At 68.9% G+C, this 115,343-nt stretch carries 99 protein-coding genes and 1 tRNA gene (2 of these 100 cut by a window edge); 71 read left to right on the top strand and 29 right to left on the bottom strand.

Annotated elements, in window-relative coordinates; translation table 11 throughout:
- Window positions 1-642, bottom strand: the 5' portion of a protein-coding gene (locus JE033_RS06400) for an NAD(P)/FAD-dependent oxidoreductase (protein WP_200330195.1). Its footprint begins 594 nt before the window's first position; only the first 642 of its 1,236 coding nucleotides appear in the window; it begins with the start codon at window positions 640-642; its stop codon lies off the left edge, out of view.
- Window positions 643-947: 305 nt separating this feature from the next.
- Between JE033_RS06400 and JE033_RS06395 the strand changes: the two genes are divergently transcribed.
- From JE033_RS06395 to JE033_RS06380, 4 genes are read left to right on the top strand one after another with little or no spacing between them, the layout of a single operon-like run.
- Entirely contained in the window at window positions 948-2,078 is a 1,131-nt protein-coding gene (locus JE033_RS06395) for an extracellular solute-binding protein (RefSeq protein WP_090146561.1), read from the top strand.
- Between the two features lie 5 nt (window positions 2,079-2,083).
- A complete protein-coding gene (locus tag JE033_RS06390) occupies window positions 2,084-3,001 on the top strand; it encodes an ABC transporter permease (RefSeq protein ID WP_090146563.1) in 918 nt (305 codons plus the stop codon).
- Window positions 3,001-3,786 carry an ABC transporter permease gene (locus JE033_RS06385; RefSeq protein ID WP_200330193.1) on the top strand — a complete coding sequence of 262 codons (786 nt, stop codon included), beginning with the start codon at window positions 3,001-3,003 and terminating at the stop codon, window positions 3,784-3,786. The genes JE033_RS06390 and JE033_RS06385 overlap by 1 nt, the downstream gene beginning before the upstream one ends.
- A gap of 5 nt (window positions 3,787-3,791) precedes the next feature.
- The gene (locus tag JE033_RS06380) at window positions 3,792-4,973 is read left to right on the top strand and encodes an ABC transporter ATP-binding protein (RefSeq protein ID WP_090146566.1); all 1,182 of its coding nucleotides are present in this window, start codon (window positions 3,792-3,794) and stop codon (window positions 4,971-4,973) included.
- Between the two features lie 60 nt (window positions 4,974-5,033).
- Here the strand turns inward: JE033_RS06380 and JE033_RS06375 are convergent, their stop codons facing one another.
- From JE033_RS06375 to JE033_RS06365, 3 genes are all read right to left on the bottom strand, one after another.
- Window positions 5,034-6,332: an MFS transporter gene (locus JE033_RS06375; protein WP_200330191.1), complete on the bottom strand. Its 1,299-nt coding sequence runs from the start codon at window positions 6,330-6,332 to the stop codon at window positions 5,034-5,036.
- A gap of 201 nt (window positions 6,333-6,533) precedes the next feature.
- Window positions 6,534-7,784, bottom strand: a complete 1,251-nt coding sequence (locus JE033_RS06370) for a Xaa-Pro peptidase family protein (protein WP_200330187.1) — start codon at window positions 7,782-7,784, stop codon at window positions 6,534-6,536.
- A gap of 79 nt (window positions 7,785-7,863) precedes the next feature.
- Window positions 7,864-8,619: a TetR/AcrR family transcriptional regulator gene (locus tag JE033_RS06365; RefSeq protein WP_200330185.1), complete on the bottom strand. Its 756-nt coding sequence runs from the start codon at window positions 8,617-8,619 to the stop codon at window positions 7,864-7,866.
- 144 nt (window positions 8,620-8,763) lie between these two features.
- Between JE033_RS06365 and JE033_RS06360 the strand changes: the two genes are divergently transcribed.
- The 15 genes from JE033_RS06360 (at window position 8,764) to JE033_RS06290 (ending at window position 23,467) form a co-directional block, all read left to right on the top strand.
- Entirely contained in the window at window positions 8,764-9,819 is a 1,056-nt protein-coding gene (locus tag JE033_RS06360) for an ABC transporter substrate-binding protein (RefSeq protein ID WP_200330183.1), read from the top strand.
- Window positions 9,782-10,738, top strand: a complete 957-nt coding sequence (locus tag JE033_RS06355; RefSeq protein WP_234037106.1) for an ABC transporter permease — start codon at window positions 9,782-9,784, stop codon at window positions 10,736-10,738. Before JE033_RS06360 ends, JE033_RS06355 begins: the two co-directional genes overlap by 38 nt.
- A complete protein-coding gene (locus tag JE033_RS06350) occupies window positions 10,735-11,553 on the top strand; it encodes an ABC transporter permease (protein WP_200330181.1) in 819 nt (272 codons plus the stop codon). The genes JE033_RS06355 and JE033_RS06350 overlap by 4 nt, the downstream gene beginning before the upstream one ends.
- Entirely contained in the window at window positions 11,550-12,680 is a 1,131-nt protein-coding gene (locus JE033_RS06345) for an ABC transporter ATP-binding protein (protein ID WP_200330179.1), read from the top strand. The genes JE033_RS06350 and JE033_RS06345 overlap by 4 nt, the downstream gene beginning before the upstream one ends.
- Window positions 12,635-13,036 carry a cupin domain-containing protein gene (locus tag JE033_RS06340; protein WP_200330177.1) on the top strand — a complete coding sequence of 134 codons (402 nt, stop codon included), beginning with the start codon at window positions 12,635-12,637 and terminating at the stop codon, window positions 13,034-13,036. Before JE033_RS06345 ends, JE033_RS06340 begins: the two co-directional genes overlap by 46 nt.
- A gap of 46 nt (window positions 13,037-13,082) precedes the next feature.
- Entirely contained in the window at window positions 13,083-14,207 is a 1,125-nt protein-coding gene (locus JE033_RS06335; protein ID WP_200330175.1) for a hypothetical protein, read from the top strand.
- A gap of 95 nt (window positions 14,208-14,302) precedes the next feature.
- Window positions 14,303-14,881: a cupin domain-containing protein gene (locus tag JE033_RS06330; RefSeq protein WP_090146569.1), complete on the top strand. Its 579-nt coding sequence runs from the start codon at window positions 14,303-14,305 to the stop codon at window positions 14,879-14,881.
- A 49-nt stretch (window positions 14,882-14,930) separates the two neighbouring features.
- Window positions 14,931-16,049 carry an ABC transporter substrate-binding protein gene (locus JE033_RS06325; protein WP_090146571.1) on the top strand — a complete coding sequence of 373 codons (1,119 nt, stop codon included), beginning with the start codon at window positions 14,931-14,933 and terminating at the stop codon, window positions 16,047-16,049.
- A gap of 11 nt (window positions 16,050-16,060) precedes the next feature.
- Window positions 16,061-16,942, top strand: a complete 882-nt coding sequence (locus JE033_RS06320) for an ABC transporter permease (RefSeq protein WP_090146573.1) — start codon at window positions 16,061-16,063, stop codon at window positions 16,940-16,942.
- Window positions 16,942-17,748 carry an ABC transporter permease gene (locus tag JE033_RS06315; RefSeq protein ID WP_200330173.1) on the top strand — a complete coding sequence of 269 codons (807 nt, stop codon included), beginning with the start codon at window positions 16,942-16,944 and terminating at the stop codon, window positions 17,746-17,748. Before JE033_RS06320 ends, JE033_RS06315 begins: the two co-directional genes overlap by 1 nt.
- On the top strand, window positions 17,732-18,748 hold the full coding sequence (locus JE033_RS06310; RefSeq protein WP_090146577.1) for an ABC transporter ATP-binding protein: 1,017 nt from the start codon (window positions 17,732-17,734) through the stop codon (window positions 18,746-18,748). Before JE033_RS06315 ends, JE033_RS06310 begins: the two co-directional genes overlap by 17 nt.
- 67 nt (window positions 18,749-18,815) lie before the next feature.
- Window positions 18,816-20,186 (top strand): FAD-binding oxidoreductase, encoded by a 1,371-nt coding sequence (locus tag JE033_RS06305; protein ID WP_200330171.1) that lies wholly within the window; start codon window positions 18,816-18,818, stop codon window positions 20,184-20,186.
- 26 nt (window positions 20,187-20,212) lie between these two features.
- Window positions 20,213-20,575 carry a cupin domain-containing protein gene (locus tag JE033_RS06300; RefSeq protein WP_090146581.1) on the top strand — a complete coding sequence of 121 codons (363 nt, stop codon included), beginning with the start codon at window positions 20,213-20,215 and terminating at the stop codon, window positions 20,573-20,575.
- A 4-nt stretch (window positions 20,576-20,579) separates the two neighbouring features.
- A complete protein-coding gene (locus JE033_RS06295) occupies window positions 20,580-21,785 on the top strand; it encodes an FAD-binding oxidoreductase (RefSeq protein WP_200330169.1) in 1,206 nt (401 codons plus the stop codon).
- 68 nt (window positions 21,786-21,853) lie between these two features.
- On the top strand, window positions 21,854-23,467 hold the full coding sequence (locus JE033_RS06290; RefSeq protein ID WP_200330167.1) for an amidohydrolase: 1,614 nt from the start codon (window positions 21,854-21,856) through the stop codon (window positions 23,465-23,467).
- Window positions 23,468-23,575: 108 nt separating this feature from the next.
- Here the strand turns inward: JE033_RS06290 and JE033_RS06285 are convergent, their stop codons facing one another.
- The 3 genes from JE033_RS06285 to JE033_RS06275 form a co-directional block, all read right to left on the bottom strand.
- Window positions 23,576-24,877: an NAD(P)/FAD-dependent oxidoreductase gene (locus JE033_RS06285; protein WP_200330165.1), complete on the bottom strand. Its 1,302-nt coding sequence runs from the start codon at window positions 24,875-24,877 to the stop codon at window positions 23,576-23,578.
- Between the two features lie 168 nt (window positions 24,878-25,045).
- Window positions 25,046-25,855 carry a purine-nucleoside phosphorylase gene (locus JE033_RS06280; RefSeq protein WP_090146589.1) on the bottom strand — a complete coding sequence of 270 codons (810 nt, stop codon included), beginning with the start codon at window positions 25,853-25,855 and terminating at the stop codon, window positions 25,046-25,048.
- Window positions 25,856-25,899: 44 nt separating this feature from the next.
- On the bottom strand, window positions 25,900-28,710 hold the full coding sequence (locus JE033_RS06275) for an aminotransferase class I/II-fold pyridoxal phosphate-dependent enzyme (protein WP_200330163.1): 2,811 nt from the start codon (window positions 28,708-28,710) through the stop codon (window positions 25,900-25,902).
- Between the two features lie 222 nt (window positions 28,711-28,932).
- On the opposite strand from JE033_RS06275, the gene JE033_RS06270 reads away from it, so the two are divergent.
- Genes JE033_RS06270 through JE033_RS06260 form a run of 3 tightly spaced genes read left to right on the top strand, consistent with a single transcriptional unit; the run spans window position 28,933 to window position 31,306 of the window.
- Complete coding sequence (locus JE033_RS06270) at window positions 28,933-29,418, top strand: SIP domain-containing protein (protein ID WP_090146592.1); 486 nt, start codon at window positions 28,933-28,935, stop codon at window positions 29,416-29,418.
- Window positions 29,419-29,467: 49 nt separating this feature from the next.
- Entirely contained in the window at window positions 29,468-30,907 is a 1,440-nt protein-coding gene (locus JE033_RS06265) for an NAD(P)H-quinone dehydrogenase (protein WP_090146593.1), read from the top strand.
- Window positions 30,908-30,919: 12 nt separating this feature from the next.
- Window positions 30,920-31,306 (top strand): cupredoxin domain-containing protein, encoded by a 387-nt coding sequence (locus JE033_RS06260; RefSeq protein ID WP_200330161.1) that lies wholly within the window; start codon window positions 30,920-30,922, stop codon window positions 31,304-31,306.
- A 16-nt stretch (window positions 31,307-31,322) separates the two neighbouring features.
- Here the strand turns inward: JE033_RS06260 and JE033_RS06255 are convergent, their stop codons facing one another.
- From JE033_RS06255 to JE033_RS06230, 6 genes are all read right to left on the bottom strand, one after another.
- Window positions 31,323-32,816: an amidase gene (locus tag JE033_RS06255; protein ID WP_200330159.1), complete on the bottom strand. Its 1,494-nt coding sequence runs from the start codon at window positions 32,814-32,816 to the stop codon at window positions 31,323-31,325.
- 17 nt (window positions 32,817-32,833) lie between these two features.
- Window positions 32,834-34,120, bottom strand: a complete 1,287-nt coding sequence (locus JE033_RS06250; protein ID WP_200330157.1) for a M20 family metallo-hydrolase — start codon at window positions 34,118-34,120, stop codon at window positions 32,834-32,836.
- Window positions 34,117-35,547, bottom strand: coding sequence for an MFS transporter (locus JE033_RS06245; protein ID WP_090146597.1), 1,431 nt, complete (start codon window positions 35,545-35,547; stop codon window positions 34,117-34,119). Before JE033_RS06245 ends, JE033_RS06250 begins: the two co-directional genes overlap by 4 nt.
- A gap of 89 nt (window positions 35,548-35,636) precedes the next feature.
- The gene (locus JE033_RS06240) at window positions 35,637-36,593 is read right to left on the bottom strand and encodes a LysR family transcriptional regulator (RefSeq protein ID WP_090146598.1); all 957 of its coding nucleotides are present in this window, start codon (window positions 36,591-36,593) and stop codon (window positions 35,637-35,639) included.
- A gap of 70 nt (window positions 36,594-36,663) precedes the next feature.
- A complete protein-coding gene (locus JE033_RS06235; RefSeq protein ID WP_200330155.1) occupies window positions 36,664-38,010 on the bottom strand; it encodes a class I SAM-dependent RNA methyltransferase in 1,347 nt (448 codons plus the stop codon).
- Window positions 38,011-38,081: 71 nt separating this feature from the next.
- Entirely contained in the window at window positions 38,082-38,354 is a 273-nt protein-coding gene (locus JE033_RS06230; protein ID WP_090146600.1) for a GlsB/YeaQ/YmgE family stress response membrane protein, read from the bottom strand.
- A gap of 351 nt (window positions 38,355-38,705) precedes the next feature.
- Between JE033_RS06230 and JE033_RS06225 the strand changes: the two genes are divergently transcribed.
- A complete protein-coding gene (locus JE033_RS06225; protein ID WP_090147413.1) occupies window positions 38,706-39,353 on the top strand; it encodes a nucleoside triphosphate pyrophosphatase in 648 nt (215 codons plus the stop codon).
- A gap of 15 nt (window positions 39,354-39,368) precedes the next feature.
- Here the strand turns inward: JE033_RS06225 and JE033_RS06220 are convergent, their stop codons facing one another.
- Window positions 39,369-41,063 (bottom strand): PucR family transcriptional regulator, encoded by a 1,695-nt coding sequence (locus JE033_RS06220; RefSeq protein WP_200330153.1) that lies wholly within the window; start codon window positions 41,061-41,063, stop codon window positions 39,369-39,371.
- A 184-nt stretch (window positions 41,064-41,247) separates the two neighbouring features.
- Here JE033_RS06220 and JE033_RS06215 point away from each other — a divergent pair, with 184 nt between their 5' ends.
- Both JE033_RS06215 and JE033_RS06210 read left to right on the top strand, forming a co-directional pair.
- Window positions 41,248-42,732 (top strand): CoA-acylating methylmalonate-semialdehyde dehydrogenase, encoded by a 1,485-nt coding sequence (locus tag JE033_RS06215; RefSeq protein ID WP_200330151.1) that lies wholly within the window; start codon window positions 41,248-41,250, stop codon window positions 42,730-42,732.
- Between the two features lie 13 nt (window positions 42,733-42,745).
- The gene (locus JE033_RS06210) at window positions 42,746-44,134 is read left to right on the top strand and encodes an aspartate aminotransferase family protein (protein ID WP_200330149.1); all 1,389 of its coding nucleotides are present in this window, start codon (window positions 42,746-42,748) and stop codon (window positions 44,132-44,134) included.
- Between the two features lie 77 nt (window positions 44,135-44,211).
- Here JE033_RS06210 and JE033_RS06205 read toward each other — a convergent pair whose 3' ends face one another.
- The gene (locus tag JE033_RS06205) at window positions 44,212-44,607 is read right to left on the bottom strand and encodes a RidA family protein (protein ID WP_370567910.1); all 396 of its coding nucleotides are present in this window, start codon (window positions 44,605-44,607) and stop codon (window positions 44,212-44,214) included.
- A 22-nt stretch (window positions 44,608-44,629) separates the two neighbouring features.
- Window positions 44,630-46,084 carry an FAD-binding oxidoreductase gene (locus tag JE033_RS06200; protein WP_200330147.1) on the bottom strand — a complete coding sequence of 485 codons (1,455 nt, stop codon included), beginning with the start codon at window positions 46,082-46,084 and terminating at the stop codon, window positions 44,630-44,632.
- A gap of 119 nt (window positions 46,085-46,203) precedes the next feature.
- Between JE033_RS06200 and JE033_RS06195 the strand changes: the two genes are divergently transcribed.
- The 15 genes from JE033_RS06195 to JE033_RS06125 all read left to right on the top strand — a co-directional run bounded on the left by JE033_RS06195 (window position 46,204) and on the right by JE033_RS06125 (window position 62,666).
- Window positions 46,204-47,886: a hypothetical protein gene (locus JE033_RS06195; RefSeq protein ID WP_200330145.1), complete on the top strand. Its 1,683-nt coding sequence runs from the start codon at window positions 46,204-46,206 to the stop codon at window positions 47,884-47,886.
- A complete protein-coding gene (locus JE033_RS06190) occupies window positions 47,883-48,629 on the top strand; it encodes an IclR family transcriptional regulator (RefSeq protein WP_200330143.1) in 747 nt (248 codons plus the stop codon). The genes JE033_RS06195 and JE033_RS06190 overlap by 4 nt, the downstream gene beginning before the upstream one ends.
- A gap of 29 nt (window positions 48,630-48,658) precedes the next feature.
- Window positions 48,659-49,354: a hypothetical protein gene (locus tag JE033_RS06185; RefSeq protein ID WP_200330141.1), complete on the top strand. Its 696-nt coding sequence runs from the start codon at window positions 48,659-48,661 to the stop codon at window positions 49,352-49,354.
- A gap of 15 nt (window positions 49,355-49,369) precedes the next feature.
- Entirely contained in the window at window positions 49,370-50,365 is a 996-nt protein-coding gene (locus tag JE033_RS06180; RefSeq protein WP_200330139.1) for a dipeptidase, read from the top strand.
- Window positions 50,362-51,198, top strand: coding sequence for an ABC transporter ATP-binding protein (locus JE033_RS06175; RefSeq protein ID WP_090146619.1), 837 nt, complete (start codon window positions 50,362-50,364; stop codon window positions 51,196-51,198). The genes JE033_RS06180 and JE033_RS06175 overlap by 4 nt, the downstream gene beginning before the upstream one ends.
- Window positions 51,195-52,043, top strand: a complete 849-nt coding sequence (locus tag JE033_RS06170; RefSeq protein ID WP_090146621.1) for an ABC transporter permease — start codon at window positions 51,195-51,197, stop codon at window positions 52,041-52,043. Before JE033_RS06175 ends, JE033_RS06170 begins: the two co-directional genes overlap by 4 nt.
- Window positions 52,044-52,109: 66 nt before the next feature.
- Window positions 52,110-53,222: an ABC transporter substrate-binding protein gene (locus JE033_RS06165; RefSeq protein ID WP_090146623.1), complete on the top strand. Its 1,113-nt coding sequence runs from the start codon at window positions 52,110-52,112 to the stop codon at window positions 53,220-53,222.
- 63 nt (window positions 53,223-53,285) lie between these two features.
- Window positions 53,286-54,944, top strand: coding sequence for a thiamine pyrophosphate-dependent enzyme (locus tag JE033_RS06160; RefSeq protein WP_200330137.1), 1,659 nt, complete (start codon window positions 53,286-53,288; stop codon window positions 54,942-54,944).
- Entirely contained in the window at window positions 54,941-56,263 is a 1,323-nt protein-coding gene (locus tag JE033_RS06155; protein ID WP_200330135.1) for an aldehyde dehydrogenase family protein, read from the top strand. The genes JE033_RS06160 and JE033_RS06155 overlap by 4 nt, the downstream gene beginning before the upstream one ends.
- Before the next feature lie 138 nt (window positions 56,264-56,401).
- Complete coding sequence (locus JE033_RS14760; protein WP_370567909.1) at window positions 56,402-56,863, top strand: MarR family winged helix-turn-helix transcriptional regulator; 462 nt, start codon at window positions 56,402-56,404, stop codon at window positions 56,861-56,863.
- 24 nt (window positions 56,864-56,887) lie between these two features.
- A complete protein-coding gene (locus JE033_RS06145; protein ID WP_200330131.1) occupies window positions 56,888-58,252 on the top strand; it encodes an MFS transporter in 1,365 nt (454 codons plus the stop codon).
- A 63-nt stretch (window positions 58,253-58,315) separates the two neighbouring features.
- Window positions 58,316-59,506, top strand: coding sequence for a nucleoside hydrolase (locus JE033_RS06140; RefSeq protein ID WP_200330129.1), 1,191 nt, complete (start codon window positions 58,316-58,318; stop codon window positions 59,504-59,506).
- Window positions 59,490-60,344: a histidine kinase gene (locus JE033_RS06135; RefSeq protein WP_200330127.1), complete on the top strand. Its 855-nt coding sequence runs from the start codon at window positions 59,490-59,492 to the stop codon at window positions 60,342-60,344. The genes JE033_RS06140 and JE033_RS06135 overlap by 17 nt, the downstream gene beginning before the upstream one ends.
- Before the next feature lie 2 nt (window positions 60,345-60,346).
- Complete coding sequence (locus JE033_RS06130) at window positions 60,347-61,231, top strand: energy-coupling factor transporter transmembrane protein EcfT (RefSeq protein WP_200330125.1); 885 nt, start codon at window positions 60,347-60,349, stop codon at window positions 61,229-61,231.
- The gene (locus JE033_RS06125) at window positions 61,224-62,666 is read left to right on the top strand and encodes an ATP-binding cassette domain-containing protein (RefSeq protein WP_200330123.1); all 1,443 of its coding nucleotides are present in this window, start codon (window positions 61,224-61,226) and stop codon (window positions 62,664-62,666) included. Before JE033_RS06130 ends, JE033_RS06125 begins: the two co-directional genes overlap by 8 nt.
- Window positions 62,667-63,035: 369 nt before the next feature.
- Here the strand turns inward: JE033_RS06125 and JE033_RS06120 are convergent, their stop codons facing one another.
- From JE033_RS06120 to JE033_RS06110, 3 genes are all read right to left on the bottom strand, one after another.
- Window positions 63,036-63,746 (bottom strand): CE1759 family FMN reductase, encoded by a 711-nt coding sequence (locus JE033_RS06120; protein WP_200330121.1) that lies wholly within the window; start codon window positions 63,744-63,746, stop codon window positions 63,036-63,038.
- A 47-nt stretch (window positions 63,747-63,793) separates the two neighbouring features.
- A complete protein-coding gene (locus tag JE033_RS06115) occupies window positions 63,794-64,249 on the bottom strand; it encodes a MarR family winged helix-turn-helix transcriptional regulator (protein ID WP_200330119.1) in 456 nt (151 codons plus the stop codon).
- Between the two features lie 85 nt (window positions 64,250-64,334).
- Entirely contained in the window at window positions 64,335-65,522 is a 1,188-nt protein-coding gene (locus JE033_RS06110; protein ID WP_200330117.1) for a CE1758 family FMN-dependent luciferase-like monooxygenase, read from the bottom strand.
- Between the two features lie 99 nt (window positions 65,523-65,621).
- On the opposite strand from JE033_RS06110, the gene JE033_RS06105 reads away from it, so the two are divergent.
- Entirely contained in the window at window positions 65,622-66,407 is a 786-nt protein-coding gene (locus tag JE033_RS06105; RefSeq protein WP_200330114.1) for a lytic murein transglycosylase, read from the top strand.
- Between the two features lie 73 nt (window positions 66,408-66,480).
- Here the strand turns inward: JE033_RS06105 and JE033_RS06100 are convergent, their stop codons facing one another.
- Window positions 66,481-67,683 carry a pyridoxal phosphate-dependent aminotransferase gene (locus tag JE033_RS06100; protein WP_090146649.1) on the bottom strand — a complete coding sequence of 401 codons (1,203 nt, stop codon included), beginning with the start codon at window positions 67,681-67,683 and terminating at the stop codon, window positions 66,481-66,483.
- 243 nt (window positions 67,684-67,926) lie between these two features.
- On the opposite strand from JE033_RS06100, the gene JE033_RS06095 reads away from it, so the two are divergent.
- From JE033_RS06095 to JE033_RS06035, 13 genes are all read left to right on the top strand, one after another.
- Window positions 67,927-68,002: transfer RNA gene (locus tag JE033_RS06095), tRNA-Trp, on the top strand.
- A gap of 51 nt (window positions 68,003-68,053) precedes the next feature.
- Window positions 68,054-68,326 (top strand): preprotein translocase subunit SecE, encoded by a 273-nt coding sequence (secE, locus tag JE033_RS06090; protein ID WP_090147422.1) that lies wholly within the window; start codon window positions 68,054-68,056, stop codon window positions 68,324-68,326.
- Window positions 68,327-68,372: 46 nt separating this feature from the next.
- Entirely contained in the window at window positions 68,373-69,185 is an 813-nt protein-coding gene (gene nusG / locus JE033_RS06085; protein ID WP_090146651.1) for a transcription termination/antitermination protein NusG, read from the top strand.
- 67 nt (window positions 69,186-69,252) lie between these two features.
- Window positions 69,253-70,875, top strand: a complete 1,623-nt coding sequence (locus tag JE033_RS06080; protein ID WP_234037105.1) for a molybdopterin-dependent oxidoreductase — start codon at window positions 69,253-69,255, stop codon at window positions 70,873-70,875.
- 190 nt (window positions 70,876-71,065) lie between these two features.
- A complete protein-coding gene (rplK, locus tag JE033_RS06075; RefSeq protein WP_090146655.1) occupies window positions 71,066-71,494 on the top strand; it encodes a 50S ribosomal protein L11 in 429 nt (142 codons plus the stop codon).
- Between the two features lie 12 nt (window positions 71,495-71,506).
- Window positions 71,507-72,196: a 50S ribosomal protein L1 gene (gene rplA / locus JE033_RS06070; RefSeq protein ID WP_090146657.1), complete on the top strand. Its 690-nt coding sequence runs from the start codon at window positions 71,507-71,509 to the stop codon at window positions 72,194-72,196.
- Between the two features lie 187 nt (window positions 72,197-72,383).
- Complete coding sequence (locus JE033_RS06065; RefSeq protein WP_090146660.1) at window positions 72,384-73,520, top strand: serine/threonine-protein kinase; 1,137 nt, start codon at window positions 72,384-72,386, stop codon at window positions 73,518-73,520.
- A complete protein-coding gene (locus JE033_RS06060; protein ID WP_200330110.1) occupies window positions 73,517-79,684 on the top strand; it encodes an Ig-like domain-containing protein in 6,168 nt (2,055 codons plus the stop codon). The genes JE033_RS06065 and JE033_RS06060 overlap by 4 nt, the downstream gene beginning before the upstream one ends.
- A 49-nt stretch (window positions 79,685-79,733) precedes the next feature.
- Window positions 79,734-80,726: a MoxR family ATPase gene (locus JE033_RS06055; protein ID WP_090146664.1), complete on the top strand. Its 993-nt coding sequence runs from the start codon at window positions 79,734-79,736 to the stop codon at window positions 80,724-80,726.
- The gene (locus JE033_RS14910; RefSeq protein ID WP_090146666.1) at window positions 80,723-82,090 is read left to right on the top strand and encodes a DUF58 domain-containing protein; all 1,368 of its coding nucleotides are present in this window, start codon (window positions 80,723-80,725) and stop codon (window positions 82,088-82,090) included. The genes JE033_RS06055 and JE033_RS14910 overlap by 4 nt, the downstream gene beginning before the upstream one ends.
- The gene (locus JE033_RS14905) at window positions 82,087-84,660 is read left to right on the top strand and encodes a transglutaminase domain-containing protein (protein WP_370567908.1); all 2,574 of its coding nucleotides are present in this window, start codon (window positions 82,087-82,089) and stop codon (window positions 84,658-84,660) included. Before JE033_RS14910 ends, JE033_RS14905 begins: the two co-directional genes overlap by 4 nt.
- Complete coding sequence (locus tag JE033_RS06040) at window positions 84,660-85,481, top strand: PP2C family serine/threonine-protein phosphatase (protein ID WP_200330108.1); 822 nt, start codon at window positions 84,660-84,662, stop codon at window positions 85,479-85,481. Before JE033_RS14905 ends, JE033_RS06040 begins: the two co-directional genes overlap by 1 nt.
- Entirely contained in the window at window positions 85,478-86,119 is a 642-nt protein-coding gene (locus JE033_RS06035; RefSeq protein ID WP_200330106.1) for a hypothetical protein, read from the top strand. Before JE033_RS06040 ends, JE033_RS06035 begins: the two co-directional genes overlap by 4 nt.
- 39 nt (window positions 86,120-86,158) lie before the next feature.
- Here the strand turns inward: JE033_RS06035 and JE033_RS06030 are convergent, their stop codons facing one another.
- From JE033_RS06030 to eccD, 3 genes are read right to left on the bottom strand one after another with little or no spacing between them, the layout of a single operon-like run.
- Window positions 86,159-87,451 (bottom strand): S8 family serine peptidase, encoded by a 1,293-nt coding sequence (locus JE033_RS06030; protein ID WP_200330104.1) that lies wholly within the window; start codon window positions 87,449-87,451, stop codon window positions 86,159-86,161.
- On the bottom strand, window positions 87,451-88,797 hold the full coding sequence (eccB, locus tag JE033_RS06025; protein WP_200330102.1) for a type VII secretion protein EccB: 1,347 nt from the start codon (window positions 88,795-88,797) through the stop codon (window positions 87,451-87,453). The genes JE033_RS06030 and eccB overlap by 1 nt, the downstream gene beginning before the upstream one ends.
- Before the next feature lie 3 nt (window positions 88,798-88,800).
- Entirely contained in the window at window positions 88,801-90,138 is a 1,338-nt protein-coding gene (gene eccD / locus JE033_RS06020; RefSeq protein WP_370567907.1) for a type VII secretion integral membrane protein EccD, read from the bottom strand.
- A gap of 119 nt (window positions 90,139-90,257) precedes the next feature.
- On the opposite strand from eccD, the gene JE033_RS06015 reads away from it, so the two are divergent.
- From JE033_RS06015 to JE033_RS05970, 10 genes are all read left to right on the top strand, one after another.
- Window positions 90,258-91,589 carry a hypothetical protein gene (locus JE033_RS06015; RefSeq protein ID WP_200330098.1) on the top strand — a complete coding sequence of 444 codons (1,332 nt, stop codon included), beginning with the start codon at window positions 90,258-90,260 and terminating at the stop codon, window positions 91,587-91,589.
- Window positions 91,586-93,010: an RDD family protein gene (locus JE033_RS06010; RefSeq protein WP_200330096.1), complete on the top strand. Its 1,425-nt coding sequence runs from the start codon at window positions 91,586-91,588 to the stop codon at window positions 93,008-93,010. Before JE033_RS06015 ends, JE033_RS06010 begins: the two co-directional genes overlap by 4 nt.
- A 212-nt stretch (window positions 93,011-93,222) precedes the next feature.
- A complete protein-coding gene (locus JE033_RS06005; RefSeq protein WP_090146683.1) occupies window positions 93,223-93,540 on the top strand; it encodes a WXG100 family type VII secretion target in 318 nt (105 codons plus the stop codon).
- Window positions 93,541-93,593: 53 nt separating this feature from the next.
- Window positions 93,594-93,875: a WXG100 family type VII secretion target gene (locus JE033_RS06000; protein ID WP_090147427.1), complete on the top strand. Its 282-nt coding sequence runs from the start codon at window positions 93,594-93,596 to the stop codon at window positions 93,873-93,875.
- Between the two features lie 139 nt (window positions 93,876-94,014).
- Window positions 94,015-95,076, top strand: a complete 1,062-nt coding sequence (locus JE033_RS05995) for a hypothetical protein (RefSeq protein WP_200330094.1) — start codon at window positions 94,015-94,017, stop codon at window positions 95,074-95,076.
- The gene (locus JE033_RS05990) at window positions 95,073-95,927 is read left to right on the top strand and encodes a hypothetical protein (protein WP_200330092.1); all 855 of its coding nucleotides are present in this window, start codon (window positions 95,073-95,075) and stop codon (window positions 95,925-95,927) included. Before JE033_RS05995 ends, JE033_RS05990 begins: the two co-directional genes overlap by 4 nt.
- A gap of 37 nt (window positions 95,928-95,964) precedes the next feature.
- Window positions 95,965-96,387 carry a hypothetical protein gene (locus JE033_RS05985; protein ID WP_090146691.1) on the top strand — a complete coding sequence of 141 codons (423 nt, stop codon included), beginning with the start codon at window positions 95,965-95,967 and terminating at the stop codon, window positions 96,385-96,387.
- Between the two features lie 31 nt (window positions 96,388-96,418).
- Window positions 96,419-96,844 carry a hypothetical protein gene (locus JE033_RS05980; RefSeq protein WP_090146693.1) on the top strand — a complete coding sequence of 142 codons (426 nt, stop codon included), beginning with the start codon at window positions 96,419-96,421 and terminating at the stop codon, window positions 96,842-96,844.
- Window positions 96,841-98,352 carry a S8 family serine peptidase gene (locus tag JE033_RS05975; protein WP_370567906.1) on the top strand — a complete coding sequence of 504 codons (1,512 nt, stop codon included), beginning with the start codon at window positions 96,841-96,843 and terminating at the stop codon, window positions 98,350-98,352. Before JE033_RS05980 ends, JE033_RS05975 begins: the two co-directional genes overlap by 4 nt.
- Window positions 98,349-99,710 carry a hypothetical protein gene (locus JE033_RS05970; RefSeq protein WP_200330090.1) on the top strand — a complete coding sequence of 454 codons (1,362 nt, stop codon included), beginning with the start codon at window positions 98,349-98,351 and terminating at the stop codon, window positions 99,708-99,710. The genes JE033_RS05975 and JE033_RS05970 overlap by 4 nt, the downstream gene beginning before the upstream one ends.
- 21 nt (window positions 99,711-99,731) lie before the next feature.
- Here JE033_RS05970 and JE033_RS05965 read toward each other — a convergent pair whose 3' ends face one another.
- From JE033_RS05965 to JE033_RS05955, 3 genes are read right to left on the bottom strand one after another with little or no spacing between them, the layout of a single operon-like run.
- A complete protein-coding gene (locus tag JE033_RS05965; protein WP_200330088.1) occupies window positions 99,732-101,111 on the bottom strand; it encodes a hypothetical protein in 1,380 nt (459 codons plus the stop codon).
- A complete protein-coding gene (locus JE033_RS05960; RefSeq protein ID WP_200330086.1) occupies window positions 101,108-101,428 on the bottom strand; it encodes a hypothetical protein in 321 nt (106 codons plus the stop codon). The genes JE033_RS05965 and JE033_RS05960 overlap by 4 nt, the downstream gene beginning before the upstream one ends.
- 36 nt (window positions 101,429-101,464) lie before the next feature.
- Window positions 101,465-102,286, bottom strand: coding sequence for a DUF2510 domain-containing protein (locus JE033_RS05955; RefSeq protein ID WP_200330084.1), 822 nt, complete (start codon window positions 102,284-102,286; stop codon window positions 101,465-101,467).
- A gap of 223 nt (window positions 102,287-102,509) precedes the next feature.
- On the opposite strand from JE033_RS05955, the gene eccCa reads away from it, so the two are divergent.
- The 3 genes from eccCa (at window position 102,510) to JE033_RS05940 (ending at window position 109,137) form a co-directional block, all read left to right on the top strand.
- Window positions 102,510-106,505 carry a type VII secretion protein EccCa gene (gene eccCa, locus JE033_RS05950; protein ID WP_200330082.1) on the top strand — a complete coding sequence of 1,332 codons (3,996 nt, stop codon included), beginning with the start codon at window positions 102,510-102,512 and terminating at the stop codon, window positions 106,503-106,505.
- 127 nt (window positions 106,506-106,632) lie between these two features.
- On the top strand, window positions 106,633-108,261 hold the full coding sequence (locus JE033_RS05945; RefSeq protein WP_200330080.1) for a DUF5684 domain-containing protein: 1,629 nt from the start codon (window positions 106,633-106,635) through the stop codon (window positions 108,259-108,261).
- 177 nt (window positions 108,262-108,438) lie between these two features.
- Window positions 108,439-109,137: an endonuclease/exonuclease/phosphatase family protein gene (locus JE033_RS05940; protein WP_090146703.1), complete on the top strand. Its 699-nt coding sequence runs from the start codon at window positions 108,439-108,441 to the stop codon at window positions 109,135-109,137.
- A 47-nt stretch (window positions 109,138-109,184) separates the two neighbouring features.
- Here JE033_RS05940 and JE033_RS05935 read toward each other — a convergent pair whose 3' ends face one another.
- Both JE033_RS05935 and JE033_RS05930 read right to left on the bottom strand, forming a co-directional pair.
- Window positions 109,185-109,976 (bottom strand): GntR family transcriptional regulator, encoded by a 792-nt coding sequence (locus JE033_RS05935; RefSeq protein ID WP_200330078.1) that lies wholly within the window; start codon window positions 109,974-109,976, stop codon window positions 109,185-109,187.
- Between the two features lie 97 nt (window positions 109,977-110,073).
- Window positions 110,074-110,649, bottom strand: a complete 576-nt coding sequence (locus JE033_RS05930; RefSeq protein WP_200330076.1) for a MarR family winged helix-turn-helix transcriptional regulator — start codon at window positions 110,647-110,649, stop codon at window positions 110,074-110,076.
- Window positions 110,650-110,837: 188 nt separating this feature from the next.
- Between JE033_RS05930 and JE033_RS05925 the strand changes: the two genes are divergently transcribed.
- Window positions 110,838-111,983: a 5-(carboxyamino)imidazole ribonucleotide synthase gene (locus JE033_RS05925; RefSeq protein ID WP_200330073.1), complete on the top strand. Its 1,146-nt coding sequence runs from the start codon at window positions 110,838-110,840 to the stop codon at window positions 111,981-111,983.
- Window positions 111,984-112,009: 26 nt separating this feature from the next.
- Window positions 112,010-112,522, top strand: coding sequence for a 5-(carboxyamino)imidazole ribonucleotide mutase (gene purE, locus JE033_RS05920; protein WP_200330071.1), 513 nt, complete (start codon window positions 112,010-112,012; stop codon window positions 112,520-112,522).
- 57 nt (window positions 112,523-112,579) lie between these two features.
- Here the strand turns inward: purE and JE033_RS05915 are convergent, their stop codons facing one another.
- Window positions 112,580-113,695, bottom strand: a complete 1,116-nt coding sequence (locus JE033_RS05915) for a mannosyltransferase (RefSeq protein ID WP_200330069.1) — start codon at window positions 113,693-113,695, stop codon at window positions 112,580-112,582.
- A 299-nt stretch (window positions 113,696-113,994) separates the two neighbouring features.
- Here JE033_RS05915 and galE point away from each other — a divergent pair, with 299 nt between their 5' ends.
- Both galE and JE033_RS05905 read left to right on the top strand, forming a co-directional pair.
- Entirely contained in the window at window positions 113,995-115,008 is a 1,014-nt protein-coding gene (gene galE / locus JE033_RS05910) for a UDP-glucose 4-epimerase GalE (RefSeq protein WP_090146713.1), read from the top strand.
- Window positions 115,005-115,343 carry the start of an LCP family protein gene (locus tag JE033_RS05905; protein WP_200330067.1) on the top strand. The gene runs 1,092 nt beyond the window's last position, so 339 of the gene's 1,431 nt are visible here — the first part of the coding sequence; the start codon lies at window positions 115,005-115,007; its stop codon lies off the right edge, out of view. Before galE ends, JE033_RS05905 begins: the two co-directional genes overlap by 4 nt.

Below are 115,343 nucleotides of genomic sequence, written 5' to 3'. Positions count from 1 at the left end.
GTGGACCTGCACGCCCATCCCGGACTGGTCGACACCGGTGATCGGATGCTCGAGCCGCACGCGATCGCCGAGCCTGCGCGCCAGCTCGATCGACAGTGACTGATTGCCCCCGACGAATCGCCCGCCGTCTTCGATGTACCCGTTGGCGGTCGACGATTCGTGGAGCAGCACGGCCTCCGCGCTCACGAGGCTCGGATCCGCAGCGGCTGACGTGGTGGTGCGCCGATACACCGGATCGAGCCGGTAGTCGGTTCCCAGGGTTTCCGCGAACACGCGCTCGAGCGATACGCCGACTTCGCCATCGGCGAGCATGGAGCGCAATACCTCCTGCACCCGTGCGACGGTGTCGTTCAGCTCGGCGAAGGTGATGACCCGGCCATTCACCGTGCGTCGGCCGTAGCGCACGTTGTGGGACATGATCGGCACCCCGACTTCCGCCGAGAGTCGGCGGATCGGGAACTCTGTGGGGAAGATGTACTCGCCGCCGCGCTCGGTCATCTCGCCATTGCCGAGCCGTTGTGACCACGTGCGGCCGCCGACCCGGTCTCGGGCCTCGAGCACGGTGCACCGATGCCCGGCCTTGCCGAGCTCCCAAGCGGCGGTGAGACCGGCGAGCCCAGCTCCGATGACGACGACGTCCATGCGCGTTCCTCCTTGAACAGCGAGCGATGTACCTCCCCCATCGTAGGATCGAGCCTTCGAAGATGCGAAGTCGAGCAGCGGAATCAGGCCAACTCCTTAGGTTCGTACGATGCAGATGCGCCGATCCGTACGATGCTATGAAACTTCGAGATCGCGGTAACGAAGGGGTAACAGCAAGCGTCATCGGCGCACCGCCGCGGCTACCTTCGGGAAGACCCGCCGAGCCCGGATTCGTGCATGACTCGCACGATTCGGAAGCACATGCTTCGGACGCGGGGACCCGTCACGATGAAGTGAGGAACGAAATGACTATTCTGAAGAATGCCCGAACGCGGCGAGGAGTCGCCGTCGTCGCGGGTACGGCCGCCCTCGCACTCGCACTGATCGGGTGCAGCGGCGGCGGCGCCGACCAGGAGCCCCCGCCGGAGCGGGACCTCGGTACTCCGGTTGCGGGGGAGATCGCGGAGGGCGCGCTCGACGGCGCCACCTTGACGTTCGCAGGGTCGGGCGGTGTGTTCCAGGACGGTCAGACCGAGGCGCTCTGGGACCCGTTCGCCGCGGCGTCGGGAGCCACGGTCAATCAAGATGCGTTCGACGCGGGCAAGTTGAAGGCCATGGTCGACAGCGGCAACGTCAGCTGGGACATCGTGAACACGACCCAGTTCGATACTGCGCGCGGGTGCGGAACGCTCTACGAGGAGTACGACTACGACCAGATCGACATCTCGAAGATCCCCGAGGGCACGATCACCGACAAGTGCATGGTGCCTCAAATCCTGTACGGCCTCGTGGTCGTGTACAACACGGACGAATTCGGCGATGATCCTCCGACCAGCGCGGCAGATTTCTTCGACACGAAGAAGTATCCGGGCAAGCGCACCGTGAGCCAGTCGACCTACGTCGATCCGCAAACCGTCGAATTCGCGCTCACGGCACAGGGGAAGGATGTGCAGAACATCACCCCCGAAGACATCGAAGGCGCGTTCGACATGTATCGCGAGCTCGGTGACGACGGCATCGGATGGACGACGGGCGCCCAGGCTCAGCAGCAGCTCGAAGCGGGTGAAGCCGTCATGGGGCTCGTCTGGTCGGGCCGCGGATACGGAGCGGCTGCCGCAGGAGCCCCGGTCGCGCCGATGTGGGACGAATGGATGATCATGGTGGATTCGAACGGGATCCCGAAGGGCGTCACCGACAAGCAGGCTGCCTTCGCCGCCGTCAACTACTCGATCGGCGCGGAGCAGCAGGCCAAGATGACCGAGCTCACCTCCTACGGCGGGGTCAACATCGACGCGAAGCCCGAGGTGGACGATCAGCTGGCGGAGTGGATGACGACCGAGCATCTCGATACGGGGATCGCCCCCAACGTCGATTTCTGGGTCGAGAATTACGACGCCCTCGCGGCCGCCTGGGCCGGTTGGGCCACCGGTAACTGATCATCATGACTGAAACCACCGTCGCCGGGGGCGTCGCAGCAGCGCTGACCGCCGCCCCCGGCGCGGATGTCGATGGGCCGAAGCAGCGGGGGCCGAGAAATTGGCGCCCGCTGCTGCTGCTGGTCCCGGCATTCGTGATCGTCACGCTCTTCTTCCTCGCGCCGCTCGTCGACGTGTTCATCCGCTCAGTGACGGACCCGGTGCCGGGAATCCAGAACTACCAGTGGCTCTTCACGACCGAGGCGAACCTGAACGTCGTCATGCGCACGTTCGGCACCGCGATCCTCGTGACCTTCGTGTGCCTGCTCCTCGCGTACCCCTACGCCTACCTGATGACCATCGTGACCGACCGCACGCGCAATCTGCTGCAGCTGTTCATCATGATGCCGCTCTGGACCTCCATCCTCGTGCGCACGCTCGCGTGGATGGTGCTGCTGCAAGATACCGGCCCTATCAACGGGTTGCTGGAATCGCTCTTCGGATTGGGGCCGATTCCGTTGATCCGCACCACGTTCGGCGTGGCCCTCGGCATGTCGCAGGTTCTGCTGCCGTTCATGGTGCTGCCGCTCTACTCCTCGATGGCGAAGATCGACAAGCGCCTGCTGCCGGCCGCAGCGAACCTGGGCGCCAATCCAGTCACGGCGTTCTTCACCGTGTACCTGCCGCTCTCGCGGCCGGGCATCTTTTCCGGCAGCGTCACGGTCTTCATCCTCGGCCTCGGCTTCTACATCATCCCCGCGCTGCTGGGATCGTCGAAAGAGATCATGATCTCCGCGCTCATCCAGCAGCAGATCAGCGTGTTCCTGATGTGGGGACAGGGCACCGCGCTCGGTGTCTTCCTCCTGCTCTGCACCATTCTGATCCTCGTCATCGTGTCGCGGTTCAACAAGCACGGCAGCCTGTTTCCGGGGGTGGACCGCTGATGACCTCGAAGCGTGTTCTCGGCGTGTTCGCCGTCCTGATCGTGATCTGGCTGATCGTGCCGACACTCGTGATCGTGCCCATGTCGTTCAACGAGGCCTCCTCGTTCAACTTCCCGCCCAAGGGGTTCTCGACCCGCTGGTATGAGAACTTCTTCACCGATCCGAGCTGGTTGAAGGCACTGTTCTCTTCGCTCCAGGTCGCGGTGATCACGATGATCGTGGCGACGGCGGTGGGAGTGCTCGCCGCACTCGGCCTCTCGAAAGTGCGTTTCCGCGGAAAGGGTCTCGTCGAGGGGTACTTCCTGCTCCCGCTGATCGTGCCTGGGATCGTGCTCGCGGTCGGCCTCTATTCGCTGTTCCTGCGCCTGGACCTGCTCGGCACCCTGCCCGGCTTCGTGCTGGCGCACACCATCGTCTCGATGCCGCTCGTCATCACGAACGTGATGGCGTCGCTGCAAGGGCTCGACCCGCGGCTCGAACAGGCCTCCGCGAGCCTGGGCGCGGGCAAGGTGCGCACGTTCTTCAGCATCATCCTGCCGTTGATCGCTCCCGGGGTGACAGCCGGCGCCCTGTTCGCCTTCGTCACCTCATTCGACGAGGTGATTCTCTCCCTGTTCATCCAGTCCCCCTCACTGCAGACGCTGCCGGTGAAGATCTTCAACAGCGTCACGCAGACCAACGACCCGACGGTGGCCGCTGTCGCCGTGATCACCATGCTCACGTCGGTGATCGTGATGCTCATTGCTCAATTCGCCACACGGAAGAGAAAGCGACCAGTCTCGTGAACGCTATGACCCACAGTGAGATCCCGGTGCCCGACGGGCACGAGCAGGAGCTGCGCGCCGTCGGTTTGAACACCTCGGCGATCCACTCGATCGGCGAGGCGGGCATCAGCCTGAATCGCGTGACGAAGCGCTACGGCGAGAGCACGGTGGTGAACGAGATCGACCTCGTCATCGAACCCGGCGAATTCATGACCTTTCTCGGCCCGTCGGGGTCGGGGAAGACCACGACGCTGAACATGATCGCGGGGTTCACCTCCGTCACCGAGGGGCACCTGCACATCTACGGCAAACCGGTCGCGAAGCTGCCGCCGCACAAACGCGACATCGGCATGGTGTTCCAGAATTACGCGCTTTTCCCCCATAAGACCGTCGAGGAGAACATCGCCTATCCGCTGCAACGACGCAAGCTGAGCAAAGCGCAGCAGAAGGAGAAGGTCGCCGCGGCGCTCGGAATGGTGAGAATGGGGGAGTTCGGCGACCGCTATCCGTCGGAACTCTCAGGCGGGCAGCAACAGCGTGTCGCGCTCGCGAGAGCGCTCGTCTACGAGCCGCGCGTCCTGCTGATGGACGAGCCGCTCGGCGCGCTCGACAAGAAACTGCGCGAATGGCTGCAGACCGAGATCAAGCGCATCCATCGCGAGGTCGGGTCGACGTTCGTCTACGTCACCCACGATCAGGAGGAGGCGTTGTCGATGTCGGATCGCATCGCGGTCTTCAACAACGGCAGGCTCGAGCAGGTGGGCACGTCGGAAGACCTCTACGAGGCGCCCCAGACACTCTTCGTCGGGCGCTTTCTCGGCGAATCGACCGTGCTGCTCGGCAAGGGGATCGCGGTGGGGGAGCGCCAGACGGCGATCGAGGTCGCCGGCCATCGTGTCGTCGCAGACGGGCAATCGCGACACGAAGATCTCGCGATCCTGATCCGACCCGAGAATCTCCGGCTCGAGCCCGTCGGCACGGTTCCCGGAGAGTCGCAGAACGCGATTCCGGTGACGATCATCGATGTGACGTACCTCGGCGCCTCGCGGAGATACAGCGTGCGGTTGCCCGACGGGAGCGAGGGCGCGGTGCGGCTCGGGCAGGAGGCGCGCATTCACAATCGCGGCGACGAGGTCGCGATGATGTGGGAGGTCGCCTCTGGCGTCCTCCTCATCGACACGGGGGATGCCGGCGAATCGACGACATGAACCGCGAACGCCCGCGCGCACTCGGGAAACCGGGTGCGCGCGGGCGTTGACGAGCGAGCGTCAGGCGTCGATGTCGACGTCCTTCGTCTCCTTCGTGAGCAGCAGGGACACGAACGTCACGAGGCCGGCACCTGAGAGGTACAGGCCGACGAGCAGCGGACTGCCGTCGGCGAGGCCCCAGAGCCACACGGCGACGATCGGAGCGAGCGCGGCGCCGAGAATGGACGAGACGTTGTACGCCACGGCCGAGCCGGTGTAGCGCACGTTCGTCGGGAACATCTCGGGGAGGAACGCGCCCATCGGTCCGAACGTCAGGCCCATGAGCGTGAAGCCGAGCGCGAGGAAGAACATCACCATCGGTGTGCTGCCGCCGCCGAGCATCGGCACGAAGAGCAGACCGAACAGGACGATCGCGCCGGTCACGACGAGCAGGGTCTTGCGGCGGCCGAAGCGATCGGCGAGCGGGCCGGAGACGAGCGTGAAGATGCCGAAGAACACGACGCCGAACACCAGCATCAGGATGAAGGCGTTGTACGTGTAGCCGGCCCCGGGCACCTCCGCGTCGGTCGGACGCGTTCCGTACGTGAGCGTGTACGAGGTCATGAGGTAGAACAGCACGTACGTCGCGAGCATCGCGAAGGTGCCGAGGATCAGACCCTTCCAGTGGAACCGGAACGCTTCCGCGATCGGCATGCGCTTCACTCCGCCTGACTGCTTGGCCTGCTCGAAGGCGTGCGACTCGACGAGCTTGAGACGCACCCAGAGGCCGACGATCACCATCAGCGCTGAGAAGAGGAACGGGATGCGCCATCCCCATTCGAGGAAGGCCGCCGAAGGCTGACCCGGGTTCGCCGGATCGGCCAGCAGGTGGTTGATCACGTAGAAGAGCATGTTCGCGATGATGAAGCCGATGGGGGCGCCGAGCTGCGGGAACGTGCCGTACCAGGCGCGCTTGCCAGCCGGAGCGTTCTCGGTTGCGACGAGCGCGGCGCCGGACCACTCTCCGCCGAGTGCGAAGCCCTGCGCGAGTCGCATGACGAGCAGCAGCACGGCCGCCCACACGCCGATCTGCGAATGCGTCGGCAACAGGCCGATCGCGAAGGTCGCGATGCCCATCGTGAGGAGCGAGGCGACGAGCGTGGTCTTGCGGCCGAGGCGATCGCCGAGATGGCCGAAGAAGATCGCGCCGACAGGTCGCGCGAGCATGGCAGCGCCGAAGGTCGCGAACGACGCGAGCAGCGCGGTCGTCTCGTTCTCAGAGGGGAAGAAGAGGTGCGGGAAGACGAGCACGGCTGCAGTCGCGTAGACGTAGAAGTCGTAGAACTCGATGGTCGTGCCGACGAGGCTCGCGAGAATCACGCGTGAACGCGAGTTGCGAGGCTGAGTCGATGGGAGGGAAGTGGTGGCTGACACAGTGCGGCTTTCGAAAAGGATTGCGTGTGTGCGAGCAACTCGAACCCGGATCGGGCTCAGTGCGCGACGTCGGGCGTGCCCGCTTGTGGCAGACCCCGTAATAATACGCAGGATCCGCGCCGATTTCACTTCGGCGCGGATCCTGTGTTAGCGCCCGACCACCATGATCTCGTGCGGGAGCTTCGAGAGGAGGCTCGTGCGGTCGTCCTCAATGATGAACGTATCGAGCAGCCCGATGCCGCACATGCTCTCGAAGTTCGCGACCATCCCCGACTCGAAGACACGATCGTCGTCTTCGCCTCCGACCACAGTGAACTTCCACTCTCCGACCCAGTCGGGAGGGAAGGCGATTCCCATCTCGTAGCCGCCGATCCAAACACTCGAATTGAGGTCGAAGACACCGGCGTCGCGATAGTAATCGTAGAGTTCAGCATTGACGTCACCGATCCGCACTCCTGGTCTGGCGCGGGACGTCAGGATGTCGAATCCTCCGGTGAGCACTTCCAGGAGCCGCACGGCGCCTGCCGGTGGTTCTGCGAACGCGTAGAGCTGCGATCGGTTGGAATGGTAGCGCTTGTACACACCGCAAGGGTCGACGTCGAGGAAATCATCTTCGGTGATGATGCGATGCCCTGAGATCTCGTGGTAGACGCCGAGCGCGGCGAGGCCGACGAATGCGACCTGGTGCAGGCCGGCCGGCTCGCCGCCGGCGCTCGAGAGGCCGCGGATCAACTCCCCGTGGGCCTCGAGCTCCGTCATGCCGGGCCGCAGCACATTCGCAAGGTGCAGCAGACCGGCATCGCAGATCTCAGCGGCCTTGCGGATCGCGACGATCTCAGCGGGAGACTTGATCATGCGCACACGACGCGCGGTGAGCGTGCCGTCGACCACGCGGGCGCCGGCGTCGAGCAGAGCGCCCTCCATCATCTTGGAGACGGCGGGGTTCGGGATCGCCGAGAAGAGCTCGAGACCGACTCGCGAATCGGCGGCCCAGCCCTCGCTCGCGATCTCCGACACGATGTAGCGCAGCATTCCGCCTCGCTCATACCTGGGCAGGAGGCGGACGTCCGTCGCCGCTGAGGTGCGACGGATCATCTCGGCGTGCTCGACTCCTTCGAACAGGATGAACCCCGCGTCGACGCGCACGACGGTGCACGTGAGCGGACGCCAGTCTCGCGGTCCGTTCGCCTTGTACCAGCGGAGCGCGAGCCCGTGCAGCCAGTTCTGGGCCTCAGGTGAGGAGAGGATGAGGGTATCGACTCCGTCTTCCGCCATCGCGAGCTGCAGCCTCGCGAGTCGCGCTGCGTATTCCTCGGGCGGGAATGCGATGTGGGGATCGGTGCCGGTGATGCGTTCCTGCTGCTCTGCGAGGAACTGCGTGATGGATGGATCGAGCATGCTCACCTCTGAGGGTCTCTGGGCGGATGGGTCGACGTGGCCCATCGGCGCGCCGTCGCACCGTCATAATAACATATTATTACTCCTGTTCATCGGTGCTCGTCATGCTGAGAAGCGCGCCGGCGACAACCTCCGGGGTGAGCGGCCGAGGTCTGGCGAGGACATCGCGCTCCACGAGGTCGGTGACGAGGTGCTCCGCCTCTGCCGGCGTGACGTTGAGCTGAGCCGTGATCCATTCGTCCAGAATCTGCAGCATCATCTCCGCGGAGACGAGCTCTGGCTCGGCGAGTGTGCGGATCGAGAGCCCGTCCATCAGGGCGAGGAGCCCGGTGTTCAAATGCTGCGGCGTGGAGCCGACGGGAAGTCGTCCGTCGTCGGCGAGCTGCTTGAGGGCCGTGCGCAGGGGTTCTGCCCAGATGCGGTAGACCTGCGTCGCGACTTCCCGAAGATGCCCTGACCTCCCGGATGCGGCCCAGAGTTCGCTCCAGAAGCCCCAGCGCTCGGGGAAGTCGACGGTCCCGAAGACGTGCAGCCGATTCATCGCGTAGATCATCTGCAGCGGGTCGTCGATGGCCTCCGCCCGCAGTGCGCTCTCGTGGGAGATGACGCGCATCATCACCGTGAAGGTGGCATCCACGAGGTTCTCGCGGGTGTCGAAGTAGTGCTGGATGAGCCCGAGGCTCACGCCGGACTCCCGCGCGATGTCTTTGAGCTTGGCGGCGGCGACGCCGTCGCGGGAGATCACTCGGACCGCACCGGTCAAGATCTCCGCTCGACGGCGGGTCGCCAGGTCGATGGTGCTCGGTGGCGCGGGGAGTGCTGCAGTGCTGTCCACGCATAGTCCTCTCAATTCGATGCCGATCGACCACTCGGGCGACCGCCGTAGTTCACCCTATTCGGCAGATTCCGGGGTGCCTTGCGAAAATCCAATAATGCGTTATTATGATAGCGTTCACCCGTTGACGAAGGAGTCACGAAGATGAGTCATTCCACCCGCAGATTGCTGCCTCTCGCCGTCGCTGCCGCTGCCGCGCTTTCCCTTGCAGCCTGTTCATCAGGGGCCTCCTCAGAAGGCGAGAGCGGCTCACTCGTGTTCGCGAGCTACGGAAGCGCGTACCAGGATGCGCAGAACGAGGCATTCCTCACGCCCTGGGCGGAGGAAGCCGGAGTGTCCGTGCAGAACGATGGACCGACGTCGTATCCGAAGGTTCAGCAGATGGTCGAGTCGGGCAACGCGATCTGGGACGTCATCGACAGCGAGCCCTACTTCCCGGTCGCCAACTGCGGCACGCTCGTCGAGGAGATCGATTTCGCCGATATCGACACATCGAACTTCCCCGAAGGTACGTGGTCGGATTGCTCGATCCCGATCGCGCAGTACTCGACGATGATGATCGTGAACACCGATACGTTCAGCGGTGCAGCGGCGCCGAGCACTCCTGCCGACTTCTTCGATCTCGAACGGTTCCCCGGGACGCGCATGGTGCCCGGTTGGGCGGGGGCCGGGGCCCTCGAGTTCGCGCTGCTCGCCGACGGCGTCGCTCCGGAGGACCTGTACCCGCTCGACACGGAGCGGGCGTACGCCAAGCTCGACACGATCCGCGATTCGCTGACGTTCTGGAACACGAGTTCCGAGTCTCAGCAGTCGATGGAGGACGGTTCGGCGGACCTGTGGCTCGCGTGGTCGGGTCGCGGGTACGAGGCGGAGAACAACGACGCGAAGATCGCGCCGGTCTGGGAAGACAACCTCCTCGCATGGGCGAGCTTGAGCATCGTCAAGGGCAGCGAGAACCGAGAGAACGCCCAGAGTTTCATCGAGTATGCTGCGCAGGCCGAGCCGCAGGCCAGGTTCGCGGAACTGCAGCCCTACGCCCCAGCAGATCTGCAGGCCGAACCCGAACTCTCAGAGCTTCAGCAGAAGTGGAATGTGGCTGCCGCAGAGGTGCAGGAGCAATCCGTCATCACCGACGTGCAGTGGTGGGCTGAGAACTCGGCCGATGCAGAAGCCGAATGGACGGCCTGGTCCACCAGCTGATCACCTGCGGCGCCGGCTCGCGACCTTCGCCGGCTTCAGCATCTCCTTCTCGACCTTCGGAGGTCTCATGCGCCCCTCGCGCCTCCTCAGCGGTGTCGCCGTCGTGCCCGCTCTCGCCGTGATAGTCATTTTCTTCCTGCTCCCGATCGGCCTGGTACTCATCCGCTCGTTCACCGAACCGGAGCCCGGATTCGGGCAGTATGCTGCGGCGCTCGCCGACCCGACAACGCTTCGTGTTCTCGGCCGCACCTTCCTCGCGGCGGTACTCGCCGTCGGAGCGTGCATCGCACTCGGGTACCCATTCGCCTACCTCCTCACGCTCGTCGGGCCCACCGCGCGAACACTGCTCATGGTGCTCGTGCTCGTGCCGTTCTGGACCTCGCTCATGGCGCGCACGTTCGCCTGGATCTCGCTGCTGCAGCGCGACGGGCCGGTGTCGGCGGTGCTCGCCTTCTTCGGAGCGGAGAACGTCACACTGCGGGGGACGCTTCCCGGAGTGCTCCTCGCCATCGTGCAGATCCTGCTGCCGTACATGATTCTCACGCTCTACACCGCGCTCGCGGCCATCGACCGGCGGCAACTGCAGGCCGCGCAGAGTCTCGGAGCGAACCGGTATCGCGCGTTCTGGCAGGTGTATCTCCCGCAATCGCTTCCCGGGCTCTTCGCCGCGAGCTCGCTCGTCTTCATCCTCGCGCTCGGCTTCTACATCACTCCACAGCTCATCGGAAGCCCGAAGGAAGCCATGATCGCGCAGGTCATCGGGCAGCGTGTCGAGAAGATCGTGGACTTCGCCGGGGCTGGCGCCCTGTCGGGAATCCTGCTGCTCGCGACGATCGGGCTGTTCTGCATCGTGATCCTCGCGGTCGCACCGCTGCGCCGTTCCGTCGCCCAGATGGCCACCGGGGGTGATGCGCGATGAATGAAGCGACTCGGATCCGGCTCCCGCTCCGATTGTGGGCTGGCGTGGCGGCACTGTTGCTCGTGGCGCCGACGCTTGTCGTCGTGCCGCTCTCGTTCACCGGCAAGCGCAGCTTCGCGTTCCCGATCGAGGGATGGTCGTTGCAGTGGTACGAGCGGTTCTTCTCCGACCAGCGCTGGCTGGACTCGCTGGGGACGAGCCTCCTCCTTGCGTTCGTCGTCGGCATCATCGCCACGGTGCTGGGCACCCTCGCATCGATCGGGTTGCGCGGGCTGCGAGCGCGGCTCGCTGCGACGGCGCAGGTGGCGATGATGCTGCCGATTCTCGTCCCCGGTATCGTCGCGGCGATCGCGATCTTCGGGCTCTACCTGCGCTGGGGACTGAGTGGCTCGCCCCTGGGCATCGTGCTCGCCCACATCGCGCTCGCGATCCCGTTCGTGCTGATCCCCGTCGGCACCGCTCTGCGCGGCCTCGACGAGACGCTCGTTCGCGCTGCCGCCGTGCTGGGGGCCGGGCCGCTGGCTCGATTCGTGCAGGTGCAGCTCCCGATCCTGCTTCCCGGAATCGTGACGGGCTTCATCTTCGCGTTCGTCACCAGCCTCGACGAAGTGGTCGTCGCGTACTTCCTGCAGTCGCCGTCGGTGCGCACGCTCCCGGTGCAGATGTACAGCTCGGTGACGGTGGAGACGGATCCGAGCATCGCTGCGGCATCGACGCTGCTGCTCGTGCTCTCCACGCTGATCATTCTCATTCCCCGGCTGGTGCAGATCGCCCAAGAGCGGCGCACCGCGAAACGACTTGGAGTCGCCGCATGACCGCACCCCGCACCCCCGGCGCCGCATTGCGGCTGAGCGGGCTCTCGAAACGATACGCCGGTACCGCCGCGGTCGACCGCGTCGACCTCGATGTCGCCTCGGGCGAGTTCATCACCCTGCTCGGTCCCAGTGGTTCCGGGAAGACGACGACGCTCTCGATGATCGCCGGGTTCACCGCGCCGAGTGACGGCAGCGTCGTGTGCGACGGCGATGAGATCACCGCGGTTCCCCCGCATCGCCGTGGGCTCGGCATGGTGTTTCAGAACTACTCCCTCTTCCCGCACCTGAACGTGCGCGAGAACGTGGAGTTCCCGCTGCGGCAGAGGGGCGTGGCGAAGCCGCAACGCGTGAAGCGTGCACTCGCGGCTCTCGAACTCGTGGAACTGGGTGCCCGCGCGAATGCCAAACCCGGAGAGTTGAGCGGGGGGCAGCAGCAGCGCGTCGCGCTCGCACGGGCGCTGGTCTTCGAGCCGCGCCTGCTGCTCATGGACGAGCCGTTCGGAGCGCTCGACCGGGCACTGCGGGAGCGCCTGCAGATCGAGCTGCGCCGGCTCCACCGCGAACTCGGGATCACCGTGGTGTTCGTCACTCATGACCAGGAGGAGGCGCTCACGCTCTCCGACCGGATCGCGGTCTTCAATCAGGGTCGGATCGAGCAGGTGGGCACGCCCGAAGAGCTGTATGCGCAGCCGGAGACCTTGTTCGTCTCGCAATTCATCGGAGAATCGAACGCGATCCGCGGTGATGTCTCTGACGGCGTGTTCTTCGGCCCCGACGGTATTCGCGCTCCCGCGCCGGCGACGGCCGACGGGAGTGCGATCGCGATCATCCGACCCGAACGCATCGCGATCAACGGCACCCCCTCCGCGGCCGCGTGCGCGCTCGCCGGATCCGTGACCGACCTGACGTTCCTCGGGGCGCAACGTCGAATGGAAATCGCCACCGCAGCCGGCCCGCTCATCGTCAGGACGGGGGTGGAGTCCGGCGCGCCCGGTATCGGCGGCGATGTGACCTTGTCGTGGTCGCCGGAGCACGCCGCCGTCTTTTCCGACCCCTCCCACCACGCAGAGAAGAGCAATCCATGGACCGAAACCCTCGCCCCGTCCACGTCCGACTCGCCGATGTGACCCCGGTCGATGCAGAGATCGCCCCGACTCGCGTCAGGATCGCGCGGATCATCACCCGGGCCGGGCATCAGAGCGAACTCACCCAGGGGGTGTGCTGGATGGACCCGGGGGAGGAGACGAACCGATGGTCGAGTCGAGAGCACCATGATCCAGATGCCGGTGACCACTGGTACGGCCCCGTCGACGAGACCTATTACATCGTTCGCGGGAGGCTGCAGCTGACCTGGGACGAAGGAGTGTTCGATCTCGGTCCCGACGACACCGTCTACTTGGCCCCCGGGTGGACCTATCACCTGAAGAACACCGGTGATGAGCCCGCGTTCTTCGTCTACAACATGACGCCGGCGCAGGAGTAGCGCCCGGATGCCGAACACTGTTGCCGCCGCTGAGGAGCTGAGACCAATGAAAACTGCAGAACCGCTCGCGCTGCACTTCGACGCACGCGTACTCGATCACGACACGGGTACCGCGGTGCACGAGACGGCCGAGAATCCGTGGTTCGCCGCGCACGAGCCCCACACCGAGGGGCGGTTGCGCATCGAACGCATGCACGATGTCCTCGAGCGCGGACCCGCCGCAGACGCGGTCCGTTTCGCTCCTGGCCGCCTCGCCGAGGAGGACGAACTCGCGCGCGTGCACGATGCCGACTACATTCGCGAGGTGCGCCGGTTCGCCGAGAGCGGTGGCGGATGGGTCACTGCGACGACCCGACTTGGAGCGGGCTCCTACGATCCGCTGCGTGCGGCGGCCGGAACCGCCCTCGCGGCGGCGGAGACGGTGCTGAGTGGTGCAGCCCCCATGGCCTACGCGCTCACTCGTCCGCCGGGGCACCATGCGCAGCGCGCGCAAGCAGACGGCTACTGCTTCTTCAACGGCGCCGCGCTCGCCGCTGACGCGGCCCGCAGAGCCGGGGCGGCGCGCGTGCTAGTGCTCGACTGGGACGTGCATCATGGCAACGGAACGCAGGACATCTTCTTCGAACGGGACGACGTGCTCACCGTGAGCATGCACATGGATCACGGAGCATGGGGTGCGAGTCACCCGCAGACTGGACGGCTCGAGGAGCGGGGTGCGGGAGCGGGGCTCGGGTTCAACCAGAACGTCCCGCTCCCCCTCGGCGCTGGAAACACCGCGTACCTCCGCGCCTTCGACGAGGTGATCGCTCCGATTGCGCAGTGGCTCGGCCCCGAGATGATCGTGTGCGCCAGCGGTCAGGATGCGAGCGCATACGATCCGAATGGGCGGCACAACGTGTCGATGCCCGGCTTCTACGGCATCGGCGCTCGCGTGCGAGCGCTCGCCGAGCAATACACCGATGGCCGTGCGATCCTCGTGCAAGAGGGCGGGTACAACCCGTCGTACGCGCCGTACTGTCTGCTGGCCACGATCGAGGGGTTGCTGGGCCGCGCGGCCACTGCTGACCCGCTCGCGTATGTGCCTGATCAGCTCCTCGGTCTCGACGAGCGTTTCGCTGAGATTTCCGAGCGGAACCGTGCGGCGAGGGAGGTGAGTGCTCCGCGCACTTGAATGATGCGACTCCTCTCTGTACTGTGTAACCGAAGTTACTGAACACTTTGTTCAGTATCCGCACTCGTGCGGTACAGCGGTTCGAGGAGGAACCCATGTCGGCAGATGATGCGCTGGAACTCGGACGCCGGGTGGCCGCGCTTCGCGAGGTGCGCGGCATGAGCCTGCGCGCGCTCGCCGCAGCCGCGGGCGTGAGCTCGAGTTTCTTGAGCCAGCTCGAGAACGCCCGCACGAATGCGAGCGTCGCATCGCTGCGCAAGATCGCCGTCGCGCTCGGCGTCTCGCCCGCGCAGCTGCTCGACGACAAGCTCGTGCACACGAGGGGCGTGCTCCGCGCTGCCGATCGGCCGACGCTGCCACTCGAGGGGGCCGACAAGTACGTGCTGTCCCTGCCGCCGCTGCGCAATCTCGAGGTGTACGCCGGGCACTTCGAGCCCGGAGGCTCGACCGGATCCGATCTCTACACGCACGGGCAATCGCAGGAGATGCTCGTCGTGACGATGGGCGAGATCATGCTCCAGCTCGGCGACGACCGTTACACGCTGCGCACCGACGACTCGATCGAGTTCCTGAGCTCGGTGCCGCACCGAGTGGCGAACGAATCGGACGCACCCGCGAGCGTGATGTGGATCAACAGCCCGCCGACCCCGGTCGAAGACGTCCACGTCGGTTGATCGAACCCGCCATCGCATCATGTTTGACCATCAATGGAGAGGACGCATCATGAAGAGACGAACCGCCCGCACACTGACGTCGGGCCTGGCACTCCTGGGGGCCGGAGCGCTGCTCGCCGGCTGCTCGGCAGCAGGACCCGCCGCGGAGATCGACCTGGGCAGCGGCCCGGCGGAAGCCGGTGTCGTGAAGGAGGGCGCGCTCGACGGACTGAACCTCACCTTCGTCTCCTGGGGCGGCGTGTTCCAGGAGGGCCAGATGGAGGCCATCGGCACGCCGTTCGCCGAGGAGTCGGGCGCGAATGTGCTCGAGGACGGGCCCACCGAGTACGCGAAGGTGAAGGCGCAGGTCGACAACAACGCTGTGACGTGGGACGTCGTCGACACCGACATCATCTGGGCGCAGAAGCAGTGCGGTGAAGACGGCCTGCTGATGGACATCGACACGTCGATCGTCGACACCTCCCACGTGCCGGAGGGCCTGGTCGGCGACTGCTACGTTCCGGCGATGCAGTACGGCTACGTCATCCTCTACAACGCCGACGCATACCCGACGGCACCGACCGGGTGGAAGGACTTCTTCGACACCGAGGCGTTCCCCGGCAAGCGCGCCATCGCGGGCTTCGAGGATGTCGGACCCGGAGTCTACGAGGGCGCACTGCTCGCCGACGGCGTCGCGGCCGACGAGCTGTACCCGCTCGACATGGACCGGGCGTACGACCGGATCGACACGATCCGCGACGATCTCATCTACTGGAAGACCGGAGCCGAGTCGCAGCAGATGATCGAGTCCGGTGAAGCCGACATGGCGCTCGTCTGGTCGGGTCGCGGCTACGCGGCCGTCGAGAACGGCGCGAACTACAAGCCGATCTGGAACGAGTCGCTGCAGATCGTCGAGGCGCTCGGCGTGCCGAAGGGCGCGGCGAACCCCGACGCTGCGATGGCCTTCCTCAACTACTACCTGGGCAAGGAGCAGCAGGAGAAGCTCACCGAGCTCACCTCCTACTCGCCCGTCCACGATGAGGCGCAGCCCGCGCTCGACGAACTCGGACAGGAGTTCCTCGTCACCGACCCCGCGATCGCCGACCAGATGGTCCCGACCGACGCGGCCTGGTGGGCGGAGAACTACGACGCGGAGCTCGAGCGCTGGATGGCGTGGCTGCAGGGATGAGCTGATACCCCGTGACCACCACGAATCTCCCCGTGGTGCGCGCCGCGAACACCTCGCGGCGCGCACCCGCCCGGGCGCTCCTGCTCCTGCTCCCCGCCTACGCCCTGCTCGTCGGAGTCTTCGCGTATCCGGTGTTCGAGAGCATGTGGCGCAGCGTCACTGAGCCCGAGCTCGGCTTCGGCAACTACACCTGGGCGTTGCAGAACCCCCAGAACCTCGAGATCCTCGGCCGCACGTTCGGCAACGCGTTCCTCGCGACCGTCATCTGCCTGCTGCTCGCGTATCCGTACGCCTTCCTGATGACGGTGGTCGGGCCGCGCGCCCGCGTCGTACTCGTCGTCATCTCGCTGATTCCGTTCTGGACGTCGCTGATGATCCGCACGTTCGCGTGGATCGTGCTGCTGCAGGATTCGGGCGTCGTGAACTCGTTCTTCGAGTTCCTGGGTCTCGGGCCCTTCCAGCTGCTCCGGAGCAACACGGGCGTGCTGATCGGCTTGAGCCAGGTGCTGATGCCATTCATGGTGCTGCCGCTCTACGCGGTCATGAGCGGGATCGACGGCAGGCTCGTCACCGCAGCGCGCTCACTGGGCGCCCGCCCGTCGATCGCCTTCCTCCGGGTCTTCCTGCCGCTCTCGATCCCGGGTATCGCCGCGGGTTCGCTCATGGTGTTCATCCAGTCGCTCGGGTTCTACGTCACCCCGGCCCTGCTCGGCTCGCCGTCCGACAGCATGCTCGCGCAAGCCATCTACGCGCAGGTGAGCAGCCTGCTCGAATGGGGCAGAGGCGGTGCGCTCGGCGTGATCCTGCTGGTCGCGACGTTCCTCCTCCTCGCGATCGTGGGACTCATCGTGCGCTCAGCACGCCGTAAAGGCCTTGCCGTGGAGGTGTTCTGATGATCAAGATCCACCCTGTCACCCGCGTGGTGCTCTGGGCGTTCAGCGTGCTCGTCGCATTCTGGCTCATCGCGCCCACCCTGGTCGTGATTCCACTGAGCTTCACGGGCAAGGCGTCCTTCGCCTTCCCCCCGGAGACGTGGTCGCTGCAGTGGTACGAGTCGTTCTTCTCGAACCGCGCCTGGACTTCCGCGCTCTCGAACTCGCTGCTCGTCGGTCTGCTGGTCGCGCTGCTCGCAACCGTGCTCGGCCTCCTCGCGGCTCTCGGGCTGCGGGCGCTGACGAACAAGCGGCTGTCGACGACGCTTCGCATCGGTCTGCTCGCGCCCATGGTCGTGCCCGGCATCGTCGTCGCCATCGGCATCTACGCCGTCTTCTTGAAGCTCGGGCTCGTCGGCACGGTCGTCGGGTTCGTGCTCGCCCACACGGTGCTCGCGCTGCCGTTCACCGTCATCGCGATCACCGCTGGTTTTGCCGGCTTCGACGATCGACTCGAACTGGCTGCGCTCAGCCTCGGCGCGAGCCGGCTGAAGACCTTCCTCACGGTGACGCTGCCGAACATCATCCCCGGCATTGTCTCGGGGGCGCTCTTCGCGTTCGTGACGTCGTTCGACGAGGTCGTGCTCTCGCTGTTCATCAAGAGTCCGTACCTCAACACCCTCCCTGTGCTCATGTACGCGAGTGTCACTCGCGATACCGACCCGACGCTCGCCGCAGCCGCGACCGTCATTCTCGTGTTCACCACCGTGCTCGTCATCGGCGCGCTGGTGCTGACCGGAAGGAAAAATCGTGCCCGACGAGCGTAACCAGCGCGGTGCCGAGATCCTGCTCGCAGGGGTCTCGAAGCACTATCCGAAGTCCATCGCCCTCGACGACGTCTCGCTCAGAGTCGAGGCCGGCGAGTTCATGACCTTCCTCGGCCCGTCGGGATCCGGGAAGACGACGACCCTCAACCTCATCGCCGGGTTCACCGATCTCACCGAGGGCTACGTCGAGATCGACGGTCGCCGCATGGACGATGTGCCGGTGCACAAGCGGGGACTCGGCATCGTGTTCCAGCACTACGCGCTCTTCCCGCACCTCTCCGTGCTCGACAACGTGCTCTTCCCGCTCAAGCAGCGCAAGGTTGCTCGGGCCGATGCGGCCGAGCGCGCTCGAGCGGCGCTCGTCACCGCCGGTCTCGAGGGGTATGAGGATCGCCATCCCAAGGAGCTCTCGGGAGGTCAGCAGCAGCGCGTCGCACTCGCGCGAGCGCTCGTCTTCGAACCGAAAGTGCTCCTGCTCGACGAGCCGCTCGGCGCGCTCGACAAGCAGTTGCGGGAGCGCCTCCAGCTCGAACTGCGCCGCGTGCACCGCGAGGTCGGGCGCACCTTCGTCTTCGTCACCCACGACCAGGAGGAGGCGCTCACCCTCTCCGATCGCATCGCCGTGTTCAACGAGGGGCGGATCGAGCAGGTCGGCACGTCCGAGGATCTGTACGAGCGCCCGGCGTCGCTCTTCGTCGCCGGGTTCATCGGCGAATCCACGAAGGTCGTGAGCGACGATGGGCGGAACATCACCGTGGTGCGCCCCGAGCACGGCGAGCTCCACGCGACGCCCGACGGCGCGAGCGCGGGTCACCCGACGGTGCCCGTCACCGTGCGCCAGGCGATCTACCTGGGGTCCGGCTGGAAGTACGAGGTCGTGCTGCCCGACGGCTCGACCGGTGTCGTCCGCGGCACGCGAGGGCTCGACTGGCTGCACGGAGAGAACGAGTCGGCCTGGCTGAGCTGGAACCCGGGAGCGGCCTCGGTCTTCGCCGTCTGACACGCCCGCGGCCGCGGCCGCCACATCACGCACCCCATCGCCCGACGAGGCAGAAAGACCGATATTCATGATCAACGGCAACGTTTCCCACTGGTGGCAGCAGATCGGCGCACCGACGCCGCGAGCGGAACTCCCCGGCAACCTGACCGCCGACGTCGCGATCGTCGGGGCCGGGTACACCGGCCTGTGGACCGCGTACTACCTGAAGCAGCAGCGTCCGGAGCTCCGTGTCGTGGTCGTCGAGCAGCGGCACGCCGGCTACGGCGCATCCGGTCGCAACGGCGGTTGGCTCACGAACTCCATCACCGGGGGCCGGGAGCAGTACGAGAAGACCCACGGCCGTGACGCCGTCGAGCGCTTCCAGCGCGCGATGAACGAGACGGTCGACGAGGTGATCCGTGTGACGGAGGCCGAGGGGATCGACGCCGACATCAAGCGGGGCGGCGAGTTCGGGGTCGCCTACACCCCGGCGCAGGAGGCTCGGATGCGGGCGTTCGCCGCGTCCGAGCAGCGCTGGAAGCACACTGATCTCGAGCTCCTGGAACGGTCGGAGGCGCAGGCCAAGATCAACGTCGCCCACACGCTGGGAGCCGTCTGGCATCCCCACGCGGCCCGTATCCAGCCCGCCAAGCTCGTCGCCGGTCTCGCGGCCGCCGCAGAGCGCCTCGGTGTGGAGATCTACGAGCGCACCCGCGTCGTCGAGATCGCTCCGCACCGGGTGCACACGACGCACGGCACGGTCTCCGCGGAATACGTGGTGCGCGCGACCGAGGGCTTCACTGCGAACCTCAAGGGCCTGCACCGGCTCTGGCTGCCCATGAATTCGTCGCTGATCGCGACCGAACCGCTCAGCGCCGAGGTCTGGGACGAGTTGCGCTGGAACCAGGGCGAGGTGCTCGGCGATTTCGCGCACGTCTACATGTACGCCCAGCGCACCGCAGACGACCGCATCGCGATCGGCGGGCGCGGGGTGCCGTATCAGTACGGGTCGAAGACCGACACGGATGGCCGCACGCCCGAGGTGACGGTGGAGACGCTCAGCGAGATCCTGCACCGCTTCTTCCCGCTGACGCGCGGGGCGGCGATCGACCACGTGTGGTCGGGGGTTCTGGGGGTGCCGCGCGACTGGGCGGCCACGGTCGGGCTCGACCGCTCGACGGGGATCGCCTGGGGCGGCGGCTACGTCGGCACCGGAGTCACCTCGACGAACCTCGCGGGGCGCACGATCGCCGACCTGATTCTCGGCAACGACAGCGAGATCACGGGGCTTCCGTGGGTCAATCACCGCGTGCGCAAGTGGGAGCCGGAGCCGTTGCGCTGGCTCGCGACCAAGGGGCTGTACGCGGCGTACGGACTCGCCGACCGCTCGGAACTCGCAGGCCGCAAGCAGACCTCGCCCATCGCCCACATCGCCGACGTCGTCACCGGCCGGCACTGACGCAGCACACGTTTGGAGCATCATCCATGAGCACCACCAGCACTGTCCGCACGTACTCAGCGCACGGCACCGACGCGCTCGTGCTCGGCCCGCACGGACCGAAACCGACCGCGCTCACGCCCGGCCAGACCGAGGCCTCGACGGAGGTCTGGGACGACGGGCGCATCTCGACCGGACTGTGGGAGTGCACCGTCGGTGATTTCACCGCCGAGCGACTCGGGTACACCGAGATCTGCACCATCCTCTCGGGTCGCGTGACCATCGACGTCGCAGGCCACGAGCCGGAGGAATTCGGGCCGGGCGACGTCATGGTGATGCCGTCTGGCTGGGTCGGGGTGTGGCGCGTGCACGAGCCGTTGCGCAAGCACTTCACGACGATCGCGGACTGACCGGATGGCGACGCGCACGGGTCGCAGATCCGCGATCGTGGTCGGGGCGGGGGCCTGGGGGCTCCCCGCGGCGCTCGACCTGCAGGATCGCGGGTGGGACGTCACCCTCGTCGAGCGCTTCGAGCCGGGCGGCCCGTCGGCGTCGAACGGCGGCAGCACGCGGCTGTGGCGCCTCGCAGACACGCAGCCGTGGCGCGCTCGGTCGCTGCGGGGCACGCTCGACGCCATGGACCGCCTGAGCGAACGGTTGAAGGAACCCGTGTACCGCCGCACCGGTCTGCTGTGGCGAGATGACGCCTCACTGCCGGCCGTGGCCGAGTCGCTCACCGCGATCGGCGAACCCGTGGAACGCATCTCGGCCGACCGCGTCGGAGAGGCGTTCGCCGGTCTGCGATCCGATGGACGAGACGCGCTCTACGTCGAGCAGGCGGGCGTCGTGCACATCCATCGTCTGCTCCAGCGCGGCCTCGAAGCGTTCATCGAGGCCGGGGGCGCCTACCTGCCGCACACCCGCGTCACGGCGATCGAGCCCGGAGACGCCTCGGCCACGGTGCGGTTCGAGCGCGGAGAACGCCGCTCCGCTGATCAAGTGCTCGTCGCAGCCGGGCCGGGAACAGCCGAACTGCTGCCCGGGCTCGGCATCGCGCTGCCGCTCACGCCCTACATCGAGCAGGTCGTCTATGTGGGCGACCCAGTTGGCGCGCCGCCCGCTCCCGACCTTCCGGGTCTCGTCGACTGCCCGCCGGAGACCCCCGCGGAGCACGGGCCCGACTCGGCAGGCGTCTACGCGATGCCGAACGGCGCCTCCGGCTACAAGATCGGGCTCGACCGGCCCTTGCGCCCGCTTGCGGGAGGGACGCTGGGCGAAGATCTCGATCGGCGCCCAGACCCCGCCCGCACCGAGACGATCCGAGCACGGGTCGCACGCGATCTCACGTCCATCGTGCCCCAGGTGCTCGGAACCCAGGTGTGCACCTGGACTGACTCGGGAGACGGAGACTTCATCATCGGCCGCATCCACCCGTCCGTCGTGCTCGCCTGCGGCGATTCCGGCGAGGGGTTCAAGTACGCTGCGTTCATGGGGGAGTACCTCGCGGCACTCGTAGCCGGCGAACCGACGGACGCGGAATTCGACCGGCACTGGGATCCCGCACGGTTCGGCACGGCGACTGCGCCGCGCCGGCACTACAGCCCGATCGGCAGGCACTGACCGCTCTGCCGGCGCATCGCCAGCCACACCACCCATCGACCGCAACCGAGAACGGAGCACGGAGCACTATGGAGCATTCAGGAGGCGACCTCGCGCTGATCGGCGCGACCCTGCGCAGCAACACCGGAGAGGCCAGCGACGCGACCGCGATCCTCATCCGCGCCGGCCGCATCGAACTCGTCGGCACCGACGCCGAGATCGCCGATGCCGCCGCGCAGTTCGCGATACCGACCCGCGATCTCGGCGGTGCCACCGTGACGCCCGGCCTGTTCGACTCGCACACCCATCCGCACTGGGCGGCATCGGTGACCGCCGGGCTCGATCTCGGCGGACTCGAGACGATCGACGAGCTGCGCGCTGCGCTCGCCGCTGAGCACGCGCGTCTCCCGGAGGACGCCTGGCTGCGGGGCTGGAACCTCGAGTACGAGGCCTTCGAGCACACCGGGCTGCGCGGCGATCTGCTCGCCGACGCCGCGCCCGGACGACCGGTCGCGCTCATCTGCTACGACTTGCACACCGGGCTCGCGACCGCCCCCGCGCTCGCCGCGGCGGGCATCACGGGTTCCCGGGACTTCGAGGACGCGAGTGAGATCGTCGTCGACGAAGCCGGGGTTCCGACCGGGGAGCTGCGCGAGCCGACGGCCTACAATCTCGTGTTCGATGCCGCGCCGCAGCCGTCGCACGACGATGCGCGAGACGGCCTGCGCGACATGTTCCGTCGGCTCGCGGCCGTGGGGCTCACCGGCGGCGCGATCATGGACGGCAAGGATGCCACGGTCGACCTGCTCGAAGAGCTCGAGGAGCGGGGCGAGCTGGATCACCGCCTGACGGTGCACCACTGGCACGCCGTCGGCGACACCGACGCCGACGTGGCGCGCGTCATCTCGGAGAAGGATCGCGCCGGCCGCCTCTGGCAGACCGGTGCCATCAAGCTCTTCAGCGACGGCGTCATCGATACGGGGACCGCGTGGCTGCACGAGCCCGACTCGTGCGGCGACGGGCGCGCCGCGTTCTGGCCGTCGTGGGAGCGCTACGGCGACGTCGTGCGCGCCTATCACGACGCCGGCATGCTCATCGCGACGCACGCCGTCGGCGACTTCGCCGTCAGCCGTGTGCTCGACGTGTACGCCGCGCTGCCGGCGCGTGACGGCCTGCCGTTCCACTCCATCGAGCATCTCGAAGTGCTCTCCGACGGGGACGTCGAGCAACTGCGCGGCAGCGGGGTGACCGCCTCGATGCAGCCGCTGCACATGCAGTGGCGATCCTCCGACCACAGCGACACGTGGGCGAAGCGGTTGGGCGAGGATCGGAGCCACACCGGGTACCGCGTGCGCGATGTGCTCGACGCGGGGGCGAGACTCGTGCTGGGTTCCGACTGGCCCGTGGCGCAGTACGACCCGCGCGTCGGCATGGCGTGGGCGCGCGGCCGGCACACCCCGGGCGACGCCTCGGCGAACGTGTTCGAGCCGTCGCAGCGGCTGTCCGGCGAGGAAGCGCTCCTCGCGTACACGCTCTGGCCGGCGCAGGCGAGAGGTCATGCCGACCGCGGCGTCATCGCCATCGGCGCCGTCGGCGATCTCACGGTGTGGGGCGCCGATCCGGTCGCGACCGATGCCGACGCGCTGCCCGAGGTGCCGATCGTGCTGACCGTCGTCGACGGCCGGATCGTGCACGAGGGGTAGCCTCCTCCGCACACCGTGCGAGCCGGGTCACTCTTCGTGCGTGTCGCCTCCATGACACGCACGAAGAATGACCCCGCTGCGGTTTTCGGGGTGCTGCGGGCGTCGGGGCTAGGCGAGATCCGCCTGGATGCGCCTCGACTCACGCAAGCCGCTCTCGATCGCGCCGTCGACGAAGCCGCCCCACAGATTCGCGTTGTCGGTCGTCGCGAAGTGCACGGCGCCGTGCGGTCGCTGCAACTCGATGAGATCCCGGGTGAGCTGCTTCGGGCGATGCGTCATCCACGTGTTCTGCGAGAGCGGATCGGCCATCCAGTCGTGCCCGGTCGCGCCGGTCACCTCGATGCCTGGCCGCAAGACGTCGACGGCGGCCTGCACGGCGGCGACGTCGTCGAGGTCGAGGCGCGTGTGATCCGGGCCGAATCCCACGAGCAGCGTGTAGTCGCCGTCTGCGTCTGCGCCGTAGTACTCGGCTTTGAGTACCGAGAGCGGGTCGTGCTGACTCGCGTACGCGAAGAACCGCGTGACGTGGCCACGTGCCCTGATCCACGCCTTCGTGCCCTGCGAAGCGACGCGCTCTGCCGAGAGCCGCTGCCACGCATCGGGCAGCGGTGGGCGGAAATCGATCGTCGAGATGGCATTCGCCGGAAGCGTGGAGACGAGGCGACGAGCGCGGATCCGCGAGCCGTCCACCAGCTCGACGCTCGCCCCGTCGGCATCGCTCTCCACCGCGGCAACTGTGGCGCCGAACCGGATCTCGCCGCGGACGTCCGCCGCGATGGCGGCCGTGAATGCGCTCATGCCGCCGACGACGCGGTAGGTCGCCGACGCCTCATGCATGAGCTGCCAGTGCCCGCCCGTGGCTGCGACCCAGCGCAGAGCGCTCGACAGGCCCACCTGATCGAGCGGGGCGTTGACGTGCCCGACCCACACCGATTCGTTCGCCGCCCGTGCCTCCGGCGTGAGGTCGAGGGAGTCGATGCGATCCTGCACCGTGAGGCTGTCGAGCTGCGCGATGCGGCCCGTCGTCGGATCGACGCCGCGCGGGATCGCCTCTCGCGCATCGTCGATGATGCCCTGCTGCCCATCGTCGATGAGTGCCATGAACTCGGCGATGGAGCCCGTTCGGGAGACGCCGTCGGCGCCGAGCCAGAACGCCTCCTCGGCGCTGGGGCTGCGCTCGATGTCGCGCCCGTAGCGGGTCATCTCGGCCCACGTGTGCGGCTGCACCCAGTGCACCCAGGTGCCGCCGAGCTCGAGATCGTGCCCGAAGCGGTGATCCGTCCAGGTGCGCCCGCCCACGCGATCACGTGCCTCGAGCACCACCACGCTGAGCCCGGCGGCGCTCAGCTCTCTTGCCGCGATCAGCCCCGCGAACCCCGCTCCGATGACGACGACGTCGACCGACTCCATGCGCTCCTCCTCGAGTGCTCGTTGCCCCGATCCTAGCGGCGCTCGAGCTGCCGCGGCCTCATGCGAGCGGGGTCACTCTTCGTGCGTGTCGCGCGTCCGACACGCACGAAGAGTGACCCCGCTGAAGTGAGTGGCCGCCCGCTGAGCTGCGCGCAGCGGGCGGCGCGCCTACAGCTCCGCGACGACGCGTGTGAGCAGATCGGCGAGACGGGGCTCGGCGGCCCTGCCCTCGGCGAGCACCTCGGCGTGGCTCAGCGGATCCCCCATGCCGGCGGCCGGGTTCGTGATGAGCGAGAACCCGAGCACCTGCATCCCAGCCTCGCGGGCGGCGATCGCCTCGAGCGCGGTCGACATGCCGACGATCTGACCGCCGATCGTGCGCAGGTAGTGGATCTCGGCCGGCGTCTCGTAGTGCGGCCCTGGCAGCTGCACGTACACCCCCTGCTGCAGGCCCGGCTCGACGGACCGGGCGATGTCTCGCAAGCGCGACGCGTAGAGGTCGGTGAGGTCGACGAAGTTCGCGCCCTCGATGGGGGAGACGGCGGTGAGGTTGAGGTGGTCGCTGATGAGGACGGGCTCGCCCGCGCGGAACGCGGGATCGACGCCGCCGGCGCCGTTGGTCAGGATCATGATCTCGGCCCCCGCCGCGGCCGCGGTGCGGACTCCGTGCACGACGGTGCGGACGCCGCGCCCCTCGTAGTAGTGGGTGCGCGCACCGATGATCAGGGCGTGCTTGCCGCTCGCGAGCCGGACGGACCGGAGCGTGCCCGAGTGGCCGGGCACGCCGGAGACGTGGAAGCCGGGCACCTCCTCCGCGGGCACGACCGCGACGGTCTCCCCGATCACATCGGCGGCTTTGCCCCACCCGCTGCCGAGGGTCAGGGCGATGTCGTGCCGTTCCACGCCGGTCAACCGGGCGATGGCGGAGGCGGCTTCAGCGGCCAGGGCGGCGGGGGTGTCGGACGTTGCGGCGCTCATGCGCTCCAGCTTAGAGCGCCCGAGCACTCGGCCGCCGACGTCGTTCACGCTTCCGGGCGGAGGACGCGGTACCCGCGGCGGGCGTCGTAGCCGTGGATCTCACGCGTGTCGAGCACGGCCATGAAATCGAGCACCTCGGCCGAGATGACCTGACCTGGGACGAGCACGGGAAAGCCGGGCGGGTACGGCGTGACGAATCCGGCCGAGACGGGCTGCTCGCCTCGCCCGACCCGCTCGGCGAGCTCGGCGGGGGAGACGTGCTCGACGGCACCGCGCTGCTGCCCCCGGAAGAACGCTGCGCGCATGTCGCCGTCGGGCAGCACCCCGTCGGTGGCGTAGCGCTGCGAGAACGCGCTGAAATCGGGCAGCGGCGGCATCAGCGTCTCTTCGGTGACGAGAACGTCAGGATCCTCCTGCGCCCTGGCCTCTTCGAAGCGCTCGGCGAGCTTCACGAGCACTTCGATGAGGTAGGCGATCGCGCTGCGGGAGGTGCCGATGTTCGTCATGAACAGCACCGTGTTGCGGCTCGTCTTGTTGACCTGGATGCCGTATCGGTCCATGAGGTGCTCGTGCTTGAAGGTGTCGCCATCGACGCCGGTGCGGCTGATCTCGATGGTGATGCGCGACGGATCGACGACGAACTCGTCGGTCGCCCATGCCTGCCACATCGATGCGAGCCCGTCGCGCAGCGGCATCGGGCGCCCGGCATCGCGGTTGGCTGCTGGCACGAGGTCGTGCGCGGTGAGCACCCGGAAGGTGCGGCGGAGCAGCGGGTGCCGAGCGATCGCCTGAGACAGGCTGGTCGCGAGATCGAGCTGGCGCTGCACGAGCTCGAACCCTTCGAGCTCCACCTGCCGACGCCCGATGTCGAGCGATGCGAGGATCTGATAGTTCGGCGACGTCGACGTGTGCGTCATGTACGCCTCGTGGAACGCCTCCTCGGCGTCGCGCACCCAGTCCTGGTCGTAGACGTGGATCATCGATCCCTGCCGGAGGGCGGTCAGCGTCTTGTGCGTCGACTGCGTCGCGTACACGCGGATGCGCGCGTCGGGCGCGGGGATCAGGCGCTCCGCGAGCCAGACGTCGTCGGCGGCGGGGGCGCCGGGGGTCTCGCCGCCCGAGGGGAACAGCCGTTCCCGCTGGGCGCGATATGCGGCGGCGTGCGCCGAGGTGCCGAGCTGCTGCTCGAGGCGTTTCGCTGCCGCCATCGCGGTGCGCCGCCGGGTCACGGGGTGGAACGCTGCGAAGGCGAACCAGGCCTCGTCCCACAGGAACACGAGATCGGGTTTGATCGCGAGGCATTCGGCCATCACGCGCTCGGGGTCGTACACGATGCCGTCGAAGGTGCAGTTGGTGAGCGTGATCATGCGGACCTCGTCGAGGCGGCCCTGGGCGCGGTAGTCGAGCAGGAGCTGCTTGATCCGGTCGATGGGCACCGCGCCGTAGAAGGCGAAATCGTTCAGGGGGTAGGCCTCGAGATATGCGGGGCGCGCGCCGGTCAGCATCACGGCGTGGTGGTGCGACTTGTGGCAGTTGCGGTCCACGAGCACGACGTCGTTCGGGGCCATGAGGGCCTGGTGCACGATCTTGTTCGCGGTCGAGGTGCCGTTCGTCACGAAGAAAGTGTGCTTCGCCCCGTACGCGCGGGCGGCGAGGTCCTGCGCCTTCTTGATCGCGCCGGTCGGGGCGAGCAGCGAGTCGAGTCCGCCCGACGTGGCCGACGTCTCGGCGAGCAGCAGGTTCAGGCCGTAGAAGTCCGCGAGGTCGCGGATCCACTTCGACCCGACGACCGAGCCGCCGCGGGCGACGGGCAGGGCGTGGAAGACGCCGACGGGGCGCCGTGCGTGGTCCTGGATGGCCGAGAAGAACGGGGTGTCGTAGAGGTGGGAGACGCGCCGCAGCAGCGTCAGATGGAGTTCGAGCTGATCCTCCCGCCGAAACACGCGGCGGAAGCGCCGGGTGAGCGCGCCGGCGAGATCCTCGATGTGCGCTCCGGCGATCAGGTAGAGGTCGAGTTCGGGGCGGATCGCGGCGAGCGTATCGGCGAGACCCAGCACGCGCTGCACCGAGGCGAGCGAGCTCCGCGCCGGCGCGGCGCCCGGCACGACCTCGGCGCGGGCGAGGCGGATCGCCTCCTGCAGATCTCGGCTCAGCTTCTGCCGGGTGTGCTCGCTGAACCCGGGGCGCACGACGCAGGCGAGGATGTTCGGGTTGGTGAGCACGGCCGCGACGGCGTCGTCGGCAGAGGGCACGACGACGTAGTCGTAGACGAAGTCGTCGGCCGGGCCGCGCAGGCGCAGTGCCTCCGTGCGCAGACCGTCTCGATCCTGGGTCGTCGTCTCATCGACGACGAGCACCTCGAACCGCGGCCTCGGGTCGGAGTCGATGGTGAATTCTGCGCGCTCCTGCTCGTCGAGGAACTCGTCGCGGGGCTCGTCGGGCACGGTGTCGTGCCGCAGCCGGTTCACCACGCGTCCGATGCGGTCGAGCGCCGTGCGGTAGTCCCCGGCTTCGAGCAGTTCCCCGATCGCCGCGACGTAGCGTTGACCGAACCCCGCCCAGTAGAGCTCGATCGTTTCGAGTGCGCGCAGGTTGCGGTGCACCTCCCCGTCGGCGGCGAGTGCGTCGGCGGTGTCGGATTCTGTGGCGAGCCGTTTCACTGCGAAGCGGAGGTACTCCCACGCGTCGCTCCGCAACCGCCACGACGATGCCGGCATCCCCGGGTCTCGTTCGAGGGCGGCGGGGGCGTAGGCGGTGCGCGAGCGGAGCGTCGGAATCGGGATGCCGCCTCCGATCGAATCCTTGCCCGTGATGCCGTCGAACGCGGTTGCTGGGGAGGAATCGATCCTCGTCATGTGTGGCGGTCCTTCCAACTTCATCGTATGGTGACGGCGCGTGCGCATGCGGCGGATGTGATCCCTTCGCGCGTGCAGGCTCGCAACTGTCGATCCTAAACGAACGCTCATGCGCGGTCGGCCACGTGACTCGCGATGACCACCGCCGGGTGCGCTCGTCGCGGGGCGTCGAATTCGCTGTGAGATCTTCCGATCAAGGTTAGGACGACCTAAGATGAAGACGTGAACATCTCCGAACCATTCGATTTCCCCGAGGCGGTCTCGGTCGTCGATCCCGAGGGCATCGACTGCGTACTGGCAGCGGGGGATGCATCTGACCTGCCGCAGCTCGGCGAGTGGCTGCGCGGCCTTCCCGAGACGGCGTACGGGCGCGTGTTCGTCGAGGTCTTCTCCGAGATCCAGATCGAGGATCTCCCGGCGCCGCCGAACGTCGGCGTGACCTGGTTGTGCCGCGAGCAGCGCGAGCAGAGCACCCGGCCCGGTCTCGGCCGACGACGCGGCGAGGCGCTCGCGGGCGCGGTGGATGCCTGGTTCGACGAGTGGCTGTGGGCCGATGGAGAGGCCGTGCGCAACATCCAGCTGTGGATGGGCGCCCGCACGAGCTCCGTCATGCAGACCTACTGGATGGGACTGGATCGGCGGCTCGAGAAGCGCTGGCCCGGCTACTGCGAGCGCGAATGCCGTTCGGAGTGCCAGCGCGGCGAGTAGCCCCGGTTGATCGGCGGCCCCGTGCCGCGCGGCTGCGTAGACTTGCACTATGGCGAAAGCGAATGAACGTAAGCATCGGATCGCGATAGTCGGCGGAGGCCCCGGGGGCTATGAAGCGGCACTCGCCGGAGCCCAGCTCGGGGCGGAAGTGATCCTGATCGAGCGAGCCGGTGTCGGCGGAGCTGCGGTGCTCACCGATGTCGTCCCGTCGAAGAGCCTCATCGCCACCGCGAGCGCGGCGCAGAGCGTGCGCGACTCCGGCAAGCTCGGCGTGCAGGCGTTCGTCCCCGGTGGCGACGGAAAGCCGGTCCGCCCTGAGATCGCCGTCAATCTCGCGGCGGTCAACAAGCGTCTCCTCGCCATGGCCGGGGCGCAATCAGTCGACATGCTGCGCTCGCTCGAAGACGCCGGCGTGCGCGTGGTGCAGGGCGAGGGGCGTCTCGACGGCCCGAACGCCGTCGTGATCTCGACGGCTGCGGGCGGGGGCGGCACTGATTTCGATCGCATCGAGGCCGACACCATCGTCGTCTCCGTCGGCTCGAGCCCGCGCGAACTCGATTCGGCGAAGCCGGACGGCGAGCGCATTCTGACGTGGAAGCAGCTCTACGATCTGCCGAGCGTGCCCGAGCACCTCGTCGTGGTCGGCTCGGGTGTGACCGGCGCCGAGTTCGCGAACGCCTACCGCACCCTCGGTTCGGAGGTGACGCTCGTCTCGAGCCGCGATCAGGTGCTTCCCGGCGAGGACCGCGACGCCGCGGGCGTGATCGAGCGCGAGTTCACCCGGCTGGGCATGCAGGTGATGTCGAAGTCGCGCGCCACCTCCGTCACCCGCACCGAGAACGGCGTGCTCGTCGAACTCGAAGACGGGCGCACCATCGAGGCGACGCACTGCCTCATGGCGGTCGGCTCGATCCCGAACACTGCGGGTCTCGGCCTCGCCGAGGCTGGCGTCTCGTTGACCGACAGCGGCCACATCCGCGTGAACAAGGTCGCGCGCACGAACGTGCCCTCGATCTACGCGGCAGGCGACTGCACCGACTTCTTCCCGCTCGCGTCGGTCGCGTCGATGCAGGGTCGTACGGCGATCATGCACGCGCTGGGCGACTTCGTGCGCCCGATCGATCTGCGCAACGTCGCCGCGAACGTCTTCACCTATCCCGAGATCGCGACGGTCGGGTGGAACGAGAATTCGCTCGCCGAGGCATCCGATGTCGCGAAGGCCATCTCGCACACCATTCCCCTGAGCGTGAACCCGCGGGCGAAGATGATCGGGTTCACCGACGGCTTCGTGAAGCTGTTCGCGTGGAAGGCGTCTGGCACCGTCATCGGCGGGGTGGTCGTCGCTCACCGCGCCAGCGAGCTGATCTTCCCGCTCGCGCTCGCCGTCGAGCACCGGCTCACCGTCGATCAGGTGGCCTCGGCCTTCGCCGTCTACCCGTCGATGACCGGCGCGATCACCGATGCGGCCCGCGCGCTGCACCAGCACTGATCGGGGCGCGCCATGACGCACGATATCTCACGGCGACGCCTGCTGAGCGGGGCCACGGGGGTTCTCGGCGGGGCCGCCGCCGTGCTGCTCGCCGCGTGCGCTCCGGTGGGTTCGCCGGAGCCGGTGGCCTCGGATGACGACGTGCAGGCCGAGGTGACCGTCACGGTCTCCGACAACCGGTACGAGCCGGCCGAGGTCGAGATCGCCCCGGGTCAGGCGGTGCGGTGGGAGTTCGTCGGGCCGAACGAGCACGATGTCGTCGCTGAGGATCGCAGTTTCGTGAGCGAGCTCCTCGTCGAGGGCAGCTACACGCACCAGTTCTCGGAGGAGGGCGAGTACGCCTACCTCTGCTCGATCCACCCCGAGATGCAGGGCGTCGTCCGGGTCGTCGCGCCGTAGGGGCGGGAGCCGGGGGTCACCCGATCGCCCGCGGGTAGGGGGGCATCGTGACGAGCTCCGCGATCGCCGACCCTGCTCGGAACACCGACGCCTCGGCGAATGGGTGGCCGACGATCTGCACGCCGATCGGCACTCCCGACGGCGAGACTCCTGCGGGTACGGAGAGCACGGGCACCCGGTTCGCAATGTTGAACGGGCTGGTGAGGTGCGCCTCCCAGTAGTGCTCGAGGTGCCGGGTGGAGCCATCGCCATCGGGGACGTCGATGCCGTCGAGGTAATCGCCGTCGGCGTCGAGCATCTCCACGGCCTGCGTCGGGGTCAGCAGCACGTCGAGGCCGTCCATGGCTGCGGCGAGTTCGGCCTGCACCGCCGCGTCGAGCGCGAGCGAGTCGGGCAGGCTCACCCCGGCCGCGGCCCGCTCCGCGTCGGCGATGAACCGGCGAGTGTACGCGGCGAGTTGTGATTCGGTACCCGCGGTGAGCTGCGCCATCGCCGGCCCGAGAATGTGGCCGAAGTGAACGAACGCCGTGCGGCGCAACCGTTCGGTGGACCAGGGCAGCGCGACCTCGACGACGTCGGCGCCCGCAGCTTCCAGGGCCCGGGCTGCGCGCAGCGTCTGCACCCGGACCGAGGGAGCGACCGGATAGTCGCCCAGCGTCAGCGAGAGTCCCACGCGCAGCCCGCGGGCGCCCTCGGCGCCCCGGAGTGCTGCGATGAGCTCGCCATCGCCCTGGCGCCCCCAGGAGCCGTGGTCGGCGATGTGGCGGCCGCTCATCACCTCGGCGAGCAACGCAGCGTCGGCCACCGTGCGGGCCATGGGCCCGTCGCCGCGGTACCAATCGGCGGAGAGCGGTGGGATCGCGGGAATGCGGCCGTACGGGGCCTTGTATCCGACGGTGCCCGTGAACCCTGCCGGAATGCGGGTGCTCCCCGCGATGTCGGAGGCAGTGGCGAGCACCGCCATGCCGGCGGCGAGCGCCGCTCCGGCGCCACCAGACGAACCGCCGGGAGTGGCATCGAGGTTCCACGGGTTGCGCGTCACGCCCCACATGGGCGAGTGCGTCGTGGTCGCGCATGAGAACTCGGGCGAGGTCGTGCGACCGTGGATCACGCCTCCCGCGGCGAGGATCCGCTCAACGACGGGGTGGTGCGCGTCGGCGACGGCGCCACGGCACGCTTCGAGGCCCTGCACGAGGGAGCGTCCCGCGATCCCGTGCTTCTCCTTCGTCGCGATGGGAACCCCGAGGAGCGGGGGGAGCGCATCGCCCGGCGCCGCGGCCGCGTACGCCGCGTCAGCCGCTCGCGCCGCCTTCCGCGCGGAGTCGGCGAGCACCTCGGTGAAGGCGTTGACGCCGCCGTGCGTCACGTCGCCGTTCACCTCCTCGATGCGGGCGAGCGTCGCCTCGAGCAGCTCGCTCGGCGTGAGGTCGCCGCTGATGAAGCGTCGCCTGGCGGTGTGCGCGTCGATGTATGCGAGATCGAGATCTCGGCCGAGAGCGGTCGGTGCCATGGTCGTGCTCCGTCCACTCACGCGTTCGCAGGCGCGGAGGCCGGGGCCGCGACGAGCTCCGCCTGCAGCGCTCCGTGCACCAGTCGCCAGCCGACCTCGGCCAGCATTGCGACGCCGTCGATCATGTCTTCGTCCCGGGTGTACTCGCGCTCGCAGTGGCTGACGCCGTCGACCGATGGGATGAAGAGCATCACCGTCGGTGCGATGCGGTTCATCGCGACCGAGTCGTGCCCGGCCATGGTGCGGATGCGGCGGGCGCCGAGCCCGAGTTCGGCGGCGGCGGCTTCGGCGAGTGCCAGGCCGGATTCCGGGTAGTGCTGGTTGTCGCGCACATCGAAGTCGCGGGCGGTGATCCTCAGACCGTAGGCGTCGGCGATATCGGCGATGTCGGCGAGCAGACGGTCGCGTGCGGCGAGCACCACGTCGGCGTCGTCGGCTCGGAGGTCGGCGACCAGGTGCACTCGGCGGGCCACGACGATGGGGGAGTTCGGCTCCAGAGTCAATTGCCCCACCGAGGACACGAGGGTTTCCGGCTCGAAGTGCTCGGTGACCTCGTGCACTTTGGCGATCACCTTCGCGGCCCCCAGCAGCGCATCGTGTCGATCCGCCATGGCAGTCGCACCGGTGTGCGACTGCTCTCCGAGCACTTCGACGTCGAGCTTCTGCGTGTACCAGCTGCGATCCACCGCGCCGATGGGAATGCCGTCGCGCTCGAGAATGCGGCCCTGCTCGATGTGGATCTCCGCGTACGAAGCGATCTCCGGTCGCGCATCGGTGCCGAGGTAGCCGATGCCGGCGAGCGCCTCGCGCACCGACGTGCCCCCCAGATCCCGCACCTCGAGCATCTCGTCTTCGCGCTTGATGCCGGCGAAGACGGAGCTCCCCATGATGGACGGGGCGAAACGTCCGCCTTCTTCGTTGAACCAGTTGACCACGGCGACGTTGTAAGCGGGGCCGGTGGAACCGGCTGCCGGGGAGGCTGCGGCCCGGTCCGCGATCCGCGCCGCTGCGTGCAGGCCGGCGATGACGCCGTACGCGCCGTCGAACCGGCCTCCGAGGGGCTGGGAGTCGAGGTGCGACCCCAGGAGCACGTAGGGCGCTCCGGGGACGAGCTCGACGAGCGCGAACTGGTTGCCGATGCCGTCGACGCGGGTCTCCCAGCCGCGGCGCTCGGCGAAGGCGCGGAACCACTCGCGGGTCTCGCGGTCGGCGGGGGTCGCGGCTTGGCGGTCGACGCCGTTCGCCGGCGTCGCGCCGATCCGGGAAACGGCGTGAAAATCTTCGAGGAACGCGGTGTCGGTCATCGGGCAACTCCTGTCGCGGGCTTCCGCTTCAGCGGGTGGGTTTCGGGAATTCGTGTGAGCACGAGCACGAGGAACACGATGGCGGCGGCAGCCGCCATGTAGATGCCAGGGCTCGCGCCGAAGCCGGTGGTCTCGACCAGCCACGTGCCGATGAACGGCGCGGTGCCGCCGAAGATGGCGTAGCCGACGTTGTAGCTCACGGCCGCCGACGTGAAGCGCGTGCGGGTCGTGAAGATCTCGACGAAGAAGGTGTAGCACCCGCCGCCGTAGACGCAGACGGCGCCGACGAACAGGAACTGGCCGAGAATCGCGAGGGGCAGTGATCCTGACGTCACGAGCATGAACGCAGGCACGGCGATCACGGCGATGATGGCGGCTCCGGCGATCAGCATCGGCTTGCGGCCGACGCGGTCGCCGATGATCCCGCCCACCGGAAGGAGCAGCGCGTAGAGCAGCATCGCAGCGGCATTGGCGAGCAACGAGCTCTCGCGAGAGAGGTCGCCGGCCGTCTGCACGTACGAGACGAAGTAGCCGGAGAGGAAGTAGAACCCCATCGCGGTGAGGCCCATGACCATGATGACCTGGAGCATCTTCAGCCAGTTCTCGCGGAACGCGTCGCGGATGGGAGTCAGTCGTTCCTCGCTCTGCTGCTGCTCGGCCTGCACCTCCTTGAACGCCTCCGACTCGTCCGTGCGCGAGCGGATCCAGAGCCCGAATGCCGCGAGCGGCAGCGCGAGCAGGAACGGCACCCGCCAGCCCCATCCTTCGAACGCGTCGGCCGGCAGGCTCTGCGACAGCGTCAAGATCAGCGCCCCGCCGATGACGGAGGGCAGCGCGGTCGCTGCGAGGGTGATGTTGAGCCACAGCCCGCGGCGATGCTTCGGGGCGTGCTCGAAGACGAACGCTGGCGCACCGACCGATTCGCCGCCCGCCGAGAACCCCTGCAGCAGTCGGCAGAGTACGAGCAGGATCGGCGCGGCGACGCCGATCTGCGCGTAGGTGGGCAGGAGGCCGATGCCGGCGGTGGCGACGCCGATGGTCAGCAGGGTGATGTAGAGCACCGGGCGTCGTCCGTAGCGATCACCGATGGCTCCGAAGAACAGGCCGCCGAGCGGGCGGATGAAGAACGCGACGCCGAAGGCCGCGAACGTCGAGAGCAGGCCGACGGCGGGGTTGTCGCTCGGGAAGAACAGGGTCGCGAGCGTGAGCGCGGACAGGCCGTAGAGACTGAAATCGTAGAACTCGATGAACTGGCCGACGCTGCCGGCGAGCAGCACGCGGAGGCGCTTCTTGTCGAGCTGCCGGCGTTCCGCGACGGGAAGGGGGCCGGTCGGCAGATTGACCGGGTCGGTCGGGGGCAGGGCGGTGGCGTGTTCTGATGCGCGCTCGGTCGCGACGGGGCGGGCTGGGTCGGAATTCAGCGTCATTGCGTCCTCCATGGATGTCCCGGCCGGGTCAGTTCGCCGCAGCGTGGGTGACCGGGTGCCCCAATCCTCGAAGACCGAGCAAGCCGCGTCTAATGGGAAGTTTCGTTGCCGCCGATCGACGGAGTCGATGTCTGCGCACGACCCTGGTAGATGTCCCGGCACACTTCGATGAAGGCCTGCGCCTTGCGCGTCGAGGAGATGTCGCGTCGCTGCACCAGCGAGACTTCGGTGGGAGGAAACTCGTCGGAGAGCCGGAGCGGGACGACGCGTTTGCCCGAGTACGTCAGGCTCTGGTCGAGCCACTGGTTCAGGATCGAGTACCCGTGACCGCGGGCGACGTACGAGCGCACGGTCTCGTATCCGAGCGAGACGTGCCTGATGCGCGGTTCGAGGCCGAGCTGCCTGAAGAGGCGCAGGTAGTAGTCGCCGGTGTGCGGCAGGTTGAGGAGGATGAAGGGATCTGCGGCGAACTCGCGCAGGCTCACGACGGATCGCCCCGCGAGCGCCTGCGCTCGCGCTTCGGGCACGATGACGTGCGGCGGCACACGGTCGATGACGGTGCGCGCGAATCGGTCGTCCACGCCGAGGTCGTACATCAGCGCCACCTCGCAGCGGCCGTCGTGCAGCGCCTCCTGCAGGCTGCCCTGGTCGCCCTCGAAGAAGGTGAGCTGCACTTCGGGGTACGCGGCCTCGAACCGGTCGAGAATCTCGGGGGCTCGGAACGGGGCGAGCGGAGCGTAGATGCCGACCGTCAGCTCGCCGGAGAGCGCTTCGCTCGCCGAACGCACGGACGTCGCGAGCATCTCGGCTTCCTCGAGGAGCGCGGGGCCGCGAGCGAGCAGCGCCCGCCCGGCCGGCGTCAGCTGCAGCCCGCGCCCTCGGTCGCGCGTGAAGAGCTCGACGGCGAGCTCGCGCTCGAGCTGCGAGATGGCGCTCGACAGCGTCGACTGCGTCACGCTCAGCTCGGAGGCCGCCGCCGTCATGTTCTCGAGGCGCGCGACCGCGCTGAAATAGGAGAGCTGCACCAGTGTGAACGCCGTTGTCATGTTCCCATGATCGCAGCGAACGATTTCAGCGCGGTTGCGGTCGAGCGGATGCCCGGGTGCGCGACGGCGGTCAGGCTCGCTGGAAGACCGCCAGCGACTCGAAGTGATGCGTGTGCGGGAAGATGTCGAAGGCCCGGAGTCCGGTCAGTTCGTAGCCGGCGTCGCGCAAAGATCTCGTGTCGCGGGCGAGGGACACGGGGTCGCAGGCCACGTAGACGATGTTCATCGGTGAGAGTTCGACGAGCTGCGCGGTCACGCCGTTGCCCGCGCCGGAGCGGGGCGGGTCGAGCACGACGGTTCCGCGCCGCAGGCGATCTCGCACCGGTGCTGACGCCTTCAGCAGGTCCGCGAGGTGCCGATCGACCCTGGCGGTGTGCGCGAGTGCGCCGACGAGGGATGACAGATTCTCTGCAGCATCCTCGGTCGCGGCGGCATCCGACTCGACCGTCGCGATCTTCACACCGGTTCCAGCGGCCTCGGCAACGGCAGCGGCGAGCAGCCCCGCACCGCCGTACAGGTCGAGGTTGCCGGCTCCCGGCTCGAATCGACCGTCGGCGATGAGATCGGAGACGGCATCGCGCACGGCCGTGAAGAGCACCGCCGGTGCCGCGCGGTGCACCTGCCAGAACCCTCCGGCGCGCACGAGGAATCCGCGATCCTCCACCCACTCGTGGATCGGATCGCTCGCGCCGGAGCGCTGCCTCTCCCCGCTGAGCGTGAGGAGCATGCGCGGATCGTCGCCCGACGGGTCGACGAGGTCGACGGTCTCGACGCCCGGCATGAGGTCGGCGAGCGGCGCGATCTGGTTGACACCCTCGGTGGCGAGCGGCAGGGACTCGACGGGGATCACGCGACGGCTGCGCGCAGCGTACGGGCCGACGGCCCCGGTCGCGGGATCCACGTGCAAGCGCACGCGCGTGCGATAGCCGAGACCCGTATCGGCCTCTGGTTCGTCGGTCTCTTCGTCGATGAACGACGGGGGCGGTTCGACGATCTCGGCGAGTGCGCTGGCCAGATCATCGTCGCCCTCGGTCGCGAACTCGACGCCGCCGAAGCGGCTCATCGCATCCGCGAGGACTTCGGCTTTGAGTGATCGTTGGCGTTCGAGCGAGATGTGGCCGAACTCCGCGCCACCTGCGCGATCCTCTGGAGCTCGGGAGATCGAGGCTTCGGCCCAGATGTGCTCACGGCGATCGGCTGAGGCGTCGAGCACCTCCACGGCCGTCGCGCGAGCGAACGACTTCTTCTTCGCGTCGGTCACGAGGGCCCGGACGCGTTCGCCCGGGATGGCGTCAGCCACGAAGACGACGCGACCCTCATGACGCGCGACACCGACACCGCCGTGAGCGATGCCGGTAACGACGAGGTCGACCTCTGCGCCGGGTTCGAGCGGGGCTGAGCTGTGCGATGCAGTCATGCCTTCATTCTCCCATTGCGCGAGGCCGACCTCGTGCCGCGGCGCGTGCGCGCCGCCATGCTGCGGCGGAATTACGCCGCGCGGTTGCCCTTGCGACCGGTGATCAGGCCCCAGATCAGCAGCACGACGATTGCGCCGCCGATTGCGACCAGCCAGGTCTCGATTGAGAAGAACTCACCGAGGTCAGCGCCGAAGAGCAGGCTACCGAGCCAGCCCCCGACGAGTGCGCCGATGACGCCCAGGATGAGGGTGGCAATCCAGCCGCCGCCCTGACGACCCGGCAGGATGGCCTTCGCGATAGCCCCTGCGATCAGCCCAAGCAGCAAAAATCCGAGGAAACCCATGAGAACTCCTTCCGTTCACGGGGAGGCACGGTGCATCCCCATGAGCACAAGGTACGTCGGTTCCGGGCACATCGAATAGGGGGTTGTCGTCGCCGAAGGTGCTGGTGTAGCGCGCGCACGTATATCAGCCCTCGGGTCCGCTCCCACGCGGCGCCTCGGGCTTCCAGCGGCCGATTCCTTCCTCCCTCCGCAGTGTATGCAGGGGATCTGAGTGTGTACAGTGCGTATCTCGGGAATTGGCAGGGCGCCCTGGAGATCCCCTGCGCGACGGTCATCGCCGGTGGTGCGCCCACCGGGCGGGCCTCGGCTCGCGCCGCGGATGCGACCGGCGCGAGCTCTAAACTGCAGGGCATGCGTCTCTATCTCGCGTCCACCTCACCCGCCCGACTCTCCGTGCTCCGCGGCGCGGGCATCGAGCCGGTGTGCTTCGCCCCCGACGTCGATGAGGAGGCCGAGGTCGCCGCCCGCGAGGCGGAACTCGGCAGGGCGCTCACGGCCCCCGAGCTCACCGAGCACCTGGGCCGGCTCAAGGCCGAGGACGTGGTGCGCCGTCACGGGCCCGACGGCACGGGCGAGATCGACGGCCTCGTGCTCGGCGGCGATTCGATGTTCTTGCTCGACGACGAGATCCTCGGCAAGCCGCACCGGCCAGAAGTCGCGCTCGCACGGTCGAAGCAGCATCGCGGACGCACCGGCGTGCTCCATTCGGGGCACTGGCTCATCGACTGCACCGCGGGGGCGACGAGAGCCGCGGCCGGCGCGGTCGACACGGCGACCGTGACACTGGCGAGCGACCTCGCCGACGCCGAGCTCGAAGCCTACGTCGCTACGGGAGAACCGCTCGAACTCGCAGGCGGCTTCGCGATCGACGGCCTCGCCGGAGCGTTCATCGAGCGCATCGAAGGGGCTCCGAGCTGCGTGATCGGGCTCTCGCTCCCGGCGCTGCGCCGGCTCGTCATCGAACTCGGGCACGAATACCCCGGCCTGTGGCGCGACTGAGGCGGTCGCGCTCGGTTAGTCGCTGCGCGCGAGCAGCGCGACGGTGAGCGCCGCGATCGTCGTGCCGTCGGCGAGATCGACGCCGAGCAGCTCTTCGATGAGCGCGAGGCGCTGGTAGAAGACGGATCGCGATAACCTCGCGCGCTGCGCGGCGAGCGAGCGATTCGTCGGGTGCGCGAGATACGCCCGCAGCACGAGCAGGAGATCGCCGCTGTGCCCGGGCCCGGAGCCGGAATCATGCGCGATGACGGGGCCGAGGGCTTCGGAGGCGAACTCCTGCACCTCCGGCGTCGCCGACAGTCCGCGCACGAGGTAGGCGAGCGCCTGCCGTTCGGCCTGCTGCACGGTGACTCTGCCGGCCGCGGCCGTCGGCCTCAGACGCCCGGCGGCCCGCACGCGTTCGAGCGACGTGATGAGCGAGCGGACGCCTCGGCCGGACGCGCCGAGACCGAGGTGCGCGCGCCACCCCGGGGGCGTCGGGGAAGGGATGAGCATGTCGAGTTCGCGCGCCAGCCGAACGGCGAGCGGCGGTGCGGATCCCGACTCGGCGACAGCCGAGATGCGGGGGTCGTCGGCGGGAAACGAGAGGAGCGCGAGCAGCGGAGTGCGATCGTGTTCGCCTGCGGAGGCGCGGGAACCAGCAGTGGGCGCCGCGTCGTCGGTCGGATCGGGGACGAGGATCACGCGGCCCTCCGGGGCGACCGCGCGTCGCAGCGCCGTCTCGAGCACGGCGCGTTCGAGCGAGGAGTGACCGCCGAAATCCTCGGTGCCGCGCAGAGTCGCGCCGAGCAGCACTCGCCCGTCGATCGGGAGACCGGCAGCCGCGAGCTGCGTCGCGAGTTCGGTGTCACTGCGGTAGCGACCGTTGAGGAGAGCGTCGAAGAGGCGCTTGGAGCTCAATCGCAACCACTGCTCCCCGTCGGGGTCGGCGAGCCTGCCGAGCGCGAGCGCGAACGCTCCGAGTTCGAGCACGGTGCGTCGACCGGCTGCGTGCGGCGGCCCGGGGAGTGCGGAGAGGCGGCCCCACCGCTTTCCCTGCGCCTCGACGGCGACGGAATCGGCGCCCGCGGGCAGCGCGTCCGGACGCGTCGCGGCCCACGGGGCGAGCGCCGCCTGGGGGAGGAGCTCGCCCCCGGCCCAGGCGACCACGCGGCCAGCGGAATCCTCGAGCACGACCGGAGCGTCGAGGGTCTCGGCGAGACGCTCGACGACGTAATCGACCGGGCTGCGATTCAAGCCGAGCTCCGTGAGCATCGTGTGCACATCCGCGCGCGCCGCGAGCGCTTCCGTCTGCGCCGCGAGCACGCGCTGATGCACGCGCTGCGTGATCTGCACGAATCGCACTTCGCGGCGCAGCACGATCAGCGGGATGGCGTGGCGCTCGCACGCGCTCGCGAGCTCGGCCGGCGCGGCGTCGAAGTGGGCTCCGAGTTCGAGGATGGCGGCTGCCGGGTCGGCCGCGACCACCGACCGGGCGAGAACGTCGAGTGCGTCGTGATCGGTCGGCCATCCGGCCCCGGTCGTGAGGATCAGCTCGCCGCCCTCCAGCAGTGCGATGGCACCGGCGCCCGCGACGACGTGCGCCCAGCGAATCGAGCGATCGAGCCCTGCGCGGCCCGCGACGAGCTCGGGGGCGCCGGCCTGCAGCTCGGGAAGCGCGAGCGCATCCGCGACCGTCACCGGGGTCGCGTCCGTCCGTGTCTCTGTCATATCGAACAGATTGTACGGGAGCGAGCGAAATCGTGGATGGAATGCGGTCGATCACGACGAGCGGTGCTGTCACACTGGGTCGTGGCGGAGTCCTGGATTCCGAACAGATTGCCCGGAACGCGGTGATCACTCACACAGCGGCACACGCGGACGCGGGTGCACTCAGCAGAAAGCAGGCGAACGCATGGCACGCATCCCCCACGTCATCGGCGGCGAAAAGGTCGACACCGCGGAGCGCACCCAGCCGGTGTACAACCCGGCGACGGGCGAAGCGCAGCACGAACTGAGCATCGCGTCGGTCGAGACCGTCGAGCAGGCCATCGCAGCGGCGCAGGAAGCGCTGCCGAAGTGGCGCCGGACGAGCCTCACGAAGCGCGCAGACGTCTTCTTCAACCTGCGTCAGCTGCTCAAGCAGCGCACCCCGGAACTGGCTGCGATCGTCACCAGCGAGCACGGCAAGGTGCTCTCGGACGCTGCAGGCGAGATCGCGCGCGGCCTCGAGAACGTCGAGTTCGCATCGGGGCTGCTCCACCTGCTCAAGGGCGAGCGCGACGAGCAGGTCTCGACCGGCGTCGACGTGCACTCCATCAAGCAGCCGGTGGGCGTCGTCGCAGCGATCACCCCCTTCAACTTCCCGGTCATGGTGCCGCTCTGGATGATCGCGAGCGCCATCGCCTGCGGCAACACCGTCGTGCTGAAGCCCTCCGAGCGCGACCCCTCGGCCTCGGTCTTCATCGCGGATCTCTTCCGCGAGGCCGGCCTGCCGGACGGTGTGCTCAACGTGGTCCACGGCGACAAGGTCGCGGTCGACACCCTGCTCGACAGCAGCGACGTGAAGGCCGTCTCCTTCGTTGGCTCCACCCCCATCGCCAAGTACATCTACGAGCGCGCAGCCGCCAACGGCAAGCGCGTGCAGGCGCTGGGCGGTGCGAAGAACCACATGCTCGTCATGCCCGACGCGGACATCAACGTCACCGCAGACGCCGCGATCTCCGCGGCGTACGGTTCCGCCGGCGAGCGCTGCATGGCGGTCTCGGTCGTCGTCGCGGTCGGCGACGTGGCGGATCGCCTCATCCCCGAGCTCACCAGCCGCATCGCGAACCTCACGATCGGCAACGGCACGGATCCCGCATCTGAAATGGGACCCCTCATCACCCGCGAGGCCAAGGAGCGCGTCGAGGGATATGTCGCCGGAGCAGAGGCCGAGGGGGCGACCGTCGTCGTCGACGGCCGTCAGGCGCAGTTCGAGGGCGACGGATTCTTCACCGGCGTCTCGCTGATCGACCACGTCAAGACCGACAGCAAGGTGTACCTGGAGGAGATCTTCGGGCCGGTGCTCGCCATCGTGCGCGTCGACAGCTACGAGGAGGGCCTCGAGCTCATCAACTCGCACCAGTTCGGCAACGGCACCGCGATCTTCACCCGCGACGGCGGTGCCGCTCGTCAGTTCGAGTTCGAGGTCGAGGCCGGCATGGTCGGCATCAACGTGCCGATTCCGGTGCCCGTCGGCGCCTTCTCCTTCGGCGGCTGGAAGGACTCGCTCTTCGGCGACTCGCACATCTACGGCCCCGAGTCGATCAACTTCTACACGCGCTCGAAGGTCGTCACCACGCGCTGGCCGAACCCCGACCAGTCGAAGATCGACCTCGGCTTCCCGAGCAACCACTAAGGAGCGGTTCTTCATGAGCGACTACATCGACCTCAACGGCGCCGAGCAGAGCTTCGGCGACACCGAGGCGCAGCGCGAGGTGCGCGAGAACGATCGCCAGTACGTCTTCCACTCGTGGTCGGCGCAGGGCGCGATCAACCCGCTGCCGATCGCGAAGGGCGAGGGCGTCCGGTTCTGGGACTACGACGGCACCGAATACCTCGACTTCTCGTCGCAGCTCGTCAACCTGAACCTCGGCCACCAGCACCCGGGGCTCGTCAAGGCGATCCAGGATCAGGCCGGCCGCCTCGCGACCATCCAGCCCGCCATGGCGAACGACGTGCGCGGCGAGCTCGCCAAGCGCATCGTCGAGCACTCCTTCGAGGGCGCCCGGTCGGTGTTCTTCACCAACGGCGGCGCTGATGCTGTGGAGTACGCAGTGCGCATGGCCCGCCACCACACGGGGCGCCAGAAGGTGCTCGCCCGGTACCGGTCGTACCACGGGTCGACGTCGACGGCGATCACGCTGACGGGCGAGCCGCGCCGCTGGGCGAACGGCACGCTCGACGCCGGCGTCGTCCACTTCCACGGGCCCTACCCCTACCGCTCGGTCTTCTACTCGGAGACGCCGGAGCAGGAGACGGAGCGGGCGCTCGCGCACCTGCGTGCGACGATCGAGCTCGAGGGGCCCGCGACCATCGCGGCGATCATCCTCGAGAGCGTGACCGGCACGAACGGCATCCTCATCCCGACGCCCGGCTACCTCGCGGGCGTGCGCGCCCTCTGCGACGAGTTCGGCATCCTGCTCATCGCCGATGAGGTCATGGCCGGTTTCGGTCGCACGGGCCACTGGTTCGCCTTCCAGGCGTTCGACGTGCACCCCGACCTCGTGACCTTCGCGAAGGGCGTGAACTCGGGCTACGTGCCGCTGGGCGGCGTCGTCATCTCGGAGGCCGTGCACCAGACCTTCGACCAGAAGCCGTTCCCCGGCGGGCTCACCTACAGCGGACACCCGCTGGGCGCGGCTGCCGGCGTTGCGACCTTCGACATCTTCGAGGAGGAGGGCATTCTCGAGCGCGTGCGCGACCTCGGAGAGCGCGTCGTCGGGCCCCGCCTGCGCGAGATCGCGGAGAAGCATCCCTCGGTCGGCGAAGTGCGCGGCACCGGGCTGTTCTGGGCGATCGAGCTGGTGAAGGATCCCGACACCCGCGAACCGCTCATCCCGTTCAATGCGGCGGGTGAGGCGGCCGCTCCGTTCAACGCGGTGGTCGCGGCGTGCAAGCAGGCTGGTCTCTGGCCGTTCGCGGCGGGCAACCGACTGCAGGTGGCTCCTCCGCTGATCATCTCGGAGGAAGATCTCGTGAAGGGTCTCGACATCATCGACGAGGCGCTGAACGTGGCCGACGGGTACGTCGGCGAGTAATTCGAAACAGCAGCGCCCGCCGCCCCGACCGGGGCGGCGGGCGCTGCTGCGTGCGGGCCCTCCTGGCGCCGGGCTGCTCAGCGAGCCCGCGCTGCCGCGATCGCGGTGACCTCGACGAGCATCTCCGGCCGTGCGAGCGCGGCGACCCCCACGAGGCAGCGCACCGGGCGGGCGCCCTCCGGCATCATCTCTCGGTAGACGGCGTTGAACGCATCGCGGTTCGCCGGGATGTCGCACAGGTGGATGGTGAGGTGGGCGATGCGGTCGAGCCCGGATCCGACCGCGGCGAGCTTGGCCTCGAGGCGCGCGAGCACGCGCCGGCTCTGCGCGTCGATGTCCCCGGTGACCTCCCCGTTCGCGTCGACGGGAATCGCGGTGGTGAAGGCGAGATCCCCGATGACCGTCGTTTGAGCGGAGAGCGCCGCCCCCGTGTCTTCGGGAATGCGGATGAGAGATGCTGCTGCTGTGGTCACGATGCTCCTTGCTGGTGGGATGTCAGAACGCGGTTCCGGGATTCATGAGCGAGTGCGGATCGAGTGCCAGTTTGATGCTGCGGTGCATCTCCATGACGTCCTCGCCGAGGTCGAGCGCTGCGTACGCGCGCTTCAGCGAGCCGATGCCGTGCTCGCCGGAGACGGTGCCGCCGAGCGACAGTACCGTGTCGACGATCGCTGCCATCGCCGTCTGCAATCGCTCGCGCGCCTCGTCGTGATCCGCGTCGCCGACTTCGTCGACGAGCAGTACGTGCAGGTTCCCGTCTCCGAGGTGGGCTGCGATCCTGCTGCCGGTGCGTTCGAACCCCGAGGCGATCGAGCGGATGCCGGCCACGGCTTCCGCCAGGCGGGGGAGCGGCACGGAGACGTCCTGCGGCAGAACGGGCCGGGCGCCCGATGCGCTGACGAGCGCCTCGGCCGTCGGAGGGGTGCCTGCGGAACGCACGGCTGATCCTCCGCGGCGCACCGAGAGCACGCCGTCGAGATCGTCCGGCGACACCGTGTGCGTGCGTGCGCCGGCTGCTGCGAGCAGGTCCATGAGCGCTGCGTGCTCCGTTTCGACGGCCGAGCCGTCCACCTCGATCATGAGCAGCGTCGGGTCGGCGCCCCACTCCGAGACCGGGCCGAGCAGCGGCGAGAGGGGCCCGGTGTCTCGCGCCAGGAGCGCGCCCGCGTCGAGCAGCTCGCACATGCTCGGCGTCAGGGTGTCGAGCACGCGGCCCGCGAGGGCGATCGCTTCATTCGCCGAGCCAAGGGCTGCGAGCGCGAGGCGGGATTCGACGGGGATCGGGCAGAAGGTGATGCCGACGCCGACGATGACGCCGAGCGTGCCCTCCGATCCGATCATGAGGTGCGTGAGGTCCAGGCCGGTGACGTCCTTGATGACGCGATGCCCTACAGTGACGAGCCGCCCGTCTGCGAGCACGACGTCGAGTGAGCGGATCCACCGCTCGGTCACCCCGTACTTCACGCACCGCAAGCCGCCCGCATTGGTCGCCACCGTGCCCCCGAGTGTCGCTCGGGAGACGCTTGCTGGGTCGGGAGGGTAGAACATGCCGTGCGGTGCGAGCATCTCGCCGACTTCTGCAACGGTGAGCCCGGGACCGAGGTGCGCGTAACGGCCGGCGATGTCGAGTTCGTGGATGGAGCGGATGCCGGAGACGTCGATCACGAGGGATGGCACGACCGGGACGGCGCCGCCGACGAGCCCGGTTCTGCCGCCCCGTGGCACCACGGGAAGACCGTGCCGGGCGGCGAGGGCGACCGCCGTCTGGACCTCTGCGGCGCAGCGCGCTTCGACCACGAGACTGGCGGGCGCCGACGTGATCGGCGACTCGTCTCCGAGCTCCTCGATGCTTGCGGCGATCCGTGCACGGGAGCCGAGCTCTGGCGCGTGCGAGGTGATCGCATCGAGCAGGCGCGCGAGCACCGCATGAGCTGCTGCGGTGGCGTGCATCGTCGGCTTCTCCCCGTTCTCCTTGGCATCGGATGCATCGCATGCTAGCATCGCCCGTATTGCAGAACAAGATGGCGTCTGTTCATACAAGACAGTAGCCACCGAGCCCGAGGAAGTGCATGAAGAACCGTCAGGTCGAGACCCGTGGCCGCGCAGCCGAGATCGTCATGAACCCGCGCCGCCTGGGGGCGCTGCAGCCGGGCCGCCTGAGCGCGGCGCGCAGTCTGTACGCGAAGATGATCCGGGAGCACTGGCGCATCGAGCTCGTCTCGGCCGACATTGATCGCGTCGGCTCCGGCCGCGTGCTCTACCGCATCGAAGCCGATGGTCACGTGATGCACGTCGTGGCGTTCTCGGAAGAGCCCCAGATGGTGGACCGGAGCCCGCGCATCATCGGCTCGAGCTGGGACATCGTCGGAGCGCTCATCGACGGAGAGGTGAGCGACGCCGAGCTGGAGGACACCCGCACAGCGATTCCACGGCTCTACGCCGGGCGGGCGACACCCGAGACACTCGTCTGGTTCCGCGCCAACCGCAGCATCCGCGTATTCGATCACGTCGTCGAAGCACTGGCGGCGGGGCAGCAGCCCGACGTCGACCGCATCGCCGAGGTCGGGTACCTGCTGCGCAACACCGGACTCGACGGCAACGGCACCTTCGGCACGAAGGACTTCCAGAACTACGGCCCCGAGCACCCGCTGGCGATCCCGTACTCCGCGCAGCTCTTCACCGCGTACATGATGCGCGAGATCTCCCTCGACCTGGTGAACCTCATCGCCCGCGCCCGCAGTGCGGAGTCCGTCGAGGCGGACGTCACGACGCGGGGAAGCCTCGCGGTCGGCAACGGTTCGGCGCTCGGGCTCGTCCTCCTCACGATGAATCGTCCGCAGCTGGTGAATGCGTGGATCAGCGGCTACGAGGGCCTGCTGGCCGACGTGCTCGAGCAGCGCATCACCCCGGACGTCTTCGCACGAGTCGACGAGCTGCTGCGCGAGGCGATCACCTTCAAAGAGCAGGATCGCACGGACTACGGCGTCTTCCCGTCGGGAGAGGCGGTCGCGGTCGATCTCGCCCTCATCCGACGCATGCTGCGCAAAGCGGAGGGCGCGCATGCCGCCGGAATCGCCATGACACTCGGCGAAGTGTCGCGGTCGATTCCGTCCACCGTGACCCCGGACGCGCAGGAGATGTTCCATTCCCTCCTTCTCGAGCTCGCGCCCGTCGAGCAGGTGATCGAGGCGACCCGCGCGCTCATCGTCGACGAGCGCAAGCAAGCCGACCCGACGGCCACCGTCGCCGACCTCTCCGCGCAGATATCGCGCGGCTACGCGTGGGTCTCGGAGTTCGCGGTCGCTCCGCACGAGGATCGCTCCCGCATCTGGTACAAATCCCGCAACTCGGAGGAACCGCGCAGCGGCCCGGTCGCGGAGGTGCCCGACCGCACGAACGATCTTGCGATCGACCTGATCGGCGGTGTTCGCGAGCTGCAGCACGCGCTGAGCGACGCGGCACCGAGCGAGCGGATCGGGCGATTCCTCGCGAGGCACCCGCAGCTCGGCCAGATCGTCGGCTACGTGCAGGCGACGGCCGACCTGCCCTATGCGACGCCCCACATGGACGTGCGCGACGACCGATTCGTGCCCGCCTACATCATCCGGCTCTTCAACGCGTTCTGCTACGGACTCGATAAGACCCGCGACGTGCACCAGCGCAATCTCCGCGGTCTGATCTTCGAGAATGCCCACTTCAGCAGAGATCTCGGTCTCGAGGCACGTGACTGGCGTTGGGCGGTCAGCGCATGAACGCGGAGGCCGGCGAGACCCAGGGACGCCAGAAGGCCGGCACTCCGGTGCTGCAGACGGGGATGAAGATGCTCGCCGCGATCGACATGCTCTCCAAATCGGAGGACGGGACCACGGTCTCCGTCTTCGCCGAGCGGATGGGGTGGGCGCGCGCCGCCGCGCATCAGTATTTGCAGACGGCCGTCGCGGCGGGATGGGCGTTTCAAGATGAGAGCGCCATCTACCATCTGAGCCTGCACGTGGCCGAGCTCGCGACGAAGGTGAACCCGGCGAAGGAGCTGAGGCCGGTGCTGCTGCCCGTCATGCAGGAGGCGGTCGCCGAGCTCGGCGCCCCCGTCTCATTCGCCGTGATGGAGCAGAGCAGCCCGGTGATCGTCGAGCGCGTCGAACCGGTCCGCGCGAAGTTCATCAGGCGCGGGTACGAGGCCAGGGTCTCCCCGAGGTCGTCCGCCTCCGGCCAGGTGCTGCTCGGATTCTCGGACGACGTCTACCGGGCGGTCGCCCGCGAGGCGGAAGTGCTCGACGATTCGGTGTACGAGCGCGTCAGACGACAGGGGTACGCGATCGTGCACTCCGAGTGGCTCGGCGATCTCATCACCGCCGTAGCGGTTCCCATCATGAAGGGCGGTGCGTGCGTCGGGGCGCTGAGCGTGATCACGGAGCAGGGGATCCTGCCAGACGACACCCTCATCACGACGATGCAGCGCGCTGCGAAGCGCATCAACAACGACCTCGCCGCGTAGCGGAGCAGCGAATAAGGAGAATGGCAGCAGTGGCTCTCGAAGTACAACAACGAAGTGTTCTCTCGGCCTTCGCTCACGACGATCCGGATACCCTCCCGAACACGGACCACATTCCGGCGCGCATCCGAATGTCTCGCCGCGAGCTCTCGCTGATCGTCGAGCGACTGATCATGGCGCTCGACTGCCCGCAGGGGATGTGGCCCGGCGTGCGCGATTTCGTGCTCGAAACGATCGCGGTCACCGGCGCTGCTGGGGTCGACGAATTCGAACGCGCCATCGCGGCTCGTGAACCGGGGCGCTCCTGGCTGAGCGCTCGTCTCACCCCGGACGGCATCGACGCCGGCGGTGAGAGCCTGCTGCTCGCCGGGGACGTGATCGTGAATGCGCTCCTCGCCTCGGCCGCCGACGATCCGGCGAAGCCCTTCGTCGTGACGAGCCTCGCATCGGTGATCGGGTATGCCGGGCTCGACGTGCGAGCGCGCTATCACGGGTATGCGCTGACCTCGCAGGCCGACCATGACGCAGGCACCCTTCGCGTCTCGATCGAGCGCTGCGACGCCGACCGCGACGCCGACGTCGTCCAGCTTCTGCGCGACGGCGTCGAGGTCTCGGGCGAGCAGTGGTGGCGCATCTACCAGCCGTCCAACTTCGCGCTGAGCGTCGAGTCCGAGCTTTCGCGCACGCACACCGGAGTGAGCGAAACGCTCCTCCACTATTCGGTCTGAACCCCGGGGGGAACCATGAATGTCGATAGTTTGATCTGCTCCCGGCTCGACCGCCGGGGCATCGAAGAGATCCGGGCGGGCGGTGTCGACGCGGTCACCGTGACCTGCGGATTCTGGGAGGACGCCATCGAATCCCTCGATGCGGTCGTCTCCTGGCGCGAGCTGGCCGAGGCGAACAGCGACATCGCGCAGATCGTCGCGAGTGCAGCGGACATGCGCGAGGCCAGGGCCGCGGGGCGTCTCGGCATCGTCCTCGGATTCCAGAACAGCTCCTTCCTGCAGGGGCGCCTCGGGTTCGTCGAGGTGTTCGCCGACGTGGGTGTGCGTGTCGCGCAGCTGACCTACAACATCCAGAACGACATCGGGGGGAGCTGCTACGACCCGCACGACTCGGGCCTCAGCCGCTTCGGTGCGGAGGTCGTCGGCGAGATGAACCGAACCGGAATGGTCATCGACCTCTCGCACGTCGGCAACCGCACCTCGCTCGACGCCGTGCACGCTTCGAGCATGCCGGTCGCCGTGACGCACGCGAACATCTTCGAGCTTGTGGAGCACCCGCGCAACAAGCCGCTCGAAGTGCTCCGGCCGCTCGTCGAGCGCGGCGGGGTCATCGGTCTCACCACCTACCACAACCTCACGCGGGGCCGGATCGCGACTCCGGAGCTGTGGTCCGAGATGGTGGCGCGTTCCATCGATCTGCTCGGACTCACCGCCGTCGGCATCGGGACCGATGCGAACCAGCGCGGCACCGACGAGTACCGGGAATGGATGCGCCGCGGCCGCTGGAGCCGTCAGCCGCAACTGGGAGCATCGCCGCCGCCGGGGGTGGCGCCGTCCGAGCGACCCGACTGGTTCAGCGGCCCGCAGGATTTCGGCCGTCTCGGAGCCGCCCTCGAAGCACGCGGGCTCGGCCGGGAGGAGCGCGAACTCGTGCTCGGAGGCAACTGGATGAATTTCTACACCCGGGTCATCGATGACGTCCGGGAGAAGCAGATGGGAGGGGTCGCATGAGTGCGTCACTAGCAGAGCGGACGCGACTGGGGGGAGTGAGCGTCGAGGGCGTATCGAAGATCTTCCGACGGAAGCGCCTCGAGATCCATGCGCTCTCCGAGACCAGCGCCGAGTTCAAGCAGGGCGAGTTCGTCTCGCTCATCGGGCCGAGCGGATGCGGCAAGTCGACGCTGCTGAAGCTCATCGCCGGTCTCGACTCCCCGTCGAGCGGTGAGGTGCGCGTCGGCGGAGAGGTCGTCTCGGGCACCCTCCCGACGGCGAGCGTCGCATTCCAGAAGCCGACCCTGCTGTCCTGGCGGAATGTGACCGACAACATTCTGCTGCCGATCGAGATCCGGGGCGGACGGCCGACGAAGGCCGACCGGGCGTACGCGTCGGAACTGATCGAGATGATGGGGCTCCAGGATTTCGCGTCGCACTACCCCCGCGAGCTCTCGGGAGGGATGGAGCAGCGCGCCGCGATCGCGCGATCGCTGATCACCCGCCCCGAGCTGCTGCTCATGGACGAACCGTTCGGCGCGCTCGACGAGTTCACACGGGAAGACCTCAACGAAGAGCTGCTCCGGCTCTGGGGAGCCGAACCGAAGACCGTGATCTTCGTCACGCACAGCATCTCGGAGGCGGTGTTCCTCTCCGACCGGATCGTCGTGATGTCTGCCCGCCCCGGTCGCATCGTCGACGTCATCGACGTCGACCTCCCGAGGCCGCGCTCCGCGCGAACGAGGACCTCTCCCGAATTCAACGAACTCGTCAGGCGGGGCCGCGTGAGCCTCGAAGCCGCGAAGGCGGCCGGCGGACCGGCGAACGATGCAGAAGCAGGTGGCAAGTCATGAGTGCGACGAAGACGGAACTGATGCCCGTGCTCTCGGGCGACGAGGTGCGCAAGACGACCGGCCGCGAGGCGACCCTGCGGAGCGCCCTCGCCTCGACGAACGTGCGCGCGGTGATCATCGTGCTCGTGATCTTCGGGGGCGGCTTCTGGCTCTGGAATCTGAGCACCGAACGCGGCTGGGTGTCACCCCTGCTGCTGGCTCCGCCGGAGGCGGTCGGAGAGGCCCTCGCGCGCATGTTCTCGGACGGCACGATCTGGACGAACCTCGCGGCGACGGCGCAGATCACGATCCTCGGACTGACGATCGCCATCGTCCTCGCGCTGCTGATCAGCTTTCTCTTCGTCTTCTCCGAGTCGTTGCGCAAAGCCGTCTACCCGATGCTCATCATCATCCAGACGTTCCCGAAGGTCGCGATCGCCCCGCTGATCATCGCGGGCTTCGGATACGGCACGACACCGAAGGTGATCCTCGCCGCGCTCATGGCCTTCTTCCCGATTCTCGTGAATGCGCTGGTCGGCATGACGAACATCAACGGCGACCAGGTGAACCTCTTCCGGTCGGTCGGAGCGTCGAAGTGGCAGGTGATCCGCAAACTGCGCATCCCGAACGCGATCAGCTACCTGCTCCCGGCGCTCAACAGCGCCGCGGTGCTCGCGCTCATCGGCACGATCGTCGCCGAGTTCGTCTCCGCGCGCGAAGGAATGGGATTCGCGATTCAGGCGGCCGTGCAGACCGGCTCGGTCGGCACGACGTTCGCGCTGCTCTTCGTGCTCGGATGCTTCGGCGTCGCGATCTGGCTCACCATGGCGGCGCTCAACTTCCTTCTGCGCAAGTACCAGCGATAAGCGCTGGCACTCTGCACCACTTCGATCCACAGGCAATGTAGCCATCTCATAGAGGAGAACACCAGCATGAAGCAACACAGGATCACCGGAGCCGCGGCGTTCGCGGCGGTCGCAGCCCTCGCGCTCTCCGGTTGCGCATCGTCAGAGGGCGGCGCATCAACCGAGGGCGCTGCGGACCTGACGCCGATCACCTTCGCCGTCACCGACCAGACGCTCTCGGCCGCGACCGCGAGCTACGCGACCGTGCCGATCGATCTCGGCTACTTCGCAGACGAGGGACTCGACGTCACGATGCAGCCCGTCGAGACCGCGCTCTCGGGTGTGCAGTCCGTCGTCTCGGGCAACTCGGTATGCACGTACGCGTCCGTCGCCACGGCGCTTCCCACGGTGGCCGGCGATCCGTCGATCACCATCGTCGGATCGACGGCGGGCAACATGTTCCGAGTGGTCGCGCCGAAGTCGAAGGGATTCACGTCGGTCGCCGATCTCGAGGGCAAGACGATCGGCAGCAACTCGGCGACGGCGACGGGCATCAACTACGCGATCGGCGGCATGGAAGCCGCCGGTGTGAGCGCGTCGAAGGACCAGTTTCTGCCCGTAGGGTTCGGCGCGCAGACAGCGCTCGCGTTCCAGCAGGGCGAGATCGACGCGTACTCGGCGTGGGACAGCCCGAACCTCGTCGTCGAGTCGCTGCTCGATGAAGAGCTCGTCAATCTCGACTCCGTGATGAACGACCTCAACGGCACGTCCACGTTCGTCTGCTCCACCGAGGCCGTGGAGAACGACCCGGAGATGATCGCGGGGATCTGGCGCGCGTTCTACAAGGGCGCGGTCTTCGCCGAGGAGAACCCTGAGGCTTCGATCAAGCTGCACTGGGAGCGCTACCCCTCCGCGAAGCCGACCGAGGGCACTGACGAGGAGCAGCTCGCGCTCGCGGTGCGGCAGCTCTCGACGCGTCTCGAACTGACCGGCGGTCAGGGCAACTCGGGCCAGTACGGGTTGCAGACCGACGAGGACCTGCAGCAGATGGTCGATCTCCTGACCGAGTACGGCGTGATCGAGGGCGAGGCTGCCGACTACGACGTCGCCACGCTGTTCAACCACGACCTGACGGATCAAATCAACGACTTCGATCCCGAGGCGATCCGGCAAGAAGCGAAGGAATACACGGCCGAGTAATGCGGGGATGCGCGTGACCGGCGCGCATCCCTCTTCCGCAACCCACACATCGAAAAGGTGCGCATGTCCGACCTCGTCGCGAACACCATTGTCACGCAGCTCGAACTTCGCGGGGTGCCCCGCGTCTATCAGGTGCCGGGGGAGAGCTTTCTCGGGCTCCTCGACGCCCTGCGGGACTCGCCCATCGACCTGATCACCGCTCGCCACGAGGGCGGGGCCGGGTTCATGGCCGTTGCAGAGGCCCGGCTCACGGGCCGCGCGGGCGTCGTCGCGGTGACGCGCGGGCCGGGCGCCGCCAACGCGTCGATCGCGATCCACACCGCCTATCAGGACTGCACCCCGCTCGTCGTCTTCGTCGGGCTGATCTCGACCCATGTGCGCGACCTCGAATCGTTCCAGGAGTTCGACCTCAAAGCCTGGTTCGGGAGCACCGCGAAGGCCGTGTTCATCCTGGATCATCCCGCGAGCGCGGCCGAACGCGTGGCGCGGGCCTTCGAGATCGCCGAATCCGGCCGACCCGGCCCCGTGGTGGTCGGACTGCCGGAGGAGGTGCTCGTGCAGCGCGCCCCAGGCGTGGTGCCGGTGCCGCGGACTGAGCGGCCGCCGCTCGCGCTCACCGCGGCATCGGTCAGCGCAGCGGCCGGCGCGATCGATGCCGCCGAGCGCCCCGTGTTCGTCGTCGGCGGTGACGGCTGGAACGCCGAAGCGGCGGCGCTTCTGCGCCGCGTCGCCGAGCAGGCGGGCATTCCGGTCGTCTCCGACTTCCGCGCTCACGACGCGTTTCCGCACGAGTCCCCGGCGTGGGTGGGCAGCCTCGGCTTCGGCCGCAACGCCGGAGCGGCGGAAGCCTACGGGTCGGCAGACCTCGTGTGCTACCTGGGCACGGTGCGCCGGGATGTGCTCTCGGACGAGTACACGCTCGGAGGCGACGAGAGCTGCACGATCGTGGTGAGCCCGGACGCCGACCTGCTCGGACACGAGGGCCAGGTCTCACTGCAGTACGTCGCCGACCCTCAGGACTGGCTGCGAGCGCTGACGTCGGTGCGCGCGGCGACTCCGGCGCGGATCGATCGCCTGCAACGCGAACGGGCCGCCTATCTCGAATGGAGCACTCCGGCGGCCGAGCGCACCGGGGAGGACGAGTGGCGCGGATCCGTCTTCGGGGAGATGCAGCGCCAACTCCCCGAAGACGCCATCATCACGGTCGGCGCGGGCAATTACGTCATCGGCGCGCTCCGATACCTGCACCACCAGCACCCGCGCACCTTCATCGGGCCCAGGAACGGGGCGATGGGGATGGGCGTTCCGGCCGCCGTCGCGGCCTCGCACGTGCACCCCGGCCGCACCGTGGTCGCGCTGGCGGGAGACGGGTGCTTCGGCATGAACGGTCAGGAACTCGCCACGCTCCAGGCGACGGGCGGGCGGGCGATCATCATCGTCTTCGACAACGCAGGCTTCGGCACGATCCACTCGCACCAGGAGCGGCACTTCCCCGGTCGTCCGGCAGGGACGTCGCTCACGAATCCCGACTACGCGTTGCTCGCACGCGCGCACGGCATCGAAGCGAGCGCGATCAGCGATCTCGCCGACTTCGGGCCGGCCCTCCGACGCGCGCTCGCCGCCGACGGATCGACCCTGCTCTGGGTGCAGCTGCCGCCCGTCCCGACCGGTGCCGCGCTGCCGACCGGTGGCCTCGAGCAGCCGTCGGGGGTGCGCGCATGAACGCCGTCGACGCGTCGGTCGAGCACGTGCTCGGCGCCGCTCATGCAGCCTTCGCCGACTGGCACCGGCAGAGCGTCGCCGCGCGAGCGCAGGTGCTGGCGCGCGCGGCGAAGCTCTACGAGGAGCGCGCCGACGCCCTCGCCGAGCAGATGGCGCTCGATATGGGAAAGCCGATCGCGCAGGGTCTCGCGGAGGTGCGATCGTGCATCGCGATCCTCTCGTACTACGCGGACAACGCCGCCGACCTGCTCGCACCCGACCTCATCGCGCACGAAGACGGGAACCAGGCAGAGGTGCGACTGCAGGCGATCGGCGTCGTGCTCGGGGTCATGCCGTGGAACTACCCGCACTACCAGTTGATCCGGTGCATCGCGCCGAACCTGCTGCTCGGGAACGCCGTCGCGTTCAAGCACGCATCGATCTGCGGGGGGAGCGCGGCGCTGGTCGAGGCGCTTTTCATCGATGCCGGGGCCCCGCGCGGTCTGGTGCGCGATACCGGGTTCACGCATGCGGAGGTGTTCGCGGCGATCGCGCATCCGCTCGTCTCCGGCGTCTCGTTCACCGGCGGAGAACGTGCGGGTGCCGCGATCGCGGAGGCGGCGGGAGCCGCATTGACGAAGGTCGTGCTCGAGCTCGGCGGCAGCGACCCGTTCATCGTGTTCGATGCGTCGCGCGCACGCGAACTCGCGAGGCTCGCCGCGACGATGCGGCTCTCGAACGCCGGGCAGACGTGCGTCTCGCCCAAGCGGATCATCGTGCGACGCGATCTGCTCGACCAGTTCGTCGATGACTTCACCGCGGAGTTCTTCTCCGCGCTCCCCGGGGATCCATTGGACGGCGAGACCCGTCTCGGTCCGTTGTCGAACGAGGCGGCCGCTGACGAGTTGCGCAGCGCGGTGCGAGCGGCGCAGCAGCAGGGTGCCGAGGTGCGGGGGTCGTTCGAGCGCGATGACGAGGATCCGCGCCGCTTCGCTCCCGTCGTGCTGCTCGAGCCGCTCCGCGAGCTGCCGGTCTGGCATGAGGAGCTGTTCGGCCCCGTCGCGATGATCGTCGGCGCCGACACGATCGACGAGGCGATCGAACTGGCCAACGATTCGCCCTACGGCCTGGGTGCGACGGTGTTCGCGGATACGTCGGAGGCGGCCGAGCGGTGCGCGACCGAGATCGTCGCCGGCATGGTGTCGATCAATCGCCTGAAGGGCGGCAGCCCCGCGCTGCCGTTCGGCGGGGTGAAGCGCTCCGGGTTCGGGCGCGAGCTGGGCGCGCAGGGGCTCCGGGAGTTCTCGAATCAGAAAGTGGTGGTGATCGACCGGGGGTAGCGGCTCGAGGCGCGAATGCCGCCGGCTTCGGTGAGTGATTCGGCTTCGGTGGGTGAACTTCGCGCTGGATGGTCTCACCGGGGCGGCAGATATACACATGCATCGCAGTCCGATGCAATTCGTGCTACTGTCTCTCTCGTGAGTGAGAGATTTTCTGAGAATGGTTCAGGTGTCGATGCGCTTGCTCTCGATCTCACCCGCGTCACCGGGCGATTCGCCCGCGTGGCCGGCCGCGTCGCCGGCGGCGGCTTCTCGCTCATCGCGTGGCGCGTGCTCGCCGAGCTCGAGCAGGCGGGCCCCATGCGCGTCAGCGCCCTCGCGCATCAGCAGCACGTCGCGCAGCCCTCGATGACGGGTCTCGTGCAGCGCCTGGAAGGCGAGGGCTGGGTGAGCCGTGCCCCCGACCCCGCCGACGGGCGCGCCACGCTCGTCTCCGTCACGCCCGCTGGAGTGGAAGCCCTCGAGGAGTACCGGGCGGCCGCCGCAGCACGGGTGCGCCCGCACCTCGACGCGCTGTCCGACTTCGACCGGGCCACCCTCGCGCGCGCCGCGGAGCTCATGCAGCAGATCGGCGACGGCATCGACGCCCGCCCGGGCTAACCCGTCTCCCGACCCGATCACCGCATGAACCGCGCGCCGAGCGCGCCAGACCCCCAGGAGCAGATCACGTCCACCACCGCTGAATCACGACCGGGCACCGAGTCCACACCCGTATCGTCGCCCGCCCAGAAGACGTCGATCCTGCGCCAGCCCACCGCGGTGTGGGCGATCGCCTTCGCATGCGCCGTTTCGTTCATGGGCATCGGGCTGGTCGACCCGATCCTCCCCGCGATCAGTCACGAACTCGGCGCGAGTCCGAGCCAGACCATGCTGCTCTTCACGAGCTACCTCTTCATCACGGGCGCCGCGATGTTCTTCACGAGCTGGGTGTCGAGCCGCCTCGGCGTGAAGCGCACGCTCCTCGCCGGGCTGGTGCTCGTCGTCATCTTCGCCGCGCTCGCCGGGGCATCGGCGTCGGTCGACGCCATCATCGGGTTCCGCGCAGGCTGGGGCCTCGGCAACGCGCTCTTCATCTCGACCGCGCTGGCCGCGATCGTCGGCGCGGCCTCCGGCGGCGCTCGGCAGGCGATCGTGCTCTACGAGGCAGCCCTCGGCGTCGGGCTCGCGGTCGGACCGTTGGTCGGCGGAGTGCTCGGCTCGGTGTCGTGGCGCGGACCGTTCTTCGGCACGGCGGCGCTGATGGGGGTCGCCCTCATCGCGATCCTCGTGCTGCTGCGTCAGCCCAAGCCGGCACCGCCCGCCGACGCGGCCCCGCCCGCCGAGCGGGTGTCGATCCTCGCCGGTTTCCGGGCGTTGCGCAACCCTGCGCTGCGATCGCTCGCGCTCGTCGCGCTGTTCTACAACTTCGGATTCTTCGTGCTGCTCGCCTACAGCCCCTACCCGATGGAGGCCGCAGCGCATTCGCTCGGGCTCGAATTCGGTGCGCACGAGCTCGGCCTCGTCTTCTTCGGCTGGGGGCTCGCGCTCGCGATCACCTCCGTGCTCGTGGCCCCGGCGCTGACTCGCCGCTTCGGCCTTCGACCCGTGCTGTTCTCGATGCTCAGCGGGCTCACCGTCTGCCTCGTGCTGCTCGGCTGCTTCACCGGATCGCTGACCGGACTCGTCGTGGTGGTCATCGTCAGCGGGCTCTTGCTCGGCGTCATGAACACTGCGCTGACCGAGGCCGTGATGGAGGCGACGGATCTGCCCCGGAACGTGGCATCGTCGACGTACTCGGGTGTGCGATTCATGGGAGGCGCTGTCGCGCCCGCGGTCGCAGGGCCGATCTCGGAAGCCCTGGGCGCCGGTGCGCCCTACTGGTTCGGCGCCGCGGCGACCGGCATCGCCATGATCATGCTCGGGATCGCGGGTCGTCACATCGCCCACATCGGTCGCCCGCACGAGACCCCGGTGGAGGAAGCGCAAGACATCACGTCGGGCGACGCGTAGCCGAGGTGCACCGGGCTCCCCCGGGTTCTCGGCGGTGTCGGCGGCGTCCGCCACAATAGAGGCATGGCTGAAACCGCGATCCCGCTCTTCCTCGACTGCGACCCGGGCATCGACGACGCCATAGCGATCGCCTATCTGCTGTGCCAGCCCGACGTCGAGATCGTCGGGGTCGCCGCGAGCGGCGGCAATGTCTCGACAGAGCAGGTCGTGCGCAATACGCACGGCTGGCTCGCCCTCGCGGGGCGCACTGACCTGCCGGTCTTCCGCGGCGCGGTGCACCCCCTCGCGCAGACGGCGACGGCCGCGCGTGAGGAGGCGGAAGCGGCGGCGGGCGCCCGCGCCTCGTCTGACGCCGCCGCGGACCCGGAGTACGCGGAGGTGACCCACGGCGATACCGGATCGGGGTACGCGACGCTTCCGCAGCCGACCAGCGCCACACGAGACGCCAGTGCTGCGCAGGCCTGGGTCGACGCGGCGAGAGCGCACCCAGGCGAACTCATCGGTGTGATGATCGGCCCCGCCACGAACCTCGCCCTCGCCCTCGAGATCGCGCCCGAGCTGCCCCGGCTGCTGAAGCGGCTCTTCGTGATGGGCGGAGCCTTCAACTACCGCGGCAACACGCACCCGACGACGGAATGGAACGTGAGCTACGATCCGGAGGCCGCCGCCCGTGTCTTCGCCGCGTTCGGCGAGGCCTACGTCGCTGGTGAGGCTCCGTTCCCGCCGGTGATCGGGCCGATCGAGGCCACTGAGATGGTCGAGATGACGCCCGAGCGCCTCAGCCGCATCGTCGATGGAGCGCACCGCGCGTCGCCTCGATGGCGTGCGCTGCTGCACGAGATCGGGGAAGCGCTGCGGTTCTACTTCGAGTTCCACGAGGAGGACGGCCACGGCTACCTCGCGCACATCCACGACCCGTACGTCGCGGCGACGGCGGTGCACTGGGCGCGGAGCGCGGCAGCGTCCGTGCCGCCGATCCGCGGTGCGGGTGCCCCGCGCGACCCGGCCGAGGTGCAGGCCGAATCGCGCGGATCGGCGACGGCTGGCAGAATTCCCTGGGCGGAGACGGCGATCGCTCCGGTCGATGTGGAACTGACCGGAACGCTGACGCGCGGCGAGACCATCGCCGACTGGTTGGGTCGATGGAACCGACCCGCGAATGCGGAGATCATTCGTCGCGTCGACGCCGCACGCTTTCTCGACCACCTCACTGACACCCTGATGGAAGGACCGCAGCATGACCGCACGCGATAGCGTCTCTGGGCAGGGGCTCATCACCACGATGAGTCCCGGAGAAGCCCGCCCCACCGCCCCGAAGTGGGCGTACCTCCTCACCGCCGCCGGCGCGGTCGTGATCATCGCCACCTACGTCGCGGTGCTCGTCACGCAGCCCGCAACGCTCGGGCAGGACCTCGGCAACACCACCCTCTGGGTCATGGTCGGCTATCTCGCCGGTGCAGCGCTCATCGCCGCCGGCACGCTGCCGCTCATTCCGCGCAGCATCTTCGCGCTCATGCCGATCGCCATCGCCCTGAACATCACCGTCGGGCAGATCGTCGGCACACTGACTCCCATCCCGCTCTACCTCGACTCGCTCGGTTCTGTCATCGTCGGCGTGCTCGCCGGCCCGGCAGCCGGGGCACTGACAGGCGTGCTCGGCAATCTCATCTGGGGCGTCACCATCAACCCCACAGTCATCGCGTTCACCGCCGGTGCCGCCTTCATCGGCGCCGCAGCCGGCTGGGCCGCCCGGCTCGGCGCATTCCGGGCCGCATGGTGGGCCGTGCTCGCCGGAGCGATCGCGGGGATTCCCGGGGGCGCACTGGGCGCTCCCGTCGCAGCTTTCGTGTTCGGCGGAGGCCTCGGCGTCGGCACCGGCGGCATCGTCGCGACGCTGCAAGCGGCAGGGCTCGAGATGCTGAACGCGACCACGGTGCAGAGCCTCGCCTCCGACACCGCGGACAAGGCGATCATCTTCCTGCTCGCCTTCCTCGTCCTGCGCACCCTGCCGAAGCGCATCGTCAGCAGGTATCCGCTCGCCATGCGCTCGCTCTCCGCCAGGCGCGCGACGACGCCCGGCGTCTCCGGCTGACCATGGAGGATCGCCCGTTCGCCGCTGACCCGGTCGTGAACGCGGGCAGCGCCCCGCCCGACCCGATCGGTGCGGCGAACGGGCGACCCGGGATCCGCCGTGCGAGCCTGCTGCACCCGGCCACCGAGCTCGTGCTGCTCGCCTGCGCGCTCGTGCTCACCTACGGTATTCCGTCTCCGATCGTGCCGGCGGCGCTGCTCGTCGTGTCCGCCACGATCGCTGCGTGCTCTCCACGTGTGCGCTTCGCTCGCTGGAGCGCGACCGTCGCAGTGCTGGCCGTGCCGATGCTCATCATGGTCGGCATCATCCAGGGGCTGTTCTACCCGGGCGACGACCTCGAGGTGCTGTGGCGCTGGGGTGCGGCAGCGCTCACCGTCGAAGGGCTCTCCGTCGCTCTGCAGCTCTGGATGCGGGTCGCGGCGATGATCGCCGTCTGCGCCCTCTTCGCGTTCGGCTCCGATTCGGCGCGCACATTCGACGGCATGATCCGTCTGCGCCTGCCGCTCGGCATCGCATACGTCTGCGCGACCGCGCTGAGCCTGATTCCTCTGCTGCGCGATCAGGTGTCCCACGCGCTCTCGGCGAGAGCGGCCCGAGGCTGGAACACCGCCCGGCTCCGCACGAGGGTGCGCCTCATGCCCGGCATCATCGGTGGCCTGCTGACGGCTTCGCTCGTCCAACTCGACCAGCGGCACGACACCCTCGAGCAGCGGGGATTCGGGCGATCCCCGCGGCCGGCCGAATTGCAGGATCACCCCGACGGCGCGCTGCAGCGCGCGCTCCGGTGGGGGGCGCCGATCTCGACGATACTGCTGGTGGCCGCCGCGCTCGGCGGCGTGCTGCAGGCGCCGACGGCATCCGAGCTGCTGGGGGTGCTCCGTGGCTGACACCCCGGTGCTGTCGCTCACGGGGGCGGGTTTCGCGTTCCACGGCGCCGAAACGAGCGCGCTGACGAGCGTCGATCTGAGTATCGGCCCGGGCGAGATGCTCGCCGTGCTCGGACCTCAGGGTGCGGGCACCTCGACGCTCTGCCGACTCGCGGCCGCGCTCCTCGGCGATCGCGGGGCGACGTCGGGCTCCCGAGCCGTGGGCGGCAGCGTCGCGATGCTCGGCGACGACCCCGAGGCCCAGCTGACGGGCATGACGAGCTACGTCGATGACGAGGTGCGACTGCCCGCACGGCTCGCAGGCAGTGCACGCCCCGTCGACATCCGCGCCGCCCTCGACATGTTCGGCATGCGACGATTGATCGGCCGGCGCCTCGACACCCTCTCGGGAGGCGAACGGCAGCTCGTCGCCCTCGCAAGTCTCATGACGCTCGGACCGTCACTGCTCGTGCTCGATCAACCCGCGCTATCGCTCGACCCCGATGCCCGGCAGCGGCTCTCGCGAGCGCTTCGACGCTTCCGCGCATCGGGAGGCGCCGTGCTGCTCGCCGGGCACCAGTTCGACGAACTGGCGGAGACTGCGGATCGCGTGCAGTTCCTGCGGGCCGGTCGCATCGTCGACAGTGCGCACCCCGGATCGCTCACGGATGCGCTGCTGGCCGAGCACGGGGTCTGGAGCACGGTCGGGGTCGCCCGCCCTGGTGGCGTCTCCGAGGAGCGCGAGCCCGCGTCGACTGAGGCCGCGTTCCTTGGGCGCGATCTCGACGCGCCTGGACTGCACGTGCACGGCCTCACCGTGGTGCGCGGGAGGTCGACCGTGTTCCAATCGTTCGACTGCGGCGTCGCGCGTGGCGAGGTGGCGGCGATCGTGGGCCCGAACGGAACCGGAAAATCGACGTTGCTCCGTGCCATCGCCGGGATGCTCGACGCCGACCCGACCGTGCGCGTCGCGGGTGAGGTGCACGTCGGTCGCACCGAGTTGCACGGCCTGCCGGCGCACCAGCGCGCGCGGTGGGTGGGCTGGGTGGGGCAGGATCCCGGCGCGCAGCTCTCGTCCGCGACGGTGCAGACCGAACTCGAGCGCGCCGTGCCGCTGCCGCCTCACCGGCGCCGAGATCGCGCGCAGCTTCGATCGGATCGCGCAGCGGCGGTCGGCCGAGTGCTCGAGCGGACCGGGCTCGCCGAGCACGCCGGCGAGCATCCCTACGACCTCGCGCCGGCGCAGCGCAAAGATCTCGTCATCGCATCGGCGCTGCTGCTGCGGGCCGAGGTGCTCCTCCTCGACGAGCCCACGCTCGGGCGGGATCTTGCCGGGATGCGCCGTCTGGAGCGCGTGATTCGCGATTTCTCCGCCGCGGGAGGTGCCGTGGTCTTCACGACGCACGACCTGCGGTGGGCCGGGCGCGTCGCCGCGCGCACCGTGCGCCTCGGGTGAGGGATCCGGCTTCGGCGAGACCCAGAGGCCGGGATCGGCCTCACCGAAGCCGGATCCCTCACCGAAGCACCGGCGCTGTGGCGCCACCGGGCGCGGTGCCCGAACGCGCTGCGTTCGAGCTCAGCGCCCCACCCCGCGCTGCGCTCCGTGGGCTGGCGCTGTGGCGCCATCGGGCGCGGTGCCCGAACGTGCTGCGTTCGAGCTCAGCGCCCCACCCCGCGCTGCGCTCCGTGGGCTGGCGCTGTGGCGCCACCGGGCGCGGTGCCCGAACGCGCTGCGTTCAAGCTCAGCGCCCCACCCCGCGCTGCGCTCCGTGGGCTGGCGCTGTGGCGCCACCGGGCGCGGTGCCCGAACGCGCTGCGTTCGGGCTCAGCGCCCGCCCGTCGCAAGCTTCATGAGGTCGCTGTCGAAGTCGATCCCGAGCTCGGTTCCCCCGGCACTGCCGTAGGAGTGCTGATACGCGCCCCACGTCTCGCCGCGCACCGCTTCACGGAATCCGCCGTCCACGAGGGCGACGAGCTCCGTCGCAGCGCGCTCGATCCGCTTGCCGAAGTCGCGGCTCGTCCAATCATCGGGGGCCGCGAAGAGGCCGGTCGGCACGGTGATGGTGCGGAGATACGCGAAGAGCCCGCGCAGCTGGTCGTCGACGACGAGCGCATGCCGGGCGCTGCCGGCCGTCGCTCCGAGCACGACGGGCGTGCCGATGAGGAGGTCGTTGTCGAGCACCTGGAAGAAGGCGGTGAAGAGCCCGCTTGCGCTGGCCTTGTACACGGGGGTCGACGCGACGATCGCGTCGGCGTCGCGCATGATATCGCTGGCCGCCTGCAGTGCGGGGGAGACGTGCTGGGTGACGAGCGCCGTCGTGACGTCTTCGGCGAGTGCACGGAGATCGACGAAGCGAACGCGCAGTTCGAAGCCGCGCTGCGCTGCGAGCTTCGCTGCGGCTTCTGCGACGCGGTTCGCGAGCATCGTCGTGGTCGACGGGTCGCTGGTGCCGGCGCTCACGACGGCGAGGGTGCGCGGGTGAGCGGTCGAAGCCTCTGGCGAGGGAGCGGCTGATCCTTCAAATGGTGTGTTCATGGGGTGCTCCTCAAGGAACGCGGTGGGAATGACGGGGTGAGAGACGATCAGGCGGCTGCGTCGCCGGTGACGAGCTTGCCGGCGAGGCGGCGCAGATCGTTCAGCTCTGGGGCGGTGAGCGCGGAGCCGAGCTGCCGTGCGACGCTTTTCGCGTGCGCCCGCCCGACCTGCTGCTGCAGGCGCTCCCCCTCCGGGGTGAGGCTGAGCAGCACGGCGCGGCCGTCTTGGGGATCGGGCTCACGCGCGATGAGCCCCCGCACGGCGAGGCGCTCCACCATGCGTGAGAGCGCGGGCTGGCTGAGCAGTACGCCGCCCTGCACATCGCACATGCGCATGGGCTCACCGCGTTTGGAGAGCGTGTAGAGCACGTCGTACTCGCGCATGCTGATCTCCGACCACATGTGCTCGGCGGCGAAGGTGTGCATGAGCGCCGCGTGCGCCGACATCACCGATTCCCAAGCCTCGTTCGCGAGGCGCACATCGATACGAGTGGGCTGTTCCATCTCGCGTTCTCCTTCATCCTGCGGGTCTGACCGGGTAGAGGAGGGGTGCTGCCGCAGCAGCGCCCCTCCGTGAACGGACGGGGGATCAGGCGACCCCGAACGCCGCTCCCCGCTTCGCGGGTGAATCCTGGTACGGAGAACCCCCTGTGACATTGTCCCCCCGATTCGCGTTCGGGCGGGGCTGCCGCGGCGCCGCGTCGCCGTACTTGGCGGTGACGAGGTCGGCGTGAGACGGGGCTTCTGCGACCTCTGGGCCGCGGTCCTTCGCCATCTCGGCGCGCAGCACCGGGAGCACCTCCGAACCGAAGAGGTCGAGCTGCTCGAGCACGGTCTTCGTGGGGAGGCCTGCGTGATCGATGAGGAACATCTGACGCTGGTAGTCGCCGAAGACATCGCGGAATCCGAGCGTCTTATCGATGACTTCCTGCGGGCTGCCCACGGTCAGGGGCGTCTGGCTGGCGAAGTCCTCGAGCCGCGGCCCGTGGCCGTACACAGGGGCTTCGTTGAAGTAGGGGCGGAACTGCGACATCGCGTCCTGCGAGTTCTTCGCCATGAAGGCCTGCCCGCCGAGGCCGACGACTGCCTGCTTCTGCGTTCCGTGCCCGTAGTGCTCGAAGCGCTCGCGGTAGAACCGGACGAGGCGGAGCGAGTGCTCGGAGGGGGCGAAGATGTGGTTCGAGAAGAACCCGTCGCCGTAGTAGGCGGCCTGCTCGGCGATCTCCGGGGTGCGGATCGAGCCGTGCCACACGAACGGGGGCACGTCGTCGAGCGGGCGCGGCGTGCTCGTGAATCCCTGCAGCGGGGTGCGGAAATTGCCGTCGTAGTCGACGACGTCCTCGCGCCACAGACGGTGCAGGAGATTGTAGTTGTCGAGCGCGAGGGGCAGCGCCGAGCGGATGTCCTTGCCGAACCAGGGGTACACGGGCGCGGTGTTGCCGCGTCCGAGCATGAGGTCCATGCGGCCCTTCGCGAGGTGCTGCAGCATCGCGTACTCCTCGGCGATGCGCACCGGGTCGTTGGTGGTGATGAGCGTCGTGCTCGTGGAGAGCTTCAGCGTCTTCGTCATCGCCGCGATGTAGGCGAGGAACGTCGTCGGGCTCGAGGAGAAGAAGGGCGCGTTGTGATGCTCGCCGACGGCGAAGACGTCGAAGCCCACCTCTTCGGCGTGCACGGCGATCTCCGCGAGTCCCTGGATGCGTGCGGCCTCGCTCGGCGTCTCACCCGAGACCGGGTCGCGGGTGACGTCGCTGACCGAGAAGATCCCGAATTCCATGATGTGCTCCTGTGTGTCTCGTCTTCCGCGCCGTTTATATGCGCCTGCATACAAATGTAACACGCGAGATGCTGATTCATTCCCGATATCTTTGAGGCGATGGATGACACGGATCGCGGCGCCGCTGCCCGCGCAGGATCGCGTGGCCGTCGCACCCTTCGCTACGCCGTCGGCGGTGTGGCTCTCGCTGCGCTCATCGTCGCTGCAGGCGCGGCCGTCCTCGTCGGGACCGGCCAGCGGAACGGGGGAGGGGCGCCGCCGGCGCACGCGACCGACGCGTCGCCCCCGTCGCCCGCCCCGCCCCCGACTGCGGCGGGCGGCGCGCTGCCGGCTGCCGATGCCGCGTGGCTCCAGCGGGTCTCCGGCGCAGCGGATATTCCCGAGCGGGCCCTCCGCGCGTACGCGATGGCGGCGTTGACGCTCGCAGACGAGCAGCCGGGCTGCCGGCTCGGCTGGAACATGCTCGCAGGCATCGGCAAGATCGAGTCCGAGCACGGCAGCATCGACGGTGCGAGGCTGCTGCCAAGCGGCGAGACGACGCCACGCATCATCGGCGTGCCGCTCGATGGCACCGATTTCCTCGCGACCCCCGACACCGACGGCGGCGCCATCGACGGTGATGCGCAGTGGGACCGCGCGGTGGGGCCGATGCAATTCATTCCGAGCACGTGGGACGTGTTCGGCCGCGACGGCAACGGCGACGGGCGCATCGAGATCGACCAGATCGATGACGCGGCTCTGTCAGCTGCAGCGCTGCTGTGCGACCCGGGACTCGACCTCACAGTCGGCGAGCACTGGATCGCGGCACTCGACGGCTACAACCCGAGCGCGTCGTACAACAACGACGTGGCAGACGCCGCCGAGTACTACGCGCAGTTCGGCTAGCGGCTGCTGAGATGCGCGCGGGCGGTGCCGGATCCGCAGATCCAGCACCGCCCGCGCCTCGCAGGCGGCCGTTCTACTCGCTCAGCAGCGCCTGAATTCGGCGGACACCCTCGACGAGCGCCTCGTCGCCGAGTGCGTAGCTGAAGCGCAGGTACCCGCTCGGGCCGAACGCCTCGCCGGGAACGGCAGCGACCTCGGCCTCGGAGAGGATGAGGTCCGCGAGCTCCAGCGACGTCTCGGGCGTGACGCCCCGATAGGTCTTGCCGAGGGCCGACGTGACGTCGACGTAGGCGTAGAACGCACCCTCGGGTGTCGGGCAGTGGAATCCGGGGACCTCGTTGAGCTCGGCGACGATCAGCTTGCGCCGACGATCGAAGGCCTGCCGCATGGCTTCGATCGGCTCCTGCGGACCCGTGAGCGCCGCGATCGCAGCGCGCTGCGCGATGTTGTTGACGTTCGAGGTCAGATGCGACTGCAGGTTCGACGCGCCCTTCACGATGTCGGCCGGGCCGACCATCCATCCGAGGCGCCAGCCCGTCATGGCATAGGTCTTCGCGACGCCGTTGACGAGGATCGCGCGATCCTGCAGCGCGGGGACGGCCTCGACGATGGAGACCGCGCGCACGCCGTCGTAGGTGAGGTTCTGGTAGATCTCATCGGCGATGATCCACAGCCCGTTGGCCTGCGCCCACTCGCCGATCGCGCGCGTCTCCTCCGGCGAGTAGACGGCGCCGGTCGGGTTGGAGGGCGACACGAAGAGCAGCACCTTCGTGCGCTCGGTGCGCGCCGCTTCGAGCTGTTCGACCGTGACCTTGTAGTGCTGTTCCGCTCCTGCGAAGACCTCCACGGGAACGCCGTCGGCGAGCTGGATCGCCTCGGGATAGGTGGTCCAGTACGGTGCGGGCAGCAGCACCTCGTCGCCAGGATCGAGCAGCACTTGGAAGGCCTGGTAGACGGCCTGCTTCCCGCCGTTGGTGACGACGACCTGGGAGGGCTCGACCGCCCAGCCGGAGTCGCGCGCGGTCTTGTCGGCGATCGCGCGCTTGAGATCGGGAAGGCCCGCAGCTGCGGTGTACCGGAAGTTCTTCGGATCATCGAGTGCGGATCGGGCCGCGTCGACGATGTGCTGCGGCGTGGAGAAGTCGGGTTCACCTGCCGCGTAACTGATGACGGGGCGCCCCTCGGCCTGCAGGGCTTTCGCCTTCGCATCGACCTTGAGCGTCGCCGACTCGGCGATTGCGGAGATCTTCTTTGATAAACGGGAGATGTGGCTCACGATTCGATCCTATCCCCGGGCGGCGCCGTGCGGGTGCGATCCCACGGGATGCAGAGGATCGCCCGCCCGCGCCGCAGCGCGGTGCCGGTCCGGCGAGTCGCAGCCCTCGAGCGACGACGCGCCCGGGCGCACCCCGCTCGGTTCGACAGCGCCAGGCGGATCGCGTAGAGTGTTTCTCGGTAGTTGACTTCTGCCAAAATTTCCTATGCCGCCAGGGCTGGGAGATTGGGTTGAACACACCATAGGGCAGTGGCGCAATTGGTAGCGCAGCGGTCTCCAAAACCGCAGGTTGCAGGTTCGAGTCCTGTCTGCCCTGCCAAACCCGTTCGGCGCGAAAGCGCCGAACGGGGGCAACGGAAAGGACATGCGAGTGAGCAGCACCGAAGTTGAGGAAAGCGGCGGCCTCGTCGAGCGCGCCAAAGCCGATCGCGCCGCGAAGCGCAACTGGTTCAGCCGCATCATTCTGTTCATTCAGCAGGTCATCGCCGAGCTGAAGAAGGTCGTCACCCCGACCCGCAAAGAACTCATCAACTTCACCCTCGTCGTGATCGCGTTCGTGCTGATCATGATGGCGTTGGTGTGGGTACTCGACCAGGCGTTCGGATTCGTGACGGTCTTCCTATTCGGAACGACGCTCGGCTGATCAGCCGCCGAACGAACCGACCGTAGAGCAAGGAAAGCAAGTAGAGATGACGAGCGAGAACAACACCCCCGAGGCAGACCTCGACGCGGCACTCGACGCACTGGTGCAGTCGACGGACCCCGATGTGGACGCTGCCGTGGAGGACGCGCTCGACATCGATAGCGCTGAAGAGGCCGAGGCGGCCGCCAGCGCGATCGTCGACGAGGAGTCGGAAGAAGAGACCGATGAAGACGGCGAGACCGCCGTCGATCCCTACAAGGCCTTCAAGAAGGATCTGCGCCGCCGGCCCGGGAAGTGGTTCGTGATCCACACCTACGCCGGCTACGAGCGCAAGGTGAAGTCGAACCTCTGGAACCGTCGCGAGACGATGGGCGCGGTCGACGACATCTTCGAGATCCAGGTCCCCATGGAAGAGGTCATGGAGGTCAAGAACGGCCAGCGCAAGATGGTGACGCGCGTGCGCATCCCGGGCTACGTTCTCGTTCGCATGCATCTCAACGAGACCACGTGGTCCGTCGTGCGCCACACCCCCGGGGTCACGGGCTTCGTCGGCAACGCTCACAACCCCGTCCCGCTGCGCATCAACGAAGCGTTCGAGATGCTCAAGAGCACCGTCGAGCTCGAGCCCGCCGCGACGGCGAAGGGCAAGGCCGCCGCGAACGCTGCAGCTCAGGGCAACGTCGAGATCGACTTCGAGGTCGGCGAGACCATCACGATCAAGTCGGGCTCCTTTGAGGGGCTGCCCGGCACGATCAGTGAGATCAACCCCGCTGCTGGGAAGCTCACGGTGCTCGTCTCGCTCTTCGAGCGCGAGACCCCGGTCGAGCTGAGCTTCGATCAGGTCACCAAGATGGTCTAACCTCCACACTGCAGGAAAGCCCCGCTTCGGCGGGGCTTTTTGCATGTTGCCTCGTTACGGTGAGCACATGCACACGGGCGGAGCTGAAACACGGGCAGGCGGCGCTGTGCTCGGAATCGCAGCGGCGCTCGCCGTGCTCGGCGTCGCAGAACTCGTCGCCGCGTTCGTGAATCCCCGCTCGTCACCCGTGTTCGCCGTCGGGTCGCTCGCGATCGACCTCGCGCCGAGCTGGGTGAAAGACACCATGATCTCCCTCTTCGGCACCGCCGACAAGGTGGCGCTGTTCGTCATCCTCGGCGTCGTGCTGCTGGTGCTCGCCATCGTCGCAGGTGCGGTGGAGCTGGCCTGGCGCGGGTCCGGCATGGTGATCCTGATCGGGGTCTCCGCCGTCGCGCTGCTGGCGATTCTGACGCGCGCCGAGGCCACGCCGCTGTGGGCGCTGCCCACGGGGCTCGGGACGATCGCAGGACTCTGGGTGCTGCATCGCGGCCGACCGAAGGCTGTCGCGTGGCGCGCCGCAGTCGTCACCCGGAACTCCGAATCGGCGCCCGCTGCACTGCGAGACGAGCCGGAGCCGCAGCGGTCGGCCGGAGTCGTGCACCCGAAGCAGCGCAGTGCGAAGTTCGAGAGGCGCAGCTTCCTGGTCTTCGTCGGCGCGACCTCGGCGGCCGCCCTGATCGTCGGCGTCGGTGCTCGGGTGAAGAACGCCGGCAGCGCCGCATATCTGGCGGCGCGATCGGCGATCAGGCTTCCGGCCCCGGCAACGGCGGCCCCGGCGGTCCCGGCGGGCGCGCAACTCGATGTACCCGGGATCAGCCCGCTGATCACTCCGAATGCGGATTTCTATCGCATCGATATCGCGCTGCAGGTGCCGAGGATCGACCCCTCCGCCTGGAGGCTCGAGATCAGCGGCCTCGTCGACACCCCGATGACCATCACCTACGACGAGCTTCTCGCGCTCCCGCTCGAGGAGCACATCACCACGATCGCGTGCGTGTCGAACACCGTCGGCGGCGACCTCATCGGCACGGCGACGTGGCTCGGGTATCCGATTCGCGAGCTCCTCGAACGCGCGGGGGTCTCGCGCGACGCCGATATGGTGCTGTCTTCCGGGCCGGACGGCTTCACGGCCGGCACGCCCCTCGAGACGCTCACCGACCCCGACCGCAATGCGCTTCTCGCGGTCGGGATGAACGGCGAGCCGCTGCCGGCCGAGCACGGGTTCCCCGCGCGCCTGATCGTTCCCGGCCTGTACGGATACGTCTCCGCGACGAAATGGGTCACGCGTCTAGAGGTGACGCGGTTCGCCGACGCGGAAGGGTACTGGACCCCGCGCGGCTGGTCGGAACTGGGGCCGATCAAGACGGCGTCGCGCATCGACACCCCGCGCTCCGGCGCGAACGCATCGGGCGACACCATCGCGATCGCGGGAGTGGCATGGGCGCAGCACACGGGTATCGACCGGGTCGAAGTGCAGGTCGACGGCGGCGAGTGGCAGCAGGCGGCGCTGGCCCCAGCGATCTCGGACGACACGTGGGTGCAGTGGACGCTCGCCTGGCCGTCGAGCCCGGGGCGGCATACGGCGCGCGTGCGGGCGACCGACAGATCGGGCTACACGCAGACCGCGGCAACGGCGCCGCCCGCACCGAACGGTGCGACGGGTTGGGACTCGGTCGAGTTCAGCGTGTGACCCGGGTGTCGGATGCACCCAACCGTCCCGGCCCCCAGGTGCGCGATCCTGTTTCATCGGGTAGACTTGACTGGTTTGCGTCTGCGAACGCCCCTGGCGTGCGTCGACGCGGACGAGTACCGCATCCGGAACGGCCGGACTCGCGGGAGAGCTCGCACTACCGTGCGAGTTCGATGGAAAGGAAACAATCATGGCTAAGGTCAAGAAGGTTACCGGTCTGATCAAGCTTCAGATCCCGGCCGGTGCAGCCAACCCCGCACCTCCCGTGGGTCCGGCGCTCGGTCAGCACGGTGTCAACATCATGGAATTCTGCAAGGCGTACAACGCTGCAACGGAATCCCAGCGCGGCAACATCGTTCCGGTGGAGATCACCGTGTACGAGGACCGTTCGTTCACGTTCGTGCTCAAGACCCCGCCGGCAGCCGAGCTGCTGAAGAAGGCGGCAGGCGTGCAGAAGGGCTCCGGCACTCCGCACACCGTCAAGGTCGCGAAGGTCACCGCAGAGCAGGTTCGCCAGATCGCCGAGCAGAAGCAGGCCGATCTCAACGCGAACGACATCGACGCTGCGGCGAAGATCATTGCGGGCACCGCTCGCTCCATGGGCATCACGGTCGAGTAAGGGGCATCGGACATGGCACAGAAGTCGAAGGCGTACCGCGCCGCTGCCGAGAAGATTCAGGCAGACAAGTTCTACACTCCCGCTGAGGCAGTCGCCCTGGCGAAGGAGACCGGTTCCACCAAGACCGACACGACCGTCGAGGTCGCCGTCAAGCTCGGTGTGGATCCCCGCAAGGCGGACCAGATGGTTCGCGGCACCGTGAGCCTGCCCCACGGCACCGGCAAGACCGCGCGCGTCATCGTGTTCGCGGTGGGCGCTGCTGCTGAGGCAGCAATCGCTGCCGGCGCCGATGAGGTCGGCGGCGACGAGCTGATCGAGAAGGTGGCCGCAGGCTACACCGACTTCGATTCGGCTGTCTCGACCCCCGAGCTCATGGGCAAGGTCGGTCGTCTGGGTAAGGTGCTCGGCCCCCGCGGCCTCATGCCCAACCCGAAGACCGGCACCGTGACCCCGGACGCAGCCAAGGCTGTGACCGAGATCAAGGGCGGCAAGATCGAATTCCGCGTCGACAAGCACTCCAACGTGCACTTCATCGTCGGCAAGGCATCGTTCACGGCCGAGCAGCTCGCTGACAACATCAACTCGGTGCTCGACGAGATCTCCCGTCTGAAGCCGTCGTCGGCAAAGGGCAAGTACGTGCAGAAGGGCGCCGTTTCGACGACCTTCGGCCCGGGCATCCCGCTCGACGTCTCGGGTCTGTAAGCAGAACCGTTCACGTCAGCCCCCGGCCGCTCAGCGGTCGGGGGCTGACGTGTCTCCGCCGCTGTGGATAAGCTCCTCCGTGCGCTTCGCCTCGATTAGGATATTCACGTGACACACTGCTCCCCAGCCGCTGCAGCGCACCGACGCGCGCCAATGCAGTGCAGGCCGATTGCCGCAGGGGCGGCTCGTGCCTGAGCGCGCCCCAGTCGGCGCGCCCTCGATCCCGGGGTTCAGCTATGTGCGTCCGCTGGGGTCGGGCGGCTTCGCGCAGGTGTTCCTGTACGAACAGGACATGCCGCGCCGCCTCGTGGCGGTGAAGGTGCTGAACGGCGCCGCGAAGGGATCGGCAGCCGTCGAAGAACTGCGGGAGGTCTTCGAGAGCGAGGCCGACGTCATGGCACGCCTGAGCAGCCACCCTTCGGTGGTCTCGATCTACCAGGCGAGCATTTCGCTCGAGGGGCACCCGTATCTCGCCATGGAGTTCTGCCCCGCTTCGATGGGGGCGCTCACCAAAGGGCAGCCGGCGCGACTCCGCGACGTGCTGGACGCGGGTGTGCGCATCGCCGGGGCGCTCGAGACGGCGCATCGAGCCGGTGTGCTGCACCGCGACATCAAGCCCTCGAACGTGCTGCTCACGACGCTCGGCCGCCCGGCGCTCTCCGATTTCGGCATCGCGCAGGTACTGGGCAGGCGCGAACTCGACGGGGAGATGGCGATGTCGATCCCCTGGTCGGCCCCCGAGGTGGTCGGATTGCAGAGCACCGGCAGCGTCGCGACCGAGGTGTGGTCGCTCGGTGCGACTCTCTACTCGTTCGCCGCGGGCCGGTCGCCGTTCGAGCTCGCGGATCGCTCGCAGAACTCCCGTTCGAAGCTCACCGAGCGCATTTCGAAGGCGCTGTACCAGGCGATTCCCGGTGCGCAGGGTTACGAGCGCTTCGACGAACTCATCGCGAAGGCGCTGCGGAAGAACCCGCACGAGCGATACGCCTCGATGGCGGAGTTCGGTGAGGCACTGCAGCAGCTGCAGCGCACGTTCGGCTACGACGTGACGCCACTCGAGATCGTCGCGGAGGCCTGGCTGCCGCGCGCCGAAGCGGTGCCGGCCGGCACTCGCGGCCCCGTCGTGAGCACCGTCGGCCGCGTGACGCGCGCCGAGGCGCGCGCTGAGATGCTCGCGCAGCGTCGAGGCACGGACGACGACGGGCTGATCCTCGATCGACCGGCATCGCCCTGGCGCGCCGGGCTCATCGGAGCCGGAGTGGCCCTCGCCGTCGTCGCCGGCGCCGGGAGTGTCATCTGGGCGATGAGCGGCGGTGCCGGGTGAGTGCGGCGCCGAGCGAGGGGCGCGAGAGATTTCGGCGGCTGCAGTGGTGGATCGCCGGCGTCGTCTCGTGCGCGCTCATCGCCACGGTTGCGGTGATCGCGAACGGGTACGACGCCCGTGAGACCCCTCGCGCAGAGCCCGGCGTGTGGGTGGCTCGCGAGGCCGGGCAGTATGCGCGCGTCAACACCGACACGGGTGAGATCGACGTCGTACGCAAAGTGGCCGACCCGAGCGGCGTGCTTCAGTCGGGGGCGAGTGCCGCCGTGCTGTCGCACGGCAACGGTCGCGCGTGGCCGCTCGACGCAGGAGACCCCGTAGACCTCGGGGACCGCGCCGGAGCAGGCCAGGATGCCGCGACCGATGATGCCGAAGCGGCCGGCGCTGACGATGACGGGGCGACTGCCTCTCCGGTCTCCGACAGCGAAGCCGCCGACCCGGAAGGCGCGGCATCGGAGGGCGCGGCAGCGGCGGTGCGCCTGCCCGACGGCACGCGGGAAGTGGTGAGCGCCGGGCGGTTCGTCGCGGTGCGCACCGAATCGGGCGCCGTCTACGCCGGTGAGCTCATCGCCGACCCGTCGATGACCGCGCTCGGCGGGCCGGGCGGCTCCGCCCCCGACCTCTCCGGTGACGACCGCGCACTCGCCGATCTCGAGTCCCGCCTGACATCGCTCGAACGCGTTGATCCTCTCGTGAACGAGGGAGCAGACGATGCGGGCGGCGATGCGGAGGCGGACACCGAAGCGGAGAGCGTCGACGGCGGCTCGTCGTACCGCGCCGCCGCGATCGCCGTGACCGACTCGGGCCGAATGGCGCTCTTCTCGAGCGACGAGGACGCCGTGCGGGAGTACGAGGTCTCGCGTCGGGAGTTCGTCGGCGGTGCAGCCGAAGTGCCTGCTGCAGCCGGTGACGCCCCTGCGCCCCAACTCGCCCTGGTGAGCGGGGACTGGGTGCTGCTCGACCCTGAGAACGGTGAACTGTGGCGCGAGGGCGCCCCGTCGGTGACCCTCGAGCTCGATGGCTCGGCGAGGTTGCAAGCCAGCGGTGGTGATGGCACCCGGGAGGGTCGCACGGTGCTGATCGCCGACACCAGCGGCCTCACCGCGGTGGACACCGAGGGGGCCGCGGAGCGCGTCGTCGAGACCACTGGTACGCCGGCGCAGCCCGTGTACATCGGGCAGACCGCCTATGCGGCGTGGATCGGGCAGAACTCGGGAGCGCTCTGGACCACCGACGAGGGGGAGAAGCCGCTCGTGCTCGACGATTCGGCGCGGGAATCGGGCGACCTGCTGCCGGTGATCCGCTCGAACGGTGAACGCGGCGTGCTCAACGAGATGCGCACCGGCATGCTGTGGACGCTGCCAGGAGGCGAGCTGATCCCGCTCTCGCAGTGGACCATCTCAGACCCGCCGAAAGAAGATCGCGGCACGGTCGTCGTGGAAGACGTGACCGAGCAGGTGCCCCCGACCGCTGTGGACGACGCATTCGGAGTGCGCGCGGGGGAGCCGGCCCCGCTCCCGGTGCTGCTGAACGACTTCGACGCGAACAAGCGCGATGTGCTCACGATCGTGCCGGAATCGATCGGCGAGCAGGGTCTTCCCGAGTCGTTCGGTGCGCTGCAGCTCATGCCGGACGGGCAGTCGCTCACCGTGCAGCCAGCCGCCGACGCGAGCGGCAGTGCGACCTTCACCTATCGGGTGACCGACGGCGGGCTCGTGTCTGAGCCGGCGACCGTCACCCTCACCGTCGCAGACGAAGACGTCAACACGGCGCCCGCATGGTGCCCGGTGGAAGGCTGCCAGCGCGAATGGCGCGTGCCGTCGCTGGCTCCGGGCGGCACCCTCGTGTACCCCGTTCTGGAGGGGTGGGTCGACCCAGAAGGCGATGTCATGACGCTGGCTGCGGCCGAGGCTGTGCGGTCGGAGGATCCCGTGCGCGCGATCGTCACCGCCGACGGGCGTCTCGGCATTCGGCACACGGATCCGAATGCCGGCGCCTCCGACGTCGCCCTGCGCGTCACCGTGCGCGACGGCCGTGGTGAAGAAGCGCAGCGGGAGCTGACCCTCGCCGTCGACCCGAGTGCGACACCCGAGTTCACGGCGACGGCGACGACCATTCAGGTGGGCCGGACCGCGACCGTGCGTCCGCTCGACCGGGTTGCCGGCGGGTCGGGCTCGTTCGCGCTGCTCGACGCCACCGACCCGAGCGGCACCGTGCAGGTCGCGCCGCAGCCGACCAGCGGCGCGGTCGAGATCAAGGCGGCCGCAGCGGGTACCGCGGCCGTCACCGTGACCGTGCGCGACACCGTTACCGGCGGCGAGGTCACCGGGCAGCTGCGCGTCACCGCCACTCCCGCCGGACCACCACTCGCGCTGCCGGCACTGCGCGCGTTCGTACGACCGCTCACCGACGCGACGGTGGAGATACTCGATGCGATCCCCGGTGCCGCCTCTCGGTCGCTCTCGGTGGCCGGCGCCGACATCGCCGACGGCGACCTGCAGGCCGACATCATCGATCATGCGCAGGTGCGCGTCGCGGGCAGCACCGCGGATGGCAGTGCCGGCCGGATCGGTTCCGTCGATGTCACCGTCGCCGAGGGAGAGGCGCGGGCGGAGGGCAAGCTCACGGTGTTCCAGGTTCCGGATACGGGCGCCACCGGTGCGATCGCGGTGGCAGACTCCGCGACCGTCCGCGCCGGTTCGGTCGTCGACATCCGTGTGCTCGACAACGACGTGGCGGCCCCCGGGGAGCGCCTGCTGCTCGACCCGGAGATCGTCGGGTCTGGAACGAAGGGTGAGCTCGCGTTCGCTTCTGGCAACGTGCTGCGATATCTCGCACCGAAGCAGCCGGGCACCTATCGACTGAGCTACACCGCGTACGGGGCGAGCGATCCGGCTGCAGGAGACGTGGGCTCTGTGATCGTGACAGTGCTGCCCGACGGCTCGAACCGCGATCCCGAGCCCGCCGCGGTGACGGCGCGCGTCAGCCCTGGCTCGACGACGCAGGTGCGCGTGCCGCTCTCCGGGGTCGACCCGGACGGAGACCGAGTGCGTCTCGTCGCGGTCGACACCGATGCCGAGGCCGCCGTGTCGGCGACCGTCAACTCGGCGGGCAACGGATTCGACATCGCGGCGCTCGCGAGTGCGACCGCGGGCTCCGTGCAGCTCTCGTACACCGTCCGTGATGCGCAGGGAGGATCGGGCACCGGCGCGCTCACGGTGATCATCGTGCCGTCCGCGGAATCCAGCGCGATCGTCGCGTCGACCGACTACCTCCGTCTGACACCGAAGAGCGACCCAGCGGTGGTGCGACCGCTCGACAATGACATCGATCCGTCCGGCGGCAAGCTCACGATCGAGTCGGTCGTGCCCAATGTCGCAGGCGGTGCGAACAGCAGCGAAGCGAAGCAGCTGGCCAAACGACTCGACCTCTCGAAGCTCTCGGAGGGGCGCGTATCCGTGCAGCCCGGCGACGATCTGGGCGCCGTCTCCTACCGGTACACGATTCGCTCGGAGACCACGAAGAGCACCGCCGACGGTCTCATCGTCGTGCACACGTCCGAACGCGTGGGAGCGCAAGCGCCGACCATCAGCGACACGGTGCTGAACGTGCGCGATCGCGCGGAGCTCGCGGCCGGCGGCGTTGACGTCATCACCGACAAGGTGCGCTGGGCGACCGGCGACGTGTCCACCCTGCGGATGTCGCTGTGGGCTGGCTCTGGTGAGGGCTACCGGGTCTCGGGTTCGAAGATCTCGGGCGAGTACCGGGCGAGCGGTGACACGGTGGTCTTCAAACTGTCGGGTACCGACGCGACCGGCCAGGACGTCGCATCGTACGGGCTCCTCATCATGCCTCCGCTCGACGAGCTGCGGCTCACGCTCAAGCCCGATCTGCAGCCCATCAAAGTCGATGAGAACGAGCAACGGGAGGCCGCCGTCGGCGACCTCGTCGACATCGGATCCGGCGATCGCGTTGAGCTGCGCCGCGAGCCGTTCGCTGTGGGACGTGCGCAGGCCACCTGCGAGGCGGTATCGAGCGACCGCCTGCGATACTCGGCCGGTCGCGAAGCTCCGTGGAATGACACGTGCCTCATGCAGGCGCGACTCGTCGGACAGAAAGCGTGGACGACGCTGCCCGTACCCGTCGTCGTCGTGCCCGACGAACCGTCGGTGCAGGCAGCGCCGCTGACGCGCACCATCGACCCCGGCGCGAACGCGAAGATCGAACTGGCCGACATGATCACGTGGCAGGGCGGCCGCGAAGGCGACGTGTCGAAGCTGAAGTTCGACGTGTCGGGCGGCAGCTCCTTGTTCACGGTGTCGCAGAGCGGGGCATCGCTCGCGGTCGAGGCCCGTGCCGACGCGGTCCCCGGGACTCAGGAGTCGCTCTCGGTGTCGGTGAGCGGCGCCGGAGAATCGCGCGCCCCGTTGACGCTGCGCGTCGGTCAGGCGCCGCGCGATCTGCCGAAGGGCGCGACCGTCGCGCTGCAGTGCACCGTCGGGAGCGACTGCCGCGCCGAGCTCGTCGGCGTCTCCGGGGAGCACGACCCCTTCGCGGGCAAGAGCGGCGGCGGGCTCAAACTGGCCGCAGTGAGCGGTGCCGGGTGCTCGTACGGCAGTTTCACGCGCGTCGGCGACTCCGGCGTCTCGGTGTCGTGGCCGGGAGGCCCCGAGATCGGCGGCACGTGCCGCGTCGGCTTCACCGTGGTGGACGCCCAGGGGCGCACCGGCGAAGGCGTCATCGAGTTCGACGCGCAGGGGATCCCGAGCCGGCCCAGCATCCAGCAGACCGGGTACACGGCCGATAGCGCCAGCTTCACGGTGACGCTCGGCGGCAGGGCGGCGCACCCCGACGTGTCGGGCGTCACCCTCTCGGGCGGTGGCTCGACGAGCTGCAACGCGGTCGGCGGCTCCTCGTTCCAGTGCGTCGCCTCCGGGCTCGCCAACGGCGAGAAGCACGAGTTCACTGCCGTCGCAGTGAACGGCGTCGGCTCGTCCGCAGCATCCACCTCGGTGACCGCGTGGGCGTACGCAGCCCCTGCCGCCCCGAAGGTCACGGTCGAGTCGATCAAGAACCCGGGGAACCAGGATCAGTCGACCGGTGGAGTGCGACTCTCGGTTTCGGGCTCGAACGACACCAGGCAGTTCGCCGTTTCATACCGGGGCGTCGACGGCGGCACGATCGACGGCTCGCAGGGGAGCCGGGACTACCCCGGGCTCTCGGTCGGGCCGATCTCGTTCACGGTCACCCCGACGACCAAGTTCGACGTTCCCGAGATCGGCGGCGGATCGAACACGGGCGCCGCGGCGCAGGGCGACGGGTTCGTCATCGGTGCTCCGCGCTTGAACAGCGCCACTCTCACGAGCACCGGCGACACGTCCGCCGCCGTCGGCGTCGATGCGGCCGGTGCGCACACCGGAGAAGCCGTCACCACGAAATATGCGATCGCGCGGGCGTCGCAGAGCATCGGCAGCTGCACGGACGGCGGCCAGAACTCCCCGAACTTCACGGGATTGCAGAAGTATCGCTGGTACCACGCGAGAGTGTGCATGCAGAGCGAATACGGAGTGAGCGTCGCGGAGACAGGCCGAACGATCATCGGTCGCGAATTGGACGCCCCCACGGTGCGATTCACCATCGCTCAGGACCCGGTGGTGAGCGGTACGACGGCGACGTACGATTTCGTGAAGAACGGAGATGAGATCGCGCTCGAGATCACGAAAGCTGATGGAGCCGAACTGCGCTTCAGCAACACGGGTGATGCGAGGTTCGTCTTCGAACCCGGGATGACCGTGATGCAGTGCGCCGGTGACCCGAATGACGGCGGCAGCTGCTCGTCGAGCTCCGCAGTTCAGTGGCGGAATGCGCCGAACCCGATCACTGTTCAGCTCAAGCCGGACCCGGGCGTCTGCTACGACGCGTCGAATCCGCCGAACGAATCAGAGCTGCGCGAGATGTTCACCTTCACCGGTGCAGATCCGCAGTACGCCCGGCCGCAGGCGGGCACCGCGGCGGGCACGAATATGCCTGTCGCAATCTCCTGGGGCGGCTGGGGCAATCCGTACCAGCTCAACGCCGCGACCATCAACGTCCCAATATGCGCAGCGCCAACACCGCCGGACCCGGGCGGCGATCCCGACCCGGAGACTCCGCCGCAGACCCCGTAGTTCTCGTCCGCACGCAACACGTTTCGACCCGCCCCGCCGAAGGAGCCGCATGACCTCCCAGCCGCAGACCTCAACCCACGCCATCACGCCCGATCAGGCGCAGTGGGTCGCGCAGCTGTTCGCCACCACGGCCGACGCGATGGAACAGGCGATTCATGGCAAGCGCCGGGTGGTCGAGCTCGTGATCGCCTGTGCGCTCGCGGGCGGCCACGTGCTGCTCGAAGACGTGCCCGGGACGGGAAAGACGGCGCTCGCACGAGCGCTCGGTCAAGTGATCCAGGGCACCACCTCACGGGTGCAGTTCACCCCCGACCTGCTGCCCGGCGACATCACCGGCATCACCGTGTTCGACCAGCGCGTGGGCGCCTTCGAGTTCCATCCCGGCCCGATCTTCGCGAACGTCGTGCTCGCGGATGAGATCAACCGGGCGAGCCCGAAGACGCAGTCGGCGCTGCTCGAGGTGATGGAGGAGGGGCGCGTCACCGTCGACGGCACCAGTCACGACGTTGGCAGTCCCTTCTTGGTGATCGCCACGCAGAACCCGGTCGAGCAGGCCGGCACGTATCGGCTGCCGGAGGCGCAGCTCGACCGCTTCATGGTGAAGACCTCGATCGGCTACCCCGATCAGGCCGCGATGACGCGCATCCTGCAGGGTGATCGCCTGCAGCAGCATCCGCTTGCGCCGGTGGTGAGCACCGGCATGGTCACCCAGGCGCAGGAACTCATCAGTCGCGTGCACGTCAGCCCGCTCGTCGCCGACTACGCGGTGCGTCTGGTCGAGGCGACGCGGCGAGCGAGCGAGGTACGTCTCGGCGCGAGTGTGCGCGGCGCGCTGGCGCTCGTGCGCCTCGCCTCCGCGTGGGCGGCGGCGAGCGGGCGGCACTACGTCACGCCCGATGATGTGCGCGATCTCGCGATGCCGGTGCTGACCCATCGCCTCGTGCTCGAGCCGGAGGCCGAATTCGACGGGGTCACCGCGGCCCAGATTCTCGGTCAGATCATGCTCGATATCGCAGCGCCCCAGGAGAACGGCACCGCGTGAGCCTCGACACCTCGCGCGCCCCGGTTTCGAACACCGGGACGGGAACGCGTGGCGGCACCGCCACGCGGTTCGGCGACACCGTGCAGGGCACCGGCCGCGGTGTCACGCGTCGGCGTCGCGCGGCCCGGCGCTGGTGGCGTCGCAATCGCCGTCGTCTGCGCCGTCAGTGGCGCCGCGTGCGTGAGACGGTGACGCCGACGGGCTATTTCGTGCTCGGGGTCGCGGTGCTCTCGGCGGTGCTCGGCGCGACGCTCGGCTGGGTCGAGGCCTGGTTCGTCGCGATCGGTTTCGGCGTGCTGCTGCTGGTCGGCCTGCCGTTTCTCCTCGGTTCGCGGGCCTACCTGATCCGCATCACCGTCGATCGGCTGAGAGTGGTCGTGGGCGGCGAGGTCGCGCTTCGCGTGGAGGTCGAGAACGCCGGTGCGCGCCCTGCGCTGCCGGCCACGGCTGAACTGCCCGTCGGAGAAGCGCTCCGCGAGATTCCGATCCCATTCATCGGGCCGCACGCCACCGCAGCGGTGCCGGTGGGAATCCCTGCGGTCTCCCGAGGCGTCATCGAAGTCGGTCCGCTGACCCTGGCGCGCCGTGATCCGCTCGGGCTCGTGCGCCGTGAAATCACTTGGCGCGACCGCCATCTCGTCCACGTGCACCCGCGCACGGCTCGACTGCCGCAGGGGTCGGCGGGGCTCGTGCGGGATCTCGACGGCGCGGCCAGTCGTCGACTCACCGATTCCGATCTCTCGTTCCATGCCGTGCGCGAGTACGTGCGCGGCGACGCGATGCGACACGTCCACTGGAAGTCGACGGCGAAGACCGGAACGCTCATGGTGCGCCAGTACGAGGAGTCGCAGACGGCGCGCGCAGCCATTCTCTTCGACGCGTCGCGCGAGGAGTACGCCAGTGATGAGGAGTTCGAACTCGGCGTGAGCATCGCAGCGTCCCTCGGGCTTCAGGCCGTGCGTGAGGGGCGGGAGCGCTTCATCGCATCGCAGTGGGCCCCGGGACGTGTCCGTCCGAGCATCGACGGTCTCGAAGAACTGCCGTCGAGCACCCCGGCGCAGCTGCTCGACGCGTGGGCCGAACTCGAACCCGCCGTCGACGCTCTCCCGATCGAACGGCTCACACGGAGCCTCGCAGAGTCGCGGCGCCCGCTCTCCATCGTCGCGGTCGTCACGGGTTCGGTGCCGGATCCGGCGCGCCTGCGCCGCGCCGCCGCAGCGTTCACCGAGGACGTGCGCGTGCTCGTGGTGCGGGCAGAGGTGCTCGCCGATCCTGCTGCACGATTGATCGACAACTGCACCATGTTCACGGTCGGTGCGATCGGCGATCTCCCGCAGCTGATGGTGCGAGGGGGCCTGTCGTGAGCGACATCCCATCCGAGGCAGGGCCGCGTCGAGCCGCTCGCGGGGCCGCCTCCGCGCGCCTCCGCTCCCCGAAGCCGAAGCGCGAGCCGCGCGCTCGCCGCCCGGCTCGGGGTCGCCGCACGCGCACGAGCCCTGCCCTCGTGGCGGGTGCGGCGGTGCTCAGCGCCGTCGCCGTCATCGCAGGCGCACTCTCGGTCATGCCGATCTATCGCACTCCGTGGGTGTGGCTCGTCGGCGGTGTGGCTTGGGCATCGGCTTTCGGCATCGTCTGGCTCGGTCGCCGCCTGCGATGGGGAGTCGGCACCGTCGCAGCCCTCATCGGCGCCTTCGTCGTCGGAGTGGTACCGCTCGCCGTTCCGAGCGCACTCGGCACCGGCCCGCTGGGGCTCCTCAGCGGACTCGTCGATGGTCTGGCGACCGTGACGCTCGGGTGGAAGCAACTGCTCACCCTCACGCTCCCCGTCGGCACCTATCAGGCCGTGATGGTGCCGTGGTTGCTCGTCGCCATGGGAGCGACGGCGATGAGCGCGGCTCTGGCGCTGCGCGGGGGCCGTCTTGCGCCGCTCGCTGCCATCCCGACGCTCCTCCCCGTCGCCTTCGGGGTCACCTTCGGCTCGTCGCAGGTGAGCGCGCCCATCGAGCTCGGCGCGTTGACCGTCACGGCTCCTCGAGAGCTCGCGCTCTGGGCGGTCGTCTGCGTCGCCGGGGCGATCTGGGTGGCGTGGTCTTCGGGGATGGGTCGCCGGCGCGCCCTCCGTCTCGGTCGTTCCGCGCAGCCGGCCGAGGGTGCGGGCGGGGTTCGCCGCAACGCGGCGGTGCGCGCGATCAGCGGAGTGCTCACCGCGCTGGTCGCTCTCGGGATCGGCGCCGCCGTCGCGCCGCTCGCGAACGCCGACCGAAACGTACCGCGAGACCGCGTCGATCCCCAGCTCGTGGTGCGCGAGCAGACCAGCCCACTCGCAGGGTATCGCGCCGCGAAACGCGACGAAGCCTTCGCTGCGCCCATGTTCTCGGTGCGAACCGAAGGCGCAGCTCCCGCGAGGCTGCGCATGGCGGTACTCGACGGGTACGACGGCGTCGACTTCTTCGTCGACGCCGGCCCCGACGGGCGCTTCACTCGCTTCCCCAGCGGCGAACCGGTCGACGACCCCGTGACGGTCTCGGTCGAGATCGCAGAGGGATACGACGGCATCTGGTTGCCGGTCGCCCCGCCACTGGCGGCCCCGCTCACGTTCGACGGGCCGCGATCCGGCGCTCTGGGAGACGCCTTCTACGTCAACCGCGCGAGTTGGGCTGCGATCGCCGTTCCCGGCGGTCGCGGCGTGCGCGCCGGCGACGGCTACACCGGTGAGATGAGCGCTGCCGCAGATCGCGAGCCGAGCGGCGACCCCGTGCAAGACGCGCCGTTGATCGATCTCGAACGCACCCCGCAACTCGCGCAGTGGCTCGAAGCGCAACAGCTGCCGACGACGATGGACGGACTGCTCGAGGCGATCCAGCGTCTGCGCGACCGCGGCTACTTGAGTCACTCGCTCACCGATGGAGCGGGCGAACGCGAATGGCTCGAGACCGCCGCGACGGAGTACGGCACCAAGTTCGTTCCGAGTGCGGGCGGCCATTCGATCGCGCGCCTCGAATCGCTCTTCCTGCAGCTCAACGAGCAGCAGCGCGCCGCCGGTGAGGGTGCCGACGAACGGGCTCTCGTGGCGGGCATCGGCGACGACGAGCAGTTCGCCGCCGCCGCCGGCCTCATCGCTCGGGCGATGGGCTTCGAATCACGGGTGGTGCTCGGCGTCCGCCTCGGCGATGACGACGACGCCGGCGTGCCAGGCGTGCCCGCCTGCGCGGAGGTGTGCACCGGGGAGCACCTCGCGGCGTGGGTCGAAGTGCGGGGCGACGGCGGAGCATGGGCGCCGGTCGATGCCAGCCCGCAGGTCGAGACGCCGCCGAGCACGCTCGAACGCGGCGAGCAACTGCCGGAGTTCCCGTCCGTTCCGGAGGAGCGCGATGCGAGTCAGGCTGATCCGCCCTCTGGCACGAGCGGTGACGCGAACGAGCCGGCGGACTCGACCGACCGGAACGCGTTCGCGGCGCTCTGGCCCGTGCTGCGCGCGGTCGGCTTGTCGCTGCTCGCGCTCGTGCTGCTCGCCCTGCCACTGCTCTTCCTGCCCGTCGCGAAGCGGCTGCGCCGCAAGCGTCGCCGGGCCGCAGCCTCGCCGGAAGAGCGGGCGCTCGGCGCCTGGGACGCGTTGATCGACGGACTCGCCGACACGGGCCGCTTCGCCGCAGAGCCCGGCAGCCGCCGGGACGTGATGGAGCAGCTGGGCGTGCCATCGGGCTCGTGGCTTGCGTGGACCGTCGACCGGGCGGTGTATTCTCACGAGGGAATCGAGGGAAGCGACGCCGACCAGCTGTGGGCGTTGGCCGATGAAGAACTGGCGGCACGACGAGCGGAACTCGGGATGTGGAAGCGCCTGCGCGCCGAATACTCGCTGCGCTCGCTGCTGCCATCAGCACGTACACGACGCGTCGCGCGCCCGCTGCGACGCGCGAACGCAGGAGGACGATAATGCGAATCGGAAATGCGCCAGAGGTGACCGCTGCCGTGCGCACCGACCCCGGCATGCTGCGGGCCGTGAATGAGGATTCGGCGCTCCTGGAGTTCCCGAGCTACCTCGTCGCGGACGGAATGGGCGGGCACGAGGCCGGAGACCAGGCGAGCCGTGCGGCCGTCGACGCGTTCGCGTCGGTGATCCGCCCCGGCGAGCTGTCGACCGTGCGCGATGTCGGCCTCGCGCTCGAGGCCGCCCGCGAAGCGGTCAGCAGCATCGCCGCTGACCGGGAGCGGGGTGCGGGGTGCACGCTCACCGGGGCGGTACTCGTGCGCCACGAAGGCCGCGCCTGCTGGCTCGTGCTCAATGTCGGCGACTCTCGGGTGTACCTGCACCGCGGCGCCGAGCTGCACCAGGTGACGATCGATCATTCTCTGCGCGACGAGATGATCGCCGGCGGGGCGAGACTCGACGCTCTGCCCGGTCGGAACGTCATCACGCGGGCCCTGGGGTCAGCCGACACCACTGCCGACAGCTGGTTGCTGCCGGTCGAAGACGGATCGCGGCTGCTGATCTGCTCGGACGGGCTCACCACCGAGGTCGACGATCAGCAGCTGCGCGCCGCCCTCACGATGGGCGGGCAGCCCGAGGCCGTGGTCGAGGAGCTCGTGCAACGCGCGAACGAGGCAGGCGGGCGCGACAACATCACGGTGCTCGTCGTCGATGTGCTCTCCGGCGGTTCGGCGTGGCACGTGACCTCCGATCCTGGATCGGAGGTCGACACCGAGAGCGAGGACGATCGCACGCTCACTGCGACCGTGCCGAGGCGCGCGCAGTGAACGAGTCGCGGGAGCCGAGCGACGAGACGGTGGTCACCCCTCGGGTCGAGCCCGTCGAGGCGCCTGACGAGACCATCGTGACGCCTCGTCGCGCCCGGCGGGAGGCGACGGACGAGACAGTTGCCGTGTCGGGCGCGTCGCAGTCCGAGCGTCACGACGAGACCATCGTCACGCCGCGGGCGTCGCAGGCAGCAGCGGCGGCGCCCGCGCCCCCCGCAGCACCCCGCGCCCTATCGCGAAACCCGGCGCCGCCCGTCGACGAACCGGCTCCCCTCGAACTCCCGCCCGAGCTCGCGGCCCGCATGTTCAAATCGCCGCTCGACGCCAGGTACCGTGTGCCGGAGGCGCCGAGCCCGGCACCCGACCATGCGCTGCCCCGCCGAGGGGTCAGCCCCGCGCTGCCGGTGATGACGTCGCAGCGTTCCGGCCGCCGCTCCGCTTCGGGCACCGACACGGACGCGAACTTCGGCCCGGCGCCGGAATCCCGCCCGGCGCCGCCCCCGGCGGATCGCACGGGCGTGCGATCGACGGCCCGCGCGAACCGACGTTTCGGCATCGGAGCGGTCGTGGGGTTCGGGAGCAGCCTGATCGTGGCGGTCGGCGGGCTCTGGTTGGTCGCCGTACTCGCCTTCGGCTGACCCTCCGATCCGGACCGCCGGGGCAACGGCGAGGGTCTCTCAGCGAGACGCGGCGTCGTTGCGCGGGCGGCGGCGCAGGATCGCTCCGAGGCCGAAGAGGGACACGAGCCCGGCGGCGACGACGGCGATCGCAGTGATGAACGCCGCGTTCCCCGGCTCCGCCGGCTCGGGGGCGACGCGCGTACTGCTCGACGAGAAGGCCGCATCACTCGTGTCGGCGAACGGGCTCGTGGGTCCGCGCGTGGTGGAATCCGGGCGCAGGTCGAGTGCGGCAGTGGGGCGGATCACGCCCCACCCCACTTGGTCGTCGCGGGCGTCCGGGTTCGACCGCGCGGCGGTCGCCATGAGTCGATACGCCCATCCCTCGGGGCCTTCATCGGGGTACTCCTCCGCGAGCAGCGCGGCCGCGCCCGCCGCGTACGCGGTCGCGAAGCTCGAAGACGGGGCGTCCGGCGCGTAGCGGCAGTCGCCGCCGCCGGTCGATGTGGTGAGCACGTCCTGCCCGGGAGCGGCCACTTCGATGTGCTGGCCGTGAATCGAATCCGAGGTCGGCAGACCGTTCGCGTCGACCGCGGTGACGGAGAGCGCCCCGGGGTACGCCGCCGGGAAGCGCGGGGAGTCTTCGGTGTTCTCGGTCGTGCTCCGGTTGCCTCCGCTGGCTACGACGAGGGAGCCGCTGGCCGCGGCGTTCGCGGTCGCATCGCGAAGCGCAGGGGTGTCGACGTCGTCGCTCAGCGCGACGACGATGACCTGCGCGTCGAGGTCGGTGGCGCTGCGTATCGCCTGGGCCAGACGCTCGGCGTCGGGCCCGAACCCCGCCCGTTCGCTCTCCTCGTCGGTGCCGCGGAAGATGCGCAGCGACACGATCCTCGCATCCGGCGCGAGGCCGACCGCGCCGGAGGTGTCGGCGGGGCGGGCGGCGATGACGCCGGCGAGCGCAGTGCCGTGGCCCTGAGGGTCGCCGAGACCGTCCGGCCGCTCCCCGTCGCTGATGAGCGACGTGCTTCCCGGCGCGAATGCTTCGGCGAGCTGCGGCCGTGACACGTCGACGCCGGAGTCGATGACGGCGACGGTGACGCCCGCTCCGGTCGGCGCGGTCGCCCCGGTGTCCGCGGTGCCCTGGGGAGACCAGCCCATCGCGGCGAACGCGCTCGGGGGACCGGGCAGACGCGCCATCACACCGACGCCGCACTCCTCAGCAGCGGTTGCCCGGACCGGCGCGACGACGTCGGGGGCGGCCATCAGCAGCCCGGAGGCGATGGCGGATGCCAGCGCGAGAGCGCCGACGCGTCGGAGCCCCCCGCGATCCGGAACCGCGCGGCGTCGGCTCATCACTGCGCCTCCGGTGTCGCCCCTGCGGCTTCCGGTGTGAGCGCGGGTCCGGCGGGCAGGAGGAGGATCCAGGGCGCCGGCACGGTGGTGATGTCGCTCGCCGTGTAGCCGAGTCGTGCCGCGCCCGAGGCGGGGTCGCCCGGGACCGCGTAGGCGGTGCCGCCGCCGTCGACGAGGGTGAGCGTGCCCGCCGCTCCGCCCCGCACGAGAGCGCCGCCGTCCTCCGAGACGGTGACGCGCGTGTTGCCGGTCTCGGTCACCGCTTCGTCATCCGCGCCACCGCGGTCGTCGATCGCCGATCCGCCCTCCGCGAGTGCGGTGCGCTGCTCGTTCGCATCACCCGCGAGCGTTGCGCAGGGTGCCGTGGCTCCGGTCAGCGGGGTGAGCGTCTGCTGCGGCCAGTCGTCGGCGCCAGCCGCATCGGCCGAGGGCAGGGCCCCGATCTCCGCCGGACTGATCTCGACCTCGTCGCCGAGCGCACCCGCGCCGCCGCCGAGCAGGTAGAGGCGGTAGGCGAGGTCGCTCAGCCGAGAGAGCGATCCATCGGCCGTGAGCAGGTAGCGTTCGGAGTCGCCGCCGCCCGTGGGGCGGATCACCGACCCAGCTGGCAGGTCGACGCCCTCGATGGTGCCGCGTCCGTCGAAGGTCAGCGGCTGCAGATCGGAGCCGCGCGTGAAGAGTGCGAGCCATTCGCCGCGCACCTCGACGGGTGCGGCGGCGTCGAGACCGATGGCTCGGAGCACGGCCGTGCGATCCTGCTCGGCGACGAGATAGCTGGTCCCGCCCGCGACGACGTAGGTCTCGCCGTCGCGCTCGACCACGATGCCGCTGCCGTCGGCCGCCGCTCGCATCTGCTCGTCGCCCACGTGCACGGATGTGGCGCCGGGAGTGGCGCAGGCCGCCCATCCGGTGCCGTCGAGATGGCTCGTCTCCGGCAGCGTGTCGGGGGCGCCGAGAATGCCGACCGTACCGCCGATCGGTATCCCCTCGAGTGCGCCCTGCTTCACCGTGACCACACTGAATTCGCCCTCGGGAATCGCCATGCGGGCGCTCACGGTGTTGATGACGGGGTGGAGCTCTCCCGCGACGCTGATGTATCGGGCGCCCGTGTCGCTCGCGACGATCAGGCGATTGTTCTCCCAGCCGCTCGGCAGCTTGGGCTGCATGAGCCCGATGAAGACTCCGGCCAGAATCACCATCGCGGTCAAGGCGATACCGGCGAATACCGCTCGCAGCGGCTTCGCCGGTTCCAGCTCCTTGCCACCGGGAGCACCGCCGATGAAGGCGGACAGGAGCCTGGCCTTGCTGAAGTTCTGCGCCTCGAGCAGGTCCTTTTTCGTCGCCACGGGTTACGCGAGCCCTGCGGTGATCGCACCGAGCGGGAGCAGCAGCGCCAGCAGGACGACCTCGATCGTGTCTCCCAGCGTCGTGATGCGCATCCGCGCGCGTTCGCTCAGCAGTGTGAGGCCGGAGACCAGCCCGGTGGCGATCAGCAGGCCAGCGAGCAGCATGGGGGCCTGCTCTCGGTGCGAGAGGATCGCGGCCACACCGGTCACCGCGAGGATCGCGGTGCCGCCCGCGAGCAGCACGATGACGGAGGCGCGACGCGCCGACTGCCGGGACTGGAACATCAGGACGGCGCCGCAGATGAGGGTGAGCACCGTCCCGATCCAGCTGGAGCTCGCCACGACAGGGGTGGCCACGAGCACGGCGATCGCGAACGCGATGCGCAGGGCGACGAGCAGTCGGTGCCCGGCGTCGACTCGGGCGGCGACGCGTTCGGGGTCGACCGGGGGCGGCGGATCGAACATCTCGTTCTCGGTCATCGGCGAGATGACACGAATGCGGGTGCTGCTGAGCGTGAGCCAGGGGAGCGCCCCGGCGAGGAGCCCGGCACAGGCGACCATGATCGCGTACGGGCCAGACGGGTCGACGCCCGTGATGCCGACGATGCCGGCCGGTACGACGAGCGCGAGACCGAGCGCCACGGGGAGGAGCAGCATTTCAGCGGGTTTCGTCGCGAGCAGGAGCGCAGCTCCGCCGCCCACCATCAGCCCGAGCCCGGCTGCCGCGAGCGCGAACCCCCACAGGGGCTGGTTCTGCGCGATGAGATATCCGGTGAGACCGGCGAACGTCGCCGCAGCGAGGCCGAACCCGAGTCCGGCCTCTTGCTGGCGGATGCGGCACAGCGTGGCGGTCAGGGCGAGCAGCACGAGGGTGCCGACCCCGGCGATGATGGCCGGCAGGTACGACGTGGAGGGTTGCAGGGCGAGGAGGATCGCGCTGAGCGCGACGAGCGTCAGGCTGACGGCGGTGGCCGTGCGAGCGGCATCCTCCGGCCGCCAGGCCGTGTGATGGGCGCTGGTCGCATCGATCACGGCTTCGACGACATCGTCGTACCGGCGGGGGACCGCCACCAGCTGGCCCCGCGTGAGCGTGAGTATCTCGCCTTGGTCGACGCCCTGCGCGATCGCGCCGCGCGTGGGATCGAGCTCCGAGCCGTCGGCGCGTGTGAGACGGTAGCCGCCGTGCAGCAGCGTGGCGTCGAGTACCCCGAGACCGCGTGCGACGCCGGGCAGCACCTCCAGGAGGGGCAGGCGGCCGGGTATCGCGAGGTCGACTCGGCGCTCAGCGTGCACGACCGATAGCCGCACTACGGCGCTCGTGTCGGTCGCTTCTGCGCTCACGTACTGCCTCCCCATCCGAATGATCGGACTTTCCCCAGGTTCCAGCAAGCATCCTAGTGCGGATCGGGCCACTCCGTCCCCTCGATCGCATTCCGCAGTGCGGCGCTACACTTGCTGGCGTGAGTCAGCCTGCGCCGCACCTGCGCCGGATCGCGCTCGATGCGGCGGGAGACCGGCATGATCTGGTGGTGCCTCAGAACGAGGCGCTCGCCGGAGCGCTCGCGGCGATCGGCGTGCACCTCGGGGCGGGGGAGCAGGTACTCGGCCCGGACGGCTCCGTCGTCGACACCGCCACCAGCGTTCGCGACCTCCGCGAGGGCGGGCTCTACGCTGTGGCCGGCGCGGCCGGTTCCGCCGCCGCGCGTTCAGGCGCTTCCGACCGCACTGCGAACGTCAGCTCGCTGCCGTGGGCTCTGACCGGGTTCGGCCTTGCCGGAGCCGCGCTGGTGACCGCGGCCCCTGAATCGCGATGGCCGACGGTGATCGTGCTCGCGCTCGCCGCCGTCGCGGCTCTGGCGTCGAGTTCGTTCGAGCGCCGAGGGCGCGGCGCGGCGTTCGCCGCTGCACTCGTGCTCGCCGGGATCTCCGCCGCGATCGCCGTGTGGCCGAGCGTCGCGGGCACGCCTGGTCTTGCCATCGCGGTCGGCGCGGCGAGCGTCTCAGTGCTCGCCGCCATGCTCGGATTCGTGGCGAGTGCGCCACTGCTCCGCGCCGCGGCGACGCCGATCGTGGTGATCTCCGCACTCTTCGCAGCGCTCGCGATGGTCAGCCCTGCGCTCGGCTGGTCGCCCGCGCAGCTGCTCATCGTCGCCGGTGCCGCTGCCGCGGTCGGAGTTCGCGCCGCGCCGAGTCTGCTGGTGGGCGTCGATCCGGGCTACCACATCGACTACGGGCGCTTCATGGTGCTGCGGTGGACCGTGCGCGGCCGGGTACCCGAGTACATCGAGCGCGTCGACGAGAGCCGCGTGCGCGACCTCGTCGACGCCGCCGAGGCGCGTCTCGCCTCGACCGTCGTCGCCCTGTCGGTCATCGCAGCTGCGGGCATTCCTGCAGCTGTCGTGCCGTTCCGGAGCGGTGATCTGGTCCAAGTGATCTCGGCCGCGGTATTCGTCATGTGGATGGTGCTCGGTCTGCTCCTCACCTCCCGCCGAACGGCCGCGAACATTCTGCGTGTACCGCCGCGCGTCGCCGTTGCGGTCGGACTCTCCGGGCTCGCCGTCGGAGTGGCGCCGATCGTCCCGGGCGTCATCGCCACCCTCGCCGCAGGCCTCGTGCTGGCGGCCGGGGTGATCGCGGCCGCCGTCATCCTGCCGCTCGCGCGAGGCGAGCGGTCGCTCGGCTGGTCGCGCACGGGAGATATCGTGGACAGCATCGCGGTCGCCCTGGTGCTCCCCTCCGGGATACTGGCTGCCGGAACGTTGAACCTATTGCAGGGAGTGCTGGCCGCATGAACGATGGTGCACGCAGGCGCAGTCGTCGAGGATCCGCGCAGCCGACCCGCCCGTCCGCAGCTGCGCGCCCGCAGCCGACGCAGCCGCCATCGTCGCCCGCTCAGCACTCCGTGCCCCAGCGCGCGCAGCATCCCCGACCGCCGGTTCCGGGCGCGCCCGTCGGCGGCGCTGCGCAAGGTGCTCCCGCCAGGGGAGTGCCCGTCCAGGGCGCCCCGGCGCAGCGGGCCGCAGCGCAGCGCGCTACTGCCAGACGTGCCGCTGAGCGGCGCGCCGCCGGCCGGCCGGCCTCCGCTCAACGGTCGGAGATCGGCCGGGTGAGCGCGGCGCTCGCCCGTTCGCGGGCCTGGGCCCGCCCTGCCGGCCTGGGTGCCAGACTCGCCGCGTACTCGATCGATGCCGCGGTCTGCTTCATCCTGGCGGTCGCGGCCTGGCTGCTCACGGGTAGCCTCCTCGTCGGCGGCCTCGTGCTCGCCGAAGCCGCGATCATTCTGCTCGTCGTCGAAGCGCGGACCGGTGCGACGGTCGGCAACCTGGCGCTCCGTCAACGAACCGCGCGCGATGACGCGCCCTACTCTCCGGGCATGGCCAGGGGCCTCGTCCGCGGCCTGGTGCAGGGCGGGGGCAGCCTGGCCGCTTTCATCGGCGGCTGGGTCGTGGTCGCGACGAGCGCAGCGGATCCCGAGCGCATGGGACGCAGCCTCGCGGATCGCGCTGGGCGGACGCTGGTGGTCAAGGTCCCCTCAGCTGCGGAGCGCGAACTCTGGTCGAGGAACGCCGAGGCGTGGGCGCTCCAGGCGCCGGTGCGCCCCGTCGACGCGCCGCCCGGCCCCGGCACGATGGCGGGGGCGGATGGGCGGGCTCCAGAAGCGGCGATGCTCGCTCACCAGCAGGCCGTCGCCCCTCAGGCGCAGCTCGCGCACGTCGGGGGAGCGCCGATCGCGCAGCCGACGCCTCCGGTGACGGCGCCCCGTGCTCCGGCAGCGGCGACGGTCGCGAGCGCCGCTGCGCCGCCGCTGCCGCCAGGAGTGGTCGCCGTCGACGCACCGGTCGCCGCAGCGCCCGCTCCGCGCGAGGTGGGGACGCTGCTGCTGCTGAACTTCGACACGGGTCAGCGCGCGCAGTTGCGCATTCCGACTGTCGTGAATCTCGGGCGGCGGCCCGAGGCGAGCGATCCCGAAGACCAGCTCGTCGTCGTGGAGGATCCTGACGGGTCGGTCTCGAAAACCCATCTCCGTCTCGAATATCGTGGAGACAGCGTCTGGGTGTCGGATCTCGGGTCGACCAACGGATCGGAGATGGTCGATGACACGGGGGCGACGAGCGCCCTCGTGCGCGGGGCCCGGGTGCGACTCGAAGACGGTGCGAGCGTGCGCATGGGTCAGCGCAGTTTCACGGTCGCGACGATCACGGGTGAACTGTAGGTGACGGTTCGCCGACGGCGGCGGCGCGAAGCGGCTCCGTGGCTGGTCGGGCTGCGTTTCGGCGGAGTGCGAGATGCGGCTGCGGGGAATTGTTTCTTGGCGTCTGCGCCGAGTATCGCGTACCGTCTCTACTGGCGGCCTCGCTCAGAGCGAAGCGTCATCACGTCATGTGCTCCGCAACGGGGCCGAATCGTTGAGAAGGAGGAGTCGACATGGCTCAGACCATTTCCGCTGAAGAAGGGGCCCTGCGCAGAGGGCAGCAGGCTGTCGCCGAGGCGAAGTCGGGCATCGATCAGCAGACCAAGAAGGTGCGCGGTGATATCGAGCAGCTTCGCGGGTACTGGAAGGGTTCCGCCGCGGGCGCGTTCACGCAGCTCATGCAGCGCTGGGACGCCGAGACGGTGAAGCTCAACAACGTGCTCGTCGAGCTCGAGAACTCGCTGCGCGGCACCGAGCAGGATCAGTCGGCCACGGAGCAGGAGCACCAGCAGGCGATCTCGGGTCTCGGCGCAATGATGTCGGGCAACTAAGCACACACTGAACACTTTCCAGGGGGGAACGAAACAACATGAGCATGCAGTCAATGTCTGTGCAGACGGCACAGGTGAGCGCACTTGCCGCCGAGATTCGCACCGGATCACAGGGGATCCGCTCGGAGATCGAGCGTCTCGAGTCCGAGGTGGCGAAGCTCCGCGGAGCATGGAGCGGTGAAGCCCAGGGCTCCTACGACATCGCGCAGCGCAAGTGGACGCAATCGCTGAACGAGCTGCAGGCGCTCCTCGAGCGCATCTCGGGCAGCACCGAGCAGATCGCCCAGACCTACGACGCCAGCGACGCGCGCAACGCCGGGCGCTTCGCCGGCTGATCTTTCCGGCCTGACACGGGTGTGAGGAGTCGCGGACGGAGATTCGCGAGCCTCACACCCCAGACGTCGTTGGCCGGCGGGACGCCGAGCACGAGGAATCACCATGTCGAGTGATTGCATAAGTTACGATCCCTCCGCAATGGAAGCTGCGATCGCGAACATCGCCGAGTGCGAGAACGCGTTGCAGCGGACTGTGGAGTACGCCCGCGAATACTGTTCGCTCGAGGGTGCCTTCGGGCTGCTGCTGCAGCCCCTCCAACCCATTCACAATGGCGCGCGCGACGCCGTCATGAACAACCTGCAGGCCCTCGGCGACACCCTCGCCGTGACCTCGCAGAGCGTCCGCGATGCGCTCGAGGACATGGGCAACTGCGAGCAGCACGTGATCGACATCTGCCAGTGCCACGAGGGTGAACTCGACACGGTCTGCCCGACCGAGCCCGGCGGTGAGCAACCGGCGCCTGCTCCTGCTCCGGCACCCGCACCGGCACCCGCTCCCGCTCCTGCTCCCGGCGGCGGATCGCCCGGTGGCGGCGGATCGCCGGGAGGCGGCGGATCGCCCGGTGGCGGCGGATCGCCGGGCGGTAGCGGGGCTCCCGTGGCGACGCCCGAGGTGGAAACGCCGGAGCTGCCAGAACCGCCGACGCCGGGCGATGGTGAGTCCGACGATGAGTCGCCCCACGATGAAGACGGCGACAACGCCCAAGGCGAGCGCCCAGACGGGCATCCGGAGGGCTGCTGCTGCGAGGCGTGCAACGCGTTCCATCCGAGCGGCTGCCACTGCGGCGTGTGCGAGGGGCACCCGGTCGGGTGCCGCTGCGCGTCGTGCGATATGCATCCGGGCGGGTGCCAGTGCGCGGCCTGCGCCATGGACGAGACCCAGGTGGGCTGCCCTCCGGAGTGCTCCGGCTGCCAAGACGGCGTCGCGCATGTACCCGAGTGGGTGCGCGAGCTGTTCTTCGGCGATCGCGAGCCCTCCCCTCAGGAGCTCGCGGACCTGCAGGAGCTGTGGGAGAACCGGGAGCCGGTCACTCCAGTGCGTCCCGGTGCGGATGACGTGCGGCTCGTCGACGCCTCGCTGGAAACGCAGCCCGGCACGTCGTCGAAGACGGGGATCGCCTTCGATCTCGACGCGCTGATCACGGCCGCGTATTCCGATGCGCCCACTGTGGTGACCGATCGCACGGAGGTAACGGTATGAATGCGTACGCTCCACCGCTCGGCATCGACACGGTGCTGACGCCGCCGACGCCCGCGACGGTGCTCGAACAGACCATGTGGCGCGTCGAGCACCAGAGCGCATCTGGTCTCGGCATGATCGACACGGTCGTCAGCCTGCTCGTCGGGTTCAGCCCGCTCGAGGAATGGGTGCACAAGCCCTTCGTGGGCGATTGGCGCTCGATGGAACTCGCAGCCGAGGCCTGGCCGCGGTGCGGACAGGCGGTACAGCTCATCAACGAGCGCGTGTCGTCGTTCGGCGAATTCGTCACCGATGACTGGCAGGGCGAAGCCGCCTACGAATTCGGACGCTGTCACGAGCGCCTCGGCGAGCTGCTCGACGGGTTGCCGCAGCAGTGCGAGCAAGCCGGTGTCATGGATCAGCAGCTGGCGAACTTCGCCCGCGGCATCCTGGAATTCGTCAACGAGGTGATCTCGGGAATCGTGTCGTTCGGGCTCGACCTCCTGTCGATCATCGCCGTGCCCGTTCTCGGTCAGATCAACGCCGCGAAGGTGCTCGCGATCGCCATCCCGATCGTCGCCGGCTGGGTCATCGAGGTTATCGACCTCTTCAACGAATTCCTGGGATTCATCGAGGCGGTCATCGCGATTCACACGGGCATCGCGAATCTGCTCGGCGGCGTGCGAAGCGCGTTGTCCGGTCTGACGGCGGCCGCATCGATCGGTCTCGCGGTCTACGAGACCGTGAGCTCGGTCGTGGGCGGCGTGCGAGACATCAGAACGATCAGCGGCGGCTCGGGGGGTGCTGGCGGCGGCGCACCCGGCGCTGGCGGCTCGGGGGCTGGCGGCTCAGGCTCCGGCTCGCAGCCGTGAACGTGATCGTCACTACGCAGGACCAGGAGACGCAGGGATGACGAGAGATCCAGCAGAGGCCATCGCGCAGCTGCAAGCCGCGACGGCGCAGCTCGACGCGCGCACTCGCGCGATGGCCGCGGCGCGCGAGCAGCGCGAGGCGGCACGTCGGGACGAGGCCGTGAAAACGGCTGAGGCGCGCCGTCGTGGTGAGCACGGTCGTGATTGGCAAATCTTGCAGCAGCGCATCGACCTCGGTCAGACGAGTGAGTTCGCCGTACTGCAGGGCCTCGACCTCTCGACCGAGGCGCGGGCGGTGCGCACGGCGATGGGCAAGACGTTGGGCGAGCTCGAGGATGCTGCGGAAGAGGAGCACGAGGGGCCGGTGCCGCTCACGCCAGAGATGGTCGAGGCTCAGCAGCGTCTCGTCGAGACGCTCCAGCGGTTGAGAGAGTCGACGAGGGCGAGCGGACTGCAGTGATGTGCACGGGGGAGAACAGGGAGACAGGGTCATGAGCGGAAAACGGATCGGCCTGGCCGACGGCTTTGAAGACCTGCTCGGTACGCTCCGCGCGACCCAGGGCGACTACCCGAACGGCGCGGAGATGGCGTCGGTGAGCGGCGCGAGCGCGGGGCTCGGTCGTCACTATTTCTCCGCGCTTGAAAAGGGTGGAACGCAGATCTACCTCGAGATCAAGAAATTGGACGACGAGCTGCAGCGAATCCAGGAAGCCATGAAGCTGGCGATCGAGGAGCAGCGAGCTGTCGATGCAGAAGCCGCCGACACGTTGAACGCGCTGCTGGCAGAGGTCGAGGGCCTGAATCACGATGTTGCGGGGTCGGATCCGGCTGCTCAAGCGCCGAAGACCTTGCAGCCGCCCTCAGGCCGCGCCAAAGACCCCTCGGGATCCAACTCCGGTACGGAGTGGATGCTGTGATCAGGCGTGGAATCGGACTTTCCAGCGGCGCCTTCGTGCTCGCCTCGGCCGTGATGCTGATGACCCATGCGTCACCTGCGGCGGCCCAGACTGCGGAGCCCGGCGAGCGCCCCGCGCTGCTCTGGAATACCGAGCAATGGCTCGATTACGCTGCGCTGCAGGAGGACGGGGTCACTGGCGAGGGCGTCACCATCGCCGTGATCGATGAGGCCATCAACACCGAGGTACCGGAGCTGGCGGGGGCCGACGTGGAGGTGCGCGGCACCACATGCGTCGATGCCGGAACCGGTGAGCCCGCGCAGATCGAGTCGACGGACCCGGAGATCTCGGAGCACGGGACGAACGTCGTGTCGATGCTCGTGGGGTCTGGGACGGCGGAGGACGGCGGGCCGGGAGCCACCGGAATCGCCCCGGACGCTTCCGTCTGGTTCTACGGCGTCGGCGACATCGAGGGAATCGACACGTGCGAACTTCAGGATCCGACCCGCGCCGACGGTGATGTCGACCTCGCGCGCGACATCCGTCCGGGAGTCGGGACGGAGATCTACGAGAATCCGAGCGCTGAGGGCGACGCGACCGCCCTCGCCGCGCGTGCGGCGATCCGCGACGGCGCCGACATCGTGTCGGTGTCGGTGCTCAGCGGACTCGGCGACTGGGATCAGGTGCTGATCGAAGCCCAGGCCCAGGGCGTCGCCGTGGTGACGGGCACGCCCAACCCGGATACTGAACTCGGATTCATCGGTGGCCCGTGGCTGACGAACGGCGCCGTACCCGTGAGCGCGATCGACTCGCAGGGTGAACTGCTCACCAGCCCGGCGACCGGTGACCGGGGCTCGGGGTCGTTGAATCTCGCCTTCGCCGTGCCGGGCGCGGGGCTCCTCGGGGTCGGCGACGCGACGGCGTGGGGGCCGACGCGGATCGACGGCTCCTCGTACTCGGCGCCGATCCTTGCCGGCTCGCTCGCGCTCATGGTGCAGAAGTACCCCGGCACATCGGTGTTCCAGGCGCTGCAGGCGATGGTGCGCACGACCGGTGCCGGCGGCGAGCACGATGCGGTCTGGAACGACATCTATCTCGGGTACGGATACGCGAATCCGAAGAGCAGTCTCGAACTGGACCCGAGCGCGTTCCCCGACGAGAACCCGCTGTTCGTCAGCGACATCTCCGACTCGAGATGCGCGGCCCCGGACGGTGAGGCCGGCGTTGTGGAGGACGGCGGCGTGTGGAAGTGCGAGTGGTCGACCGGACCGTACCCTCCGCAGTTCGAGGCGTATCAAGCGGTGGTGAACGATGGCGCACAGGTGCTGACGGATGCCGGTGAGATGGTCGATTCCGTCTATGCGCAATCCGGAGAGACGACGGATGATGCCACGGGCACCCCCCTGTGGGTCTGGATCGCCGTTGGGGCGGGAGTGATCGTACTCGTGCTCATCGCCGTCGCAGTCTTCGTCACGAGAACACGGCCGCGTGCGGCAAACAGTCATCAGACCGTAGGAGGCGGACAGTGAGTGCTGAGGAAGAACTTCAGAATCTGGCGTCCGGGGCTACCTGGCGCCTGGACAAGCTCTCTTGGATGCAGGACTCGGTGCAGAACATCAAGGCGCGTACGCAGCGCGTGCGCGAGTCGATCGAGAACGGCGAATGGTCGGGCACGTCGGCAGGAGTGGCAGCCGCCCACCTGCAGGCGATGGAGATGACCCTCGCCAACGCCCGTTCGTGGCTGGATCGCATCGACAAGACCATCCCGCAACACAGCGAGATGATTCGGCAGCAGGCGCAGAGTGAACTCGATGCGCTTCCCATGGGGGGATTGCCGTCCACTGTCCGCGATGCGATCGATCGCGGACAGCCGGAAGCGATGACCCCGTACGGACTCATCGGGCTCGGAACCGGACCAGTGGGACTCGCCGTGGCGAGCGCATTCTTCCAGGAGCGCCGGGAGGAGGAAGCGCAGAAGGCGCTGAATCGGATGAGGGCCTTCCTCACTGATCGCTCCGACGAGCTCGACCGCACGATCCGCACCGGTTTCGACCGCGTCGAGCCCAACGATCCGAACGTGAATGATCAGCTCACCGGCGACAGTGACGGCACCTCGTCTCCGGTCACGGGAGGCCCTAACCCGAGTGTGCCGCCGCCGGTCGGCCGAAATCCGGGCGGAGGCGGTCCGACGGGTACCGGCCCCGGATCGGGCGGCGGCGGTTCGGGCGACGTTGGGGGACCGGTTGATCCGACCGGACCGAATGGCCCGGACGGTCCGAACGACCCCACGCTCCCGCAGCCGCTCGACCCCGACTGGCCGCCGGTGATCACGGACCCGCCGCCCTTCGACCCCGACGGGCCGGGTTCTGATGGCCCCGGCGGCCAAGAGGATCCGAATTGGACCGATACCGGGCAGCGCCCGAGCGTCGACAGCAACCTCGACGGGTCGGCGGTGCGCAGCGGTCTCGGGGCAGCCGGGCTCGGCGCGGCCGGTCTCGCGGCGGGAGCGAAGCTGGCGGGCGCGGGCGGCGGCAACTCCGGCTTCGGCATGGGCCTCGGCGCGGTCGGCCCCGGAGGGCTCGGCGCGGCTCCCGCCGGGGCAGGCCTGACCGGCGGCGGCGGCCTGCGCGGTGCGGCGGCGGCGGCCGGTGCCGGAGGATCGGGTGGCGGATCCGGCGCATCGTCGAACACCGCCGGCTCGGGCCGCGGCGCGCGCCCTGGAGGCATGATGATGGGCGGCGGCGCCGGCGGCGGCGCTGAGAAGAAGTCGGCCCGGTCTGGGTTGGGCGGGTACATCGCTCCCAAGCTCGAGGACGAGGGCGACTGCGGACCGGCAGCACGTGCCTCGCGCGCCGGCGGCCGCACCCCGGAGAGCGACGGCAGCTGAGGGGAACGCGGGTAGCTCGGCCTACTGGCCCGCGACCCAGAGCTGCCAGTTCTCGGCCGAGAGCGCAGCGGAGGATGCCGCGGCGACCTCGGAGATGGGTCGGCCCTCGGTGACCGAGTCGACCGCGAGCGCCCACGGGTCGCCGCCGTTCTCCGCGACGAAGAGATAGTACGATCCGGCGGCGTCGTAGGCTTCGAGCGCCCCGGCCTCCTGGTAGATGCGCTCGTCGGAGAACACGTCGACGCCCAGCGACGCCACCGCGGCTTTCAGCTCCGGATAGGCGATGAACTGCGCGGCGCCGGAGGCGTACTCGGCATACCGGGCGAAGCCCTCGAGCGCCGCCGTCGAGGTGGCCCAGCTCTGGGACGGCGCCGCCGTGTAGTGGATCGCATGGGCGAATTCGTGGATGAAGACCGCGCGCCGGTCGAAGTCGGCACCGGGCCCCAGTACGACGGTCGTGCCGCCGGTCGCCTGGCCGGTCGCGATGCTCGGGTCGATGATCTCCGAGCCCTGGGGGCGATAGCTCGACCGGGCGAACCCGGCGGCGTCGATCTCGCCCTCCGGTTTCTCCAAGTTTCCGTACCGCCACCGCTCGAGACGTTCATTGCTCGCCGTGATGCCCGAGGTGAAACCGGTTTGCGGCACGTCACCGCCCATGCGCGTGGCGAGTTCGAGGGTCGTCACTGCCGCCTCTTCGGCTTCGTCGATGGTGCGCGTCACCAACTCTCGCTCGTCCTCCAGTGCGAACAGCACGACGTGGTCGCGTCGCTCGACGTAGATCTTGCCGTCGTCCCAGGGCTGGATCACGTCGCGCGGCACGAAAGAGGTGATGCGCAGCGAATCGCCGCTGCCCGTCGTCGTGATGCGGTAATAGCTGCCCTGGGTGAGAATCAGCCCAGCGTCGGCCGCCCCGCTCCCGCGCATTTCGTTCGCAGGGAAGCCGAGGTCGACGCCGATGTTGACCAGCTGGGACCCATCGGCGTCGGTGTTCGGGGCGATGAAACCCGTGGTCCAGCCGAGTGCGGACAGGTTGTCCCACCACAGCGCCAGCTGCGCCTGCGCGTCACCCTCCGCATACGAGAGGAACAGCTCTCGATCGTGCTGCTGCAGGGCCTCGTTCATGTCGAACCACGCCTGATCGTAGCTGCTCGTCTCAGCGTCGTAGTCCTCCTCGACCCAGGCTGGGGTCGTGTCGCCAGCCGGCACCGCCGCTGCCTGCCCCGCCGGGTACGGGGTGGGCCAGTTCAGGGCGGCGACCGAACCTGCGACGCCGAGGCAGAGCACGGTCGCCGCGATGACGATCAGCTGGGCCAGTCTTGCCCGGCGGTTTCTTCGACGCGGCTGCGTCGCAACGTCGCCGCTTTCGCGGGAGGCACCCGCGCTGCTCGTGTCTGCGCTCATTCGCCCGCCACCTCTGCGACCTGGATGAACCGGAGCGTCTGGCCCTGCACGCCTGCGCCACCGCTCGGGGTAGCCGCGATCGTGAAGACGTACTGCGTATCGCCCATCGTGATCGGGTATTGGGAGAGCGGTGGCAGCGTGTCGTAGCCGACCTCCGCTCCCATGACGTCGTCGGGGATCGTGCTGAACTCGTTCATCACCGGAAACTTCGCAGCAACCGCCTGCGGGTCGAGGTCGTCGGGGCGCAGTCGTGCGTCCCCCTGTCGCACCAGGCACGAGCTGCTGAGCATGCCGTCCTGACGCGAGAGCTGAGACATCTCCAGAATCATCGATTTCGGGTCGGCGCAGACGCTCTAGTCGCTCCCGGTGCCGGCATCGGAGAACGTGGTCTCGAATTCGTCGCCTGCGATGTCGAAGTCGATGGTCGATCCGGCCGCGATCCCCGCCACGCGCCAGGGGCCGACGGCCGAGGGCGCGCGCGATGCATCGGAGGCGCTCGGCTCGTCGTCTCCATCGTAGTAGAAGGGGCGGGTGAGCCAGAGGGCCTGCGTGAGTTCTGAAGTGAACGACTCGCCATCGACCGTGTAGTCATAGGTGAGAGCGACGGGAACGGACACAGTGTCCGCAGTCTGCGGTTCGCCGGTGAGGTAACTCGACCCGGCGTTCGCATAGACGAAATCGCCGGGGTCGTATCGGTAGTCCAGGGTGAGGCCGAGCTGCTCTGCTGAGGCGATATCTCCGTAGAGCGGGGTGGCGCTGTCGTCGGTCTCGGGATGCAGCGCTGGATCGGCTGCGTCGCGCCACGCCGGATCACCCGTCGTCGCAGCGGCGAGGAACTTCTCGACGGCCGCCGCCGCGCCGCCCTCGAGTGCGTGCGCCTTGGCGCCCGCGAGCCAGGCGAGCGCCGGAACCGTCGCGATGACCAGCAGAGCGCACACGATGAGCGTGACGATCGTGCCCGTCGTCCAAACCCGCTCGTGGGGCGGTCTGCGAGCCCGCGCGTATGCGGGCCGGACATGCGGGTGCGCCGGGTCGGCCTGGGGCGCCGGCGTCGAAGCCGGGGCGAGGTGACCGGTCCAGCCCGATCCGTCCCAGTAGCGCAGCATGCCGCTGCCGGCCGGATCCGGGTACCACGCGGCCGGCGGCGTCGCGGCCGTTCCCTCAGCGAGCTCCACCGAAGTATCCCTTCATGCACGTTTCTCATCAGCGTCGACGCTCGCGTCGACCGCGGATCGGGGCGCTGCGCCGATGACCCGCTCCTGTCCGAGAGCTTAATCGTTCCCGAGGTGGCGCGACGGGGGAAAAGGGCTGCATCCGCGTCGGGAGCCGTTGGTAGTCTGAACCGGTGGCAGCACCAGGGAACGGCCGGGCCGAACACCGGCTCGAAGGAGCACATCGATGAGCAGTCGACTCGCGCCGCCGCGCGTGCCCTCCGGCAGCGTCAATCTGCAGGCGCCCCCCGAGATCGAGCCCTCCGAGGGAGGCAGCAGTCTGCTGACCTCGGCGCTTCCGATGCTCGGCAGCGTGGGCGCGATCATCATGGTCTCCGTGAGCAACGCCGGTCCGACGGGCTGGATCACCGGTGGAATGTTCCTCATCTCGGCGCTCGGGTTCGTCTTCGTGAACGGCTGGCGGCAGCGGGCGACGCGGCAGGCATCGATTCTGAGCTCGCGCCGCGAGTATCTCGCGTACCTCACCGATCTGCGCGACACCGTGCGCACCGCGGCGAAAGCGCAGCGCCGCGAGCGCAACTGGCGCTATCCCGCCCCTGAGACGCTGAGCTATCTGGTCGAAGACGGTACCAGGGTGTGGGAGCGCGGCGCTGCAGACGACGACTTCCTCACGGTGCGCGTCGGAACCTGCGAACAGCCGCTCGCGCTCACGCTGGTCGCCCCAGAGCTGCCTCCGATCGCAGATCTCGATCCGGTGGCGACGACGGCGGCGCACCGCTTTCTCGCAACGCATGAGACCCAACCGGACCTGCCCACCTATGTGCGCGTCTCGCATTACCGGAGCGTGCAGCTCGTCGGCGACGACGTCGAACGCATCCGGGGCCTGGCTCGGGGCATGATCTGCCACCTCGCAGCGCTGCACAGTCCCGACGACCTGCAGATCGTCATCGCTGCCGGCCCCGAATCGCTCCCGCAGTGGGAGTGGGCGAAGTGGTTGCCGCATGCGCAGTCCACCCGACTCAGGGACTCGCTCGGCCCGGCTCGGATGATCGGCTCGGATCTCGACACCCTGCTCCGCATGCTCCCGGCGGATCTGCGCGAACGCCCGCGATTCTCGGCAGGCGGGGGCTCGCCCTCCAGCGGCCCGCACCTCCTCGTCGTCGTCGACGGCGCCACCGTGCCGCCCAGTGACTCGGTATTCGCCGGTGGCCTGCAAGGAATCACCGTGCTCGACCTGCCGAGCGCTTGGGACGACAACGATGATGCGTACACCGCACGGGTCTACATCGGCTCCGGCACTGCAGAGGTGGCAGAGGGGCGCACGCAGGCGCAGACCATCGCGCCCGACGACATGAGCCTGGTCGAGGCGGAAGCGGTTGCGCGCCGTCTCGCACCGCTGCACCGAGAAGGCGGCGGCGGCGGGTCGGTATCCCGAGCGAGCAAGCGACAGCAGGAGCTGCTCGAGCTGCTGAGCCTGCCCGACGTCCGTGATCTCGACCTCGAGCAGCAGTGGCGATATCTGCCCGAGCGAGACCGGCTGCGCGTGCCGATCGGGCAGGACACGAATGGCGCCCCGCTGATCCTCGACCTCAAGGAGTCCGCTTCGCAGGGCATGGGCCCGCACGGTCTGATCATCGGCGCCACGGGCTCGGGCAAGTCCGAAGTGCTGCGCACGCTCGTGCTCTCGCTCGCATTGACGCACTCGCCCGAGCAGCTCAACTTCGTGCTGGTGGACTTCAAGGGCGGTGCGACATTCGCAGGCATGGCCGACATGCCGCACGTGTCGGCGATCATCACCAACCTGGGCGAGGAGATCAGCCTCGTCGACCGCATGCAGGACGCCCTGCAGGGCGAGATGACGCGGCGTCAGGAGCTTCTGCGCTCGGCGGGGAACTTCGTGAACGTCGGCGAGTACGAGAAGGCGAGAAAGAACGGTCGCAGCGACCTGCCGCCGTTGCCCGCGCTGCTCATCGTCGCCGACGAGTTCTCCGAGCTGCTGAGCGCGAAGCCCGAGTTCATCGAATCGTTCGTCGCGATCGGCCGCTTGGGTCGTTCGCTGCACGTGCATCTGCTGCTCGCTTCGCAGCGACTCGAGGAGTCGCGCCTCAAGGGACTCGACACGCACCTCTCGTATCGCATCGGCCTGCGCACCTTCTCTGCGGCTGAGTCGCGCACCGTCATCGGCGTACCCGACGCGTATCACCTGCCGCAGGAGCCGGGCGGCGGTCTGCTCAAAGTCGGCAGCGATGACAACCTCACCCAGTTCCGCGCGGCCTATGTTTCCGGACCACCGCCCGCACGACGCGCGATCGCAGCAGACGATGCGTCGGCTGCGCCGGGCGCGGTGCGCATCACCCCGTTCACGGCGGCTGCGAAGCAGCTCACCGACCCCGCTGACGAGGCAGCGCGTCAGGCCGCCGAAGCCGAGCGTCGAGCCGAGGAGCTCGCAGCGGCAGAACCGGAGGAGACGCGCAGCACCTTCGAGCTGGCGGTCGCCCGGATGTCCGGCATCGGGCCGGCCGCGCACCAGGTGTGGCTGCCTCCGCTGGAGGAGCCGGCGACGCTCGACCAGCTGCTCGGAAAGCTCGCGGTCAGCTACGAGCTCGGCCTGCACGCTCCCCGCTGGCGCGAGCATCGCAGACTCACCGTTCCGGTCGGCATCGTCGACGTGCCGCTCTATCAGCGACGGGACGTGCTCACCCTCGACTTGTCGGGTGCCGCAGGGCACGTCGCGATCGTGGGTGCTCCGCTCTCCGGCAAGAGCACCGCGGCTCGGACGCTCGTCTCGGCGCTCGCGCTCACGCACACCCCGCACGAGGTGCAGGTGTTCGTCATCGACTTCGGCGGCAGCTTCGCCGGGCTGCGCAATCTCCCCCATCTCGCGGGCCTCGCCACGCGAGGCGAGCCGGAGGTGATCCGTCGCACGGTCGCCGAGGTCACGTCGCTCCTCAACGCACGAGAGGCATACTTCCGCGCGCACGGCATCGACTCGATCGATACGTACCGTGCACGGCGCGAGCAGGGAATCGTCGACGACGGCTACGGCGACATCTTCCTCGTCGTCGACGGGTGGGCGACGCTCCGAAGCGATTACGAGAACCTCGAGGCTCCCGTGCAGCAGTTGGCGGCCCGCGGCCTCAGCTTCGGCGTGCATATCGTGCTGACGGCGAGTCGCTGGCTCGACATCCGACCCAATGTCAAGGACCTCATGGGTGGGCGCATCGAGCTGCGACTCGGCGACGCCGCCGACTCCGAGGTTAACCGCCGTGCGGCGGCGAACGTATCGGCGTTGCCTGGTCGCGGCCTCGATCCCTCCGGCCTCCAGATGCTCACCGCCCTTCCCCGCATCGACACCGACACGGCAGCAGAGACCCTCGTCGACGGCGTCGACGACCTCGTCGCAAAGGTCAGCAGCGCCTGGCAGCGCGAGCAGGGCCCGAAACTGCGTCTGCTGCCGGAACGCCTGCCGCTCGACGAACTGCGGCAGCATCCGGCCGCGAACCCCCAGCAGTTGCTGCTCGGACTGGACGAGGCAGAACTCGCGCCGATCGGCATCGACCCCGCTCGCGAACAGCACCTGTTCTTGTACGGCGACTCGGGTTCGGGCAAGTCGTCGATGCTGCGCGGCATCGTGCACGAGATCACGCGTCGCTACGAGCCGGGCCAGGCCCGCATCTTCATGATCGACTACCGGCGCGCGCACCTCGGCGAGATTCCCGAGGACTACCTCGGGGCCTACCTGACGACCGCCGAGCAGGCCGCCGGTGCGGTGAACCAGCTCGTCGAGTTCTTCCGGGCGCGGCTCCCCGGACCCGACGTGACGGCAGACCAGCTGCGCAATCGCAGCTGGTGGACCGGGGCCGAAGGATATATTCTCATCGACGACTACGATCTGGTGGCCACGCAGCAGGGCAACCCAGCGGCACCGCTCGCGCAGCTCCTGGCCCAGGCCGGAGACCTCGGACTGCACGTCGTCGTGACGCGCCGTTCCGGCGGCGCGTCACGTGCGGCGTACGATCCGATCCTGCAGGGCATGACCGATCTCGGCGTCACCGGCATCCTGCTGAGCGGAAATCCCGAAGAGGGCCAGCTGATCGGAAAGGTCAAGGCGGTTCCGAGCGCCCCGGGTCGCGCACAGGTCATCTCGCGGTCGCGCGGGTATCAGGTGGTGCAACTCGCGTACGCCCCGTCGTCGCAAGACGCCCCGCATGACGAGTCGTGATCGCCGGGATTCTCGAATGGGCCCCAGAACGGTACCCTGTCAGAGTTACCGCCGCGTCGCGCCCCGATCGCGAGGCTGCCGTGCCGATCGGCAGCCTGCCACATCGCCCAACGGAAAAGAGTGATTCATGGTCTACGAGAATTCGACGCAGCTCGGTGCTGGGTTCTTCCTCGTCTTCGGTGTCTGGTCGCTCGTCGGCCTCGCGGTCTACGTCTGGTACCTCTGGTCGCTTTCGCGACTCTTCCCCTACCTCGGACTGCCCTCCGGGTGGGGCTGGATCCCGCTCTGGAACCAGTGGCAGCTGATTCAGCGGGGCGGTCTCCCGGGCTGGCTCGCGCTGTTCATGATCGTTCCGGGTCTCAGCATCATCGTGCTCGTGGTCTCGATCATCGCGATTCACCGCATCAACACCGAGTTCGGCAAGGGCGCCGGTTTCACGGTGCTCGGAGCGTTCATCCCGCCGTTGTGGGCGACCCTCTTCTCAGCTCAGCTGCGGGATCGAGAGTTCGACGCAGCGGGATACGCCGCCGCCGGCTACCCCGCGGCTGATGGCTTCGGGGCCGATGGAGCCGGCTACGCCGGTGCTCCGGCGTACGGGACTGCCGGCTTCGCGCCGCAGCCCGCAGCGGGTCAGCACGATCCCAGTTGGCAGGGCCTGCCTCCGGTGCCGCAGCAGCCGGCGGTTGCGCAGGACCCGTGGGCCGCAGCCCCCGTGCCGGAACCTGCGAATGGCGGATGGCAGCAGCCCGCGCCCCCGCAGCCGGTGCAGAGCCAGCAGCCGGTGCAGCACCAGCAGCCCGCGCAGAACCAGCAGGCAGGGTCGAGCGCGCAGCAGCCGGTCGTGAACAACTGGGGGTTCAGCAATACGACAGAAGGCGATTTCGAGCGTCTCGCGGCTGAGGGAGTCGCGCCGCGCGCGCCGCAGCCACTCGGCGGGGAAGCCCCTCCGCGCCCCTTCTCCTGGCCCGCCGTCGAAGACACCAACGTCGAGCACGAGTCCGGCCCGATGGTCCTTCCCGAGCCGTCAGCCGCAGTGCTGTCGCAGGCTCCCGAGAGCGACCAGCGAGCAGCGCCCGCTCCACCCCCAGTGCCCGTGCACCCTCCCGTGAGCCCGGGGGCGGAGCCGCTTCCGACGCCCGCCCCTGAGCCCGCTCCTGAGCCGTCGATCTTCGACCGTGGCGCTCCAGCCCAGCCGGCGGCCGAGCCCGCAGCCCAGCCGGCGGCCGAGCCCGTAGCGCAGCCGACGCCCGAGCCCGCTGCGCCGACTCCCGCCGCCTCCGTCGCTCCACCCACTGCTCCGGTCGCGGCATCGACGGCTCCCGCCACGACGCCGTCGGTGCCCGTTTCTGCCATGCCGCCGGTCGCGCCGCCTGTCGCGCCTCCGGTCGCCGCACCGGGCGGGCTCGACGAAGATCACACGGTCGTCGTGTCGCGACGCTCGCGGTGGGCGCTCGAACTGCCCGGCGGCGAACTCCTCGAACTCGACGGCGACGACATCGTCATCGGTCGCAAGCCGGAGGCGCGTGAGGCGTCGTCGGTGCTGCAGATCACCGATCCGACGCGTACGACGTCGAAGTCGCACGCGCGCCTGCGCCGCGCAGGCGAGGACTGGTCGATCGAGGACCTCCAGTCGACCAATGGCGTCTCGCTCGTCGGCGCCGACGGAACCGCGACGCAGCTCGAACCGGGCCGGGTCGCTCCGGTGACGGAGCAGATGATCATCGGCACGCTCGAGGTGCGGTTGCGCCAGCTGTAGCAGGGGCAGCGGTGCGCCTCGGGTCCGGTGCGCCCGGGGCACTGCAACGCCCCGCACGGCGCCAGCGGGAAGCTGAGTGATTTGTCAGGAGTGACACGCTGACTCCACAGGCCGCCGGGCGTAGGGTGTCTTCTGTTGGGCTCAGCCGCCCTGCACGACCACATGGAGGTACGCGATATGAAGGTCATCAGCTACAACTTGCGGAAGAACCGCGCCCTCAGTGAGCTGGATGCGCTCACGGACGATCACGGCGTCGATGTGCTCTGCCTGCAAGAAGCTGAAGCCGTCGCGCTTCCCGCACGACTCGGGCACCTCTCACTCGTGCACGCGACCGAGCGCAACCGCCTCGGTCTTGCGATGTACGTGCGCGACGGGCGCTTCCACACGCGCTCCGCCCACACGTTCCAATTGAAGAAGTCACTGCACGACCGTCTGCTCGCCCCCGCTCACGAGCGTCTCCTGGGCGTGCGGATGCATGATTCGGAGTTGCAGCGCGACCTCGTCGTCGCCTCATTCCACGCGGCCCCGCTCACGGCGCTCAACTCGCTGCGCCGGCATCAGATCCACGCCGCCCTCGCCGAGCTGCGCCACCTCGGGCCCGGTCTGCCGGCACTCATGGTCGGAGACTACAACTACCCGGTGTTCAAAGGACGCCTCGATACCGAGATGCGCGACACCGGATACGAGCTGAGCCTCAGCGACAAGCGCACCTACACGCGATACAAGATGTTCCGAGGCCACTTCGATTTCGCGACCTCGATGGGCCTCGACATCGACAGCGTGCGTACGCTCGACCGCGGCACGTCGGATCACCTTCCGATCATGGTGACCGCCTCGATGTCCGAGATCCCGGCGCTGCAGACCGCTGCCGCATAAGGCACCGCCTGCGTCCTGCGACGCGACATTCCGGACCTCGGATCCGGTTAGCGGCCAGCCCCGTCGTACAGGGAGAGGAGGCCGCTCGCCGGGGTCGCCGTGTGACGGGACAGATGGTTGCGGTGCTTCGCGCTGTTCTCGACCACGAATGTCGCCATGGTCGGGAGATACCGGTCGTCGGCGCTCTCGATGACGGTGCCGAACTCGTTGTAGGCGAGGCGGCGCACCCGCAGCAGTGGGCTGCCAGGCGCGATGTGCAACTGCTCCACCTCGAGCGGGTGCGCTGCGATCGCGTCGATGACGTGGCGCGCGCGAGTCGGGACGATTCCGACGTTGGCGAGTGCCTGCGTCACGCTGCCGTGCTGGAAGTCGGTGCCGAGCAGGTGCTTGCCGATCTCATACGGGAACAGCGAGCGCTCGAGCATCGCAGGTTTCTCGTCGAGGTAGCGCACACGGATGATCTCGATCACCGGAGCATCCGGGGCGATCTGCAACTCGCGGGCGCACTCCTCGGTCGCTGATCGGCGACTCGCCTCGATGACGCGTTGGCCGGGCGTCAGCCCCAGTTCGCGGGCCCACTCGCTGAACGAGATGAACGTATCGAACGATTGCGGGGGAGCGGTGTGCTGCACACGAGGCGGGGTTCCCCGGCCACCCACGATCATGCCGTCGGCGCGCAGAGCGGCGAGCGCTTGGCGCACGGGGCCGCGGGATGTGCCGAACTCGGCGATGAGCGATTTCTCGCTCGGAACCTTCTCGCCGGGCTGCCACGCGCCCGTTCGGATGCGGTGGATCATCTCCTCGTACAACTGCACGTGGAGCGGCGATGAGGTCGTCATGTGGCCACTGTATAAGTCACGACTTGGTTACGGCCGCCCGTGGGGTAACGGCTGCGTGAACGATCGGCGAACGGCGGGTGAGACGAAGGGGCCGGCCCTACTGCCGGGGAGGATCGGCGGAGTCGACTCCCGTCGGCGTCGATCCGGCGCCGTCGGATTCGCCTCGGTGGTCCCGCCCGCGGCGGGGCCCGAAGGGCTCGCTGCTCATACCGTCGGCGGATGCGTTGAACCGGTGCAGCGAGACGCGCAACTGCTCGAGCTCTCCTGGGCTCCAATCGGCGAAGCGCTCGTGGTACGCGTGCGCCCATTTCTGGCGGATGGCACCGAGCAGCTCCTCCGCCTTGGGGCTCGGCGTGAGCAGTACGACACGGCGATCCTCGGCCGCTGGCTGCGTGTCGACCAGTTCGAGCTCGCGCAGCTTCGTCACCTGCCGGCTCACCATCGCCTTATCCATGTCGAGCATCTGACTGATCCCCGTCGCGGAGATCGGGCCTTTGCGCAGGATCAGCTGCAGCATCATGATGCCGATGCCTTTGAGCTCGGGGTCCACCTCTTCCGCGTACCGCGCCCACCGAGTGCGCGCGAAGGCGAAGACCTCGGAGAACTCAGCGATGATCTCGGAGATGCCGTCGTGGTTCGCGGCATCCGTGGCGGGCTCGCTGGCATCGTGCATAGCTACTAGTGTGCCGCGCCCAGCCCGCTGCCGCGCCCGGCGCGCTGAAGTGTTCCCGCGCGTCGGTTCATCTCGCGCTGCGCAGGCGCCCGGCCCGCGGCGCGAATGCGCATTCGCGGCAATGCGGCAGAATGGAGGCGTGAGTCGGCGTCGCACTGCGCCGACGACGCGAACCCGAGAGGCGAGACGTGACGCAAAACGGCAGCATCAAGATCGGCGTGATCGGTGGCGGGCAGCTCGCCCGCATGATGGTTCCCCCGGCGATCCACCTGGGGCTGCGCATCAGCGTGCTCGCCGAGAGCGAGGGAGCGAGCGCCGAGCGTGCTGCTGATGTCGTCGGCGACTACCGTGACGCCGAGACGGTGTACGCGTTCGCCGAGACCGTCGACGTCATCACGTTCGACCACGAGCACGTGCCGCAGTCGATCCTGCACGAGCTCGTGTCGCGCGGCGTCGCCGTGCACCCGCGCCCGGATGCGCTGCAGTACGCGCAAGACAAGATCGTCATGCGCGAGAAGCTTGCAGAGCTGGGGGTTCCCATCCCGGACTGGACCGCCGCCGCCGACGAGACCGATCTCCAGGTCTTCCTCGACGCGCACGGCGGACGAGCCGTGGTGAAGACCGCGCGCGGCGGGTACGACGGGAAGGGCGTGCGCGTCATCTCCGACGCCGCAGAGGTCCGCGACTGGTTCACCGCGCTCGCCGAAGACGGGAACGGCGGTTCTCTGCTCGTCGAAGAGCTCGTCGATTTCGTGCGAGAGCTCTCGCAGTTGGTCGCACGTCGGCCGAGCGGGGAGACGCGCACCTGGCCGGTCGTCGAGACGATCCAGCGCGACGGCGTCTGCGCCGAGGTGCTCGCTCCCGCCCCGACCGACCGCGCCGAGGTCCTCGAGCAGGCCGCCGGTATCGGTGCGATCGTGGCCGAGGGCGTCGATGTCACCGGTGTGCTCGCCGTCGAGATGTTCGAGACCCGCGACGGTCGGGTGCTCGTCAACGAGCTGGCCATGCGCCCCCACAACTCGGGGCACTTCTCCATCGAAGGGTCGGTGACGAGCCAGTTCGAGCAGCACCTTCGCGCCGTCGCGGACCTGCCGCTCGGCGATACCTCCATGACCGCGCCCGCAGCGGTCATGGTGAACGTGCTGGGCGGGCCGGCCGAAGGCCCGATGCCGGTGCGATACGCCGAGGCCCTCGCTGCGCACCCGCGCGCCAAGTTCCACAGCTACGACAAGCAGCCGCGGCCTGGACGGAAGGTCGGGCATGTCACCGTGACGGGCGAGCAGCTCGATGCGGTGCGCGCGGAGGCGGTCGCCGCTGCCCAGCACTTCGAGTGATCCTGCGCGCCGATACGATGGAGAGCATGGCTGAATCCTCCGCACCCCTCGTCGGCGTCATCATGGGCTCCGATTCCGATTACTCGGTCATGACGGACGCCGTGCAGGTGCTGCGCGAGTTCGGCATCGCCCACGAGGTCGAGGTGGTCAGCGCGCACCGCACCCCCGACAAGATGGTGACCTATGCTCGCGAGGCCGCCGCCCGCGGTCTCCGCGTGATCATCGCGGGTGCGGGCGGAGCGGCGCATCTGCCAGGCATGGTGGCGTCGATGACGACGCTTCCGGTGATCGGCGTTCCCGTGCCGCTGGCGAAGCTCGACGGACTCGATTCCTTGCTGTCGATCGTGCAGATGCCCGGCGGCATTCCCGTGGCGACCGTGTCGATCGGCGGCGCGAAGAACGCAGGGATTCTTGCGGCGCGCATCCTCGGCTCATCCGACACGACGATCGCGAAGCGCCTCGCCGACTACGCCGACGGCCTCACTGCCGCCGTGGGGGAGAAGAACGATGCGCTCAAGGCGCGCATCGCCGCCGAGTAACCGTCGATCAGCCGCGACCCAGCGCAGGTCACCGGCACGAACGGCAGCGCACGCGAGCTACAGGTTCGCGTGGGTCTCCCAGAGGTTCCAGGCCGAAGCGCGCCAGCTGAACCCTCGGCTCCGGTCGCATGCGAGCACCGTGAGCGTGGGCAGAGCACCGGTCTGGCCGACCAGGTCGTGGTACTCACGGGCGAATGCTTCCGCGGTATCTCCTGACACGCCCGCATCGAGAACGAGCTCCTCCGTGGCGGGGTGGCCGGCGTGCACCACTGGCACGGCCGCGTCGAGCGCGGCGAGCACGGTGTAGCCCGTTCCGGCGAACGACTGCGGCTGGACGAGCACCAGGGCTGCGGCGAGCACCGCGCCCACGTCCGAGAGATCTGCGATGCGCACCGTGTGCACTCGGCCCTGCAGGTCCTGCGGGATATCCAGAGCGGATTCCCGGTCCTTCTCGCGGGTGGTCGCGCCCTGCGGATCCAGGCCGTCGAGGACGACGAGCGGCGGAAGGCGCTCGTCGCTGCGCATCGCGTCGAACACCCACTCCAGTCTGCCGTGCTCGCCGGGTCGGGCCGTGGTGACCGCGAAGCGATCGGGGAGCCCCCACGCGTCCCGGCGCTCCGCAGCGTCAGCGGGCGCGGCGAAGGCGGAGGGTGTGGCGAGCGGGAACACCTGCACCGGGAGGTCGCTGCCGTACTGCTGCTGCAGCACGCGCGCAGTGGCGTGCGTCGGAGTGAGAATGATGTCGGCGTGCTTGACGGCCCGTCGCGCGAACGCGCGGAAGAGGCGCGCCTGCGAATTCCCGAGCAGCGACGGCGCCTCCCAGGCGATGCTGTGCGGAATCGTGACCGAGGTCTGCGAGCCGTCATCGTCGCCGCGGGATCGCAGCGGCATCATCGGAGTCAGCGCGTGCACGAACTCGCCGTCGAGAGGTCGAGCGGTGGCGCCGTTCTGCCAGACGAGCGGCAGGACGCTGGCGCGCAGCGGAAGCATCTCCGTGGCGAGTCGCGGAGATGCGAAGTCCGGCATCTCGCCGCCGCGAGCCAGCAGGTATCGGGCGCTGCAACTGCGCGGAGCGGTTTCAGCGACCGCCTGTGCGAGATCACGAGCCGCTGAGGCGTGCGCCGCGGCTTCCCAATCGGGGAACGGGTCGGCGATGAGGGTGAGCGTCGCCAATCGAACTCCCCTCGAATCGTCATCTCACGTGCGTGCGGTACGAGCCCGCACTCCACATTGTATGGAATGCGAAGCTGAGAGCGGCTGTGCGCCACGGCGTAAAGCACTGGAGTGAGACGTAATTGCAACAATTCGGGGCGCGCTCCGAGTTTTCGCGCTCTCGACGTGTCTCGCCGATGCTCCAGCCGCTCACGCAGGCGGGGTGAGCGAGCACCGGTCGGCACATTCTCGGCACGCAAAGCAGATCATTGCGGTGCGGCTTGAGGTTTCCCCCACGATCCGCGAAGTACCCTGTCCCCATGCGTGTTTTGTTGACAGGCGGCGCCGGCTACATCGGCTCGCACACTGCACTCGTTCTGATCGAACGCGGCCATGAGGTGATCGTGCTCGACGACTTCTCCAACAGCAGTCGCGAGGCGGTGCGGCGCGTCGAGGAGCTGAGCGGGGCGACGGTGCAGATCGTCGAGGCCGACCTCGCTGACCGGGATGCGGCGCGGAGTGCGCTCGCAGATGTCGCCTTCGACGCGGTGATCCACCTCGCCGGGCTGAAGGCCGTCGGCGAATCGGTGGCGCAGCCGACGCGGTACTACCGGGTGAACCTCGATTCCACGATCGTGCTGCTCGACCTCCTCCGCGAGCGCAGCATCACGAACTTCATCTTCAGCTCATCGGCCACCGTGTACGGCGACCCGCAGTACTCCCCGATCGACGAGGCGCACCCCGCGGGCGTCGGCCTCACCAACCCCTACGGGTGGTCGAAATTCATGAACGAGCAGATCGTGCGAGATGCGCAGGTCGCGTGGCCCGAACTCGGCGCCGTGCTGCTCCGCTACTTCAACCCCGTGGGGGCGCACCCCTCGGGGCGCATCGGGGAGGACCCGAGCGGGATCCCGAACAATCTCATGCCGTTCATCGCGCAGGTCGCGGTGGGCAAGCGCGAGCGGCTCAGCGTCTTCGGCGACACGTATCAGACGGTCGACGGTACGGGCGTGCGCGATTACATCCACGTGATGGATCTCGCCGAGGGGCACGTCGCGGCGCTCGAGCACAACACCCCCGGCGTCTCCACTTACAATCTCGGATCGGGCATCGGCTCGAGCGTGCTCGAGGTCGTGCGAGCCTTCGAGACGGCCTCCGGCCGGCCGGTCCCCTATGCGATCGAAGCGCCGCGATCGGGTGACGTTGCGGAGACGGTGGCAGATCCGTCGCTCGCGAACACCGAGCTCGAATGGCGCACCACCCGCGACCTGGCCGAGGCCTGCCGCGACTCGTGGAACTGGCAGTCCGGGAACCCTGCGGGATACCGCGCATGACGCTCGACCTCGAGCGGCCGCTGCGCCACCCCGATCTGGCGTCAGAACCGCTCATGAGCAAGCGAGCCAGATGGCTCGTGATCCTCGGCTTCATCCTGCCGGGGACCGCTCAGGTGGTCGCCGGCAACCGCCGCCTCGGTCGGTTCGGGCTCATCGCCACGGCGATCCTCGTCGTCGGAGTCATCATCGCGGGCGTGAGCCTGCTGCTCGCGCGCACGGCGACGCTCACGTTCTTCACGAACAGCATCGTGCTGCTCGTCGTGCAGTGGTTGCTCTTCATCTATGCGGTGATCTGGGTGGTGCTCGGCATCGACACGCTCCGGCTCACGAAGCTC

The sequence above is a fragment of the Leucobacter sp. L43 genome (assembly GCF_016597785.1).
Lineage (GTDB): Bacteria > Actinomycetota > Actinomycetes > Actinomycetales > Microbacteriaceae > Leucobacter > Leucobacter alluvii.
Note: the sequence above shows the minus strand (reverse complement) of the source record. Positions and strands in the feature narration are given on the sequence as shown.

Excerpts from the sequence above, each read along its gene's own strand:
- JE033_RS06395 (WP_090146561.1), top strand. The coding sequence starts at position 948 with ATGACTATTCTGAAGAATGCCCGAACGCGGCGAGGAGTCGCCGTCGTC.
- JE033_RS06390 (WP_090146563.1), top strand. The coding sequence starts at position 2,084 with ATGACTGAAACCACCGTCGCCGGGGGCGTCGCAGCAGCGCTGACCGCC.
- JE033_RS06385 (WP_200330193.1), top strand. The coding sequence starts at position 3,001 with ATGACCTCGAAGCGTGTTCTCGGCGTGTTCGCCGTCCTGATCGTGATC.
- JE033_RS06380 (WP_090146566.1), top strand. The coding sequence starts at position 3,792 with ATGACCCACAGTGAGATCCCGGTGCCCGACGGGCACGAGCAGGAGCTG.
- JE033_RS06370 (WP_200330187.1), bottom strand. The coding sequence starts at position 7,784 with ATGCTCGATCCATCCATCACGCAGTTCCTCGCAGAGCAGCAGGAACGC.
- JE033_RS06360 (WP_200330183.1), top strand. The coding sequence starts at position 8,764 with ATGAGTCATTCCACCCGCAGATTGCTGCCTCTCGCCGTCGCTGCCGCT.
- JE033_RS06355 (WP_234037106.1), top strand. The coding sequence starts at position 9,782 with ATGCAGAAGCCGAATGGACGGCCTGGTCCACCAGCTGATCACCTGCGG.
- JE033_RS06350 (WP_200330181.1), top strand. The coding sequence starts at position 10,735 with ATGAATGAAGCGACTCGGATCCGGCTCCCGCTCCGATTGTGGGCTGGC.
- JE033_RS06345 (WP_200330179.1), top strand. The coding sequence starts at position 11,550 with ATGACCGCACCCCGCACCCCCGGCGCCGCATTGCGGCTGAGCGGGCTC.
- JE033_RS06340 (WP_200330177.1), top strand. The coding sequence starts at position 12,635 with ATGGACCGAAACCCTCGCCCCGTCCACGTCCGACTCGCCGATGTGACC.
- JE033_RS06335 (WP_200330175.1), top strand. The coding sequence starts at position 13,083 with ATGAAAACTGCAGAACCGCTCGCGCTGCACTTCGACGCACGCGTACTC.
- JE033_RS06330 (WP_090146569.1), top strand. The coding sequence starts at position 14,303 with ATGTCGGCAGATGATGCGCTGGAACTCGGACGCCGGGTGGCCGCGCTT.
- JE033_RS06325 (WP_090146571.1), top strand. The coding sequence starts at position 14,931 with ATGAAGAGACGAACCGCCCGCACACTGACGTCGGGCCTGGCACTCCTG.
- JE033_RS06315 (WP_200330173.1), top strand. The coding sequence starts at position 16,942 with ATGATCAAGATCCACCCTGTCACCCGCGTGGTGCTCTGGGCGTTCAGC.
- JE033_RS06305 (WP_200330171.1), top strand. The coding sequence starts at position 18,816 with ATGATCAACGGCAACGTTTCCCACTGGTGGCAGCAGATCGGCGCACCG.
- JE033_RS06300 (WP_090146581.1), top strand. The coding sequence starts at position 20,213 with ATGAGCACCACCAGCACTGTCCGCACGTACTCAGCGCACGGCACCGAC.
- JE033_RS06295 (WP_200330169.1), top strand. The coding sequence starts at position 20,580 with ATGGCGACGCGCACGGGTCGCAGATCCGCGATCGTGGTCGGGGCGGGG.
- JE033_RS06290 (WP_200330167.1), top strand. The coding sequence starts at position 21,854 with ATGGAGCATTCAGGAGGCGACCTCGCGCTGATCGGCGCGACCCTGCGC.
- JE033_RS06285 (WP_200330165.1), bottom strand. The coding sequence starts at position 24,877 with ATGGAGTCGGTCGACGTCGTCGTCATCGGAGCGGGGTTCGCGGGGCTG.
- JE033_RS06280 (WP_090146589.1), bottom strand. The coding sequence starts at position 25,855 with ATGAGCGCCGCAACGTCCGACACCCCCGCCGCCCTGGCCGCTGAAGCC.
- JE033_RS06275 (WP_200330163.1), bottom strand. The coding sequence starts at position 28,710 with ATGACGAGGATCGATTCCTCCCCAGCAACCGCGTTCGACGGCATCACG.
- JE033_RS06265 (WP_090146593.1), top strand. The coding sequence starts at position 29,468 with ATGGCGAAAGCGAATGAACGTAAGCATCGGATCGCGATAGTCGGCGGA.
- JE033_RS06260 (WP_200330161.1), top strand. The coding sequence starts at position 30,920 with ATGACGCACGATATCTCACGGCGACGCCTGCTGAGCGGGGCCACGGGG.
- JE033_RS06255 (WP_200330159.1), bottom strand. The coding sequence starts at position 32,816 with ATGGCACCGACCGCTCTCGGCCGAGATCTCGATCTCGCATACATCGAC.
- JE033_RS06250 (WP_200330157.1), bottom strand. The coding sequence starts at position 34,120 with ATGACCGACACCGCGTTCCTCGAAGATTTTCACGCCGTTTCCCGGATC.
- JE033_RS06245 (WP_090146597.1), bottom strand. The coding sequence starts at position 35,547 with ATGACGCTGAATTCCGACCCAGCCCGCCCCGTCGCGACCGAGCGCGCA.
- JE033_RS06240 (WP_090146598.1), bottom strand. The coding sequence starts at position 36,593 with ATGACAACGGCGTTCACACTGGTGCAGCTCTCCTATTTCAGCGCGGTC.
- JE033_RS06235 (WP_200330155.1), bottom strand. The coding sequence starts at position 38,010 with ATGACTGCATCGCACAGCTCAGCCCCGCTCGAACCCGGCGCAGAGGTC.
- JE033_RS06230 (WP_090146600.1), bottom strand. The coding sequence starts at position 38,354 with ATGGGTTTCCTCGGATTTTTGCTGCTTGGGCTGATCGCAGGGGCTATC.
- JE033_RS06225 (WP_090147413.1), top strand. The coding sequence starts at position 38,706 with ATGCGTCTCTATCTCGCGTCCACCTCACCCGCCCGACTCTCCGTGCTC.
- JE033_RS06220 (WP_200330153.1), bottom strand. The coding sequence starts at position 41,063 with ATGACAGAGACACGGACGGACGCGACCCCGGTGACGGTCGCGGATGCG.
- JE033_RS06215 (WP_200330151.1), top strand. The coding sequence starts at position 41,248 with ATGGCACGCATCCCCCACGTCATCGGCGGCGAAAAGGTCGACACCGCG.
- JE033_RS06210 (WP_200330149.1), top strand. The coding sequence starts at position 42,746 with ATGAGCGACTACATCGACCTCAACGGCGCCGAGCAGAGCTTCGGCGAC.
- JE033_RS06200 (WP_200330147.1), bottom strand. The coding sequence starts at position 46,084 with ATGCACGCCACCGCAGCAGCTCATGCGGTGCTCGCGCGCCTGCTCGAT.
- JE033_RS06195 (WP_200330145.1), top strand. The coding sequence starts at position 46,204 with ATGAAGAACCGTCAGGTCGAGACCCGTGGCCGCGCAGCCGAGATCGTC.
- JE033_RS06190 (WP_200330143.1), top strand. The coding sequence starts at position 47,883 with ATGAACGCGGAGGCCGGCGAGACCCAGGGACGCCAGAAGGCCGGCACT.
- JE033_RS06180 (WP_200330139.1), top strand. The coding sequence starts at position 49,370 with ATGAATGTCGATAGTTTGATCTGCTCCCGGCTCGACCGCCGGGGCATC.
- JE033_RS06175 (WP_090146619.1), top strand. The coding sequence starts at position 50,362 with ATGAGTGCGTCACTAGCAGAGCGGACGCGACTGGGGGGAGTGAGCGTC.
- JE033_RS06170 (WP_090146621.1), top strand. The coding sequence starts at position 51,195 with ATGAGTGCGACGAAGACGGAACTGATGCCCGTGCTCTCGGGCGACGAG.
- JE033_RS06165 (WP_090146623.1), top strand. The coding sequence starts at position 52,110 with ATGAAGCAACACAGGATCACCGGAGCCGCGGCGTTCGCGGCGGTCGCA.
- JE033_RS06160 (WP_200330137.1), top strand. The coding sequence starts at position 53,286 with ATGTCCGACCTCGTCGCGAACACCATTGTCACGCAGCTCGAACTTCGC.
- JE033_RS06155 (WP_200330135.1), top strand. The coding sequence starts at position 54,941 with ATGAACGCCGTCGACGCGTCGGTCGAGCACGTGCTCGGCGCCGCTCAT.
- JE033_RS06145 (WP_200330131.1), top strand. The coding sequence starts at position 56,888 with ATGAACCGCGCGCCGAGCGCGCCAGACCCCCAGGAGCAGATCACGTCC.
- JE033_RS06140 (WP_200330129.1), top strand. The coding sequence starts at position 58,316 with ATGGCTGAAACCGCGATCCCGCTCTTCCTCGACTGCGACCCGGGCATC.
- JE033_RS06135 (WP_200330127.1), top strand. The coding sequence starts at position 59,490 with ATGACCGCACGCGATAGCGTCTCTGGGCAGGGGCTCATCACCACGATG.
- JE033_RS06130 (WP_200330125.1), top strand. The coding sequence starts at position 60,347 with ATGGAGGATCGCCCGTTCGCCGCTGACCCGGTCGTGAACGCGGGCAGC.
- JE033_RS06120 (WP_200330121.1), bottom strand. The coding sequence starts at position 63,746 with ATGAACACACCATTTGAAGGATCAGCCGCTCCCTCGCCAGAGGCTTCG.
- JE033_RS06115 (WP_200330119.1), bottom strand. The coding sequence starts at position 64,249 with ATGGAACAGCCCACTCGTATCGATGTGCGCCTCGCGAACGAGGCTTGG.
- JE033_RS06110 (WP_200330117.1), bottom strand. The coding sequence starts at position 65,522 with ATGGAATTCGGGATCTTCTCGGTCAGCGACGTCACCCGCGACCCGGTC.
- JE033_RS06105 (WP_200330114.1), top strand. The coding sequence starts at position 65,622 with ATGGATGACACGGATCGCGGCGCCGCTGCCCGCGCAGGATCGCGTGGC.
- nusG (WP_090146651.1), top strand. The coding sequence starts at position 68,373 with ATGACGAGCGAGAACAACACCCCCGAGGCAGACCTCGACGCGGCACTC.
- JE033_RS06080 (WP_234037105.1), top strand. The coding sequence starts at position 69,253 with ATGCACACGGGCGGAGCTGAAACACGGGCAGGCGGCGCTGTGCTCGGA.
- rplK (WP_090146655.1), top strand. The coding sequence starts at position 71,066 with ATGGCTAAGGTCAAGAAGGTTACCGGTCTGATCAAGCTTCAGATCCCG.
- rplA (WP_090146657.1), top strand. The coding sequence starts at position 71,507 with ATGGCACAGAAGTCGAAGGCGTACCGCGCCGCTGCCGAGAAGATTCAG.
- JE033_RS06055 (WP_090146664.1), top strand. The coding sequence starts at position 79,734 with ATGACCTCCCAGCCGCAGACCTCAACCCACGCCATCACGCCCGATCAG.
- JE033_RS06040 (WP_200330108.1), top strand. The coding sequence starts at position 84,660 with ATGCGAATCGGAAATGCGCCAGAGGTGACCGCTGCCGTGCGCACCGAC.
- JE033_RS06030 (WP_200330104.1), bottom strand. The coding sequence starts at position 87,451 with ATGAGCCGACGCCGCGCGGTTCCGGATCGCGGGGGGCTCCGACGCGTC.
- JE033_RS06010 (WP_200330096.1), top strand. The coding sequence starts at position 91,586 with ATGAACGATGGTGCACGCAGGCGCAGTCGTCGAGGATCCGCGCAGCCG.
- JE033_RS06005 (WP_090146683.1), top strand. The coding sequence starts at position 93,223 with ATGGCTCAGACCATTTCCGCTGAAGAAGGGGCCCTGCGCAGAGGGCAG.
- JE033_RS06000 (WP_090147427.1), top strand. The coding sequence starts at position 93,594 with ATGTCTGTGCAGACGGCACAGGTGAGCGCACTTGCCGCCGAGATTCGC.
- JE033_RS05995 (WP_200330094.1), top strand. The coding sequence starts at position 94,015 with ATGGAAGCTGCGATCGCGAACATCGCCGAGTGCGAGAACGCGTTGCAG.
- JE033_RS05990 (WP_200330092.1), top strand. The coding sequence starts at position 95,073 with ATGAATGCGTACGCTCCACCGCTCGGCATCGACACGGTGCTGACGCCG.
- JE033_RS05985 (WP_090146691.1), top strand. The coding sequence starts at position 95,965 with ATGACGAGAGATCCAGCAGAGGCCATCGCGCAGCTGCAAGCCGCGACG.
- JE033_RS05980 (WP_090146693.1), top strand. The coding sequence starts at position 96,419 with ATGAGCGGAAAACGGATCGGCCTGGCCGACGGCTTTGAAGACCTGCTC.
- JE033_RS05965 (WP_200330088.1), bottom strand. The coding sequence starts at position 101,111 with ATGAGCGCAGACACGAGCAGCGCGGGTGCCTCCCGCGAAAGCGGCGAC.
- JE033_RS05960 (WP_200330086.1), bottom strand. The coding sequence starts at position 101,428 with ATGTCTCAGCTCTCGCGTCAGGACGGCATGCTCAGCAGCTCGTGCCTG.
- eccCa (WP_200330082.1), top strand. The coding sequence starts at position 102,510 with ATGAGCAGTCGACTCGCGCCGCCGCGCGTGCCCTCCGGCAGCGTCAAT.
- JE033_RS05945 (WP_200330080.1), top strand. The coding sequence starts at position 106,633 with ATGGTCTACGAGAATTCGACGCAGCTCGGTGCTGGGTTCTTCCTCGTC.
- JE033_RS05940 (WP_090146703.1), top strand. The coding sequence starts at position 108,439 with ATGAAGGTCATCAGCTACAACTTGCGGAAGAACCGCGCCCTCAGTGAG.
- JE033_RS05935 (WP_200330078.1), bottom strand. The coding sequence starts at position 109,976 with ATGACGACCTCATCGCCGCTCCACGTGCAGTTGTACGAGGAGATGATC.
- JE033_RS05930 (WP_200330076.1), bottom strand. The coding sequence starts at position 110,649 with ATGCACGATGCCAGCGAGCCCGCCACGGATGCCGCGAACCACGACGGC.
- purE (WP_200330071.1), top strand. The coding sequence starts at position 112,010 with ATGGCTGAATCCTCCGCACCCCTCGTCGGCGTCATCATGGGCTCCGAT.
- galE (WP_090146713.1), top strand. The coding sequence starts at position 113,995 with ATGCGTGTTTTGTTGACAGGCGGCGCCGGCTACATCGGCTCGCACACT.